Here is a 115005-nt window from a genome sequence, read left to right as displayed (position 1 = left end):
GGCCGCCGATCTCGGCGCGCTGCCCGTCGAGGACGGTCGTGCCGGGGCCGGCGTACTCCGGCCACAGGGACGGGATGTCGACGTTGCCGTAGGTCGCGTACGTAGGAGTGGGGAACGCGGCGAACATCTCGGCGTACTGCTTGCGCACCGCCTGCTCGATCACCGCGGCGCGGTCCTCGCCGACGCCGGCCCACAGCCGGGCGCCGAACGCGCGGGCCTCCTCGAAGCGCCGGGCGGTGCGCAGGGCGACGATGCGGTCGGCGTTCTCCACCCCGAACAGGTCGGGGAAGATGCCGCGCGAGTGGTCGGCGTAGTCGAGGAAGAGGACGAGGTCGCCGAGGCAGATCAGGGCGTCGGCGCCCTCGCCGGCCCGGGCCAGGTCGCGGGCGTTGCCGTGCACGTCGCTGACCACGTGCACGCGGGTGCGGGGACGTCCGGCTGGTGTGGGTGCCATGACGATCAAGAGTAGGTCGGGGGCTGCGCTTGTGAACAGTGGCGGTCCTACCTGCGGTTACTGGCCAGTCGATTTCGCCGTGGACTACTGTGCGCGAAGGAATACCCAACCGTGTGACGCAGCGAACATCTCGACGGGACCCCCTGTCGGAGTAGCCATACCGGCGGGTAACGTCCGGGCAGTCCAGTCGTGCTCTGCATTTCACATGTGAATGCCTGAGTACCTGCCCGAGCCTTGGACCGCACCGTCGCAGCACACACCGTCGTGGCGCCGGCGCCCTATGAGGAGCAGCAGTCTTGCGCGAGTTCAGCCTTCCGGCTTTGTACGAGGTCCCTGCGGACGGAAATCTGACCGATATCGTCCGCAGAAACGCCGCGCAGCACCCGGATGTCGCCGTGATCGCCCGCAAGGCCGGCGGCGGCTGGCAGGACGTCACGGCCACCGCGTTCCTCGCCGAGGTGCACCGGGCGGCCAAGGGGCTCATCGCCGCAGGGGTCCAGCCGGGCGACCGGGTGGGCCTGATGTCGCGCACCCGCTACGAGTGGACGCTTCTGGACTTCGCCATCTGGAGCGCGGGCGCGGTGACCGTGCCGGTGTACGAGACCAGCTCGCCGGAGCAGGTGGAGTGGATCCTGGGCGACTCGGGCGCGACCGCCTGTGTCGTGGAGAGCGACGCCCACACCGCCGCCGTCGAGTCGGTGCGCGACCGGCTGCCGGCGCTCAAGCACGTGTGGCAGATCGAGGGCGGCGGCCTCGACGAACTGGGCCGGCTGGGCCAGGACGTCACGGACGAGACGGTGGAGGGGCGCAGCTCGATCGCCCGGGCCGACGACCCGGCGACCATCGTGTACACCTCCGGCACCACCGGCCGCCCCAAGGGCTGTGTGCTCACCCACCGCAGCTTCTTCGCCGAGTGCGGCAACATCGTGGAGCGGCTGCGTCCGCTGTTCCGCACGGGCGAGTGCTCGGTGCTGCTCTTCCTGCCGCTCGCGCACGTCTTCGGCCGGCTGGTGCAGATCGCGCCCATGATGGCGCCGATCAAGCTCGGCTGCGTCCCGGACATCAAGAACCTCACCGACGAGCTGGCCTCCTTCCGCCCGACGCTGATCCTCGGCGTCCCGCGCGTCTTCGAGAAGGTCTACAACTCGGCGCGCGCCAAGGCGCAGGCCGACGGCAAGGGCAGGATCTTCGACAAGGCCGCCGACACGGCGATCGCCTACAGCAAGGCGCTGGACACCCCCTCGGGCCCGTCGTTCGGCCTGAAGATCAAGCACAGGGCGTTCGACAAGCTCGTCTACGGCAAGCTGCGTGCGGTCCTCGGCGGCCGGGGCGAGTTCGCCATCTCCGGCGGCGCCCCGCTCGGCGAGCGGCTCGGGCACTTCTTCCGCGGCATCGGCTTCACGGTCCTGGAGGGCTACGGCCTGACCGAGTCCTGTGCGGCCACGGCGTTCAACCCGTGGGACCGGCAGAAGATCGGCACGGTCGGGCAGCCGCTGCCCGGCTCGGTGGTCCGCATCGCCGACGACGGCGAGGTGCTGCTGCACGGCGAGCACCTGTTCAAGGAGTACTGGAACAACCCCGGCGCGACCGCCGAGGCGCTGGCCGACGGCTGGTTCCACACCGGTGACATCGGCACGCTCGACGAGGACGGCTACCTCCGGATCACCGGCCGCAAGAAGGAGATCATCGTCACCGCGGGCGGCAAGAACGTCGCCCCGGCCGTGATCGAGGACCGCATCCGGGCGCACGCGCTGGTCGCGGAGTGCATGGTGGTGGGCGACGGACGGCCGTTCGTGGGCGCGCTGGTCACCATCGACGAGGAGTTCCTGGGCCGTTGGTGCAGCGACCACGGCAAGCCGGCCGGTTCCACCGCGGCGTCGCTGTGCGAGGACCCGGACCTGCTGGCCGCGATCCAGGCGGCGATCGACGACGGCAACGCCGCGGTGTCCAAGGCGGAGTCGGTGCGCAAGTTCCGCATCCTGTCCGCCCAGTTCTCGGAGGAGTCGGGCCACCTGACGCCCTCGCTGAAGCTGAAGCGGAACGTGGTGGCGAAGGACTACGCGCACGAGATCGAGGCGATCTACGCCCAGTGAGCCCCGGCACCCGTGCGGCCGGCGCCTCTACAGCAGCTCTTCGAGGTGCTCCGCCAGCAGGTCCCAGCGCCATTTCTCCTCGACCCACTCCCGGCCCCGCTCGCCCATCCGCCGGCGCAGCTCCGCGTCGCCGAGGAGGGTGGTGATCCGGTCGGCGGCGTCCTGCGGGGAGCCGCCCCGGACCACCCAGCCGGTCTCGCCGTCGAGGACCGCGTCGGGGGCGCCGCCGGAGTCCCCGGCCACGACCGGCAGGCCCGTCGCCGACGCCTCCAGGTAGACGATGCCGAGCCCCTCGACGTCGAGGCCGCCGCGGCGGGTCCGGCAGGGCATGGCGAAGACGTCGCCGGCGCCGTAGTGGGCGGGCAGCTCGGACCAGGGGACGGAACCGGTGAAGCGGACCGAGGCGGCCACGCCCCTCTCGTGGGCCAGCCGCCGCAGGTCCTTCTCGTAGGGCCCGCCGCCGACGATCAGCAGGACGGTGTCCGGCTCGGTCGCGAGGATGCGCGGCATCGCCCGGATCAGGGTGTCCTGCCCCTTGCGCCGCACCAGCCGCGAGACGCAGACCACCACGGGCCGGTCCGTCAGGCCCAGCCGGGCGCGCACCTCGTCGCCGCCCGAGCCGGGGTGGAAGGTCTTCTCGTCGACGCCCGGCGGCAGTTGCACCATGCGGGAGGCGGCCTGCGGCGTGAGCGCGGTCGCGATCCGCGAGCGGGTGTACTCGCCGAGGTAGGTGATCGTGTCCGTGGCGTCGCCGATGCGCCGCAGCAGCTGCCGGGCGGCGGGAAGCTGGGCCCAGCCGGCCTCGTGCCCGTGTGTGGTGGCCACCAGCCGTTCGGCGCCCGCCCGGCGCAGGGCCGGGGCCATCAGCCCGAGCGGGGCGGCCGCGCCGAACCACACGGACGTGCACCCGTGCTCCCGCAGCAGCTCCACGGCCCGCCGGGTCGCCCCCGGCGTCGGCAGCAGCATGGTCGTACGGTCGCGCACGACGGTGAAGGGCTGTTCGGCGTCGAAGGCGCGGGTCGCCTCGATCCCCTCGCGGCTGCGCTTCCACGTCGAGGCGTAGACGACCAGCTGCTGCGGATCCAGCCGCAGCGCCATGTTGTGCAGGAACGCCTGGATGCCACCGGGCCGGGGCGGAAAGTCGTTGGTCACGATCAGGGTCTTGCGCACGCCGCCGACCCTACCGAACGGCCCCGCACGGCGACGCGCGGCGGCGGGTGTGGCACGCTCACAGGCGGCGGGCCCATCATGCCCCCATCAAACCGGCGGCCGAACGGACAGGATTCACGTGGAGACGACGGGCACGAGGCGGTCCCTGGCATGGCTGCCGGTGATCTGGTGTCTCACGCGGACGCTGCTGCTGCTGTGGGTGCTGAAGGTGTACGTCTTCCCCGGCCCGGACGTCACGAGCGACGTGCACGTGATCTACCAGGGCTGGTACGACGTCCTGCGCAGCGGAACGTTCCCGCTGGACGACGTCACCTGGCAGTACCCGCCCGCCGCGGCCCTGGCGATCCTCTCCCCCGGTCTGCTGCCCTTCCTCGACTACGCGACGGCGTTCTTCGTCCTGGTCTGCGTCACCGACCTGGTGGTGCTGGCCCTGCTGACCTGCGCCGGGCGCCGCCCGGGCCGGTCCCCGCGCGGCGCCTGGGTGTGGGCCGTCGGCGTCCCCCTGCTCGGCCCGACCGTGTACGCGCGCTACGACGTCATGGTCACGGCGGTGGCGGTCGCCGCCCTGCTCGCGGGCGCCCGGCACCCCAGGGCGCTGGGGGCGCTGGCGGCCGTCGGCGCGCTGCTGAAGGTGTGGCCGGCGATGCTGCTGCTGGCCGCCCGCCGCCGCAGCGCCTGGGTGACGGCCCTGGGCACGGGCCTGCTGGTGTCGGCCCTGTTCCTGCTGACCATGCCGGGGCCGTTCGCGTTCCTGACCTTCCAGCGGGACCGGGGCACGGAGGTGGAGTCGCTGGGCGCGCTGGTGTTCCACGTGGCCCGGCACTTCGGCTGGCAGGGCGAGATCAAGCTGAACTACGGCTCCATCGAGTTCCTCGGTCCGTACGTGAGCGAGGTGAGCACCGGGGCGCTGTTCTTCACCGGGGCGGCCTTCGGCTGGCTGGTGCTGTGGCGGCTGCTGGCCCGGCGCTTCGAGGAGCACACCCTCGCCGACGCGGCCCTCGTGGCGGTGCTGATGTTCACCACCACCAGCCGGGTGATCAGCCCGCAGTACATGGTGTGGCTGGTCGGCCTGGCGGCGGTGTGCATGTGCTTCCCCGGCAGCCGGATGCGGCTGCCCGTGGCGCTGGTGCTGGTGGCGTGCTCGGTGACGGTGCTGGAGTTCCCGCTGTACTTCGCCGACGTGGTGGCGAGCAACGGTCTCGGCCTGACCCTGCTGTTCCTGCGCAACGGCCTGCTGGTGGCCGCCACACTGATCGCGGCCCGGGAGCTGTGGCGCGCGACGGTCCCCGGCGCGGCTGCCGCCCGGGTGCCCGCCGGTTCCGCCCGCGGCGACCGGTCCGGGGTCCCGGCCGGGCCGGAGCCCGCCGGTGCGCGCCGCGAGGCGGGCGACCTGCTCCCGCCCGGTCAGCCCAGCTGATCCCGCAGGTACGAGCGCCACTCCCGGGTGAACGCCTGCGGCGTGGTGCCCAGGACGTCCCGCATCGCCTCTTCCACCGCGCCCTCCCGTGTCCGGTGCTCGCCGACGGCCCGGTAGAAGGCGCCCAGCCGGGCCTCGCCCCAGCGGCCGGCGATCATCAGGCACGCCGTCCAGCCGCTCTCGTAGGACCGTGCCAGCCGGCTCGCGTCGCCCGTGAAGCCGAAGTCCTCGTCGGACGGGAGCCCGGCCGGGATCTCGCCCCGGCGCACGGCCCGGGACAGCTCCGGGGCGGCCTCGGCGGGGGCCCGGCCCGCGGCGCGGTAGCCGACCCAGTCGGCGTACCCCTCGGACAGCCACAGGGGGGTGGCGGCACCGGTGTGGGCGCGGGTGGCGACGTGGGTGGTCTCGTGGGTGACGACGACCTGCTCGCCGGGGCCGCCGAGGAGGGCGAACGCCTCCGGGTTGACGATGATCCGGTCGGCCGGGGACCGGCCGGCGGCGCCGGTCTCCCCCGTGGTGACCGCCGCGATGCCCCGGTAGGAGGAGGCGGGCGAGCCCAGCAGGCCCGCCATTCCCGTCAGCGAGTCCGGCACGAGGAGGACGACCTGGCCGCTCCAGTCCGTGCCCCAGGCGTCCGTCACGGCCGGCACCGCGCGGTCGGCCAGTGCGGCGAAGTCGCGCAGCGCGCCGCCGGACTGCCCGACGCCCAGGACGAGACTGCGCTCGCCCCGGGCCAGCCGCACGGTCCCCTGGTCCCAGAGCTGCTGCGCGGCCTTCTTCGCCGGACGCTCGGCGTCGACGGTCCAGTCCCCGTCCGCGTCCCGGCTCAGGCGCAGGGTGCGGCGGGCGGTCACCGGCGCCCGGTCGTACCCGGCGAGGCGGTAGTGCAGTTCGGCGTCGGCGGTGGCCGTGCCGCCCGTGCGGCGCAGGTCGGTCACGCGGTAGGACCACGCGGTCACGGGCACCGCGCGCAGCCGGCCGAAGTCGCCTCCGGTGCCGGTGCGCGCGTAGGCCCGTGCGTCGCGGTCCAGGACGGCCGCGGCCCGGCGGTCCAGCAGCCGCTGGACGTCGATGGTGGTGCCGTCGGCCGCGGACGGCCCGCCGCAGCCGGCTAGGGCGACGAGCAGCAGCACGAGCACGAGCACCGCGGACCCCGACCTTCGACCAGCCACCTGCCGATCGTACGGGCGCCGGGCCGCTCCGGTCAGACCCTGGTGACCGAGGAGACCGGCATCATCCCGACCGGGTCGTAGCGCACGGGCGCTCCCGGGTAGGGGGCGTGGATCACCTGGCCGTTGCCCATGTACATCCCGACGTGGCTGGCGTCGGACCGGTAGACGACCAGGTCGCCGGGGCGCGCCTCGGACAGCGGGACCTGCCGTCCCGCGAACCGCTGGGCCTGGGAGGTGCGCGGCAGGGCCACCCCGGCCTGCGCGTACGACCACTGCATCAGGCCGGAGCAGTCGAAGCCGGTGGGCCCGTTCGCGCCCCAGACGTAGGGCTTGCCGAGGGCGCTGCGGGCGGCGGCGACCGCGGCGGCCCCGCGTCCGGAGGCGGGGGCGCCACCGGGGGCGGGCAGGTCGGCACGGCCGGCGCGGGAGACGCGGTCGTAGGCCTCGCGTTCGCCCTCGGACAGGGAGTTGAGCAGCCGCCGGGCCGTGACGAGCTTGTGCTCGACGGTCTTCTTGTGGGCGGCGACGGTCTTGCGGCTGCGCTCCAGCTCGCGGAGCTTGTCCGCCGTCTCCTCGCGGTCCTGGGCGAGTTCGCGCAAAGCCCCCTGCAACTGCTTGAGTTCACCGGCCTGGTGGGCGTTGAGGCGGTCGAGCCGGGCGGCCCTGTCGAGGTAGTCGTCCGGGTCGTCGGAGAACAGCAGCTCGACGGCCGGGTCGACACCGCCCGCGCGGTACTGGGCTCCGGCCAGTGAACCGAGCGATTCACGCAGGGAGTTGACGCGCTGCTGCTGGCGGGCGATCCGGTCCCGGGCGGTGCCGACCTCCTCGCGCAGCGCGTCGGCGCGTTCGCCGGCCTCGTTGTAGGCCTCGGTCGCCCGCTCCGCCTGCTCGAAGAGGCGGTCCACCGTGGCCCGGGTGTCGTCGAGCGGTGCGGCGGCGGCCGGGACCGCGCTCAGGGCGGCGGCCGCCACGGACAGCAGACCGAACGCGGCACCGGCGCCCCGGTCGGGCCGGGACGGTGCAAGGCGGCGATGGGACCCCACGGGAAGCCGCTCTCCTTCCGCTGGCGGAATGGAACGCGGCAGACAGTAGCCCCGCGGCGGGTGAGCGCCAACGACCGTCCGGGGGTACGCGGCGCGACGCCCCGCCGCTGACGCAGGTCACCGGCGGGGCGTGGGCTCACTCGGGGCTGTCGGGATTCCCCCGAACGGCGGACGTGATCTCCCGGCCCGGAAGGGAAGCCGGACCGGTTCGCGCGGCTCGGGGGTCAGACCCGGACGCCGAACATGAAGGGGCCGCCGATGGTGTTCATCGACTCGTAGCGCACGACCGTGCCGGTGCGCGGGGCGTGGATGATCTGCCCGTTGCCGGCGTAGAGGCCGACGTGGTGCAGGTCGTTGAAGAAGAACACCAGGTCGCCGACCTTGAGCTGGCTGACCGAGTAGATCTTGGTGCCGGCCCCGGTCTGCGCCTCGGAGGTGCGCGGGATCTGCACGCCGGCGGCCGCGTAGGCCCGGGAGGTGAGGCCGGAGCAGTCGAAGGAGCTCATGCCGGTGGCGCCGTAGACGTAGGGCTTGCCGAGCTGGCTCTGGGCGAAGGCGAACGCGGCGGCGGCGCGGCCCGAGCCGGCCGGCACGTCGACGTCGAGGGCGTCGCGCTCGCTGGCGCGGCTGGCGCGGTTCTCCTCGGCGGCCAGGGCTGCCTTCTCGGCGGCGCTGAGGCTGTTGAGCAGCTTCTGCGCGGCGGCGAGCTTGCCCTGGACCTCCTGCTTCTTCTTGCCGAGTTCGGTCCGGGTGGAGGCGAGGTCCTTGAGCTTCTCGGCGGCCTCGGCGCGCTCCTGGGCGAGTTCGCGCTGCTTGTCCTGGACCTTCTTCAGTGCCTCGACCTGCTGGCTGCTCAACTGGTCGAGCGTGGAGGCCTTGTCGAGGTAGTCGTCCGGGTCCGCGGAGAGGAACAGCTGGACGGACGGGTCGATGGTGCCGGTGCGGTACTGGGAGGCCGCGGCGAGGCCGAGGCTGTCGCGCAGCTCGTTGAGCTCCTCCTGGCCGCGGGCGACGCTGTCCTGGAGAGTGGAGATCTCCTTCTGGAGTTTCTCCTGCTTCTCCTTGGCGCCGTTGTACTTCTCGGTGGCCTTCTCGGCCTCCTCGTACAGCTTGTCGACCTTGGTCTTGACCTCGTCCTTGCTCGGCTTCTCACTGGGGGCCGCGTTGGCGGCCTGCGAGCTGAAGGCGACGGCAGCGGCGGCGGCGGTGGTCAGCACGGTCACACGTGCGCGGCTGGGCTGCTTCGGACGACGGTGGGACGCCACGGGTGAAAAGCTCCTTCTGGCCCCTCCGCCGTCTCTCCCGATGAGTGATCACCCGAGCGGAGGTTGGGGCCGACCCTAGTGACCTTCCTGTGATCAGTTCAAATCCTCAGATGAAAATTCGCGTCACGGTAAGCCATCTTTTCCCCCGGACTCACAGGCGGTGAGAGGCACTTGACGCACGGTGGCCCGCAGGCCGGCGCCAATCCGGTCATCACGCCCGGACGTTACGCATGGGGCGTACGTCCCCCGGGGTCACGAAAGGCGCTTGAGGAGCATCGCGGAGGCCACCGGCCGGGCACCGGCACGGGCGACGCCGTCGGCCACCTCGCGGTCGGTGGAGGCCACGATGACCGGGCGGCCCGGGGGTTCGGCGCGCACCAGCTGCCGGATCAGCTCGTCGGCGGTGACGCCGGGCTTGGAGAACAGCACCCGCACCCCGCGCGGCGGCGCGAGCAGCACCGGAGCGGCCAGTTCGGCCCCGTCGAAGACGCAGGTGACCTCGGCGCCGCTCTGCGCGGCCAGCTGGGACAGCTGCCCGAGCAGCCGGAGGCGCTGCTTCTCCAGCGGCATCTGCGGATAACCCGTTTTGGTGACGTTGTAACCGTCGACGACGAGATGCGCCTGGGGCAGCGCGAGCAACTGGTCGAGGACCTGCGGGTCGTTCTCGGACAGGGCGCGGGCGGCGATGTCCTTGGGGGTCATGCGGCCCGGCTCGACCGCGTCGACGGTCTCGGCGGGGCGCACCGACACCGGCGGCAGGGCCAGCTCGCGGCGCAGCCCCTGGGTGGCGTCCAGCAGGGTGTCCAGCAGCAGCCGCACCCGCATGTCCTCCACGCTGCGGCCCTCGCGCGCCGCCCGCCGGGCGGCCTCCAGCGCGGCCTCGGCCTCGCCGAGCCGCGACTTCAGCCGTCGCGCCTCGCTCTCGGCGGCGGACACCTGGGCGTGCCCCTCGGCGCGGACGGCCTCGATCTCGCCGTGCGCCTTGCGCAGGGCGGCCTCGCCGCGCTTGACGTCGCTGAGCGCGGCGCGCAGCTTGCGGTGCAGCGCCTCGCTCTCCTTCCTGGCCGACTCCAGCTCCGCGCGCAGCCGCTCGGTCTCGGTCCGGGTCTGCTCCCGGGCCCGGTCGAGTTCGGCGCGCAGCCGCTCCAGCTCGGCGCGGGCCTCCTCGCCGGCCCGCTCGGCGTCGGCCCGCTGGGCCTCCTCGCCGGCGGCGGCCACCAGCTTCACCCAGCCGGGCGGGCGCAGTACGTAGGCCGCGGCCGCCACGTCGAGCGGGTCCGCGGCCGGGGGCGGGGAGCCGGAGTCCAGGGCGCCGGTGAGCTCCGGCTGGGCCTCTCTGAGCTTCTCCCCGATGCGCTGGCGGAACAGCGGGTCGGTCTCCAGTGCCGAGGCCATGGCGTTGCCGGCGAACTTGGTCCGCCGGTTGGGGGCGAAGCGGGCGTACTGCCGCAGCTGGGCGGGCAGCTCGCCGACCGTCAGCGAACCGAAGCCGTCGGAGACGATCTGCACGACCCTGCGGCGCACGCCGTCGGGCAGCGGACGGTCGAGCACCTCGGCGGCGCCGTCACCCGGCCCCCCGCCCGTGGTCTCCACCATCCGTCACACCCCAATGCTGTGCGACGCCCGCTCCTGTCAGGAGCCGGCGCCCGGCCTGTCCACGAGTTCCACCTGGTCCACCGCGTTGCACCAGCGGCAGCGCACCGACTCGATGGTCTCACTGAGCACCTCGCGCTCCTCGACCTTCGGCTCTCCGGCCAGGTCGAGGTGGACGTACTCGACGACCTTCGACGAGCGGGTCACGTCGAAGCGCGTGAGGTTGCCGCAGAGGGTGCAGCGCCACCGCGTCCCGGCGGTCGGCAGGGGAACCGTCATCGTGACCTGTTCTCTTTCCTCTAGTGTCCGTGACGCCACCGGCATCCCCGGTGCGTGTGGCTCGTAACCCTACGGCCTGGCGGGTGCCCGCCGCCCGCGTGTCCACGGCGGCGAGGCGGTCTGCCCGGTTGCGTCCCCTTACGTCATGCTCTGTAGTCATGATCCGCAAGTGGAGTGCGTCGTTCGTCCGGGCCGGCAGGGCGGCCGGGGGGTCGTCGGCACCGGTGACGTACTCGCTGATCGCCCTGTGCTGCCTGGTCTTCCTGGCCGGACCCGGCTCGGGCCTGAATCCGGCGTACGGCACGGGCGAGGAGCTGCTCGCCGCGCAGCGTGCCTACTTCCGCCGCTGGGGCGTGATCCCCGCGGAGCTGTTCGACGGCTCGGCGCACACCGGCGGCTCGGTCCTCACCCCCGTGACCGCGCTGTTCGTGCACGGCAGCTGGGTGCACCTGCTCGGCAACATGCTCTTCCTCTACGTCTTCGGGGCGATGACCGAGGAACGGATGGGCCGGGTGCAGTTCCTCCTGTTCTACGCCGGCTGCGGCTGTCTGGCCCTGCTGGGCTACGCCGTCGCCAACGCGGACTCGGGGCAGTCCCTGGTCGGTGCCTCGGGGGCGATCTCCGCGGTCCTCGGCGCGTTCCTGTACCTGTTTCCCAGGGCCCGGGTGACCAGTCTCCTGCCCTTCCTGTTCTTCCTGCCGGTGCGCTTCCCGGCGTGGGTGGTGCTGCCGTTCTGGGCGGCCCTGCAGTGGCTGGCCGCGGGGCGGGCCTCGGACGGGCCGGGGGTGGCCTACCTGGCCCACCTGATCGGGTTCGGGCTCGGTTTCGGCTACGCGTCCGTCCGCTACGGCCGCCCGACCGGCCCCACTAGAGTGAGGACCGCCCCTGCTCCGGCTCCCGAGGGAGAGAACCAGCCGTGATCACCGCGATCGTCCTCATCAAGACCAGCGTGGACCGGATCCCCGAGATCGCCGAGTCGATCGCGGCGCTGGACAACGTCAGCGAGGTCTTCTCCGTCACCGGCACCTACGACCTGATCGCCATGGTCCGGGTGGGCCGGCACGAGGACCTGGCCGAGGTCATCCCCGGCCGGATCAGCAAGATCCCCGGGGTGGAGGGCACGGACACGCACGTGGCGTTCCGCACGTACTCGCAGCACGACCTGGAGGCCGCGTTCTCCATCGGCCTGGACGCCTAGGCCCCCGGGCCGTTTCCCGCGGGGGGCCGGTCCGCCGGCCGTGGCGGATGAAGAGTTCTTCATCCGGGGTTCATGGAACGCGCCGGGTCGGGTCCGCAGGATCGGGCGCATGCCTTTCTCCCGTCGTATGGCCGCCCTGTCCGCGGTCGTGCTGATCCCGCTCGGCATCGCCGCGACCAGCTACGCCCTCGCGGACAGCCCCCGGCCGCCCGCGGTGCCCTCCCAGCAGGTGGAGCTGGACAGGAGCCCGTCCCCGTCCGCTCCGACGCCCCCCGCCACGCACGATCCCGCGCCGAAGGCCACGCCGTCCCGCCAGCCGGGCGACGAGGTCGTCTCGCGGCCCCCGGTGACCGACAGCCCAGCGAGTGACGATGACGACGACGACGGCCGGGGCACCGGGGACGACGGACCGGGCGACGACGACGGCCCCGGCTCCGACGGCTGACGGCGGGCGCCGGCGGGTCTCCGCCCGGGTCCGGATCCTGCTGTGGCTGCTGCTCGTGATGGCGGTCGCGCTCGCCTCGGTGGCGATGACCACCCGCTCGTTCCTCATGCGGGACGTGGACGACCGGATCAACGGGCTGCTGACCCAGGAGACCGGCGAGTTCGCCAACTTCGTGCAGCGGGGCGGCGATCCGCGCACGGGCCGCCCGTTCACCGACGCCGGGCGGCTGCTGACGGTGTTCCTGGAACGCCAGTACCCGGACGCAGACGAGGAGTTGATCGGCCTGGTCGCCGGGCCGGGCGGGGCTCCCCGGCAGATCCGCCAGCCGCACGAGCTGCCCGTCGCCCTGCCCCTGCACCAGGACGCCGAGGCCCGGCGCCGCATCTTCGCCGCGTCCGCGTCCTCCGGGGTGCTCCGGCGGCCGGACGGCGAGATCCGCTGGGCCAAGGTGACCGTGGCGCAGCGGGGCCGGGAGCCGGACGCCGCGTTCGTCGTCGCCTTCCACCCGGAGCGCGAACGGGCCCGGGTGAACAGCATGGCCCGCACCCTGCTGGTCATCTCCGGGGTGGCGCTGGTGCTGACCGTCGGCATCGCCTGGGCCGTCGCCGGGCGGATCCTGCGGCCGGTGCGCGTGGTGCGCACCGCGGCCGCGCAGCTCACCGAGCAGGACCTCACCCGGCGGATCCCGGTGCACGGCCACGACGACATAGCGGCCCTCGCGGAGACGTTCAACGGCATGCTCGACCGGCTGGAGCGGGCCTTCGCGGCCCAGCGCGAGTTCGTCGACGACGCCGGCCACGAGCTGCGCACCCCCATCACCATCGTGCGCGGCCACCTGGAGCTGATGGGCGACGACCCGGCCGAACGCGAGGAGACCGTGCGGCTGGTCACCGACGAGCTCGACCGGATGAGCCGCATCGTCGAGGACCTGCTGCTGCTCGCCAAGGCCGAACGGCCCGACTTCGTCACCCCGGAGCCGGTCCAGGTCGCCGAACTCACCGCCGACGTCTACGTCAAGGCCCGCACGCTGGGCGAGCGCGACTGGCGGCTCGACCCGGTCGCCGACCTGGAGGCCGCGCTGGACCCGCAGCGGATCACGCAGGCCATGGTGCAGCTCGCCCAGAACGCCGTGCAGCACACCGCACCCGGCCAGACCGTCCGCATCGGCTCGCGCACCGACGGCCCCCGCCTGGAGCTGTACGTCGCCGACTCGGGGCCCGGGGTGCAGCCGCAGGACACCGAGGTGATCTTCGAGCGGTTCCGGCGCGGCACGGCGCGCCGCGGCGCGCGGGGCTCCGGTGCCGGACTCGGGCTGTCCATCGTCAGGGCGATCGCCGAAGGCCACCGGGGGCACGTCCGGCTGGACGGCACACCCGGGGGCGGCGCCACCTTCACCCTCGTTCTTCCCACGCACCGGGCACCGGAAGGGGATCCCCCGTGAACCGCATCCTCATCGTCGAGGACGAGGAGCGCATCGCCTCCTTCGTCGAGAAGGGCCTGCGCTCCAACGGCTTCACCACCACCGTGGTCACCGACGGCGACGCCGGCTTCGAGTACGCCCTGACCGGCGGTTTCGACCTGGTCGTCCTGGACATCGGGCTGCCCGGCCGGGACGGCTTCACGGTCCTGCGCGAGCTGCGCGAGGCGCGGGTGTCGGTCCCGGTGCTCGTGCTGACCGCGCGGGACTCCGTCCGGGACACGGTGGCCGGCCTGGAGGGCGGTGCCGACGACTGGATGACCAAGCCGTTCCGGTTCGAGGAGCTGCTGGCCCGGGTCCGGCTCAGGCTGCGCACCGCGGCGCGCGCGCCGGAGGTGACGGTGCTCAGGTCGGGCTCCCTGAGCCTGGACCTGCGCACCCGCCGGGCCCGGTCCGGGGAGCGGACGGTGGATCTGACCGCTCGTGAGTTCGTGTTGCTGGAGCTGTTCCTGCGGCACCCGGGGCAGGTGCTGTCCCGGGAGCAGATCCTGTCGCACGTGTGGGGGTACGACTTCGACCCGGGCTCCAACATCGTGGACGTGTACGTGCGGACCCTGCGCAGGAAGCTGGGCGCGGAACGGGTCGAGACGGTAAGGGGGATGGGGTACCGGCTGCCGTAGCACGCCCTTCCCGAGGGCACGTGAGAACTCCTTCATGCAGGGCTCATGGGTGGCTCACCGCCCCCGCCGAACCTCGATGCCGTGGCCCTGAATCTGCGCTCCACCACCGCCCTGTGCGTGGCTCTGTCCCTGTGCGCGCTGCTCGCGGTCCCCTCGAACGCCCCGGCGCTCGGCGGTGACGCCCGCTTCACACTCGCCGTGTTCGCTCTGGCGACCTGCGCATGGATCGGGACCCCGATCGACGACACCTACATCGCGCTCGGCGCCGGACTCGCGCTCACCGTGACGGGGGTGATCAGCAGCGACACCCTCTTCGGCACCCTCGGTGACGCCACGGTCTGGCTGCTGATCTGCGCGTTCGTGCTCGCGGCCGCGGTCGGCCGGACCGGCCTCGCCGGGCGGGCCGCGGTGTTCCTGGTCAGCGGGGCGCGGACGGTGCGGCAGCTGGTGCACCTGACGACGGCCGCCCTGGTCGTGACGGCGTTCGCCGTGCCCGCCACCTCCGGCCGGGCCGCGCTCGCGCTGCCGGTGTTCCTCGCCCTCGCCCGGGTCCTGGCCGACCGGAAGCGACTGGTCGTGATGCTGGCACTGCTGTTCCCGACCGTGATCCTGCTGTCGGCGGTGGCGACCCTGATCGGGGCGGGAGCGCATCTGATCACCGTGTCGGTGCTGTGGGAGACGACCGGGCAGCACATCGGCTTCACCCAGTGGCTGCTGCTCGGGTTGCCCCTGGCCGTGGCCTCCTCCCACCTGGCGGCGGAACTGGTCCTGCTGACCACGACCCGGCGCACGGACCGCCGCGGGCCGGTGCGGATCACGCCCGAGCGGATCCAGGAGCACAGCGAGCAGCCGGTCACCGGGCCCTGGAGCCAGGCCGAGAAGCGCTGCGCCCTGCTGCTGGCCACCGTGGTCCTGCTGTGGTGCAGCGAGCCGCTGCACCGGGTGCCGCCCGCCCTGGTCGCGCTGACCGGCGCGGTCGTCGCCGCCTCGCCCGCCCTGGGCACCGTCCGGCTGAAGGACGCGCTGAAGACCGTGCCCTGGTCGTTGCTGCTGTTCATGGCGGCGACGATGGCGATGGGCGTCGCGCTCGCCGACTCCGGAGCGGCCCGGTGGCTGGTGTCCGGGCTGCCGGCGGGTACGTCCCCGATGCTGTTCCTCGCCGTCGTCATCGCCGTCAGCACGGGCGCCCACCTGGTCCTGCAGTCCCGGTCGGCCCGTTCCTCGGTGCTGGTGCCGCTGGTCGTGGCCGCCTCCGCCGGGGCCGGCGTCAACCCGGTCGCCGCCGCGCTCGCCTCCACCGCCGCCGCGGGCTTCTGCCACACCCTGCCCGCCTCGGCCAAGCCGGTCGCGCTGTTCGCGCAGCTCCCCGGCACTCCGGTCTACACCCCGCGTGACCTGCTGCGGCTGTCCGCGGTCCTCGCACCGCTGACCGCCGCGCTGGTCCTGCTCTTCGCCGTCGCGGTGTGGCCGCTGCTCGGCGTGTCCGTCACCCGATGAGCCCGCTGCTCCGCCCCGTGAAGGAGACCCGCATGCCCACCCGAGTCGTCGTGGCCCCCAGTGGTTTCAAGGAGTCGCTGTCCGCCGAGGCCGCGGCCGACGCCATCGCCGCCGGTGTGCGCCGGGTCCTGCCCGGTGCGGAACTCGACCTCGTGCCGCTGGTCGACGGCGGTGAGGGAACCGCCCGCGCCCTGGCCGCCGCCACCGGCGGCAGGATCGTCGCCCTGCCCGCGACCGGCCCGGCCGGGCAGGAGGTCCCCGCCCACTTCGCCCTCCTGGGCGACGGCCGCACCGCGGTGGTGGAGATGGCCGCGGTGGCCGGCCTCTGCCTGGTCCCCCGGGACCGGCGCGACCCGGGCGCCACCACGACCTACGGCGTCGGCGAACTGATCCGCGCCGCGCTCGGCACGGGCGTCCGGCGCATCCTCGTCGGCTGCGGGGACTCCGGCACCAGCGACGGGGGCGCGGGCGCGCTGCAGGCGCTCGGGGCCCGGCTGCTGGACCGGCAGGGCCGGGAACTGCCGCGGGGCGGCCGGGCGCTGACACGGCTGCACCGCGTCGACCTGTCCGGTACGGACCCGCGCCTGGGCCGGGTCGAACTGCTCGTCGCCTGCAACCCGTTCAACGTACTGTGCGGCGAGCGGGGCGTCGCCCGGGTCTTCGGACCGCAGAAGGGCGCGACGCCCGCGCAGGTGGAGCAGTTGTCCGGGGCCCTGGAGAACTGGGCGTCCGTCCTCACCCGGGACGCCGCCCGGCCCGGCACCGACCTGCGCCACGGGCCGGGCACGGGCGCCTCCGGCGGACTGGGCGCCGGTCTCGCCGCTCTGGGCGCCCGGCTCCTGCCCCGCTTCGAGGTGCTGCTGGGCCATCTCGACCTGGACGCCCGGCTCGCCCGCGCCGACCTGGTGGTCACCGCCGAGGGCGCGCTGGACCACCAGACGCCCCGCGGCAAGGTCCCGGCCGAGGTGGCCCGCCGGGCCAAGCGGTACGGCCGCCCGGTCCTCGCCCTGGCGGGCACCCTCGGCGAGGGCGCGCACGAGGTCCCGGGCGTGGACGCCTGCCACGGCATCCTGCCCGGCCCGATGGACCTGGCGGAGGCGCTGCTGCGCGGGAGCGAACTGCTCACGGACGCCACGGAACGGGCCCTGCGCATGATCGTGCTGGGCTCCCGGCTACCGCCGCTCGCGGCCGGCGGCCCTCACGCCGAGGTGTCCGGCACGCAACGGCCGTCCTCCGTGCGGTAGTTCCACTTCGCCCCGTCGGTCACCAGCTCCCGCACGGCCCGCACGAACCGCTCCACGTGCTCGTCCGGCGTGCCCGCGCCGAAGCTGACCCGGACGGCGTTGAGCGACTTCTCCCCCGGCGCGGCCTCCGGCGCCCCGCACTCGCCCTGCTGCCGCGCGTCGCCGCCGAGCAGCGTGCGCACCAGCGGGTGCGCGCAGAACAGGCCGTCCCGTACGCCGATGCCGTACTCGGCGGAGAGCGCGGCGGCGAAGTGGGAGCTGTTCCAGCCGTCCACCACGAAGGAGATGACGCCGACGCGCGGGGCGTCGTCGCCGAAGAGGGTCAGGATCCGGACCTCCGGCACGCCGGCGAGGCCCGCCGTCACCTTCTCGACGAGGTGGCGCTCCCGGGCGACCAGCGTGTCGAAGCCCGCCTCGGTGAGGGCCCTGCAGGCGGAGGCGATGGAGTAGGCACCGATAACGTTCGGGGAGCCGGCCTCGTGGCGGGCGGCGCCGTCGTGCCACTCCACGTCGACGCCCCCGTCCTCCCGGCGCGTGACCTTGCGCGAGGCGCCGCCGCCCGCGAGGTACGGCTCGGCCGCGCGCAGCCAGTCGGACCGCCCGGCCAGCACGCCGGAGCCGAAGGGCGCGTACAGCTTGTGCCCGGAGAAGGCGACCCAGTCGACGTCGAGGTCCGCGACGGACACGGGGTGGTGCGGGGCCAGCTGGGCGGCGTCCAGCACGATCCGCGCCCCGTGGGCGTGCGCGGCCGCCGCGAGTTCCCGTACGGGCCACAGCTCACCGGTGACGTTGGAGGCGCCGGTGACGCACACCAGGGCGGGGCCGTGGGGGTCGCGGTCGGCCAGGGCCCGTTCCAGCGTCTCGACGGCCTCGCGGTGGCTCCTCGGCGCGTCGAGGAAGGTGACCCGGGCGTCGCGCCAGGGAAGCAGGGAGGCGTGGTGCTCGGTCTCGAACACGAAGACGCGGCAGTCGTCCGGCAGGGCGGCGGCGAGCAGGTTCAGGGAGTCGGTGGTGGACCGGGTGAACACCACCTGGTCGCCGTCCCGGCAGCCGAGGAACTCCGCGACGGTGTGCCGGGCGTTCTCGAACAGGTCGGTGGACAGCTGGGACAGGTATCCGGCGCCGCGGTGGACGCTGCCGTAGTAGGGCGCGTAGGCGGCGACGTCGTCCCAGACCCGCTGGAGCGCCGGGGCGCTGGCCGCGTAGTCGAGCGCGGCGTAGGTGACCTCTCCGCCGGTCACCAGCGGCACGGTGACATCCCGGCCCAGAACGGGCAGCGGGGTGCGAACGGACTGGTCAGCGGCAACGGTGGAGACGGACATGGTGAACTCCCGTGAGATCAGGCGGAACCACCCGCGGGCCCCGAGGGGCTCCCGGCGGGGGTGAAGGAGGAAGGGGATGCGGAGGCGGGGCTCTGCGGCCCTATCGCATTCGCTGACTCACGGAAAACTCCTCGACGACCAGGACCCCTGGTATCGCGAGGGGTCCGCGCTTGCCGCAGACCTCGCTGCCTGCGGCCCGGTCTTCACCCGGGGCACCCCGCCACGGACGGAGGGTTGCCGGACAGTCGGCCGGGGCCTCATGACTGTCACTCATGACCTGTCCAGGAACGTACGCGAAAAGATCGGCGCCCCGCAACCCGGGTCCGGATCGCGGGACGCCGCTCGTCGGACAGACCCTAGGCGTTGGTCGCGGCCACCCAGCGCTCCAGGGTGCGCTTGGCGGCCCCCGAGTCGATCGACTCGGCCGCCTTCGCCATGCCGGCGCCGATCTGCTCGGTCAGCGTCCCCGTGCCCGGGTCCAGCGCCACCAGGGCCGCCGCCGAATTCAGCAGGACGGCGTCCCGCACCGGGCCCGTCTCGCCGTCCAGGAGGCGGCGGGCGACCTCGGCGTTGTAGGAGGCGTCCGCGCCGCGCAGGGCCTCGACCGGGACCAGGTCGATCCCGACGTCCCGCGGGTCGAAGGACTCCTCCGTCACCGTGCCGTCCCGGACGATCCACACCCGGGAGGTGGAGGTGGTGGTCAGCTCGTCGAGGCCGTCGTCACCCCGGAAGACCAGGGACGAGTGGCCGCGCCCCGCGAAGACGCCCGCGACGATCGGCGCCATCCGCGGGTCGGCCACGCCGACGGCCTGGGCGCGGACCTTGGCGGGGTTGGTCAGCGGGCCCAGGACGTTGAAGATCGTGCGGATGCCCAACTGGGCACGCGCCGCGCCCGCGTAGCGCATCGACGGGTGGAACTTCGCGGCGAAGCAGAAGGTGATCCCGGCCTCCTCGGCCACGCCCGCCACCCGGTGCGTCGGCAGCTCCAGGTTGACGCCGAGCTTCTCCAGGACGTCCGAGGCCCCGGAGGCCGACGAGGCGGCGCGGTTGCCGTGCTTGACGACCTTGGCGCCCGTGCCGGCGATGACGATGGCCGACATGGTGGAGATGTTGACGGTCTTCGCCCCGTCGCCGCCGGTTCCGACGATGTCGACGGCCGGCCCGGGCACCTCGATCACGTTGGCGTGCTCGTACATCGCCCGGACGAAACCGGAGATCTCCTCGACGGTCTCGCCCTTGGCGCGCAGCGCCACCACGAACCCGGCGATCTGCGCGTCCGTGGCCTCGCCGCGCATGATCAGATCCATCGCCCACGCGGTGTCGTCGGCGGTCAGGTCCCGGCCCTGCAGCAGGCCGTTCAACAGCGCGGGCCAGGAGCGGCCCGCCGCGGTGTCGCCTCCAGCGGGGGTCACAGCGCTCATAAGCCGCTCCAGGGTCAGGTGTCCCGCACTGCGGGACGGAATGTCTCGACGCGTCCACCCTATCCAGCCCCGGACAGGGCGAAGGGCCCCGTCCGAACACCGGACGGGGCCCTTCGAGTGGCGTGGCGAAGCAGTGATCAGTGGTGGCCGTGGCCGCTCGTGATCTCCCGGTACTCCTCGACGGTGGGCTTCGGGATCTGGGAGCCGTCGCCGTAGTAGGCGTCGCTGAGCTTGGCGCGCAGCTTCTCGGAACCCTTCACCTTGCGCTCGACGCCGTTCTCGTCGACCGTCGGGCCGAGCTCGACCGGCTTGTACTGCTCGTGCGCCGTGAGCGTGTACATCTGCTCCTGGCTGAGCGGCTCGTGCACCTCGATGAACTCACCGTGCGGCAGGCGCTTGATGATGCCCGACTCGCGGCCGTGCAGCACCTTGTCCTTGTCCCGGCGCTGCAGGCCGAGGCAGATGCGCTTGGTGATGACGAAGGCGATGACCGGGCCGAGGAAGAACCCGATCCGGACGAACCAGGTGACCGCGTTGATCGACAGGTGGAAGTGGGTGGCGACGATGTCGTTGCCACCACCGATCAGCATGATCACGTAGCCGGTGATCCACGCGACACCGACGGCCGTGCGCGTCGGGGCGTTGCGCGGGCGGTCCAGGATGTGGTGCTCGCGCTTGTCCCCGGTGACCCAGGACTCGATGAACGGGTACAGGGCGATGATCGCGAGGAACAGGCCGAAGAGGACCAGCGGGATGAACACGCCCAGGACGAGCGTGTGACCCCAGAAGTTGATCTCCCAGCCCGGCATGGCGCGGACCAGGCCCTCGGCGAAGCCCATGTACCAGTCGGGCTGGGCACCGGTCGACACCTGGTCGGCACGGTAGGGGCCCAGGACCCAGATCGGGTTGACGGTCGCGATGCCGGCGATGGCCGCGATGACACCGAAGACCAGGAAGAAGAAGCCTCCGGCCTTGGCCATGTAGACCGGCAGCAGCGGCATGCCGACGACGTTCTTGTTGGTCCGGCCGGGACCCGCGAACTGCGTGTGCTTGTGGTAGAAGACCAGGATCAGGTGGGCGACCACGAGCCCGAGCATGATGCCCGGCAGCAGCAGGATGTGGATCGAGTAGAACCGGGCGACGAAGTCGGTGCCCGGGAACTCCCCGCCGAACAGGAACATCGAGATGTACGTGCCGACGATCGGCACGGACAGGATCGCGCCCTGCGTGAAGCGGACACCGGTGCCGGAGAGCAGGTCGTCCGGGAGCGAGTAGCCGGTGAACCCGGTGAACATGCCGAGGACGAGCAGCAGGAAGCCGAACAGCCAGTTGACCTCGCGCGGCTTGCGGAACGCGCCGGTGAAGAAGACGCGCATCATGTGCACGAACATGCCGGCGAGGAAGATGATCGCCGCCCAGTGGTGGATCTGCCGGATGAGCAGACCGCCCCGGACGTCGAAGCTGATCTCCAGCGTGGAGGCGAACGCCTCCGACATCAGCTGCCCCTGCAGCGGGACGTAACTGCCGTGGTACTCCACCTCGTTCATCGACGGGTGGAAGAACAGCGTCAGGTACACACCCGTCAGGATGATGATGATGAAGCTGTAGAGGCAGATCTCACCCAGCATGAAGGACCAGTGGTCCGGGAAGATCTTGCGCATGTTGGCCTTGGCCAGGGAGTAGATCCCCAGGCGGCCGTCGGCCCAGTCGGCGACCCGCTCTCCGGCGGGTGCCTTGCGGCGTGTCTGTGCAGTGCTCATCCGCGCTCCCAGAAAGCAGGGCCGACGGGCTCTTCGAAGTCGCCGAGCGCCTCGAGGTAGCCCTCGTCGTTCACGCCGATGCGGAGCTGCGGCAGGGCGTGACCGGCGGGGCCGAAGATCACTCGGGCACCGTCGGAGAGGTCGAAGGTGGACTGGTGGCAGGGGCAGAGCACGTGGTGCGTCTGCTGCTCGTACAGGGAGATCGGGCAGCCGACGTGGGTGCAGATCTTCGAGTACGCGACGATGCCCTCGTGCGACCACTCGAGCTCGCGCTTGTCCTTGATGTTCTCCGGCTGGATCCGGACGATCATCAGGGCGGCCTTGGCGATCTCGTTCTGGAAGGAGTGGTCGTGCTCCTCCAGGCCCTCGGGCTTGGCGAAGGTCAGCGAACCGACCGTGACGTCGGAGGGACGCAGCGGCTCGTTGGTGTTCATGTTGACGAGCAGCTTGCCCTTGGACCACAGCGTGTGGCGGAGCTTCTCGCCGGGCAGCGGGCCGAGGTCGCGCAGCAGCACGACACCGGAGAGCGGCACCAGCGTCAGCGCGCCGAGCATGGTGTTGCGGATCAGCTTGCGGCGGCCGAGCGCGGACTCCTTGGCGCCCTGCTTGAAGTCGGCGAAGACCTTCTCGCGGACCTCGGGCGCCGCCTCGATCGGGTGCCGCTCGTCGGCGATCTCCACGTCCGACATCAGCGTGCGGGCCCAGTGGACCGCGCCCGCGCCGATGCAGAACAGCGCGATGCCGAGCGTGAGGCCCAGCGCGAAGTTCAGCGCGCTGATGTGGCCCAGCGGGAAGATGTACACCGTCTTGTCGACCGGGATCGCCACGAACGAGGCGATGAAGGCGATGGTCGCCAGCATCGACACCGTGAACATCAGGGCGACCGACCGCTCGGACCGCTTGGCGGCCCGCTCGTCGACGTCCTGGATCCGGTGCTCGTGGGGCGGCAGGCCCGGGTCGGCGAACGGGTGCTTCTCGTCCGCGACGCTCACCACGCCGTGCTCGTCGTGTCCTGCGGACTGCGCGGCAGGCAGGTTCTCTTCTGGAATGTCTTGGCTACTCATGACTTCTTGGCCTTTGCGGTCCGAGCGGCGACCCATACGGCGACGGCGATCAGGCCGCCGAGACCGAAGACCCAGCCGAACAAGCCCTCGGCCACCGGGCCGATGCCGCCCAGTTCCAGGCCGCCGAAGCTCTCGCTCTCTTCGCCGTTGACCGCGTCGAGGTACGCGATGATGTCCTTCTTGTTCTTCTCCGACAGCGTCGTGTCGGGGAAGGACGGCATGTTCTGCGGGCCGGTCTGCATGGCCTCGTAGATGTGCTTCGGGGTGACGCCCTCAAGGTTCGGCGCGTACTTGCCGTGCGTGAGCGCGCCGCCCTTGCCGGTGAAGTTGTGGCACTGCGCGCAGTTGGTGCGGAACAGCTCACCGCCCTTGGCGATGTCGGCACCCTCGGGGCCGTACTGCTCCTCCGTCGGAACGGACGGACCGGCGCCCAGCGAGGCGATGTACGCCGCGAGCTGGTCGATCTCGGCCTGCGAGTAGATGTTCTTCTTCTCCGGGACCTGGGGGCCCTGGGAGGTGGCGGCCGGCATACGGCCCGTACCCACCTGGAAGTCGACGGCCGCGGCGCCCACACCCACCAGGCTCGGCCCGTCGGAGGTGCCCTGACCGCCGGTGCCGTGGCAACTGGCGCAGCCGACGGCGTAGAGCTTCTTGCCCTCCTCGATGGTGAGGGACTGGGCGGTTTCGTCGGCCTGCGCCTTGTCCGCGGGTGCGAACACGGCGTACAGCCCCCCGGTGCATGCCAGCGCGAGGAGTAGGACCACGAGCGCCGCCAACGGGTGGCGTCGTCGTGCGGAGAGCTTTTTCACGGATTACCCCGGTGTCAGGATCTTCTGCGTCGATGCTTCTGGGATGCGCGCTTCGTCGAGCACGCGCGGTTGGGGGCCCTGCTACTTGATCATGTAGATCGTGGCGAAGAGGCCGATCCAGACGACATCGACGAAGTGCCAGTAGTAGGACACGACGATCGCAGCGGTCGCCTGCTCGTGGGTGAACCTCCGGGCCGCGTAGGTCCGGCCCAGGACCAGCAGGAAGGCGATGAGACCGCCTGTCACGTGCAGGCCGTGGAAACCGGTGGTCAGGTAGAACACCGAGCCGTACGGGTCGGACGAGAGGGACAGGCCCTCGTGCTTGACCAGCTCGGTGTACTCGAAGACCTGACCGCCGATGAAGATCGCACCCATCACGAAGGTGACGATGAACCACATCCGGAGCTTCTTCACGTCACCGCGCTCGGCGGCGAAGACGCCGAGCTGGCAGGTGAGCGAGGAGAGCACCAGGATCGTGGTGTTCGTCGCCGAGAACGGGAAGTTCAGGGCATCGGCCTTCTCCTGCCAGAAGTCAGGACCGGTCACCGATCGCAGGGTGAAGTACATCGCGAAGAGGGCCGCGAAGAACATCAGCTCGGAACTCAGCCAGATGATGGTTCCGACGCTGGTGAGGTTCGGCCGGTTGACCGACGGGTGCGCGTGCCCGGTTTCTACTGTCGTTGCTGTCGCCACGACCGACATTATGTCGGTCGCTTATCCCGCCCTCACTCCGGGGGGTGCCGTTCGGAGTGTCTTCACCGTTCGTACCGGTGTTGACGTGGTGTTCAAGGGAGTAGCATCCGGCCCAACGGGCCTGTCCTTACGACGCTGACGTCACGGAGGAACAATGCAGCCGACCGCCACGGTGCTGGTCTACAGCGACGACTCCCACACCCGCGAGCAGGTACGGCTCGCCACCGGACGGCGGCCGGCGCCCGACGTGCCCGTGGTGGAGTTCGTGGAGTGCGCGACCCCCGCGGCGGTGGTGAAGGCGCTGGACAAGGGCGGGATCGACGTCTGCGTCCTGGACGGCGAGGCCGTGCCCATGGGGGGCATGGGCGTCTGCCGGCAGATCAAGGACGAGATCTTCGACTGCCCGCCGGTGCTGCTGCTGATCGCCCGGCCGCAGGACGCGTGGCTGGCGACGTGGAGCCGCGCGGAGGCGGCGGTGGCGCTGCCGGTGGATCCGGTGGAGTTCGCCTCCGCGCTGGCGTCCCTGCTGCGGGAGAAGGCGGCTCTGCACGCCTAGGAGCTGCGGCACCCGCCGGTCACACGCTCTGCGGCGTCAGGCGGGCCGTGTCGGCCTGCGTGGGCCCGTCGGACGCGCCTGCGGCCAGGGCGCTGCCGGTGCGCCACTTCGCCCAGTCGAGGTTCCAGTCGCCGTAGCCGTTGCCGAACGGGGCCATCGTGTCGCCGCCGGAGTTGACCACCTCGACGATGTCGCCCTCGCGGACGGTGTCGTAGAACCAGGCGGCGTTCTCGGTGCTCATGCCGGTGCAGCCGTGGCTGACGTTGGCGAAGCCCTGGGAGCCGACCGACCAGGGGGCGGCGTGGACGTACTCGCCGCTGTTGGTGACCCGGACCGAGTGGTGCACGATCAGGTCGTAGAAGTCCGCGGCGCCGATGCTGGCGCTGGTCATGCGGACGGTGCCCTCCTTGGCGAGGACGACCTTGACGCCGTTGCGGGTGTCGTAGCCGGGCATGCCCGTGGTGACGGGTATCTCGCGGATGACCTCGTCGTTCCTGTAGACGGTCATCCGGTGGGCCGCGGCGTCCGTGACGGCCACCAGCTTGTCGCCGGTGGTGAGGGTCAGCGGCTCGGACTTGCCGCCCCACATGCGGTCGCCGACCTTGATGCCCTCCAGGTTGCTGCGGACCTGGACGGTGGCGTGGGCGGGCCAGTACTCCCTGGGGCGGTAGTGGAGCTTCTTGTCGTCCACCCAGTGCCAGGCGCCCTCGGTGGCGGGTATGGACGTGACCTTGAGGGCGCGCTCCACGACGGCCCGCTGGGCGGGGTCCTTCACGGGCTGGCTCAGCTCGGCCGTGACGGGCTGGCCGACGCCGTAGGTGCCCTTCTCCGGGCCGAAGGCGACGTCCAGGCGCTTCTTGGCGGTGGGCCTGCCGGTGGTGAACGTGATCACCTTGCGGCCGGGTGCCCCGTCCTCGTTCTCGGTGCTCACCCGGACCGTGTAGCCGGCGTCGGCGGCCAGCGGGGAGGTGCTGTGCCAGCGGCGTCCGTCGGCGGCGAGTTCGCCCGCCACGTAGCGCCCTGAGGCGTCGTAGGCCGTCACGTCGGTGATGCGCCCGCCGGAGTCCTCGGCGGCCACTTCGAGGGGCTTGTCCGGGTCGGCCTTCCTGCTGCCCCCGGTGGGGGCGTTGAAGGAGATCTGGTCCGCCGCGTCGTAGGGGCGGGCGGAGAGCGGGTCGCCGTCCGAGCCGCAGGCGGTGACGCCCGCACAGAGGGCTATCACCAGCATCGCGCAGCTGACGACGGGGCGGGAGTTCGCTGTGTGGCTCATGGCCTCACGCTAGGAAGCGACGTCAACCGCGGCACGCCGGACGACTCGTACGAGTGACATGCATTGCGGCGGACGGCGGACACGAGAGCAGGGGCCCGGACGCTCCTCACGGAGTGTCCGGGCCCCTGCGGCGCTCGGTGCGTCCTGCTTACTGGGTGCGGTTCTCACCGCGGTAGTACTCGAAGACCCAGCCCCAGACGGCGATCAGGATGATCGGCAGCGAGAAGTACATCAGCCACCAGCCGACGGCGACCGCCAGGAAGGCGAAGGCGCCGCCGATGCCCAGGAAGAGCGGCTGCCAGCTGTGCGGGCTGAAGAACCCGACCTCGCCGGCGTCGTCCGCGACGTCCGCCTCCTTGTTGTCCTGCGCGCCGACGTCCACCCGCTTGGCCGTGAAGCCGAGGTAGAAGCCGATCATGATGCACAGGCCGAACGCCAGGAAGAGGGCCGTGGTGCCGGCGGGCTCCTTCGACCAGAAGCCGTAGACGACCGCCATGACGAGCACGAAGGCGCTCAGCCACATGAACATCTTGCCCTGGATCTTCACTTGCCGGCCTCCTTGCCGCCAGCGAGGGCCTTGTCGCCGTGGCCCACGTTCTCGAGCTGGTCGAGAGCTGCGATCTCCGGGTGGTGCAGGTCGAACGCCGGGGATTCGCTGCGGATCCGCGGCATGGTGAGGAAGTTGTGCCGCGGCGGCGGGCAGGAGGTGGCCCACTCCAGGGAGCGGCCGTAGCCCCACGGGTCGTCGACGCCGACCGGCTTGCCGTACTTGGCCGTCTTCCAGACGTTGTAGAAGAACGGCAGGATCGACATGCCGAGCAGGAACGAGCTGATCGTCGAGATCGTGTTCAGCGCGGTGAAGCCGTCGGCCGCCAGGTAGTCGGCGTACCGGCGCGGCATGCCCTCGGCGCCCAGCCAGTGCTGCACCAGGAACGTGCCGTGGAAGCCGATGAACAGCGTCCAGAAGGTGATCTTGCCCAGGCGCTCGTCCAGCATCTTGCCGGTCCACTTCGGCCACCAGAAGTGGAAGCCGGAGAACATCGCGAACACCACGGTGCCGAAGACGACGTAGTGGAAGTGGGCCACCACGAAGTAGGAGTCGGAGACGTGGAAGTCCATCGGCGGCGAGGCCAGGATGACACCGGTCAGACCACCGAAGGTGAAGGTGATCAGGAAGCCGGTGGCCCAGAGCATCGGCGTCTCGAAGGACAGCGAGCCCTTCCACATGGTGCCGATCCAGTTGAAGAACTTCACACCGGTCGGGACCGCGATCAGGAAGGTCATGAAGGAGAAGAACGGCAGCAGCACACCGCCGGTGACGTACATGTGGTGAGCCCACACCGTCACGGACAGACCCGCGATCGCGATGGTCGCGCCGATCAGACCCGTGTAACCGAACATCGGCTTGCGGGAGAAGACCGGGATGACCTCACTGATGATGCCGAAGAACGGCAACGCGATGATGTACACCTCTGGATGGCCGAAGAACCAGAAGAGGTGCTGCCACAGCAGGGCGCCGCCGTTGGCGGAGTCGAAGATGTGGGCGCCGAACTTGCGGTCCGCCTCCAGGGCGAACAGGGCCGCGGCCAGCACCGGGAAGGCCAGCAGGACCAGCACACCGGTCAGCAGCACGTTCCAGGTGAAGATCGGCATGCGGAACATCGTCATGCCGGGCGCGCGCATGCAGATGATCGTGGTGATGAAGTTGACCGAGCCGAGGATGGTGCCGAAGCCGGAGAAGGCCAGACCCATGATCCACATGTCGGCGCCGATGCCGGGCGAGCGCACCGCGTCCGACAGCGGGCTGTAGGCGAACCAGCCGAAGTCGGCCGCACCCTGGGGGGTGAGGAAACCGCCCACCGCGATGAGCGAGCCGAACAGGTACAGCCAGTAGGCGAACATGTTCAGCCGCGGGAACGCCACGTCCGGCGCGCCGATCTGCAGCGGCATGATCCAGTTCGCGAAGCCCGCGAACAGCGGCGTCGCGAACATCAGCAGCATGATCGTGCCGTGCATCGTGAACGCCTGGTTGAACTGCTCGTTCGACATGATCTGCAGACCGGGCCGGGCGAGCTCGGCGCGCATGAACAGCGCCATCACGCCACCGATGACGAAGAACACGAAGGACGTCGCCAGGTACAGCGTGCCGATCGTCTTGTGGTCCGTCGTCGTCAGCCACTTGACCACGACACTGCCGCGGTTCTGGCGCCGGACCGGCTGCTCGTCCTCGTAGTGGGACCCAGCTGCCGCGGCACCCTTGGGGTCATTCAGGATGCTCACAGTACGTTCGACTCCCGGTTCTTCTCGTGGCCCGCCTGCTCGATGCCGGACGGGACGTAACCGGTCTGCCCCTTCTTCACGAGGTCCTTGAGGTGCTGCTCGTAGCGCTCGGGGGAGACGACCTTCACGTTGAACAGCATCCGCGAGTGGTCGACGCCGCAGAGCTCGGCGCACTTGCCGAGGAAGGTGCCCTCCCTGTTGGGGGTCACCTCGAAGGCGTTGGTGTGGCCCGGGATGACGTCCTGCTTCATCAGGAACGGCACCACCCAGAAGGAGTGGATGACGTCACGGGAGGTCAGGATGAAGCGGACCCTCTTGCCCTCGGGGAGCCAGAGCGTCGGACCCGGGTTGTTCGTCTGCGGGTTCCGGGTGCCCGGGGTACCGCAGTCGTAGGTGCCGCCGGCGTTGGCCGGGAAGTCCTTCTTGAACCGGTCCGGGATCGCGTCCAGGTCCTTGGAGGTCTTCGCGTCACCGGAGGTGCCGGAGACGGGCTCGATGTAGTTGAAGCACCAGCTCCACTGGAAGCCGACCACGTTGACCGTGACGTCGGGCTTCTTCTTGAGGCTGAGGAGCTCGGACTCGTCGCGGGCGGTGAAGTAGAACAGCACCGAGACGATGATGAGCGGGACCACGGTGTACAGCGCCTCGATGGGCATGTTGTACCGGGTCTGCGGAGGTACCTCGACCTTGGTGCGGCTGCGCCGGTGGAAGAAAGCACTCCACAGGATCAGACCCCACACCAGCACGCCGACGGCGAGCGCAGCCGCCCAGGACCCCTGCCACAGGGAGAGGATCCGCGGAGCCTCTTCCGTGGTCGGGGTGGGCATACCAAGGCGGGGGAAGTCTTCCCAGTTGTACGAGCAACCGGTGGCCGTCGCCAAGACCAGGCCCGCGGTCAGTGCCTGCAGCAGCTTCCGCCGCATCGGGCGCCGCGGCGAGCGGTCGGAGCCGTTGGGACTCACGTAGCGCCTTCCCGAGAGTCTCGCCCGCGCGGATCGGCTGCGGCCTGGCCTTCTCGCTGGTCGGTCGCCGCCCTGCGTCGGGCAGGGGTTTGGATGTTTATGCGGACCAAACCCTAGCCGACGCCCTTCGGGGGTTCTCCGGGAGGGGGGCCTAGTGGGGTGGGGTGTTCGCTTGATTGGCGGGTGCGGCCGTCGTCGTGGCTTCTCGTGCAGTTCCCCGCGCCCCCGAGGGACGTCCGGGTGCCGGGCGTTCTAGCGTTGCGGTGTGGGTTACTTCGATGCTGCTTCCGGTGCTCCCCTTCATCCTGTTGCCCGGCAGGCCCTGCTGGCCTCCCTGGACGAGGGGTGGGCCGATCCCGCGCGGTTGTACCGGGAGGGGCGGCGGGCACGGCTGCTGCTCGACGCGGCGCGCGAGGCCGCCGCCGAGGCGGTGGGGTGCCGGCCGGACGAGCTGGTGTTCACCTCGTCCGGGACGCGTGCCGTGCACGCGGGGATCGCGGGCGCGCTGGCCGGACGGCGCCGGGCCGGACGCCACCTGATCGTGTCAGCGGTCGAACACTCCTCGGTCCTCCATTCGGCCGAACTGCACCAGGCGCAGGGCGGTTCGGTCAGCCAGGTACCGGTGGACCGGCACGGGGCGGTGGACCCCGCCGCCTACGCCGAAGCCCTGCGCCCCGACACGGCCCTGGCGTGTCTTCAGTCGGCCAACCACGAGGTGGGCACCGAGCAGCCGGTCGGGGAGGTGGCCCGGCTGTGCCGGGAGGCCGGGGTGCCGTTGCTGGTGGACGCGGCGCAGTCGCTCGGCTGGGGGCCGGTGGACGGGGACTGGTCGCTGCTGACGGGCAGTGCGCACAAGTGGGGCGGGCCGTCCGGGGTCGGGCTGCTCGTGGTGCGCAAGGGGGTGCGCTTCGCGGCGCAAGGTCCGTCGGACGAGCGGGAGTCGGGGCGGGCGCCCGGCTTCGAGAACATCCCGGCCGTCGTGGCGGCGGCCGCGTCGCTGCGCGCCGTACGGGCCGAGGCCGCCCATGAGGCGCGGCGGCTGCGGGAGCTGACGGACCGGATCCGGACCCGGGTGCCGCGGCTGGTGCCCGACGCCGAGGTGGTCGGCGACCCGGTGCGGCGCCTGCCCGGGGTCGTCACCTTCTCCTGCCTCTACGTCGACGGCGAGGCCCTGCTGCACGAGCTGGACCGGGCCGATTTCTCCGTCTCGTCCGGATCGTCCTGCACGAGCAGCACCCTGACCCCCAGCCACGTCCTGCGGGCCATGGGCGTGCTGAGTGAGGGAAATGTGCGGGTTTCGCTGCCGATGGGGGCGGCCGAGGAGGATGTGGAGAGGTTCCTGGAGGTGCTGCCCGGGGCGGTGACGGCGGTCCGGGAGCAGCTGGGGGCGCCGGTTTCGGAGACGGTGGTGCGGGAGGACGTGCTCGTCGTGGACTCCCTGGGCAAGAGGTGCCCGATCCCGGTCATCGAACTCGCCGGGGTCATCGGTGACGTGCCCGTGGGGGGACTGGTCCGGGTCCTGTCGGACGACGAGGCGGCCCGCCTGGACATCCCGGCGTGGTGCGAGATGAGGAACCAGGAGTACGTGGGCGAGGAACCGGCGGAGCGGGGAACGGCGTACCTGATCCGCCGGGCGACCTGAGTCGCCCGGGGGCGCGGGGGCGTGTCGCCGTGCGGCTGCCGCGGGTGCGCGGGGGCGTGCCGCTGTGGCCGCCGCCGCGGGTGCGCGGCCGGCCCCGCAGCCGCCACGCACCCGCGGCCGACGGCGGTCAGCCCAGGTGCCCCCGGACCTCTTCCGCGGCCTCGTCCCCGTACGCCTTGGTGAACCGCTCCATGAAGTGGCCGCGCCGCAACTGGTACTCCTGCGTCCCGACCGTCTCGATGACGAGGGTCGCCAGCATGCACCCGACCTGCGCGGCCCGCTCCAGGGAGACGCCCCAGGCCAGGCCGGAGAGGAACCCGGCGCGGAAGGCGTCGCCGACGCCCGTCGGGTCGGCCTTGCGCTCCTCGTCCGGCGTGCCGACCTCGACGGGGTCTTCGCCGGCCCGCTCGATGCGCACGCCCCGCGCGCCGAGGGTGGTCACCCGGTGGCCGACCCGGGCCAGGATCTCGGCGTCCGTCCAGCCGGTCTTGGTCTCGATGAGGCCCTTCTCGTACTCGTTGGAGAAGAGGTAGGTCGCCCCGTCCAGCAGGATGCGGATCTCCTCGCCGTCCATGCGGGCGATCTGCTGGGAGAAGTCCGCGGCGAACGGGATGTTCCGCGTGCGGCACTCCTCGGTGTGGCGGAGCATCGCCTCCGGGTCGTCGGCGCCGATGGAGACCAGGTCGAGGCCGCCGACCCGGTCGGCGACCGTCTTGAGCTCGATGAGCCGGGCCTCGCTCATGGCGCCGGTGTAGAAGGAGCCGATCTGGTTGTGGTCGGCGTCGGTGGTGCACACGAAGCGGGCGGTGTGCAGCGTGTCGGAGATGCGGACGGAGTCGGTGTCGACGCCGTGCCGCTCCAGCCAGGCCCGGTACTCGTCGAAGTCCGCGCCCGCGGCGCCGACCAGGATCGGCCGGGTGCCCAGCTGTCCCATGCCGAAGGCGATGTTCGCGGCGACGCCGCCGCGGCGGACGTCCAGCTTGTCGACCAGGAACGACAGCGAGACCGTGTGCAGCTGGTCCGCTACGAGCTGGTCGGCGAAGCGGCCGGGGAAGGTCATGAGGTGGTCGGTGGCGATGGAGCCGGTGACTGCGATGCGCACGGCGTGGAATCTCCTGGGGGAGGCGGACCTTGACGTCTCACGCTATCGGGTGGGCGTGGCCGCTCTGAAGGCAACGAAACTACCCGATAGTAGATCTTTCTTCGTGGACCGGGCCGTGCATACGGTGCCGTCATGACGAACCTCGAGCTCCAGACCACCGCTCCGGTCGACATCGAAGGCGATCTGGCGTCGCTGCCGGGTGAGGGGGCGCGGATGGCTCCGCACTGGGCGGCCCCCGAGCGGGACGCCTCCCGGCCGGTCTCCCCGGCCCGGATCCACGGGGTGCGGGTGCCCGTCGCGTCGGCGCGTCTGCTCGACGCGATGTCGGACTACGGCGACTGAACGGCGCACGCACGGGAACCGCGAGCTCCCCCGCTGCGTCCCATCGCCGTCCCCCGTAAAGGGGAGACGGGATACGACCCACCGGCGGCCCCGATCCGGCCGGGCAGGGGTCCCTGGGACAGCTGTGCAGCCGAAGGAGCGATGCGGTGAACACCGAGCGACCCGAGAACGACGACACCGCGAGGGAACCGGGCGCCACCGCCGACGCCCGGACGTCCGGGAAGCCGGATCCTTCGAGCTCGGCCGGGGCTCCGGAAGGTGCCGGGGGTTCCGAGGTCTCCGGGCGGACCGGGCACTCCGTGACGGCCGGGACGGACCAGGCCGACGGGACGGGCGGGACCCCCGAGCCCGCGACGTCGTCGGGGACCGGCGAGACGACCGAGGCGGGGGCAGCACGGGCCACGGGGAGCGCCGGGGCGCAGGAGCCGGACACGAGCGGCCCTGCCACGGCCACCGGCACGACACCGGCCGGCGTCCCCGATGCGGCCGGGGCGAGCGCGGAGCGCATCGATGTGGCCCGGGCGAGCGCGGACGCCCGTGACGCCGGGGCCGACGCGAAGTCCGCGGCCGACACCGGGACGAGCCCGGAGCCTGTCGATGCGGCCGGGGCGAGCGCGGAGCGCATCGATGTGGCCGGGGCGAGCGCGGACGCCCGTGACGCCGGGGCCGACGCGGAGTCCGCCGCCGACACCGGGACGAGCCCGGAGCCTGTCGATGCGGCCGGAGCGAGCGCGGAGCCTGTCGATGCGGCCGGGGCGAGCGCGGAGCCTGTCGATGCGGCCGGAGCGAGCGCGGAGCGCACCCGTGATGCCGGGGCCTACGCGAAGTCCGCGGCCGACGCCGGGGCGAGCGCGGAGCGCATCGATGCTGCCGGGGCCGGGCGAGCACGCTCGGGGGCCGCCTCCGGCGAGGGTCAGGACGTCTCCCCCCTGGGCGGTCACGGGGACCGGGCCCCGCACGGCGGCAGCCGGTCCCGTACGCCCGTGCTCGTCGCCTCCGTCGCGGCCGCCGTGCTGCTGATCGGCGGGGGTGGGGCGTGGCTCGCCTCGAACGCGTCGGGCGGCACGGACGGCAAGGCCGCCCCGGGTGCGCCCGGCGGGGACGGCACTCCCCCGCCGCTCGCCCTCGACGGGTACTCCGAGTCCGCACCGGGCGACGGCAACGGCATCGCGCCCGGTGAGCCCAACCCCTACGGCGTCACCTACCGCGTCGACGGCGAGCTGCCCGACGGCCCCCGCGAGGCCCCGGTGTACCGGGCCGGCGGCGAGGTCGCGAAGGAGGACGTGGCCCGGCTGGCGAAGGCGCTCGGAGTCGAGGGCACGCCGGTCGCGCAGGGCGAGGCGTGGAAGATCGGGGGCCAGGACGGTTCCGGACCGGCGCTGCAGGTGAACCGGCAGGCGCCCGGTGCCTGGACGTTCAGCCGGTACGCACCGGGCACCGACGACTGCAAGGGCGTCGACACCTGCAAGGGCCCGCGGGCCGCCGGCGGCGACCCGGTCGGCGAGGCGGAGGCGGAGAAGGCCGCCGCGCCCGTACTGAAGGCGGTCGGCCAGGACGGCGCGAAGCTCGACGCGAGCCAGGTCATGGGCGCCCAGCGGGTGGTTAACGCCGAGCCCCGGGTCGGCGGCCTGCCCACGCACGGCTGGACGACCGGGATCACCGTCGGCCCGGACGGCGAGGTCGTCGGCGGCAGCGGCCGACTGCGCACGCCGGTGAAGGGCGACACCTACCCCGTGGTGGGCGCCGAGAAGGCGCTGGAGCTGATGGAGGGGCAGCCGAAGGGCGACCACCGGACGGGCACCGGCGGCTGCGCCACCCCCGTTCCGCTGGAGGACCGCCCTCAGGAGCCCTGCGGCACGCCGTCGGGCGGCGGGCCCGCGAAGGACACGGTGACGGTCGAGGACGCGGCGTTCGGGCTGGCCGCGCACCACGTGGACGGGCGTCAGGCGCTGGTGCCGTCCTGGCTGTTCGAGGTGCGGGCGCCCGGCGCGCGGGATCCCTTCACGGTGACGTACCCGGCGGTGGAGCCGAGGTACCTGGCCTCGCCCGCGCCGAGCGAGCCGGAGGAGCGGCCGACCTCGGCGCCCAGGCCGCGTGCGGTGAAGGTGGACGGCTACCGGGCCGAGGGCGCGGAGCTGACGGTGACGTTCACGGGCGGCGTGTGCGCCGACTACGACGTGGAGACGGCCGAGAAGGGCGACGAGGTGACGGTCACGGTGACGTCGACCCCGTGGCGGGACAAGGTGTGCATCATGATCGCCAAGCAGTTCCAGAAGACCGTGCAGCTGGACGAGCCGCTGGGTGCGCGCGGGGTCGTGGACGCGGACGGCAAGGCGGTGCCGCTGGCCAAGGAGGGCGCGCGGCTGCCCGCTCCGCCCACGCGCTAGCCCGGGAACCACGAAGGCGGCGGCCCCGTCGGAGGGGGCCGCCGCCTTCGTCGCGTCCGCTTGCCGCCGGGGCGGCCGGCCGGCTCAGCTGAAGGAGTCGCCGCAGGCGCAGGAACCCGTCGCGTTCGGGTTGTCGATCGTGAAGCCCTGCTTCTCGATGGTGTCGACGAAGTCGATCGTGGCACCACCCAGGTACGGGGCGCTCATGCGGTCGGTGACGACCTTCACACCGCCGAAGTCCTTCTCCACGTCGCCGTCGAGCGAACGCTCGTCGAAGAAGAGCTGGTAACGCAGGCCGGAGCAGCCGCCGGGCTGGACGGCGACGCGCAGCGCGAGGTCGTCGCGGCCTTCCTGGTCGAGCAGCGCCTTGACCTTGGACGCGGCGGCGTCGGTCAGGATGATGCCGTCGGTGACGGTGCTGGTCTCGTCCGATACGGACATCTACATCTCTCCCGGGTTGTACGGAGACTGCTTGCCGACGGTTGCAACCGGCGGGGCCTCGGATTCATTCCGGGACCGGGCGCTCGATCTCGGCTCCTTGCCATGCTCGCACACCCGCCCGGGAGCGGAAAACGGCTCTTTCCGGGGCTTCCCGGGAATGAACGGCGACCGGCCGGGATTCACGTCACACAGACGCTATGGCCATCGTCAAAGTGACGTGAAGCGTTTATGATAGATAGCGTCAAACCGACGAAAAGTCGCAGAAACAGAAAGGGTGCGTGTGGTGACCACCGCCCAGACCCAGGACCTCGACGTACAGCCGACGCCCCTCGCCCTGCTGCTCCTCGGCCGTGAGGCCGACCCGCGGAGCGAGCGCGGCGTGGAGTGTCCCGGTGACCTGCCCTCGCCGTCCGACCCGGACCTGGTGGAGCGCGCCCGCAAGGCGAAGGAGAAGCTCGGGGACAAGGTCTTCGTGCTCGGCCACCACTACCAGCGCGACGAGGTCATCCAGTTCGCCGACGTGACGGGTGACTCCTTCAAGCTGGCCCGGGACGCGGCGGCGCGTCCGGAGGCCGAGTACATCGTCTTCTGCGGTGTGCACTTCATGGCGGAGTCCGCGGACATCCTCACCTCCGACGACCAGAAGGTCGTGCTGCCCGACCTGGCCGCCGGCTGCTCGATGGCCGACATGGCGACGGCCGAGCAGGTCGCCGAGTGCTGGGACGTGCTGACCGAGGCGGGGATCGCCGAGCAGGTCGTGCCCGTCTCCTACATGAACTCCTCCGCCGACATCAAAGCCTTCACCGGCAAGCACGGCGGCACCATCTGCACCTCCTCCAACGCCAAGCGCGCCCTGGACTGGGCCTTCGAGCAGGGCGAGAAGGTGCTGTTCCTGCCCGACCAGCACCTGGGCCGCAACACCGCCGTGCGGGACATGGGCATGTCCCTGGACGACTGCGTCGTCTACAACCCGCACCGGCCGAACGGCGGCCTGACCGCCGACGAACTGCGCGGCGCGAAGATGATCCTCTGGCGCGGCCACTGCTCGGTGCACGGCCGCTTCAGCCTGGACTCGGTGAACGACGTGCGCGAGCGCATCCCGGGCGTGAACGTCCTGGTGCACCCCGAGTGCCGGCACGAGGTCGTGGCCGCCGCGGACTACGTCGGCTCGACGGAGTACATCATCAAGGCCCTGGAGGCCGCCCCGGCCGGTTCCAAGTGGGCCATCGGCACCGAGCTGAACCTGGTCCGCCGCCTGGCGAACCGTTTCGCTCCGGAGGGCAAGGAGATCGTCTTCCTCGACAAGACGGTCTGCTTCTGCTCGACCATGAACCGCATCGACCTCCCCCACCTGGTCTGGGCCCTGGAGTCCCTGGCCGAGGGAAACCTCGTCAACCGCATCGAGGTGGACAAGGAGACCGAGGCGTTCGCGAAGCTGGCCCTGGAGCGGATGCTGGCGCTGCCGTAGCCGTCACCCGGAGTGGGGCTGCCGCCCGAGGCGGGCGGGGCCGACGCTGAAGACCGTGCCGCCGGGGGTGGCGGCGACCAGGGCGCCGTCGGGGTCCGCACCTCGGTGGCGCCCCGGTCGGCGTCGTCGCGCGCGGCCCGCGGGGGCGTCTCCCAGAGGAGGAGGCCGGCGCGCGCCGGCACGGAAAGCCGCCGGTCCGGACGGAACACCGCGTCCGCGGCGTGGTGGGCGTGCACCACCTTCAGGGCCACCTTCAGGGCCACCTCGCGGCCCGGCCCGCGCCCTGGCCCCTTAGACGACCCCCGTGCCCCCGGCCCGAGCCGGTGGAGCAGCGTGCGGGCGCCCGGGAGGGCACAGGGCGGCGGCCGGGCACCGGACCGCAGGGGTCGGGTGCCCGGCCGCGCCGCGGGAGCGGACCGTCAGGCGTTGGCGGGCTCGGCCTTCTCGGCGCCCTCGGTGCCGGCGTCCGTGAGGCCCTTCTTCGCCGCGCGCTTCTTCGCCCGGCGTTCCTTGCGCAGTTCGACCATCGCGTACAGCGTCGGAACCAGCAGCAGGGTGAGCAGGGTGGACGTCACCAGGCCGCCGATCACCACCACGGCCAGCGGCTGGGCGATGAAGCCGCCCTCGCCGGTGATGCCGAGGGCCATGGGCAGCAGGGCGAAGATCGTCGCCAGGGCCGTCATGAGGATCGGGCGCAGCCGGTGCCGGCCGCCCTCGATCACGGCCTCGACGACGCCGTGGCCCTGCTTGCGGTACTGGTTGATCAGGTCGATCAGCACGATCGCGTTGGTGACCACGATGCCGATCAGCATCAGCATGCCGATCATCGCCGGGACGCCCATCGGGGTTCCGGTGGCGACCAGCAGGCCGATCGCGCCGGTGGCCGCGAACGGGATGGAGACCAGCAGGATCAGCGGCTGGATCAGCGACCGGAAGGTGCCGACCAGCAGCATGAAGACGATCGCGATGGCCGCGAGCATCGCCAGGCCCAGGTTGGCGAACGCCTCGTCCTGGTCCTCGGAGACACCGCCGATGGACGCGGTGGCGCCCTCCGGGAGCTTGAGAGCGTCGATCTTCGACTGCAGCTCGGCGCTGACCGCGCCGGTGTTGTCGCCGGTGGGCTTGGCGGTGATGGTGGCGGCGCGCTGGCCGTCGATCCGGGTCATGGAGACCGGCCCGTCGACCACCTTCACCGTCGCGACGTCACCGAGCTTCACCGAGGCGCCCAGGCGCAGGTCCTTGAGCTGCTGCAGGGTCCGCGCGGGCTTGGCCGAGCGGATGACGACGTCGCGCTCGGTGTCGTCCAGGACGGCCTTGGCCGCCGGGGTGCCGCGCACGGCCTGGGCGACGACGGCCCCGAGGGCCTGGTCGTCGAAACCGGCCGCGGCCGCCCTGCCGTTGGCCTGCACGGAGATGCGCGGGACGCTCTGCGACAGGTCGCTGCTGACGTCCCTGACGTCGTCGAGCGAGGCGACGGCCTTGCGGACCTCCTCGGACGCCGTGCGCAGGACGCCGGCGTCGGCGGCCTTCACGACCACGCTGAGGTCCTGGGCGCCGAAGCCGTCACCGGCGGAGACGGTGGTGGTGCCGATGCCCTTCAGCCCGGCCAGGCCCTTCTCGATGTCGTCCTGGACGTCCTCGGCGGACGCGGAGTCCTCCAGGCTCACCTGGTACGACGCCTGGTTGGTGTCCGTGCCGCCGCCGAAGGCGGCCATGAAGCCGGACGAGCCGATCGTGACCTGGTAGTCCTTCACGCCGTCGGTGTCCGCGAGCAGCCGCTCGACCTTCCTGGCCTGGGCGTCGGTGGCGGTCAGGCTGGTGCCGGGCTTCAGCTCCTGCTTGACGGTGAGGACCTCGACCTCCCCCTGGTCGAAGAAGTTGGTCTTCAGCAGCGGCGCCATGCCGAAGGTGCCGACCAGCACCACGACCGCGATGGCCACGCTGGTGAGGCGGCGGCGGGTGGCGAAGCGCAGGACAGGCACGTAGACACGCTGCAGGCGGCTCCTGGCCTCCTTCTCCTCGGCCAGCCGGCGTGCCTCGGCCGCGTCCTCGGGCGTGCCCTTGGGCGGGCGCAGGAACCAGTACGACAGGACCGGCACGACCGTCAGGGAGACGAGCAGGGACGCCAGCAGGGCGGCCGTCACGGTCAGGCTGAACGAGCCGAACAGCTCGCCCACCATGCCGCCGACCAGGCCGATCGGCAGGAAGACCGCGACCGTGGTCAGCGTCGAGGACGTCACCGCGCCCGCGACCTCGCGGACGGCGTTGAGGATGGCCGAATGACGCTCCTCGCCGTAGCCGAGGTGCCGCTTGATGTTCTCCAGGACCACGATCGAGTCGTCGACGACCCGGCCGATGGCGATGGTCAGGGCGCCCAGGGTGAGGACGTTGAGCGACAGGTCGCGCGTCCACAGCACGATCAGCGCCAGCACCACGGACAGCGGGATGGACACCGCGGTGACGAGGGTGGAGCGGACCGAGGCGAGGAAGACGAGGATCACCAGGACGGCGAAGAGCAGACCGAGCGCGCCCTCGGTGGTCAGGCCCTCGATGGACTTCGACACGGCCGGGCCCTGGTCGCTGACGACCGTGAGGGTCGCGCCGGAGCCGAGGTCCTCGCGCAGACCGGGCAGCTTGTCGTGGACGGCCTCGGAGATGGCGACCGCGCTGCCGTCGCGGTCCATGGTCACGGCGACGGCGAGGCTGGGCTTGCCGTCGGTGCGCGTGATGGAGTCGGCCGGGGCCTCCTGCTGCTTCACCGTGGCCACGTCGCCGAGGCGCACCGGCTCGCCCTTGCCCGGCTCGCCCTTGACCATCAGGTCGCTGATCTGCCCGACGGAGGTGAAACCGCCGCCGACCTGGACGGTGCGGTTGGCGCCGTCCTCGTCGAAGGAGCCGGCCGGAACGGTCGCGCCGCCCGCCCTCAGGGCCTCGCCGAGCGCCTGGGCGGTCAGTTCGGCCCGCGCCAGCTTCGCGTCGTCGGGCGTGACGGTGACCTGGACGTCGCGCACGCCGTCGACGGTGACCTGACCGACGCCGTCGATGCTCTTCAGGTCCGGCACGACCGTCTTGTCGAGCTGGTCGGCCAGCGCCTGCTGGTCGCGGCCGGAGGTGACGGCCAGCACGACGGTCGGGATGTCGTCCGTGGAGCCGGCGACGACCTGCGGGTCGACGTCGTCCGGGAGCTGGACGCGGGCCCGGTTGACGGCCTGCTGGACGTCGGCGACCAACTGCTCGGTGTCGTTGCCGTAGTCGAAGGACGCCATGATCACGGCGTTGCCCTCGCTGGCGGTGGAGGTGACGCCGCTGATGCCGTCGACGGCTTCGAGGTTGTCCTCGATGGGCTCGACGACCTGCTTCTCGACCACGTCCGGGGACGCGCCCTGGTAGGGCGCCAGCACGGACACCATGGGCAGTTCGATGGTGGGCAGCAACTGCTGCTTGAGCTGGGGTATCGCGATCGCCCCGAAGACGAGCGCGATGATCGACATCAGCCCGATCAAGGCCCGTTGCGCGAGGCTGAACCTGGACAGCCAGGACATGGGTGAGGATCTCTCTTCTGTTAACGGCAGAAGCGGCGGCGGGCGCGCGGACGAGCGCCCGTCCCTACACCCTGAGCCATGGGACGACGCTGTCCCGTAGGCCCCAGGTCCATTTCCTTATCCGGCGCATACTCCGGCCGCAGTACGCCCGGGAGTGCTCACTCCACCCTCGGACGGACCAGACCGGATTCGTAGGCGATGACCACGAGCTGGGCACGGTCACGGGCCCCGAGCTTGGCCATGGCCCGGTTGACGTGCGTCTTCACCGTCAGCGGGCTCACCTCCAGCCGCTCGGCGATCTCGTCGTTGGAGTGGCCGCCGGCCACCTGCACCAGCACCTCGCGCTCGCGGACGGTGAGGGAGTCCAGGCGTTCGCCGCGAGCGGGGTCGCGGTCGCCGTCGGCCGGGTCCTCCTGGGCGAGGAAGCGGGAGATCAGGCCGGTGGTGGCCGCCGGGGAGAGCAGGGCCTGGCCGCCGGCGGCGATCCGGATGGCGTTCAGCAGCTCCTCGGGCTCGGAGCCCTTGCCGAGGAAGCCCGAGGCCCCGGCGCGCAGCGACTGCACGACGTAGTCGTCCACCTCGAACGTCGTCAGGATGACCACCCGGACGCCGGCCAGCTCGGGGTCGGCGCTGATCAGGCGGGTCGCGGCGAGACCGTCGGTGCCGGGCATCCGGATGTCCATGAGGACGACGTCGGGGTGGTGCTCCCCGGTCAGCCGCACCGCCTCCGCGCCGTCGGAGGCCTCCCCGACGACCTCCATGTCGGGCTCGGAGTCGACCAGCACGCGGAAGGCGCTGCGCAGCAGCGCCTGGTCGTCGGCGAGCAGGACGCGGATGGTCATGCGGGGCCCTCCCCGTCGGGCGTGCGGTTCTTGACGGGCAGGATCGCATGGACACGGAATCCGCCGCCGTAGCGGGGACCGGTGGTGAGGGTGCCGCGCAGGGCGGTGACGCGCTCGCGCATGCCGAGCAGCCCGTGGCCGCCACCGCTGCCGGGGGCCTCGTTGTCGCCGGTGCCGTCGTCGAGGACGGTGATCTCGATGTTCGGCCCGACGCGGACCACGCTGACCTCGGCCTTGGCCTGTGCTCCGGCGTGCTTCTGCACGTTGGTGAGGGCCTCCTGGATGATCCGGTAGGCCGCCAGGTCGACGGCCGCGGGCAGGGCGCTGCCCTGGTCGGCGCGGGCGACCTCGATGTGCAGGCCCGCGTTGCGGAAGGTGCCGGCGAGTTCGTCGAGGCGGTCCAGGCCCGGGGCGGGCTCGGTGGGGGCCTCCGGGTCGCCGGACTGGCGGAGCAGGCCGACGGTGGCGCGCAGTTCGTTGAGCGCGGAGCGGCTGGCCTCACGGACGTGGGAGAGGGCCTCCTTGGCCTGGTCGGGGCGTTTGTCCATGACGTGGGCTGCGACCCCGGCCTGGACGTTGACCAGGGCGATGTGGTGGGCGACGACGTCATGAAGGTCGCGGGCGATGCGCAGGCGTTCCTCGGCGACCCGGCGGCGGGCCTCCTCCTCCCGGGTGCGCTCGGCGCGTTCGGCGCGCTCCCGGATGGCCTGGACGAAGGCGCGGCGGCTGCGGACGGCGTCGCCGGCGGTGGCGCCGATGCCGGTCCAGGCGAAGATCGCGAAGTTCTCCTGCGCGTACCAGGGCAGGCTGCCGGCCGCCATGGCGGTGCCGGTGAGCACGGTCATGGTGAGCAGGCCGACGCGCCAGGTGGTGGGCCGGTCGGTGGTGGAGGCGACGGTGTACAGGGCGATGACGGCGGACATCGCGACGGGCGCGCGGGGGTCGGCGGTCACGGACTCGACGACGGACGCCGCGCCGGTGACGGCGAGGACCCGCATCGGGGCGCGGCGGCGGAGGACGAGGGCCGCGGCGGCCAGGGCCATCAGCACGAGGCTGAGGGTGTCCGGGGTGCGCAGGACCCCCCAGCTGACGTCGTCACGATGCCGGGGCTCCACGAAGGACCCGGCGACCATGCAGACCAGGACGGCGGCGGCCAGGGCCGCGTCCACGGCCAGAGGGTGTGCCTTGGCCCGGCACCTGGCCCGTGCGAGTGTGCTCACGAGCGTTCACGGTATCCGGGCCGGAGGCCGCGCCCCCAGCCCTCGGCCGGCCGGACGGGGCCGGGTCCCCGCCGTCGTGCGGCCGGGCGGACGGCCGGTGCCGGGTGCAGCGCTCAGCCCGGGATCAGGCCGTCGTCGCCGAGGAGCTCCCGGACGTCCTCCAGCGTGGCGTCCGGGGACGGCAGGATCAGCTCGGACGGCTCCAGGGAGTCGTCCGGCAGCGGTTCGCCGAGGTCGCGGACCCTGGCCAGCAGGGCGTGGAGGGTGCGCCGGAAGCCGGGGCCGTCGCCGTTCTCCATTTCCGCGAGCAGTTCGTCGTCCAGCTTGTTCAGCTCGGCGAGGTGGCCGTCGGCCAGGATGACCTGGCCCTCCCCCATGATCCGTACGATCATGTCGCCCTCCTAGGCGTGGACCCCTACTGCTTGTCGAAGCGCGGGGTGTCCTGCGGCTGCTGCTGCGACTGCTGCGCGCTCGTGCCGCCCTCGATGGCCTGCTGCCCGGCGCTCGGGCCTCCGGCCAGCTCGGCCTTCATCCGCTGCAGTTCCAGCTCCACATCCGTACCACCGGAGAGCCGGTCCAGCTCGGCCTGGATGTCGTCCTTGTGCATGCCGGAGGGGTCGTCGAGGGCACCGGAGGCGAGCAGTTCGTCGATCGCGCCGGCGCGGGCCTGGAGCTGGGCCGTCTTGTCCTCGGCACGCTGGATGGCCAGGCCCACGTCGCCCATCTCCTCGGAGATGCCGGAGAAGGCCTCGCCGATGCGGGTCTGCGCCTGGGCCGCCGTGTACGTGGCCTTGATCGTCTCCTTCTTCGTGCGGAAGGCGTCGACCTTGGCCTGCAGGCGCTGGGCCGCGAGGGTGAGCTTCTCCTCCTCGCCCTGGAGCGTGGCGTGCTGGGTCTCCAGGTCGGTCACCTGCTGCTGGAGCGCGGCCCGGCGGGAGAGCGCCTCGCGGGCGAGGTCCTCGCGGCCCAGCGCGAGGGCCTTGCGTCCCTGGTCCTCCAGCTTCCCCGACTGCGACTGCAACTGGTTCAGCTGGAGCTCCAGGCGCTTGCGGCTGGTCGCCACGTCGGCGACACCGCGCCGCACCTTCTGGAGCAGCTCCAGCTGCTTCTGGTACGAGTAATCGAGGGTCTCGCGCGGGTCCTCGGCCCGGTCAAGGGCCTTGTTCGCCTTCGCGCGGAAGATCATCCCCATACGCTTCATGACACCGCTCATGGGCTTCGCGCGCCCCCTTCTGACCGACTCCGGCTCGAGCTCCTGCGACAGAACCCACAGTACGGGCCCTGCATCCATTACCGCACTGTTCGGGGACGGATGCGCTCATCCCCAAGGACGACTGCGCGCGCTCCTGATCCGGCGTAGGGAGTAGGTGGTACCCGGGGTCACCGGAGGCGTACCTCCGGGGGAACGACCGGGTGCGTGCACAACGTCCCGTCTGTCCCCTTACAGACGACTGGTGTTGCCGGATCGTTCCCCGGTGGACTGGGGTCCATGCCCGTCAAGCCCGTACCCTTGGGTTTTGTGTTCCGTAGCCGTGCCAAGGAAGAGAAGGCCCAGGCCGCCGACAAGGCGCCGGTGAACTTCTCCAAGCAGCCCCGCGACCCGCAGGCCCCCAAGGGCCGCCCCACGCCCAAGCGCAGCCAGGCCCAGAGCCAGCGGCGCAGCGTGGCCAACACGTCGATGACGCGCAAGGAGGCCGCCAAGCGCCAGCGCGAGGAGCGCCGTGCCGCCCTCGAGCGCCAGCGCCAGGCACTGGCCAGCGGCGACGAGCGGTACCTGCCCGCGCGTGACAAGGGACCGGTCCGCCGGTTCGCCCGCGACTTCGTCGACTCGCGGTTCAACATCGCGGAGTTCTTCCTGCCGATGGCCGTGATCATCCTCGTGCTGAGCATGGTGCGGGTGGCGTCGCTGCAGAACGTCGCGCTGCTGCTGTGGCTCGTGGTGATCGTGCTGATCGTGCTCGACTCGTTCGTCACGGCCTTCCGCCTGAAGAAGCAGCTGAACGAGCGCTTCGCCGGTGAGAACAAGCGCGGCGCGGTCGCCTACGCCCTGATGCGCTCCCTCCAGATGCGTCGGCTCCGGCTGCCCAAGCCGCAGGTCAAGCGCGGAGAGCGGCCCTGACCACGACGCCGTTCTCCGGGGGCGCGGCGGACGCCTGGCTGGACAAGCTGGGCGGGCTGCGCGATGTCGTCCGGCAGGAGCTGGTGGCCCGCCAGCTGGACGAGCAGATAGTGGCCAGGTTCCCGGTCGGGCGGCGGCTGCGGGTGCTCGACGTGGGGATGGGCCAGGGCACGCAGGCGCTGCGGCTGGCCCGGGCCGGGCACCAGGTGACCGGCCTGGAGCAGGACGCGAAGATGATCTCCGTGGCGCGGGAGGCCCTCGCCGGGGAACCGGAGGGCATCCGGGAGCGGATGCGGATCATCGAGGGCGACGGCCGGGACACCGGCGTGCACTTCATGCCGGGCAGCTTCGACGTGGTTCTCTGCCACGGCGTGCTGATGTACGTGGAGGAGCCCGACCCGCTGCTGGCGGGGCTGGCCCGGATGCTCGCGCCCGGCGGTCTGCTGTCCCTGCTGGTGCGCAACGGTGACGCCCTCGCGCTGCGTCCGGGGCTCTCCGGCGACTGGGCGGGCGCGCTGGCCGCGTTCGACACGGTCGCCTACCGCAACCGCCTCGGGCTGGACGTGCGGGCCGACCGGCTGAAGGACCTGACGGCGACGCTCGCCGGGATCGGGGCGCCGCTGCACGCCTGGTACGGCGTGCGGGTGTTCACGGACACGGCCGCGGACGGCGCCGGGATCCCCGCCGACGTGGAGACGCTGCTCGCGGTGGAGGAGAAGGCCGGGCGGACGGATCCGTACCGCGGGGTGGCGGCGCTGCTGCACCTGTGCGGCGTGCGGGGCTGACACCGCCGGCCGGAACACGAGCGACAGGGGCGAGGGCCCGGGCCCTCGCCCCCCGGGCTCACGCCTCGGCCGCGTGCAGGCTCATCGGCCCGTAGATCTCCGTGTCGTCCTCGAACAGCCGCACCTGGTCGGCGCCGCCCTCCTGCAGGTCCTTCCAGTGCTCCCCGATCCAGGACTCGGCGTCCCCCTGGGTCGTGAAGTCCTCCGGCGTCACCGCGGGCTGGACCTCCGTCCCGTCGGCCTTCTCGAACCGCCACGTCCATGCCGCCATGTACGCCTCCCATGTGTGTGAGCACATTGCACAGCGAGAAGCCGGAACAGGGTCCGGCTCCTGACCAGAGCCTATGCGCTCCGCCGGGTGGGACGGGACAGCCGGCCGGATGCGCGGTGGGGGGCGCGTGCGGGTCGCCGCGGGAATGCCGCGCGGGTGCGGGCGGACGGCCGTGGAGGGCCGCGCCCCGCGGCACAGCCGCAGCTGTCCCGGCTCCGCGCCCCTTGAGGGCGTCTCCGTCACGCGCGTCCCGGACGCGCGGGTGAGAATCGGGGCGTGGAACTCACTCTCCTCGGCACCGGCGCCCCCGCGGGACTCCCCCGCCCCGACTGTCCCTGCGCGGCCTGTGCGGTCGCCCTCGGTCCCGACGCGCGGGCGGCGACCGCGCTGCTGCTGGACGGGGTGCTGCTGCTCGACCTGACGCCCGGGGCGGCGTTCGCGGCGGCCAGGGCGGGCCGTTCCCTGGCCGGGGTGCGGCAGGTGCTGCTGTCCCACCCGCACGACGGGCCCGCGGTGGAGGTGCCGGCCGGCCTGCCGCAGCCCGGACGGGTGCCGGACGGGCGGGAGTTGACACTGCTGACGGGGCATCGGGTGCGGGCGGTGGCGCTCGACGCGCCGGGCACGGGCTACGCGGTGACGGGCCCGGAGGGGCAGCGGCTGCTGTACCTGCCGCCGGGCGGGGCGCCGGCCGGGATCGAGGGGCCGGCCGAGCCGTACGACATGGTCCTCGCGGACGTGGTGGGGCGGCCGGACGCGCTGGCGAAGCTGCGGGCGGTGGGGGCCGTGGGGCCGACGACCGACGTGGTCGCCGTCCATCTGGACCACGACGTGCCGCCCGGGCCGGAGCTGGGGCGGCGGCTGGCCGCGGCCGGGGCCCGGGCCGTGCCGGACGGGGTGGCGCTGACGGTGGGGGTGTACGAGCACGTACCGGACGTGCCGCGGCGGACGCTGGTGCTGGGCGGGGCGCGTTCGGGCAAGTCGGTGGAGGCCGAGCGGCGGCTGGAGGCCTTCCCCGACGTGCTGTACGTGGCCACGGGCGGGTCGCGCAACGGGGACACCGAGTGGTCCTCGCGGGTGGCCGCGCACCGGGACCGGCGGCCGGGGTCGTGGCAGACGGTGGAGACCTGCGACCTGGTGCCGCTGCTGGCCGCGGAGGGGCCGCCGCTGCTGATCGACTGCCTGTCGCTGTGGCTGACCGACGCCATGGACGGCGTCGGGGCGTGGGACGACGCGGTCTGGGCGGAGAGCGGGGAGAAGGCGCTGCGGGAGCGGGTGCGGGAGCTGACGGAGGCGGTCCGGGCCACGCGGCGGACCGTGGTGGCCGTGACGAACGAGGTGGGCTCGGGCATCGTGCCGGCGACCGCGTCGGGGCGCCGGTACCGGGACGAACTCGGACGCCTGAACGCGGGGTTCGCGGACGAGTGCGAGCACGTACTGCTGGTGGTGGCGGGCCAGGCGATGCCCTTGCGGGGCTGACGGACACCGGCCCCCCGGCCGCGCCCTCCCCCGGCGGCACGGGCCGGGGAGGCGCGGGGCCGGGGAGCGTGCCGGGGGTGCGCGCTACGGGGCCGTGCGGGCGATCAGCCGGTAGGTGTTGGCGAAGCGGGTGCGCCGGGCCACCGGGGCCACGAGGTGGTCCGCCGCCGCCGCCAGTGCCACCAGGGGCATGCCCGCCCGCAGCAGGGCCGAGCGGGTGTGCCGGTGGAGCGGGGGCGGGGGGACGGCCCGCCAGGGGGTGTCCGGGGCCGGGATGCCGTGCGAGAGGGCCAGGGCCATGGCGCCGGACAGGTCGTGCGGGATGTGGACCGGACGGTGGTCGAGCGTCAGGACCTCGCAGCCGGCCGTCTCCAGTTCGGCGCGCAGGTTGCGCGGGGGCAGCAGGTGCAGGTGGCGGGGCTGGTCGTAGGGGAGCCACCAGCGGCCCAGGAGGGCGGCGAAGACGCTGCGGGGGCTGAGGGTCTCGACGATCAGGTGACCGCCCGGGCGCAGCACGGTCAGGGCCGCCCGGAGTTCGGCGCGGGGGTCGGGCGTGCCCTCCAGGTGGTGGAGCATGCTGACCACGTCGTAGCGGCCGCGCAGCTCGGCGGTGATGCGGGGGTCCGTCAGCCGGCCGACGTGGGCCTCCTCGACGCGGTCGGCCGAGCGGGCGCGGACCACCCGGGGCGTGGGGTCCAGGCCGTCGAAGGCGGTGTAGGGGAAGTACCGCCGGGCCGTCGCGGGGAAGCGCGCGTGGCCGGTGCCGACGTCCAGCCAGCTCTCGGGCTCCCCGGTGCGCAGCATCGCCCGGGCGGCCGAGCGGTGGCGGCGGGGGCTGGCGCGCAGGGCGAGCAGGCCGTCGCTCGCCGGGTCCCGGGGCGCCCCGCGCACGGTGCGGTGGTACAGGGCGAGACCCTCGGCCGTGAGGCGGGGGTTCTGGAAGGTGTGGCCGCAGTCGCGGCATTCGTCGACGGTGAAGACGCCCGGTTCGTACTCGCGCAGGTCGCCGGTGCGCAGCCGGTTGCGCAGCCGCGCGGAGCCGCACCAGGGGCAGTCCTCCCGGCGCGGTTCGTGGACGGGGGTGCTGGTGCGGGGGGCGGGGGGTGCGGAGGGGGCGGGACGGGCGGGCATGGGCGGCTCCCGGGCACGACGGCGTACGGCAGGACGGCGGGGACGTCCGGGGGACGAACATGTAGGACAATCCACGCGGAACGGAACGTATGGGATGCCGATGCCGGGTGCAACGATGCCGTCCCGGCGGAGTCGCGACGTGGCGCCCTGCCGTTCGACGGCGGCCGGTACTGTTCGGCGAATGAGCTCGCTTAATCTCGACGACTTCACCGATCTGATCGAGCGTCCGGACGGCGGGATCCGCCGCGACGCCGAGGCGCGCCGGGAGCGACAGGTCGTGCCGCCCGGGTCGCTGGGCCGGCTGGACGACCTGGGTGAGTGGCTGGCCGCGGCGCAGTCGGCGGTGCCGGTGCGGCCGGTGGAGCGGCCGCGCGTGGTGCTCTTCGCCGGTGATCACGGCGTCGCCGCCCTGGGCGTCTCGGCCCGTCCGGCGGGCAGCGCCGCGGAGTCGGTGCGCGAGGTGCTGGAGGGCGGCCGGCCGGTGTCGGTCCTCGCCCGGCGGATGAACGTGCCCGTGCGGATCGTCGACATGGCCCTGGACTGCGATCCGCAGACCCTGCCCGAGGACGTCGTGCGCCACCGGGTGCGGCGCGGCAGCGGGCGGATCGACGTCGAGGACGCGCTGAACCCGGAGGAGGCCGAGGCGGCGTTCCGGGCCGGGGTGGCGGTGGCCGACGAGGAGGCCGACTCGGGCACGGACCTGGTGGTGCTCGGCGACGTGAGCGTCGGTGGGACCACGGCGGCGGGCGTCCTGGTCGCCGCGCTGTGCGGGGTCGACGCCTCGGTGGTCACCGGGCGCGGCGGGCTGGCCATCGACGACCTGGCGTGGATGCGCAAGTGCGCCGCCGTGCGCGACGCGCTGCGCCGGGCCCGGCCGGTGCTCGGGGACCAGATGCGGTTGCTGGCGACGCTGGGCGGCGCCGACCTCGCGGCGATGACGGGCTTCCTGCTGCAGAGCGCGGTGCGCAAGCTGCCGGTGGTGCTCGACGGGGTGGTGACGGCCGCGTGCGCGCTGGTCGGGCAGCGGATCGCGTTCCGGGCGCCGGACTGGTGGCTGGCCGCGCACGACAGCGGCGAGCCCGGACAGGCGAAGGCGCTGGACCGGATGGCGCTGGAGCCGCTCCTCGGCCACGGCGTGACCGTCGGCGAGGGCACCGGAGGGCTGCTGGCCCTGCCGCTGGTGCAGGCGGCGGCCGCGCTGGCCGCGGAACTGCCCGAGCGGCCCGAGGAGTCGGAGGCGGCCGACGCGTCGCGGGCCCCGGAGGTTCCCGCCGAGTCGTAGACGCTTCGGAGATCCGGGGCACGCACGCCCGGCTCAACCTCGTCCCGTTCCGGTCGGTCCCGGACCACGGTGTCGGTTTGACTGAGTCGCGGACACCCGCACCCGACCGACGCACCGACGAGGACGACCCGATGAGCACGCTCGCCCGCTGGGCCCGCGCCGAATGGGGGCCGCTGTTCGCCGCGGTGCGCGGGCCGCTGGCACGGCGGCGGTGGCGGGCGGTGCCGCTGGCGGTGACGGCCGTGTGCCTGACGGCCGCGCTGCACTTCGCCGACGGCCGGGCCTGGGGCCACCGGTTCGTGCAGAACGCGGGGGGTGTGCGGGCCGAGGACCCGATGTGGTCGGCGCTGCTGCGCACGCCGCTGTCGCTGTTCGTGCCCGCCCTGGACCTGCCGGTGTGGGGCGCGCTCGCGCAGCTGCTGATCGTCTTCGGGATCGCGGAGCTGTGTCTGGGCCGGTGGCGGACCCTGGCGATCGCCTACGCCGCCACGCTCGCGGGCACCCTCTACGCCCGCCTGGGCATCTGGCTGGGGCCGAACTCACCGCTCGGCCTGCCCGCCTCGGACGCGCGGGTCGTGGACACCGGGCCGTCGGCGGCCGTGGTGGGCCTGGCCGTGTTCGTCTCCTGGCGCTACCGCGCGTATGCCACCGGCGGGCTGGTGATCGCGGCGATGGTGGCCGAGGTCGTGCTGAAGGGGAACCTGGCGGGCAAGGAGCACCTCGCCGCGATCGCGGCCGTGCTGGTGCTGTGCGCGGCCGGCGAGCTGCGTCAGCGGCGCTCCAGGGCGCGGGCGGGCTCGGGATCCGGGGCGCCGCCGATCCAGTCCTGAAAGGCGCGCCGGGGGCCCGCCCAGCGGCGGTCGTGGTGGTAGGCGCGCAGCCCGGACTTGGCCCGGGCGCGAGGGCGGTTGCGGTAGAACCGCTTGGCCCACGGGGAGGCCGGACGGGCCAGCCGCACGGCGGCGACCAGGGCCACGAGCGGGATGATCACACCCAGGACGGCCATGCGGACCTTGCCCTTGAACAGGGCGATGAGGGCGAAGCCGAAGTTCACCAGGACGTTGGCGACGACGACGGCGCGGTTCTGCTGCTGGTCCTCGGTGAGGTCGTTCACCCCGAGCGGTGAGAAGCCGGTCAGCTGCAGGCCCACGAGGGAGGCGGTGAGCACCACCATCTCCACGCTCTTGCGCCCCTCCGGGGTCCAGTAGACGTCGGCGAGGTGCAGCACCAGGGCGAACTCGTCCAGCACCAGGCCCGCGCCGATGCCGAACAGCACCGCCGCCAGGCACGAGCCGAAGCCGTGCTGCCCGCCCGCCACCGCGCCGAAGCCGCCGACGAGGGTCAGGACGATCCCGGGAACCACGTGGTGGACGTGGACGCCGCCGCTGCTGATGTTGCCGAAGGGGCCCTTGCCCGCGCGGATGAGGCGGGTGATGACCCGGGTGATCACGAAGGTCAGCACGAAGGCGACGAGGGCGAGGAGCAGCGGCAGTTTGCCGGGTTCGATGATGTTCCGCTCCATCCATCCCATAGGGGAACTTTATCCTCGCCTGCCGTCACGGCTCTCGTGACCGGCGGGTAGCCTGCGCCGGTGCCCAGAACCTCGCCTCTCGACGGCCTCCGTTTCGCCTTCGGCACCCTCACGGTGTTCCCGGTCCGGGTGACCCGGTGGGACCGCGAGGCGGCCCGCGGCGGCATGCTGTGCGCGCCGCTCGCCGGGCTGGCCGTGGGGGCCGCCGCGGCCGGTGCCGGGCTGGCGCTGCTGGCCCTGGGCGCGGGCGCGCCGCTCGCCGCGGTGGCGACCGTCGCCGTGCCGGCGGCGCTCACCCGGGGTCTGCACCTCGACGGACTCGCGGACACCGCCGACGGGCTGGGCAGCGGCAAGCCGGCCGCGGACGCCCTGCGGATCATGAAGCAGTCGGACATCGGGCCGTTCGGGGTCGTCACCCTCGTCCTGGTCCTGCTCGCCCAGACCGCCGCGCTCGCCCAGGCCTACGACGCCTCCTGGACCCGGGGTGCCTGCGCCGCGCTCCTGTCGGCGACGGTCGCCCGGCTGGCCCTGACCCTGGCGGCCCGCACCGGTGTCCCCGCGGCCCGGCCGGAGGGGCTCGGGGCGGCGGTGGCGGGCGTGGTGCCGGTGCGGCGGGCCGCGGCCGCCGCGCTCCTGGTCGCACTGGCGGCGGCAGCGGCGGGCGGCGCCTGCGGGCCGTACGGCGCGGTCCGGGCCGTCCTCGCCGTCGCCCTCGCCCTGGCCGCCGCCGAGGCGCTGCTGCGGCACTGCACCCGGCGCTTCGGCGGGATCACCGGGGACGTCTTCGGCGGGCTGGCGGAGACGTCCGCGGCCACGGCGCTCATCGTTTCGTCACTGGGCTGAAACGATCCCTGCGCGGCCCTCCTGCACCGGCCGCGCAGCCGCTAGCTTCCTGACCCGAACACACAAGTGATCGGGGGACGTCCATGCCGAAGCTGCGCCGTGCCGTGGCCTGGTCCGTCGACTTCGCGCTGGTGGTGGTGCTGGCGTCGGCGCTCGCGACGCTCACCTTCCACCGGGTCTCGGCCCTGGTCACCGACGTGCCGGAGCTGGCCGCGCGGGGCGGCTGGGACCTGCTGACCTCGCGCGGCGACGTGGTCGACGCCTCCGCCGGCCTGGGGCTGTCGCTGTGGGACACGTCGGTGCTCTACGTCGAGCAGGCCTTCGGGCTGCTGGTGCTGGCGGTGTTCCTCTACCAGTGGGCGTGCCTGTCGCTGGCCGGGCGCACGGTCGGCAAGGCCCTGACCGGGCTGAAGGTCACCGGCGGCCGGCCGGGCCGGGTCCGGGCCGCGCGGCGGGCCGCCGTCACCACGGTCGTGGACGTCGCCGTGTACGCCGTGGCCTGCGTGCTGCTGGTCGAGGGGCACCTCGTGCTGTCGGTGCTGGTGTGGGCGGTCGCCGTGGTGCTGTTCCTGCTGAACGCGCTGCCGGTGCTCTCCCCCGGCCGCAGGTCGCTCGCGGACCGGCTGGCGGGCACCTCGGTCACCGGCATCGGCCTCAGCACGCCCGTCGCCACGCCCCCAGTTCGTACTTCTTGAGCAGCGAACTCAACTTCAGGCGGCGGGAGTCGGGGCAGAAGCGGCCGGTGGGCAGCTCGTACTCGACGTGGAAGACGGCCTTGTCCGCGTCGACGAACGGCTTCAGGGCCGCGCACTCGCCGTACTGGGCGCACTGCTCGTTGACGGCGAAGTCGAAGTCCCCGACGAGCTGCGGGATCTGGTCCAGGTCGTTCTTCAGCCCGACGGCCAGGCCGCGCTCGTGGGCCAGGCGGGCGATCAGCCGGTTGTAGCGGAGCTGGTCGGCGGCGGTGAGCGGGAAGCCGGTGTCGTTCCTGTAGCCGTCCATGTTGTCGGGCTCCACGGCGTCGAAGCCCTTGTCGCGGCACATGTCGACGCGGGCCGCCATCAGCGGCTCCAGGACGTCGGTGCGGCGGATGTCGAGCCAGCGCTCGCCCTTCCAGCCGTTGCCGCGGCCCAGCACGGACGCGGGGAACTCCTTGGCGTCCGGCCGGAACTCCTCCCAGGCGCCGGTGGACAGGTAGCAGATGACCTTGCGGCCGTCGTCGTGCAGCCGGGACACCGTGTCCGCGGAGTGGTCGTAGCCGTCGATGTCGTAGACCGGTACGTCGACCGAGGTGTCCAGGCGTCCGCTGAGCTGCCACTGCCAGCCGGTGCCCGGGCGGGGCTGCCAGCGCGGGCCGGGCTCGTCGTCCGGGGGCTGCGAACAGCCCGCGAGCAGCAGGGCGAGCAGGACCAGGAGCAGGGACGGACGTCTCACGGGGCGTTCTCCGCAGGGGATCGGGGGCGGGACGGGGGTGTCCCCGACGATCATCCCCCGCCCGGCCGGGCCGGGTTCACCGGTGCGGGGAGCGGGACGTGGCCGATGTGCCACCGGCGGGTGAACGCCCGTGGGCATGAGCCGGGCGGGCCACGCGCGTAGTCTCGTCGTCGAGTGTTCGCCGTACCGGGGAAGGCCCCGTCGAAAGCCGGCTCCGAGGTCGGCATAGGGTCGGCTGTCGGGCCCGGTCGACCCACACCGTTCGACCACCGCAACTTCACATCGGAAGCGAGATTTCACCACCGTGACTGCTCTCACTCTCAGCACCGCCGCGGCGCCCGGTCTGCGGGCCGACGCCATCGTGATCGGTGTGGCCAAGGGTGCCAAGGGACCGGTCGTCGCGCCGGGCGCCGAGGCCGTGGACAAGGCGTACGACGGCGGGCTCGCCGGCGTCCTGGAGACTCTCGGCGCCTCCGGTGCCGAGGGCGAGCTGACGAAGCTGCCGGCGCCGTCCGGCTTCAAGGCCCCGCTCGTGCTGGCGGTGGGCCTGGGCGCGGTGCCCGAGAAGGACGCCGGCTACGCCGCCGAGGCCCTGCGCAAGGCCGCCGGTGTCGCCGCCCGCGCCCTGGCCGGTGCCAAGAAGGCCGCCTTCGCCCTGCCGCTGAGCGACGCCGCCGACATCGAGGCGATCGGCGAGGGCGCGCTGCTCGGTGCGTACTCCTTCGACGCGTACAAGGAGAACGGCAAGGACGCCCGGGCCAAGAACGGCAAGGCACCCCTCGGCGAGGCCACGCTGCTCGGCGGCAAGTCCCGCGACAGGGCGCACAAGGCGGCCGTCGAACGGGCCGTCGCCGTGTCCGAGGAGCTGAACCGCGCCCGCGACCTGATCAACACCCCGCCGAACGACCTCAACCCCGAGGCGTTCGCCGCCATCGCCCAGGCCGCGGCCAAGGAGCACGGCATCAAGGTGCAGGTGCTCGACGAGAAGGCCCTCGTCAAGGGCGGCTACGGCGGCATCCTCGGCGTCGGGGCGGGCTCGGCGTCCGGTCCGCGCCTGGTCAAGCTGTCCTACACCTCCTCCAAGGCCAAGAAGCACCTCGCCTTCGTCGGCAAGGGCATCACGTACGACTCGGGCGGCATCTCGCTGAAGCCGGCCGGCCACAACGAGACGATGAAGTGCGACATGAGCGGCGCGGCCGCGGTGTTCGCCGCGGTCGTCGCCGCCGCGCGGCTCGGCCTGGAGGTCAACGTCACCGGCTGGCTGGCGCTCGCCGAGAACATGCCCTCCGGCTCGGCGACCCGTCCGGGTGACGTGCTGCGCATGTACAGCGGCAAGACCGTCGAGGTCCTCAACACGGACGCGGAGGGCCGCCTGGTGCTGGCCGACGCGCTGTGGGCCGCGTCGCAGGAGAAGCCGGACGCGATCGTCGACGTGGCGACGCTGACCGGGGCGATGGTGCTGGCGCTGGGCAGCCGGACCTTCGGGATCATGGCCAACGACGACGCGTTCCGCTCGGCGCTGCACGAGGCCGCGGAGGAGGTCGGCGAGCCGGCGTGGCCCATGCCGCTGCCGGAGCACCTGCGCAAGGGCATGGACTCGGCCACGGCCGACATCGCGAACATGGGCGAGCGGATGGGCGGCGGCCTGGTCGCCGGCCTGTTCCTGCGCGAGTTCGTGGGCGAGGGCATCACCTGGGCGCACCTCGACATCGCGGGCCCGGCCTTCAACGAGGGCGGACCGTTCGGGTACACCCCGAAGGGCGGCACGGGCAGCGGTGTGCGGACGCTGGTGCGGCTGGCGGAGCTGACGGCCGCGGGGGATCTGGGCTGACCCCCGCCTGAGAGCCCGGTCTCGCCGGTCGTGCGGCGAGTGCGGGGGCGTGGGGGCTGTTCGCGCGGTTCCCCGCCCCCCCGGGTCCGCGGCCCTTGCGGGCGCGGCCGCCGAGGCGCAGATCAGGCACGGCCACGTGGCCCTCCGGCGTGCTTCGCCGCGTGGCTCATCCGAACGTGGGGTGTCTCACACCGCAGCCCGGCGTCTCCTTGTGTGCCGACAAGTGCGAAGATGGGGCTCGGCAGGACAGGGCCCCACCGAAGGGCCGAAGAACGAGCGGCCGGACACCAGCCGCCTGCCGGTCATCGACGACCGGCTCACGGCGCACATGCATGGAGGACGTGACGTGGCGAACGACGCCAGCACCGTTTTCGACCTAGTGATCCTCGGCGGTGGCAGCGGTGGTTACGCCGCGGCCCTGCGCGGGGCGCAGCTGGGCCTGGACGTCGCCCTGATCGAGAAGGACAAGGTCGGCGGCACCTGCCTGCACCGGGGATGCATCCCCACCAAGGCCCTGCTGCACGCGGGCGAGATCGCCGACCAGGCCCGCGAGAGCGAGCAGTTCGGCGTGAAGGCCTCCTTCGAGGGCATCGACATCGCGGGCGTCCACAAGTACAAGGACGGCGTGATCGCCGGCCTGTACAAGGGCCTGCAGGGCCTGGTCGCCTCCCGCAAGGTGACCTACATCGAAGGTGAGGGCCGGCTGTCCTCCCCCACCTCCGTCGACGTGAACGGCCGCCGCGTGGAGGGCCGCCACGTGCTGCTCGCGACCGGCTCCGTGCCGAAGTCGCTGCCGGGCCTGGAGATCGACGGCAACCGGATCATCTCCTCCGACCACGCCCTGGTCCTGGACCGCGTGCCGAAGTCCGCGATCATCCTGGGCGGCGGCGTCATCGGCGTCGAGTTCGCCTCCGCCTGGAAGTCCTTCGGCACCGACGTCACGATCGTCGAGGGCCTGAAGCACCTCGTCCCGGTCGAGGACGAGAACTCCTCCAAGCTGCTGGAGCGCGCCTTCCGCAAGCGCGGCATCAAGTTCAACCTGGGCACCTTCTTCGAGAAGGCCGAGTACACCCAGGACGGCGTCAAGGTCACCCTCGCCGACGGCAAGACGTTCGAGGCCGAGATCCTCCTGGTCGCCATCGGCCGCGGCCCGGTCTCGCAGGGCCTGGGCTACGAGGAGCAGGGCGTCGCGATGGACCGCGGCTACGTCCTGGTCGACGAGTACATGCGCACGAACGTGCCGACCATCTCCGCCGTCGGTGACCTGGTCCCGACCCTCCAGCTCGCGCACGTCGGCTTCGCCGAGGGCATCCTGGTGGCGGAGCGCCTGGCCGGTCTGAAGACCGTCCCGATCGACTACGACGGCGTCCCGCGGGTGACGTACTGCCACCCCGAGGTCGCCTCCGTCGGCATCACCGAGGCCAAGGCCAAGGAGATCTACGGTGCGGACAAGGTCGTCGCTCTGAAGTACAACCTCGCGGGCAACGGCAGGAGCAAGATCCTGAACACCGCGGGCGAGATCAAGCTCGTCCAGGTCAAGGACGGTGCCGTCGTCGGCGTCCACATGGTCGGCGACCGCATGGGCGAGCAGGTCGGCGAAGCCCAGCTGATCTACAACTGGGAGGCGCTGCCCGCCGAGGTCGCGCAGCTCATCCACGCCCACCCGACGCAGAACGAGGCGCTCGGCGAGGCCCACCTGGCCCTGGCCGGCAAGCCCCTCCACGCGCACGACTGACCCCTCGGTCGACGAACGCGACGACACAGACTTCCGCACTTTCCGTAAGGAGCAACCGAAACCATGGCGGTTTCCGTAACCCTTCCGGCGCTCGGCGAGAGCGTCACCGAGGGCACCGTCACCCGCTGGCTGAAGGCCGAGGGTGAGCGCGTCGAGGCCGATGAGCCGCTGCTCGAGGTCTCCACCGACAAGGTCGACACCGAGATCCCCTCCCCCGCCTCCGGCGTGCTGTCCTCCATCAAGGTCGCCGAGGACGAGACCGTGGAGGTCGGCGCCGAACTGGCGCTGATCGACGACGGTTCCGGCGCCCCCGCGGCCGAGGAGGCCCCGGCCGCCGAGCAGGCCCCGCAGGCCGAGCAGGTCGCCGAGCCCGCCCCGGAGCCGGCCGCGGCCGCCCCCTCCACCGAGCAGGCCGCCCCGGCGCCCGCCCCGACCGCCGACGCCGCCGCCGGCGGCGGCTCCGCCGAGGGCACGGACGTCGTCCTGCCCGCCCTCGGCGAGTCCGTCACCGAGGGCACCGTCACCCGCTGGCTGAAGTCGGTCGGCGACACGGTCGAGGCCGACGAGCCGCTGCTGGAGGTGTCGACGGACAAGGTCGACACCGAGATCCCCGCCCCGGCCTCCGGCACGCTGCTGGAGATCGTCGTCAACGAGGACGAGACCGCCGAGGTGGGCGCCAAGCTCGCCGTCATCGGCGAGGCGGGTGCCGCTCCGGCCGCCGCCCCCGCGCAGGAGGCCCCGGCCGCCCCGGCCCAGCCCGAGCCCGCCCAGGCCCCGGCGCCGCAGCAGCCCGCCCCGGCCCAGCAGGCCCCCGCCCCGCAGGCTCCGGCCCAGCCGGCTCCGGCTCCGCAGGCCCCCTCGGCCCCGGCCCCGCAGCAGCAGACCACCCCGGCTCCCGAGCCGGTCCCGTCCGCTCCCGCGCCCGCCCCGGCCCAGACCCCGGCTCCGGCCCAGGCCCCGGCCGCCGCGAAGCCGGCCGACGACGGCGCCTACGTCACCCCGCTGGTGCGCAAGCTCGCCGCCGAGCAGGGCGTCGACCTGGCCACCGTCAAGGGCACCGGCGTCGGCGGCCGCATCCGCAAGCAGGACGTCGTCGCCGCCGCCGAGACCGCCAAGGCCGCCGCCGCTGCCCCGGCTCCGGCCGCCGCAGCCGCTCCGGCAGCGAAGAAGGCCCCCTCCCTGGAAGCCTCCCCGCTGCGCGGCCAGACCGTCAAGATGCCGCGGATCCGCAAGGTCATCGGCGACAACATGGTCAAGGCCCTGCACGAGCAGGCCCAGCTGTCCTCGGTCGTCGAGGTCGACGTCACCCGCCTGATGAAGCTGCGCGCCCGCGCCAAGGACGCGTTCGCGGCCCGTGAGGGCGTCAAGCTCTCCCCGATGCCGTTCTTCGTCAAGGCCGCCGCCCAGGCGCTGAAGGCCCACGCGCCGATCAACGCCCGGATCAACGAGGCCGAGGGGACCATCACCTACTTCGACACCGAGCACATCGGTATCGCGGTGGACTCCGAGAAGGGCCTGATGACCCCGGTCATCAAGAACGCCGGTGACCTCAACCTCGCCGGCATCGCCAAGGCCACGGCGGAGCTGGCGGGCAAGGTCCGCGCCAGCAAGATCACCCCGGACGAGCTGTCCGGCGCGACCTTCACCATCTCCAACACCGGGTCGCGCGGCGCGCTCTTCGACACGATCATCGTGCCGCCGGGCCAGGTCGCCATCCTCGGCATCGGCGCCACGGTCAAGCGCCCGGCCGTCATCGACACCGAGGACGGTCCCGTCATCGGCGTCCGGGACATGACGTACCTGACCCTGTCCTACGACCACCGCCTGGTGGACGGCGCCGACGCCGCCCGCTACCTGACGGCGGTCAAGGCCATCCTGGAGGCCGGCGAGTTCGAGGTCGAGCTCGGTCTCTGACCTTCGGTTCCACGGCTGATCGATGCCCCGTCCGGATCTCCCGGGCGGGGCATCGTCGTACCCGAGGGCGCGGGGCCGTGACATGTGCGGCTCCGCCGCGTGGGTGCGACGAGCCACGGACGACCGGCAGCAGCCCGCACGCGGAGCAGCCCGAGCTCCCAGGCGGCCGACACACCGTGTGCAACATGTCTCACCTGCGTGCAAGCACGCTCGTCGGCCCCACCCGCGCAGCGAACCGGCCGTATTGTCTAAGCGTCGATCCCGACCGAGGAGCCCTCATGACCGCGCCCGTCGTCCACTCGCTGCGCGAACAGATCCGCGAGCACATCCTCGAAGGGATCATCAGCGGACGCTGGCAGCCGGGCGAGCGGATCGTGGAGCGCCGGATCGCCACGGAACTGGAGGTCAGCCAGACCCCGGTCCGCGAGGCCCTGCGCGAGCTGGAGTCCCTGCGCCTGATCGAGTCCGCCCCGAACAAGGGCGTGCGCGTGCGCAACCTGACGGCCGCCGACCTGGAGGAGAGCTACCCGGTGCGCGCCGGCCTGGAGGCCATCGCCGCCGAGCTCGCCGCCCAGGGCCTCGCCGAGGACTGCTCGGCGCTGGAACCGCACGTCAGCGCCCTGTACGAGGCCGACCGCCTGTCCGACGGCACGGCCCAGGTGCGCCACACCGTCGCCTTCCACCGTGAACTGGTCCGCGCCGCCGGGAACTCGGTCCTGCTGCACACCTGGGAGGGCCTGGGCATCGAGGTGTTCACGGCCCTGTCGATCCGCTGGCTGGGCACGCGCCAGCAGTCGTACGCCGAGGAGCACGAGGAGCTGGTCGCCGCCTTCAAGCGGCGTGATCCCCGGATCGCGGAGCTGGTGAAGGCGCACGTACTGGGTTGCGCGCCGCGGGCGTGACACCCGAGCGCACCCTCGCTCAAACGGCTCCGACCTGCGAAAACCAGGCGGAAACCCGTCACCGCGTGCCACAGTCGAAGGCACCGCGTGCCTACTTTCTCGCGATCAAGAGGTTTTGCCCCTCAACCCTTTGATCGATCATCGATCAGGGAGTTACAGTCGCCGACGGGCTTGCCACCCAAGCCTCAGCCCTGTCCTGCCAAAGACCAAGGGCACCCCCGATCCCCGTATGTGAGGGAACCCCCTTCGACTGAGGAAGGCGGCGACATGACCGACCCCCACGCCATCCAGCCGAGCGAGCTCGACCAGCTCCCCGACCGGGACCCGGAGGAGACCGCCGAATGGCAGGCCTCCCTGGACGCGGTCACCAAGGCTGCCGGGCCGCACCGTGCCGCGTACCTGATGCGCCGCACGCTGGAGCGCGCCGAGGGCGCCGGCATCGCGCTGCCGAAGCTCCTCGAGACCGACTACGTCAATTCCATCCCCACCTCCGCCGAGCCGGCCGTGCCCGGTGACGAGGCGATGGAGCAGCGGATCACCGCGTGGAACCGCTGGAACGCGGCCGCGATGGTGACCCGCGGCAGCAAGTACGGCGTCGGCGGCCACATCGCCACCTTCGCCTCCGCCGCCTGGCTCTACGAGACCGGCTTCAACCACTTCTTCAAGGGCAAAGAGGCCGACGGCTCCGGCGACCAGCTCTACATCCAGGGCCACGCCTCGCCCGGCATCTACGCCCGCGCGTTCCTCGACGGCCGGCTGAGCGAGCAGCAGCTCGACAACTTCCGCCGCGAGTCGGGCGGCGACGGCCTGCCCTCCTACCCGCACCCGCGCCGCCTGCCCTGGCTGTGGGAGTTCCCGACGGTGTCCATGGGCCTCGGCCCGCTGTCGGCCATCTACCAGGCGCGCTTCAACCGCTACCTGACCAACCGCGGCATCAAGGACACCTCCGCCTCGCACGTGTGGGCGTTCCTCGGCGACGGCGAGATGGACGAGCCCGAGTCGACGGCGGCCCTGGCGCTGGCGGCCCGTGAGGAGCTCGACAACCTCACGTTCGTCATCAACTGCAACCTGCAGCGCCTGGACGGCCCGGTCCGCGCCAACTTCAAGATCGTTCAGGAGCTGGAGGCCCAGTTCCGCGGCGCCGGCTGGAACGTGATCAAGACGCTGTGGGGCACGGCCTGGGACGAGCTGTTCCAGCTCGACACCACGGGCGCGCTGGTACGCCGGCTGCGCCAGGTACCGGACGCGCAGATCCAGACGTACCAGACGCGCGACGCGGCCTACATCCGCCAGGACTTCTTCGGCGCCGACCCGGCGCTGGCGGAGATGGCGAAGCTGCTGAGCGACGACAAGATCCTGGAGTGCTTCCACCTCTCGCGCGGCGGTCACGAGGCGCGCAAGGTGTACGCCGCGTACAAGGCGGCCGTCGAGCACAAGGGCGCGCCGACCGTGATCCTGGCCCAGACGGTCAAGGGCCACACCCTCGGCGAGGGCTTCGCGTCGAAGAACGCCAACCACCAGATGAAGAAGCTCTCGGTGGACGAGTTCAAGAACATGCGCGACCTGCTCGGCCTGCCGATCAAGGACAGCGACTTCGTCGACGGCGTGGTCCCCTACGGCCACCCCGGCGCCGGCTCCCCCGAGGTGCGCTACCTCCAGGAGCGGCGCGCCGCCCTCGGCGGTCCGGCCCCGGCCCGTCGTGTGCACCCGGTCGCGCCGCTGCCCGCCCCGGCGGAGAAGGCGTTCGCCTCCTTCGACAAGGGCTCCGGCTCGCAGAACGTGGCCACCACCATGGCGTTCGTCCGCCTAGTCAAAGACCTGGTCCGCGACAAGGAGACCGGCAGGCGCTGGGTGCCGATCGTCCCGGACGAGGCGCGCACCTTCGGCATGGAGTCGCTGTTCCCCTCGCTCGGCATCTACTCGCCCAAGGGGCAGACGTACGAGCCGGTCGACCGCGACCAGCTGATGTACTACAAGGAGGCCAAGAACGGCCAGATCCTCAACGAGGGGATCACCGAGGCCGGTTCGATGGCCGACTTCATCGCCGCTTCGACGTCGTACGCGACGCACGGCGAGGCGATGATCCCGTTCTACATCTTCTACTCGATGTTCGGCTGGCAGCGCACGGCCGACCAGATGTGGCAGCTCGGCGACCAGCTCGGCCGCGGGTTCCTGGTCGGGGCCACGGCCGGCCGCACCACCCTGACCGGTGAGGGCCTGCAGCACGCCGACGGCCACTCCCCCGTCATCGCCGCGACCAACCCGGCGGCCCTGACCTACGACCCGGCGTTCGCCTACGAGGTCGCGGCCATCGTCAAGGAGGGTCTGCGCCGGATGTACGGCGAGGCCGCCCCGGGCGAGGACCAGGACGTCTTCTACTACCTGACCGTCTACAACGAGCCGCTGCCGCAGCCGGCGAAGCCGGCCGTCGCCGGCATCGACGAAGGCATCGTCAAGGGCCTGTACCGCTTCAACACGGCGGAGTCGGCGGGCGTGGCCGTGCCGGCGAACGCCCCGCGGATCCAGCTGCTCGGCTCCGGTACGGCGATCCACTGGGCGCTGAAGGCACAGCGGCTGCTGGCCGACGAGTGGGGCGTGGCGGCCGACGTGTGGTCGGCGACGTCCTGGAGCGAGCTGCGCCGGGACGCCCTGGAGGCGGACGAGGCACTGCTGCGCGGCGAGGAGCGGGTGCCCTTCGTGCGGCGCGCGCTGCAGGGCGCCGAGGGCCCGGTCCTGGCGGTCTCGGACTACATGCGCCAGGTCCCGGACCAGATCGCGCAGTGGGTCGAGCAGGACTGGTCCTCGCTGGGCGCCGACGGCTTCGGCCTGTCGGACACCCGCGAGGCGGCCCGCCGCCACTTCGGGGTCGACGCCGAGTCCATCGTCGTCGCGGCCCTGGCCCAGCTCGCCAAGCGCGGCGAGGTCAAGGCCGCGTCCGTGAAGGAAGCGCGCGAGAAGTACGGCCTGTGAGGCCGTGACCGGCAGGCCCCCGCCGCGGCGGGGGCCTGCTGCATGATGTGGGCATGCGTGCTGCCCGGCTGATCAAGATGGTGCTGCTGCTCCAGTCCCGGCCCTCCATGACGGCCGCCGAGCTCGCCCGGGAGCTGGAGGTGTCGGAGCGGACGGTGACCCGCGACGCGCAGGCGCTGTCGGAGGCGGGCGTGCCGGTGTACGCGGACCGCGGCCGGGCCGGCGGGTACCGGCTGGTCGGCGGGTACCGGACGCGGCTGACCGGGCTGCACCGCGGCGAGGCGGAGGCGCTGTTCCTGTCCGGGGTACCGGGGGCGCTGCGCGAGATGGGCCTGGAGGACGCGGCCTCGGCGGCTCGCCTGAAGGTGTCGGCGGCCCTCCTGCCGTCCCTCAGGGACGCCTCCCGGACGGCGGCGCAGCGCTTCCACCTGGACGCCCCGAACTGGTTCAAGGAGCCGAGGACGCCCGCGCTGCTGCCGGCGGTCGCGGACGCGGTGTGGGACGACCGGCGGATCAGCGCCCGCTACCGGCGCGGCGAGGAGGAGGTCTCGCGGGAGCTGGAGCCGTACGGGCTCGTGCTGAAGGCCGGTGTCTGGTACCTGTGCGCGCGGGTGGCCGGGGGCGCGTCCTTCCGGGTGTACCGGATCGACCGGTTCACGGCGGTGGAAGCGGGTGCGGAGCGCTTCGAGCGGGAGCCGGAGTTCGACCTGCCCGCCTTCTGGGAGGAGCGGGCCGAGCAGTTCGCGCGGTCCATCCTGCGGGCGCGGGTGGTGGTGCGGCTGTCCCCGGAGGGTGTCCGCGCCCTGCCGTACGCCCTCGATGCGGTCATCGCCCGGGAGGCCCTGGCCGGGGCGGGTCAACCGGACGGCGAGGGGTGGGTGCGGGTGGACCTGCCGGTGGAGTCCGAGGAGGTGGCGCACGCCCAGCTCGCGTCGCTGGGCCCCGAGGTGGAGGTGCTGGAACCTGCCGGTCTGCGCGAGCGGTTCGCCGCGGACGCGGCACGGCTGGCGCGCCTCTACGGGCGGACGGACGGCGCGTGACGATCCCGCCCCCACTCCGGGTGCGCCCGTGTGCCCCAGGGCCGATGCTTGACCCGTGATGGACGAGACGGAGTTCTGGGAGCTGGTGGACGACGCCCGGGAGGCCGCCGAGGGCGACCCGGAGGAGCAGGCCGACCTGCTCGTGGAGCGGCTCGCCCGGCTGGACCCGGACTCCGTCCTGGACTTCGCCCGGCACTTCGAGTCCCGCTACAACCGCGCCTACCGCTGGGACCTGTGGGGCGCGGCCTGGGTGCTGCTGGACGGGGCCAGCGACGACGCCTTCGACTTCTTCCGCTGCTGGCTGATCGGCCAGGGGCGGGAGGTCTTCGAGGGCGCGCTGCACGACCCGGACGCGCTCGCCGACCTGCTGGACGACTTCGACGAGGAGATCGACGGCGACGGCGAGGAGCTCGGCTACGCGGCGGACGAGGCGTACGAGCAGCTCACCGGCGTGGTCGCCCCCGATCTGGAGATCGCCCCGCCGCCCCCGGAGCCGGAGGGCACGCCGCTGGACTTCGAGGACGAGCGGCTGCTGGCCGAGCGTTATCCCCGGCTGTGGGAGCGGTTCAGGGACTGACCGCGGTTCAGGGACGGACCGGGGCCTGGTTGCGGGTGCCGCGGGGCCGGGGGCTCAGGACGCCGCGCGGCGGCTGTGGCCCTGCTGCGTGTGGGCCGGCCTGCCCTGCATCCGGGCCGCCATGTCGCGGATCTGCGGCAGGCGGGCGTGCAGTGCGGCGCCGGGGCAGCTGGTCATGTAGCCGTCGTTGTGGCCGGCCAGGGCGGGCAGGGTGGCGGTGGTGCCGGCCGCGTACCGGCTCAGGCCGTTGCTGGAGACCAGGCGGACCCGGGACCGCGGGTCGGTGCCGGTGAGGCCGAGCTTCCAGGCGGCCAGCGCGGCGATGGACCTGATCATCGGCTGCGGCACGGGCACGCCCTCGGTGAAGGTGCCGAGCGCGGCGACGCCGGAGGTGCGGTGGTTGAAGCCCTGGGTGTGCGCGCCGGTGACGGCGCGTTCGACGCCCCCGGCCCGGCCCTCGTAGATGGTGCCGCAGCGGTCGACGACGAAGTTGTAGCCGATGTCGTCCCAGTCGCGGGTGCCGCGCTGGCCGGTGTACACGTCGCGGATGATGCGGGGCGCGTCGGCGCAGTCGTAGCCGTTGGGCGAGTCGGTGTGGTGGACGAAGACGGCCGCGACCCGGTCGTCGTAGCGGGGGCGGGGCTGGGTGCGGGCGGCCCCGCCGAGCCACTGCGAGCGCGGCACGATGGGCGGGCGCGGGGCGGCGTAGGGGGCGGCGGGCCGGTGCGCGGCGCGGGCGCCGGCCTCGGCGGCGTGTTCGACGCCGTGCGCGCACAGCACCAGGGCCACGACGGCGGCGGCGCCCGGCAGGCAGCCGAGCAGCAGCCGGGCGGCGCGCGGCATGCCCGCCGGGCCGGGCGTGCCGGCGGCGCGGTGCCTGCGCGTCCCTGGCCGACCTCCGAAGGCACGCATGGTCCCACTGTCGGGCTGTTCCGCTCCGTCCGCGATGTGTGATGTGCCACCCGGTGGAACCATCGTCACGGTCCGCGGCGTTTCTCCTGGTGCACCGTGCGGGGCGGTCCCGTCCGCTCCGCCGTGCGACTGATCAACGGGGCGTTCCCGCACGTACCAGTGGTTCCCGGAGAGAGGCGGCGTTGCGTGGACCTGCTCGACATCCTGCTGTCGCTGGCCGTCCTGACCTACGCGGCGTCCGGGTACCGGCGTGGTCTGGTGGCCGGCTGCGTGTCCCTGGCCGGGTTCGTCGGCGGCGCGGTCGTCGGCGTGTGGATCCTGCCGTGGGTGATGGACCTGGTCGAGCCGGGGACGACCCGGGCGACGCTGACGGCGGTGCTCACGGTGCTGCTGCCGGCGGTGCTCGTGCACGAGCTGGCGGGCCGGCTGGCCCTGCGGCTGCGGCGGGAGCTGGACCGCGGGCCGCTCAGGGTGGCGGACGGGGTGGGCGGGGCCGTGGCCAACGCGGTGGCCGTGCTGATCGTGGCGTGGGTGGCCGCGAGCGTCCTGGGCGCCTCCTCGTCACCGACGGTCACCTCCGCGATCCGCGACTCGCGGCTGCTGGGCGCGGTGCAGCGGACGATGCCGGACACGACCCCGGCCTGGTTCTCGGAGGCCACGTCCGCCCTGACCCAGGCGGGCTTCCCGCAGGTCTTCAACCCCTTCGAGAGCGAGTCGGCGGCGGAGGTCGCCGAGCCCACCGGCGACAGCGTGACGGGGGCCGCCACGCGGGCCGCCCAGCGCAGCACGGTGAAGGTGGAGGGTGTCGCGGGCACGCAGGGGCGCGAGGGCAGCGGGTTCGTGTACGCGCCCCGGCACGTGATGACCAACGCCCATGTGGTGGCCGGCATCGACGAGCCGACCGTGCAGATCGGCGGCGTCGGGCGGACGTACGGGGCCCGGGTGGTGCTCTTCGACCCGGAGAAGGACGTGGCCGTGCTGTACGTGCCGGACCTGCGGGCGCCGGTGCTGCGCTTCGACGACGACGCCCGGCGCGGTGACGCGGCGGTCGTGGCGGGCTATCCGCAGGACGGCGACCTGGACCTGCAGGCGGCCACGGTCGCCAACCGGGTGCGGGCGACGGGCCAGGACATCTACAACGACGGGACGGCCGTCCGGGAGATCTACTCGATCCGCTCCACGGTGCGCCCGGGCAACTCCGGCGGCCCGCTGCTCACCACGGACGGCCGGGTGTTCGGCGTGGTGTTCGCCCGCTCGACCTCGGACGCCGAGACGGGGTACGTGCTGACGGCCGACGAGGTCGCCCCGGACGCCGAACGCGCGGCGCTGGCGACGGCGCCGGTGGACACCGGGGAGCCCACCGAGGCGTGAGCGCACCGGGTGCGGCTCAGAGGAAGCGCCCCATGAAGACGTCGTCGACGTACCGGCCGTCGAGGAGGAACTCCTCGGGCAGGACGCCCTCCACCGTGAACCCCTCGGACTCGTAGAGCTTTCGCGCCGGCGTGTTGTGGCCGAGGACGCGCAGGGTCAGGCGCCGGGCGCCGCGCCGCCGCGCCTCCGCGACGGCGGCCCGGACCAGGGCCCGGCCGGCCCCGCGGCCGCGTGCCTCCTCCGCCACGGCGAGGCCCTGGATCTGGAGCACGTGCCGGTTCGAGGCGAGGGGTGTGGGGAAGCCGAGGTGCGTGTAACCGGCCAGGCGGCCGTCGTCCTCGGCGACGAGGCAGTCCCGCGGGGGGTGCCGCTCGCCGAAGAACGGCGGGTAGGGCGGCCGGGGCTCGGGCGTCACGGCGTGCAGGGGCGACCAGGCGCGCCGGTCCAGCAGGGCCAGTTCCGCCTCGTCCTCGGGCACGGCGACGCGGACACGCACTTCGGGATGGTCGGGCATGGGCGACACCCTAGGTCGCGGGGCCCGTGGTCCGACAGCGGATTTGCGGGGGCCGCGGGCAGGATGGGGGGCATGGAACGCTCACGTATCGCAGTGGCCGGTGCGTCCGGTCTCATCGGCGGCGCCCTGGTGCGGTCACTGGCCTCCGACGGACACGAGGTGGTGCGCCTGGTGCGCCGGGAGCCCCGGGGCGCGGACGAGGTCCGCTGGGACCCGGAGGGCGGGCACGTGGACGCGGCCGGGCTCGCCGGATGCCACGCGGTGGTCAACCTGGCGGGCGCCGGGGTCGGCGACCGGCGCTGGACGGACGCCTACAAGCAGCGGATCCGCGACAGCAGGGTCAACGGCACGGCCGCGCTCGCACGGGCGGTCGCCTCACTGGTCGACGCGGACCGGCCGCGGGTCTTCGTGAACGGCAGCGCCATCGGCTACTACGGCGAGACCGGGGACCGTGCCGTCGACGAGAGCGCCCCGGCGGGCGCGGGTTTCCTGCCCGAGGTGTGCGTGGAGTGGGAGGGGGCCGCCGCGCCCGCCCAGGAGGCCGGTGTCCGCACCGCGTTCGCCCGGACCGGGCTCGTCGTGTCCCGCGAGGGCGGGGCGTGGGGTCGGTTGTTCCCGCTGTTCCGGGCCGGGCTGGGCGGGCGCATGGGTGACGGGCGGCAGTACTGGTCGTTCGTCGCGCTGCACGACGAGGTCGCGGCGATCCGGCACATCCTCGACACCGACGGCCTGTCCGGGCCGTTCAACCTCACCGCCCCGCATCCCCTGACGAACAGTGAGATCACCACGGCCATGGGGCGGGTGCTGCGCCGGCCGACGGTGTTCGCCGTGCCCGCGCCCGTCCTGCGGTCCGTGCTGGGCGAGATGGCCGGGGACGTGCTCGGCAGCGCCCGGGTCCTGCCGGCCCGGCTGCTGGAGTCGGGCTTCCGCTTCGCGTTCCCGGACATCGAGGGAGCGATCCGCGCGGCCCTGTGAGGTCTGCCGGCTTCCCCTCCCACGCGGCACGCCGGCGGCGCGGGCCTCCGCTCCGCGTTTCTTCCCCCAGCCGCGCACCAGTCCCCCGCGACCACTTCATGCCCACGCGGCGTCCGTATGCGACCGCCGTGCGACCGTGCCCTGTCGATGCGCGACTCCCCCTGACCGATCACGGCCCTACGCTCGACCGGAACTCGCGTATCCCTGGCGCCTGTTGAGGGCATGACGTCTCCAGCGCCCGCGCAACCTCGAGGAGGGGCACGTGCTTGAGCCCGCGTACCAGGCGGACGTGGTCGTCGTGGGGGCCGGGGTCGCCGGCCTCTCGGCCGCGCATCGGCTGTCCAGCGCAGGAGTGACGACCATGGTCCTGGAGGCCGCCCATCAGGTCGGCGGCCGGATGGCGACGGAGAAGGTCGACGGTTTCCGGCTCGACCGGGTCGGCCAGTTGCTGTCCACGGCGTATCCCGAACTACACCGGACCCCGGGGCTGGACGGGCTCGTGCTGCGCCCCTTCGCCCCGGGCGTCCTGCTGCACGGCGACGGACGCCATCACCACGCGGGCGTCCAGCCCGGCGCGGGGGGTGCACGGGGCGCACTGCACGCCGTCCGTGCGCTGGCGAGTGCGCCCCGGTCGCCGTCCGCCCCACGGGTGCCCCGCAGGCCGGCGGCAGTGCCCGGCCGGCAGGTCTCGGTGCCCCGCAGCCGGTCGGGCGCCCCGCTCGGCACGGCGGTCGACCAGGCCCGGCTGGGCGCGGCCCTGACCCGGCTGGCCGGCACCCCGGCCGAACGGCTGCTGGCGCGCCCCGAATTGCCCGCCGGGCAGGCCCTCACGGCCCGGGGGCTTCCCTCGCGGACCATCGACGGCTTCCTGCGCCCACTGCTCGCGGCCCTGCTGTGCGACCCGGACCTGACGACGTCGAGCCGGTGCGCCGACCTCGCGCTGCGCGCCTTCGCCGGCGGCCGGCTGTGCGTGCCGGAGGGCGGGTCGGAGGTCCTGCCGGAGCTGCTGGCGCGGACCCTGCCCGCGGGGTCGGTGCACACCGGCGTGCGCGTCACCTCCGTCTCGACGACCGCGGTGACCACCGCGGAGCACGGGGTGATCCGCTGCCGGGCGGTGCTGGTGGCGACGGGCGCCCGGGCCGCAGCCGTGCTGCTGCCCGGGCTGCGGGTGCCGGAGTTCCACCCGGTGACGGTGGTGCACCACACCACCGACGAGCCGCCGGGAACGGGGGCGTCCATGCTGCTCGACGCGGACCTCGGCGGCCCGGTGGCCCACACGGCGGTGCTCAGCCAGGTCGACCCGTCCCGGGCCCCCGCGGGCCGGGCCCTGGTGTCGTCGACGGTGCTCGGCCGGCCGCCCGGCGACGTCGACACGGCCGTGCGGATGCACCTGGCGCGGCTGTACGGGACGTCGACGGCCCGGTGGGAGACGCTGGCGGTGCACCACACGGCCGAGGCGGTGCCCGCGATGCGGCCGCCGCACGACCTGCGGCGGCCGGTGCGGCTGCTCGCGGGGCTGTACGTCTGCGGGGACCACCGGGACACCAGCACCGTCCAGGGCGCTCTGCGCTCCGGGCACCGGGCGTCCGCGGCGATTCTGGCCGACTTGGGGGCGGGCCGGTCGATGCACGCCGCCGATCCGCTGCCGACTGTGCCGCGGGCGGCCTAGGGCCCGGTGCGGGTGCGCGGGGGCTGGTCGCGCCGTCCCCCGCGCCCCGGTCGTTTCACCCCAGGGCCGCCACCTTGTCCCGGTAGGTCCGCACCGGAGCCGCGTCCTTGTACGGTTCCAGCCGCCGCTCGAAGTCCCGCACGTACTCCACCGCCCGCACGGAACGCATCTCGGCGGCCTGGCCCGCGGCCTCCGCGGCCAGCTGGCACGCCTGGTCGAGCTCGCCCAGGCCCAGACGGGCGGTGGCGAGGACGACCCGGCAGAACAGCCGGCTGCGGGCGTAGGACGGGGCCCGCAGCTGCAGCGAGCGTTCCGCGTGCTGTGCGGCGGCGCGGAACTGCTGCAGGTCGCGGTGGCAGTGCCCGAACTCGTCGGCGAGCTGGGCCTCGTCGAAGAACCTCGCCCAGTGCGGCACGTCGTCCCCGGGACGGGCCGTCTCCAGGGCCCGCTCGGCGCGGACCAGGGCCGCGGTGCAGGCCCGGACCTCGCCGAGCACCCCGTGCCCGCGCGCCTCCGAGGCGTGCAGCAGGGCCTGCACGACGGGCGGCCCGGAGGTGCCCACGCCCTGCTGGGCCACGCGCGCGAGCTGCACCGCCTCGCGCCCGTGCCCCAGGTAGACGGCCTGGCGGCTCATGGTGACCAGCACGTACGCCCCGAACGCCCGGTCCCCGGCGGCCTGGGCGAGCCGCAGCGCCTGCACGAAGTAGCGCTGGGCGAGCCCGTGCGCGGCGATGTCGTAGGAGGTCCAGCCGGCGAGCCGGGTCAGGTCGGCGGCGGCGGCGAACAGGCGGCGGCCGGTCTGCTCGCCGTAGGTGCCGCGCAGCATGGGCTCGCACTCGTGCTCCAGGTAGCGCACGAGGGCCTGGCGGGCGTGGCCGCCGCCGTAGGCGTCGTCGAGGGTGCGGAACAGCTCGCCGACCGAGCGCAGGGCGGCGATGTCCCCGGCGGTGACCTTCTGGCCGGGTCCGCGCTCGGCCCCGCCGCGCTGGCGGGGCAGGGACGGCACGCCCTGTTCGGCGGGGAGCCGCAGGGCGGGACGGCCCTGCGCGGGGATGCGGGCGGGGTGGGGCTCGCCCCGGGCGACCTTCTCGTCCGCACGGCCGATCAGCCAGTCGCGGCTGGGCACGACGAGCCCGGCCGGGGTGAAGGCGATCTTGCGCAGCTCGGCGTGGCTGCCGGAGTCCTTGCGCCACAGCCCGCTGACGATGTCGACGGCCTCCTCCGGGGTGGCGGCGAACTCCAGCCCCGCGTACACCGGGGCGCAGGCGTCCAGGCCCAGGTCCTGGGCGGTGAGGCGGCGGCCCAGGCGGCGGGTGAACACCTCGGCGATCAGGGCGGGTGTGGTCCCCCGGGGCTGCTGGCCGCGCAGCCACCGGGTGACGGAGGTCTTGTCGTATCTCAGGTCGAGCCCGTGTTCCAGACCGAGCTGGTCCACGCGACGGGCGAGTCCCGCGTTGGAGAACCCCGCTTCTGCGATGAGCGCGGCGAGCTGTCGGTTGGGGGTGCGCTGCGCGGGTCGTTCCGTCATCTGCGGTGCGGTCTCCTGCCTTCCGGCCTTCGTGATGTGCGCGGATTGCCTGTGAGCTGGCCTTATGCCTTGCTGAACGGCGCGAATGTAGCGGAGAGTAAGCACCCCATCACACATTTTCCCGGACATTCATCCGATCGTGTGAGGATTGACCCCGGGACTGACGTGTCCGGGCCGGACGTACAGTGGCTTGGGCGCGTTACGTGCCTGACACACCCGTCCGAGGGAGGCGCTTGCCGTGAGTGAGTTGCGGTTCGTCCGCATGGGGTTCGGTGACGAGGCCGTCGAGTACCAGGAGGCCTGGGACGAGCAGCGCCGGGTGCACGCGGCGCGCTTCGCCGACGAGGTCCCCGACACCGTACTGCTCCTGGAGCACCCGCCGGTCTACACGGCCGGGCGGCGGACGGCGGACAGCGAGCGACCCCTCGACGGCACCCCGGTCGTCGACGTGGACCGCGGCGGCAAGATCACCTGGCACGGCCCCGGGCAGCTGGTCGGCTACCCCATCCAGAAGCTTCCCCGCCCCGTGGACGTGGTCGCCCACGTCCGGCGCCTGGAGGAGGCCCTGATCCGCACCTGCGCCGACTTCGGCCTGGAGACCACCCGGGTCGAGGGCCGCAGCGGCGTGTGGGTCCTGGGCGACCCGGTCGAGCAGCGGCCCGCGCTCGGCGGACTGTCGCTGGACTTCGACCCGCGCCTGCACGACGAGGAGTTCGACCCGCGCCTGAACGGTCCGGAGTACGCCCCGTCCAACGCCGGCCAGCGCCGAGAGGACCGCAAGATCGCCGCGATCGGCATCCGGGTGGCCAAGGGCGTCACCATGCACGGCTTCGCGCTGAACGTGAACCCGGACAACAAGTGGTTCGACCGGATCATCCCCTGCGGCATCCGGGACGCGGGCGTGGCCTCCCTCGCCGCCGAGCTGGGCCGCGACGTGACGATCGAGGAGGTTCTGCCCGTGGTGGAGCGCCACCTGCGGGACGTCCTGGAGAACGCCGACCTCAAGCCGCGGGAGATCGAGAGGACACCGGCGGCATAAATGCCCGTGGGGAGGGGCTGACACCACACACAGGCATTCAAATCCACGGGCGTACCCTTGAGGACGCCGAAGAATCAACGCTAGGGAGCCGGTCGTGTCCGCAGTCGCACCCGACGGACGCAAGATGCTGCGCCTGGAGGTCCGCAACAGCCAGACCCCCATCGAGCGCAAGCCCGAGTGGATCAAGACCCGGGCGAAAATGGGCCCCGAGTACACCAAGATGCAGAACCTCGTGAAGAGCGAGGGCCTGCACACGGTCTGCCAGGAAGCCGGCTGCCCGAACATCTACGAGTGCTGGGAGGACCGCGAGGCGACCTTCCTCATCGGCGGCGACCAGTGCACCCGGCGCTGCGACTTCTGCCAGATCGACACCGGCAAGCCCGAGGCGCTCGACCGCGACGAGCCGCGCCGCGTGGGCGAGTCCGTGGTCGCGATGGACCTGAACTACGCCACGATCACCGGCGTCGCCCGCGACGACCTGGAGGACGGCGGCGCCTGGCTGTACGCCGAGACCGTGCGCCAGATCCACCGGCAGACCGCCGGCCGCGAGGGCGGCCACACCAAGGTCGAGCTGCTGGCCCCCGACTTCAACGCGATCCCCGAGCAGCTCGAGGAGGTCTTCTCCTCGCGCCCCGAGGTCTTCGCGCACAACGTCGAGACCGTCCCGCGGATCTTCAAGCGCATCCGCCCCGGCTTCCGCTACGAGCGCTCCCTGAAGGTCATCACGGAGGCCCGTGACTACGGCCTGGTCACCAAGTCGAACCTGATCCTCGGCATGGGCGAGACCCGCGAGGAGGTCAGCGACGCGCTGAAGCAGCTGCACGACGCGGGCTGCGAGCTCGTCACCATCACGCAGTACCTGCGCCCCTCCGTGCGCCACCACCCGGTGGAGCGCTGGGTCAAGCCGCACGAGTTCGTGGAGCTGCAGCAGGAGGCCGAGCAGATCGGTTTCTCCGGTGTGATGTCCGGCCCGCTGGTGCGCTCCTCGTACCGCGCCGGGCGGCTGTACCGCATGGCCATGGAGCAGCGGGACGCGCGCGTCGCGGCCCAGGCCGTCTGACGGAGCGTCACCGCCCCTTCCCCGCACGGGGCGAGACAATCGTGTGAATTCGCGCACCTGAGACTACCTGCGGGTAGTGACCGATTCGACGCGGTCCTGACCGTCCTCGCAGATGAGGGCGTACGTCAGGACCGCGTCGGCGTTCCGCCGCCTCCCGTCCCGGATTCACGGGTGTTTGACCGGTCGGTCACGCCCTGGTAACACCGATCAGTGACGCTGAACTCACAGCACGTACACCCTGACCGAGGGGGGACCTCACCCATGCAGGCCGCGCCCGTCCGCGCCACCGCGATCCCGTCGTTCACGACCGCCCTGCGCGCGGTCGAGGCGCTGCTGATGAGCAGCGGCCAGCGCACCGCCCGGCGCAACGCCTGGACCTCCGTGCTGGAGGACCGCCGGCGCGCCAAGGACCGGGTCGAGGCGCAGCGCGTGCTGGAGCAGTCCGTCTCCCGCTCCCTGTCCGCCCGCCCCTGAGCCACGGCCCCCGCCCCGCGGGCCCGGACGGCACTGCCGTCGTCGGCGCTTGTGCGGACACGTAGACTTCGTGGCATGGCGAGGAAGGAACCTGCAGCGGACGCTGCGAACCCCGGGCGACTGAAGCAGATCGCCCTGACCTACAAGATGACCCGCAGGGCCGACAAGAAGATCGGTCTTGTACTCGCGGCTGTCGGAATCGTCACCTTCGGTGTCTTCCTCGCGATCGGTTTCTTGATCGGTCACCCCATCTATCTCGGCATCCTGGGCTTCCTGCTCGCCTTCCTCGCGACGGCGATCGTGTTCGGGCGCCGGGCCGAGCGGGCCGCCTTCGGGCAGATGGAGGGCCAGCCCGGTGCCGCCGCGGCGGTGCTCGACAACATCGGCCGGGGGTGGACGACGACCCCCGCGGTGGCGATGAACCGCAACCAGGACGTGGTGCACCGCGCGGTCGGCAAGGCCGGCATCGTGCTGGTGGCCGAGGGCAACCCGAACCGGGTGAAGACCCTGCTCGCCGCCGAGAAGCGCAAGATGAACCGGATCGTCGCGGACGTGCCCGTGCACGACCTGGTGGTGGGCACCGGCGAGGGCCAGGTCGAGCTGAAGAAGCTGCGCACGACCATGCTGAAGCTGCCGCGCGTGCTGACCGGCCCGCAGGTCACGGCGACCAACGACCGGCTGCGCGCGCTCGGCGACCTGATGAGCAACATGCCGCTGCCGAAGGGCCCGATGCCCAAGGGCATGCGCCTGCCCAAGGGCGGACCGAAGGCCCGCTGACCCGTACCCGTACGTGGAAGGGGCGCCCGGAGTGATCCGGGCGCCCCTTCGTCGTCCGCGCCGTACGGCTCGTCGCGCGGGCGCGCCAGGGCCTGTCTGACAGTTCCCGCCGTCGCCCGGAGGGCGGCCTCGCGGCGTCAGGTGCGTGCTCTCGGCGTGCCGGGCGTAGAGCGTCGTCCTGGATGTACTCGGCCCTGCGCCCGGTGCGGCGAGGCGTGCATGGTGTCGTGAGGCAGGAGGGAAGGTGAGACAGGCCCTAGATGCGCACCTCGACCGTGCCGGCCAGCCGGTCGTGCAGGCCGCGGCCGTCCCGGTCCCAGACCAGGGCGGGGATCGCGAGGAACAGCAGGACCGTGCGCAGGACGGCCCGCCAGGGGCTGACGCGGCCGGTGGCCAGGGCGAGCACCCGGATGCCGAACAGGCGCTTGCCCGGGGTGAAGCCGACCGTGCCCACCGTGAGCACCATCAGCGCGAACATGATCAGCGGCGCCCAGAGCTGCGCCGCCTCGTTATAGCTGTCGGCGACCAGGCCGTACGCGATCAGCAGGCTCAGGCCCCAGTCGACGGCCAGGGCGCCGAGCCGCCGGCCCGGGCGGGCGATCGAGCCGGAGCCTTCCTCGGGCAGACCGAGCTGCTCGCCCCGGTACCCGAAGTCGACACCGGCCTCCTCCGCGGCCGCGCGGGGCCCAGAGAGCCACGATCCGAGTGCTTGCCTGTTGTCCACCCGTCCACGGTACTGCGCCCCCTTGTGACCGGGGCACGGCGGGGTGCGTCGGGGCTACGGTGGGAGGTGGGCCGGTTAACTTGTGCGAAACAAACGGGTCACGCCCGAGAAATCACCCGTCCCTAGGGTCGAGGACAGCGTGTGCCACCCGCACTGGCCGCACGAACGAACTACCACCCCGGCGGGACGGTCGGGAGTAGGAGGAGCTGGATGTTCCAGAACGCCGACGAGGCCAAGAAGTTCATCGCGGACGAGGACGTCAAGTTCATCGACGTCCGCTTCTGCGACCTCCCGGGTGTGATGCAGCACTTCACGGTGCCTGCGGAGGCGTTCGACGCCGACGAGGAGCTGGCCTTCGACGGCTCCTCGATCCGGGGTTTCCAGGCCATTCACGAGTCCGACATGGCCCTGCGCGCGGACCTGTCGACCGCCCGGGTCGACCCGTTCCGCCGTGACAAGACGCTGAACATCAACTTCTTCATCCACGACCCGATCACGGGTGAGCAGTACTCCCGCGACCCGCGCAACGTGGCCAAGAAGGCGGAGGCCTACCTCGCCTCCACGGGCATCGCCGACACGGCGTACTTCGGTCCGGAGGCCGAGTTCTACGTCTTCGACTCCGTCCGCTTCGCGACCAGCGCGAACGAGTCCTTCTACCACATCGACTCCGAGGCCGGCGCCTGGAACACCGGTGCGCTGGAGGACAACCGCGGTTACAAGGTCCGCTACAAGGGCGGTTACTTCCCGGTCCCGCCGGTCGACCACTTCGCCGACCTGCGCGCCGAGATCTCCCTGGAGCTGGAGCGGGCCGGCCTGAAGGTCGAGCGCCAGCACCACGAGGTGGGCACCGCCGGCCAGGCCGAGATCAACTACAAGTTCAACACCCTGCTCGCCGCCGCCGACGACCTCCAGCTCTTCAAGTACATCGTGAAGAACGTGGCGTGGAAGAACGGCAAGACGGCCACCTTCATGCCGAAGCCGATCTTCGGTGACAACGGCTCGGGCATGCACGTCCACCAGTCGCTGTGGACCGGCGGCCAGCCGCTGTTCTACGACGAGGCCGGTTACGCGGGCCTGTCGGACACCGCCCGCTACTACATCGGCGGCATCCTCAAGCACGCCCCGTCGCTGCTGGCCTTCACCAACCCGACGGTCAACTCCTACCACCGCCTGGTGCCGGGCTTCGAGGCGCCGGTGAACCTGGTGTACTCGCAGCGCAACCGCTCCGCGGCCATGCGCATCCCGATCACGGGCTCCAACCCGAAGGCCAAGCGCGTCGAGTTCCGCGCCCCGGACGCCTCCGGCAACCCGTACCTGGCCTTCTCGGCACTGCTGCTCGCCGGCCTGGACGGCATCAAGAACAAGATCGAGCCGGCCGAGCCGATCGACAAGGACCTGTACGAGCTGGCCCCCGAGGAGCACGCGAACGTCGCCCAGGTCCCGACCTCCCTCGGCGCGGTCCTGGACCGCCTGGAGGCCGACCACGAGTTCCTGCTCCAGGGCGACGTGTTCACCCCGGACCTGATCGAGACGTGGATCGACTTCAAGCGCACCAACGAGATCGCGCCGCTGCAGCTGCGTCCGCACCCGCACGAGTTCGAGCTGTACTTCGACGTGTGATCGACGCCCCCGCCGCCCGTACGGTGCCCCCGTCTCCCGCCGTGGAGGCGGGGGCACCGTCGTGTGCCGGGCCGCGCTTCACAGGCGGGCGCGGAAGGGGGATCATCGGGTACGGGACGGTTGTTCGAGAAGGGTCGCGGGGATGCCGGAACGGGACGACGAGGAGCGCGAGTTCGACTTCCGCTGGGCTGACGGGGCCGAGCACAGGGAGCCGTCCGCCCGGGCCCGTATGCTCGCCGCCCGCTGGAAGCACGACCCGCCCGGGCCGGTGCCGTTCCGCCCCGAACCCGGGCACGCGGGCGGGCGGCGCCGCCGGTCCCCCTGGGTGTCGGCGGCCGTGGTGCTCGGCTGCGTCGCGGCGGTGATCGTCCTGCTCGGGTACACCGGCTTCCGTCCCCCGTTCTAGCGGGCGGTCCTGTTAGCGTCCGGCCCGTGGACGACAGCGTGTACACGGGCAACGCCGGCGAGGACGCCGCGCTGGACCGAGGGTGGATCCTCGGACACTTCAAGCCCGCCGGGGATCCTCGGCACAGCGACGACGTCGAGATCAAGTGGGGCGTTCACCGCCGCGGCGACGAGCGTGCCGAGTGGGTGCGCGGGGAGCAGCGGACCGCGCTGCTGGTGCTGATCAGTGGACGCTTCCGCGTCGAGCTGCCCGGGCGGAGCGTGCTGCTGCGACGGCAGGGCGACTACGTGGTGTGGGGACGGGGCGTCGACCACTCCTGGCGCGCGGAGGAGGAGTCGGTGGTGCTGACCGTGCGGTGGCCGTCCGTGCCCGGGTACGCGGTGGGGTCCGGCGCCTGACGGCTTCGCCCGGGACCGGGACGTGACGGCTGCGCCCCGGGTGGAACGTGCCCCCGCTTGTGGTGATTTTCTCCGCGCGGGCCGGGGGCCGCGTGCATGAATGACCGTATGAGTGAGCTGATGCCTTTCACGCACACGGCCGACGGCGAGCGGCTCGCCGGGCTGCACCGCGGCGCGGACGGGCCCGGCGGGGCGACCGTCGTGCTGCTGCACGGCGCGGGCAACGGCAGCGCGGACCGGCTGGTGCCGTTGCTGGAGGAGTTCGCCGCGCACGGCTGCCCCGCCCTCGCCTTCGACTTCTCCGGCCACGGCCGCAGCAGCGGCCGGCTGCGGGAGCTGAGTCTGCGCCGCCGTTTCGAGCAGGCGGTGTCCGTGATCGACGCGCGCGTGGGCGGTGACGGGCCGCTGGTGCTGGTCGGGTTCAGCATGAGCGGGCAGACGGTGGCGGATCTCGCCCGGCACTACGGTGACCGGGTGGCGGCCCTCGGGCTGTGCGCGCCGGCGGTGTACGCGGCCCAGGCGTGGGACGTGCCGTTCGGCGCGGGCGACGGGCGGTTCAGCGAGGTCATCCGCACCGAGGGGAGCTGGCGCGGCTCACCCGCGCTCGATGTGCTGCGGGCGTACGAGGGGCGGGCCGTGCTCGCGGTGCCGGGCCGGGACGAGGTCGTCCCGGCGGCCGTGACGGAGGCCGTCTCCGAGGCGCTGGCCCGGCGCTCGCAGTTCACCCACCGGGAGTTCCCCGGGGCGCGGCACCGGCTGGGCCTGTGGTTCCGCGACCACGCCGAGGAGCGGCGCGAGTTCGTCACCGACGTACTGGCCGGGCTCGGCGAGGGCGGCTGGACGGCCACGCGCGCGTGGGTGGCCGAGCAATTGCCCGAGGGCCGCACGGTCACCGGCTCGGCCTTCCTGAGCGGCGGCTGGAGCGCGCAGATGCGGCGGCTCGCTCTCGACGACGGCTCCGCACTGGTCCTGCGCTCCTTCGTCAAGCCGTTCTTCCGCCGGCACGCCGGCGGACTGCTGGCCCGGGAGGCGGAGATCCTCACGCTGCTCGCGGACGAGGAGGGTGTGCCGGCCCCCGGGCTGGTGGGTGTGGACGCGACGGCCGGGCACTGCGATCACCCGTCCCTGCTGATGACGGTCCTGCCGGGCCGGGTCCGGGTCGACGAGGAGGAACTCGGCCCTCGGGTGGACCTGTTGGCGGCCCAACTGGCCCGGATCCACCGGGTCCTTCCGGCCGGACGGCCGCGGACGTACCAGGCGTGGACGTCCCCGGAGCGGGTGAACGTGCCGGCGGGTGCGGTGTGGGAGCGGGCCGTGGACGTGATCCGCCGGGATCCGCCGCCGTACGAGGGCTGTTTCCTGCACCGGGACTTCCACCCCGGGAACGTGCTGTTCGCGGGCTCCGGGGCCGGGTTGCGGATCAGCGGCGTGGTCGACTGGGTGGAGACCTCGTGGGGTCCCGCCGACCTGGACGTCGCCCACTGCTCGACGGCGCTCGCGCTGCTGTACGGGCCGGAGCACGGCCTCGCGTTCCGCGCCGCGTACGAGGAGCGGGGCGGCCGGCGCCTGGCGGACGGGCCCGCCCACCTGTACTGGCGGCTGCTCGACGCGCTGGCCTACGTCCCGGACGCGGCGAAGCTGGCGGGACCGTGGCGCGAGCTGGGCCGGACCGATCTGACGCCACGGGCGCTGGCCGGGCGGCTGGAGGCGTACGTGACGGGGCTGCTGGAGCGGTACGGCTGAGGGCGGCGGGCAGGTCGCCGGGGGCGTCGTCGGCGGGGAGCGCGATGGTGCTGTGAGGCAGCCGGGTGCGTGCCGGGCTGCGTCGGGAGGGCCCGGGCGGGTCAGGAGCGTACGAACACCCCGGCCCGGGCCGCCGTGGCCGCCGCCTCGGCGGCTCTGACGGCCGCCTCCTCGTCCAGCCGGCCCCCGCTGATCAGCAGGCGGTAGTAGAGCGGGGCGGACACCGCGCGAATGACCTCATGGGGGTCGGTGCCCTCGGGCACCTCGCCCCGGTCGGCGGCCTGCCGGACACAGGGAGCCCACTCCCGGACGCGGACGTCGTAGAAGCGGTGCAGCGCGGCGGCCGTTCTCGTGTCACCGCCGGCCGCGGCGATCAGGGCCTTGAACAGGGGTCCCTGCCGGGGGTCGGTCAGGGTGCGCTGCACGAGCCGGGCGTTCGCCGTGAGGTCGCCGATCAGGGTCTCGGTCTCGGTGCGCGGTGCCGACTGCTCGGCCATGTCCGCGAGCAGATCCGCCACCAGCCCGGTCACCGTGCCCCAGCGGCGGTACACGGTCGTCTTGCCCACGCCGGCGCGGCGCGCGACGTCGGCGAGGTCCAGCCCCGGGAAGCCGCGTTCGGTGAGGGCGTCCTCCGCCGCCCGCAGCACCGATTCCCGGACCCGCGCGGTGCGCCCCCCGGGCCGCACGGTACCCGGCTCTCCCCCGTCAGCCATAACGGTACTCCTGTTCCATTAGTTGCCACTCCCTGCTACCTTAGCGATCCACTAACGGGACCAGAGAACCATTAACCTGGTTCCACACCGAGAGGGGCCGACATGGAACACAGGCGACTGGGCGCGTCAGGACTCATGGTCCCGGCGCTGAGCTTCGGGGCGGGCACCTTCGGCGGGAGCGGCCCGCTGTTCGGGGCGTGGGGGTCGACCGGCGTGCAGGAGGCCCGCCGGATGGTGGACGTCTGCCTGGAGGCGGGTATCACGATGTTCGACACCGCCGACGTCTACTCCGCCGGCGCCTCAGAGAAGGTGCTCGGAGCGGCACTCGAAGGCCGCCGGGACGAGGTGATCATCTCCACCAAGACGAGCCTGCCGATGGGTGACGGGCCGGGCGACGCGGGTTCCTCGCGCTCCCGGCTGATCCGCGCCTGCGAGGACGCGCTGCGCAGGCTCGGCACCGACCGCATCGACCTGTTCCAGTTGCACGCCTTCGACGCCGGAACGCCGGTCGAGGAGGTGATGGACGCACTCGCCTCGCTGGTACGGGCGGGCAAGGTGCGCTACACCGGCATGTCCAACTTCTCGGGCTGGCAGGCGATGAAGTCCCTCGCCGTCGCGGAGCGGCACGGGCATCCGCGCCACGTGGCCCACCAGGTGTACTACTCGCTGATCGGCCGCGACTACGAGTGGGAGCTGATGCCGCTCGCGCTCGACCAGGGCCTCGGCGCGATCGTCTGGAGTCCGCTGGGCTGGGGCCGCCTCACCGGCCGCATCCGCCGCGGCAGCCCGCTGCCGCCCGGCAGCCGGCTGCACCGCACCGCCGACTTCGGGCCGCCGGTCCGCGCGGAGCACCTCTACGACGTGGTCGACGTACTGGACGAGATCGCCGAGGAGACGGGCAGGGCCGTGCCGCAGATCGCCCTCAACTGGCTGCTGCACAGGCCGACGGTGTCCTCCGTCATCATCGGCGCCCGGGACGAGCGGCAGCTGCGGCAGAATCTCGGCGCCGTCGGCTGGAGCCTCACACCCGAGCAGGTGGCGCGGCTCGACGCGGTGAGCCACCGGCCGGCGCCCTACCCCTACTTCCCCTACGAGCGCCAGGAGGGGTTCGCCCGGCTGAACCCGCCGGTGATCGCGGCACCGGGCCGGGCGGCATGAGCGCGCGCCGGGGCCCCGCGGTCGCGGCGCCCGGGCGCGTGAACGGGCGGCGGGCTCCCTCCGGCCCGGGGTGCACGAACAGGCGCCGGGTGCCCCCGGGTCGGGGTGCCCGGCGCCCGGGGCGCTCGGCGGCTCAGCGGGCGTAGCGCATGAGCGCGCGCACCATGTGGCAGGTCGTGTCCGACGGCGGGTGGACACCGATCATTTCCGCCGTGTCGCGGATCGTCTCGTTGCGCGCCTGGGTGGGCAGGTAGACGCCGGAGTCGAGCAGCGCGATGGCCAGCCGCATGGCCTTGAGGCGGCGGTTGTGCGTGACGTACCACTCCCGCGGCCGGCCGGGCGGCAGCGGCCGCTTCTCCACGGGCGCGTACGGCAGGTCGAGCAGGACGGGACGCTTCGCGGTGGACTGGGTGGGCAGCGGCTTCGGCTTCAGAGCGGCAGCGGGCACAGGCATCCTCCTGTCGCGGTCGGGTGACGCCGGGGCCTTCGCCCACCCCCGCCTCACCCTCGAACACTACTGACAGTCTACCGCCGGGCACTGACAACGAGGAACCCGCACGGGCGTCCAAATCCGCAGGTGAAGAAGGACTTTGGCAGTGCGTCACGGCGGATTCGGGAGTGGTTCCTGAGTCGCCGGAAAATCGAACAGGACTCGGTGCGCGTACGGTGATGCCCATGGAGATCTGGATCAACCCGGCCTGCTCGAAATGCCGCAGCGCCGTGCAGCTGCTCGACGCCGAGGGCGCCGACTACACCGTCCGCCGCTACCTGGAGGACGTGCCGAGCGAGGACGAGATCCGCGAGGTGCTGACGCGCCTCGGGCTCGAACCCTGGGATATCACCCGCACCCAGGAGGCGGCGGCCAAGGAGCTCGGGCTCAGGGACTGGCCCCGGGAGGCCGGTTCGCGCGAGCGGTGGATCGCGGCGCTCGCCGAGCACCCCAAGCTGATCCAGCGTCCGATCATCACCGCGGACGACGGCACGGCGGTGGTGGCCCGGACCGACGAGGCCGTGCGGGACGCGCTGTCGCGCTGACCCCGCCCAGCGGGTGTGGCGCAGGTCACTGTCCCGGCTCCTGCGACCGCTGAGTAACCCCGTTCGGTATCTCGTACATAGCGGCGTACGCTCCCCTACCTCTTCAGGAGGCGCGCATGTCGCGCAGGAGAACTCTCGGCACGAAGAAGAAGATCGCGCTGCTGGTCGGTGCGGCGACCGTGGCGGGAGGCGGGGCCTTCGTCATGGCGAGCACGTCGAACGCCGCGCAGACCCCCAAGTCCGCGTCGGAATCGACGGTCTGTCTGGGCCTCGCCACCGCCCTGGGCAACAACCAGAAGTTCATCGCGGACCAGCGGGCCGACCCGGACGCCCAGTCCGAGGCGCGGATCGCCAACCGCGAGGCGGTCGTCGCGGAGATCAAGCGGAAGCAGGAGGCGTCGGGTTGCACGGTCGGGGAGTCGGCTCAGGACTCCCAAGCCGCGCAGCCCTCGCAGCCCGCTCAGGGCGGCCAGCAGGGCGGCGGCGGTCAGCAGGCCGGCGGCGGTCAGCAGGCCGGGGGTGCGCAGCCCTCGCAGCCGGCCGCCTCCGCGCCCGCGGCGAACCCCGGCGGCGGAGCCGCGGCCGGACAGCAGGTGTGCAACGGCTCCACGGTCACGCTCTCCGGCGAGGGCGGTGCGCCCGCCGCGTCCAGCAACCAGTTCCCGGCCGGCACGAAGCTGAAGGTCACCAACCTGGACAACAACAAGTCCACGACGGTGGAGGTCACGTCGGTCTCCGGCAGCTGCGTCCTGCTGAACAACGCGGCCTTCGAACAGGTCCGTGAGCCCGGCAAGTTCCTGATCCGCCGGGCCGTGATCGAGAAGGTGGGGTGAGGCCGGAGGACCGGATGAGTCCATGAGGCGGCGGTCCACCCCTCGGCCGCCCCCTCGTACGTGTCACCGGTCCTGCCACCCCCGGCCAGGGGTGGCAGGACCGGCGTGCGTGCGGCTCCGGGCGGCGCCGTGCACCGGTTCGACGGAGGGGAGCCGGTGCACGGCGCCACCGGGTAACACGGGGTTCACATACGGGCAACGGCCGGGAAATCGCCTGTTGCCAGGCTGCCGGGCAGCACCTCGCGGCGCCTCAATGCGGCAGCGCCGCAGCACCCGCGATACGCGCCCGAGCACACCCCGAAGGATGTGGCCCGTGACCTTCAAGGCTGAGTACATCTGGATCGACGGCACCGAGCCGACGGCCAAACTGCGTTCCAAGACCAGGATCATCCCGGGTTCGCCCGCCGGTCTGGACGCGCTGCCGGTCTGGGGCTTCGACGGGTCCTCCACCAACCAGGCCGAGGGCCACTCCTCGGACTGCGTCCTGAAGCCGGTCTTCACGTGTCCCGACCCGATCCGCGGCGGCGACGACGTGCTGGTCCTGTGCGAGGTGCTGAACACCGACCTCACCCCGCACGTCACCAACACGCGGGCCGCGCTGGCCGAGGTGGCCGAGAGGTTCGCGGCGCAGGAGCCGATCTTCGGCATCGAGCAGGAGTACACGTTCTTCAAGGACGGCTACCCGCTCGGCTTCCCCAAGGGCGGCTTCCCGGCCCCGCAGGGCGGCTACTACTGCGGTGTCGGCGCCGACGAGATCTTCGGCCGTGACGTCGTCGAGGCCCACCTCGACAACTGCCTGAAGGCCGGTCTCGGCCTGTCCGGCATCAACGCCGAGGTCATGCCGGGCCAGTGGGAGTTCCAGGTCGGCCCGCTGGCGCCGCTGGAGGTCTCCGACCAGCTGTGGGTGGCCCGCTGGCTGCTCTACCGCACGGCCGAGGACTTCGACATCGCCGCCACCCTCGACCCCAAGCCGGTCAAGGGCGACTGGAACGGCGCCGGTGCGCACACCAACTTCTCCACCAGGGCGATGCGCGAGTCCTACGACGCGATCATCACCGCCTGCGAGTCACTCGGCGAGGGCTCCAAGCCGCTCGACCACGTCAAGAACTACGGCGCCGGCATCGACGACCGCCTGACGGGCCTGCACGAGACCGCCCCGTGGGACAAGTTCTCCTACGGCGTCTCGGACCGCGGCGCCTCGGTGCGCATCCCGTGGCAGGTCGAGCAGGACGGCAAGGGCTACATCGAGGACCGCCGTCCCAACGCCAACGTCGACCCGTACGTGGTGACGCGGCTGCTCGTCGACACGTGCTGCTCGGCGCTGGAGAAGGCCGGCCAGGTCTGACCGGTCCGTCACCCGGCTTCCAGGGGGCGTCCACCGCGCGGTGGACGCCCCCTCGCCGCGTGCCGGCCCGGGGAACCGGACTGTCCACCCGGTGGGACGGGTGCCCCGGCAAGACTGTCGCGATGACGTCCCCGCCGGGGCGGAAACGCTGATGAGGAGGCACGTCGACGGACGCCGGCCCGTCGGAAGGTGTCCGGGTGCTGAGAGAAGGGTGCCTGCATCGCGGGGACGTCTGCTTCAATGGGGCCATGGCCAGCTACCGGAAGAACGCCGCGACGGGTCGCCATGACCTCGAGCCCTTCTGGCCGTCCCGCCAGGACCACGACTTCGACCGGCTGTGTTGCCGCGCGACGCACGCGCAGGCCCTCTGAAGCCGTCCACCCGGCCTTCGGCCAGCGCGAACCGCGTACGTCCCTCGGCGAGCCCGACCACGAACCCGCGGCCGTCGACCTCCCCGACGAACTCCTCGCGCGAAAGAGCTGACCTCTCATGGCGACCACTCGTTCCCTGTCCCCCGCCGCCCCCTTCACCGCCCCCTCGGCCCACGGCCCCCGGCACCGGCTGCGCGCCGTCGACCGGGACGAGGTGGTGACCGTGGCGGACCTGCTGCCGCCGGGGGCCACCTGGCTGCCGGCGCCGCAGCACACCCTGCCCATCCTGCCGGGGCAGCCGCCGATGGTCGGCTACCTGGTGCTCGTCCCGGCCGACCAGCAGCCGCCGTTCCCGGTGGCCGTGCCGGACCGGGCCGTGACGACGGCGTCCGGGGCGGCGCCCGAGCCGGGCGGCGACGCGCTGATCCGCGTCGACACCGTGCAGCGCACCGCCCAGGTGGCCGGGCGGCCGCTGGACCTCACGTACCTGGAGTTCGAGCTGCTGGCCCATCTCGTCGCCCACCCGGGCCGGGTCCACACCCGCGACCAACTGGTCGGCACGGTGTGGGGGTACGGGCACGTGGGCGACGGCCGCACGGTCGACGTCCATGTCGCCCGGCTGCGCCGCAAGCTGGGCGCGGAGCACCGCGACACGATCCGCACCGTGCGCCGCGTGGGCTACAAGTACGTTCCCCCGGCGGTCCGCTGACGGTCCGTCCGGCGACCCGCGCGGCCCGTCCCGCGACCCGATCGGCCCGGTGCGGCGACCGCCCGCCCCCGCCTGCCTCTGCCTCTGCCCGCCTCTGCCGAGAGCAGACGACCGTTCCCTCCCGCCGCTGCTGAGGGCAGAGTGCACGGCATGAGGCTGCTGATGCTGGGTGGTACGGAGTTCGTGGGGCGGGCCGTCGTCGAGGCGGCGCTGGAGCGGGACTGGGACGTGACCGTCTTCCACCGGGGGCGGCACCAGGCCCCGCCGGGCGCGCGGACGCTGCTGGGCGACCGGACCGCGCCCGGGGGCCTCGCCGCCCTGGCCGGTGACACCGGCGAGTGGGACGTCGTCGTGGACACCTGGTCGGCGGCGCCCCGCGCGGTGGCGGACGCGGCGCGGCTGCTGCGGGACCGCGCAGCCCACTACGTGTACGTGTCGAGCTGTTCGGTGTACGCCTGGGCCCCGCCCGCCGGGTACGGCGAGGACGCCCCCCTGGTGCAGGGCGCCTCGGCCGAGGCGGAGCAGACGGACTACGCGCGGGACAAGCGCGGCGGTGAGCTGGCCGTGCTGGACGCCTTCGGCGAGGACCGGTCGGTGCTCGTGCGGTCGGGCCTGATCCTCGGCCCGTACGAGAACATCGGCCGGCTCCCCTGGTGGCTGGAGCGGACCGCGCGCGGGGGACCCGTGCTGGCCCCGGGCCCGCGCGAGCTGCCCCTGCAGTACGTGGACGTCCGTGACCTGGCCGCGTGGATCCTGCACGCGGCGCAGCGGCGGCTGAGCGGGCCGTACAACCTGATCGGTCCGCAGGGGCACGCCACCATGGGCCGTCTGCTGGAGGCCTGCGTCCGGGTCACCGGCGGGCGGGCCGAGCTGCGCTGGACCGAGCCCGGGGTGATCCTCGACGCCGGCATCGAGCCGTGGACACAGCTGCCGGTGTGGGTGCCGCCGGGCAGCGACCTGCACGACGCCCTGCACGGCGCGGACGTCTCCCGGGCGGTCGGGGCGGGACTGGCCTGCCGGCCCGTCGAGGAGACCGTGTCGGACACCTGGAGGTGGCTCCGGGAGCGCGGAGGCGAGGCCCCGCAGCGCCCCGACCGGCCCCGGCCGGGCCTCGATCCCAAGGTGGAGGCGAAGGTGCTCGGGAGGGCGTGAGCCACCGCGTCCGGCCGCCCCGGGGGTGTAGGTAGCACCACCACCGGTCCGGTGGCCCGGCCCCGTGACCGGTCCGGCGCGCTCGGCGAGACTGGCGCCATGACCACCGACACGAAGAACGGCGACGGGCGGATCGACGGACGGCGGATCGGGCTCGCCGCGGTGCGCGGGCTGGCCCTGGCCCTCGTCGGCCTGCCGGGGGCGGTGCTGTGCCTCTGCCTGTCCCTGCTCTCCATCGGGCTCATTCCGATCGGCGTCGGGATCGTCACGACGCCGTACGTGCTGACGGGTGTCCGCGCCTTCACGAACTGGCGGCGGTTGCTCGCGGCCGAGTGGGGCGGGGTGCGGATCCCGCCCGCGTACCGGCCGCTGCCGAAGGACGCCAACCCGTGGGCGCGCACCTTCGGGATGCTGCGCGATCCGGCGACCTGGCGGGACCTGGCGTGGCTGCCGGTCGACATGACCGCGGGGTTCGTCACCGCGCTGCTCCCGGCCGTGCTGCTGCTCTACCCGCTGGAGGGTTTCGCGCTCGCCATCGGCCTGTGGCGGGTCTTCCCCGACGGGTACTGGTACGGCTTCGTGCCGGTGACGGGGCAGGCGTCCGCCTTCGGTGCGGCGGCCCTCGGACTGGTCCTGCTGTTCTTCGCGCACTTCTTCACCCCGCGCCTGCTGGACGTCCACTTCCGGCTGACCCGGGCCGTGCTCGGCGGCAACCAGGAGGAACTGGCCGAGCGGGTGCGGGTGCTCACCGAGACCCGGCGCGACGCGGTCGACGCCTCCGCCGCCGAACTGCGGCGCATCGAGCGGGACCTGCACGACGGGGCCCAGGCCCGGCTGGTCGCCGTCGGCATGGACCTGGGCACCATCGAAGCCCTGCTGGACAAGGACCCGGCCCGGGCCAGGGTGCTCATCGCTCAGGCCCGCGCCTCCTCCGTCGAGGCCCTGGCCGAGCTGCGCGAGCTGGTGCGCGGCATCCACCCGCCGGTCCTCGCCGAACGGGGGCTGGGCGACGCGGTGCGGGCACTGGCGCTGCGGCTGCCGGTGGCCACCGAGGTGACCGTCGACCTGCCCGGGCGGGCGGAGGCGCCCGTGGAGTCGGCCGCATACTTCGCGGTGAGCGAGGTGCTCGCCAACGCCGTGAAGCACTCCGGTGCCGACCGGATCTGGGTCGACCTGCACCGGGCGGACGGCATGCTGCGGGCGACCGTCACGGACAACGGCAGGGGCGGCGCGGTGGTCGGGGCCGGTTCGGGGCTGGCCGGGGTGGAGCGGCGACTGGGTACATTCGACGGCGTCCTGGCCGTCAGCAGCCCCGCGGGCGGCCCCACCATGGTCACCATGGAGATCCCTTGCGCGTAGTCCTGGCCGAAGACCTGTTCCTGCTGCGCGACGGCCTGGTCCGGCTGCTGCAGGCGCACGGCTTCGAGATCGCGGCGGCCGTCGAGTCCGGGCCCGAACTGGCCGCCGCGCTGGCGGAACTCGACCCGGACGTCGCCGTGGTCGACGTGCGGCTGCCGCCCACGCACACCGACGAGGGACTGCAGTGCGCCCTCCAGGCCCGTCGCGGGCGGCCCGGGCTGCCGGTGCTGGTGCTCTCCCAGCACGTGGAACAGCTGTACGCGCGCGAGCTGCTCGCCGACGGCAGCGGCGGGGTCGGCTATCTGCTCAAGGACCGGGTCTTCGACGCGGAGCAGTTCGTGGACGCGGTGCGGCGTGTGGCCGCCGGGGGGACGGCGATGGATCCGCAGGTCATCCAGCAGCTGCTGGCGCGGCAGTCGGGTGAGGACCGGCCGCTGGCGCGGCTGACGCCCCGGGAGCGGGAGGTGCTGGAACTGATGGCGCAGGGCCGGTCCAACGCGGCGATCGCCGGGAAGCTGGTCGTGACGGAACGGGCCGTCGCCAAGCACACCGCGAACATCTTCGCCAAACTGGGCCTGGAGGTCTCGGACGACGACAACCGGCGCGTGTTGGCGGTTCTCGCCCATCTCGACCACGGCCGGTGAATCCGGCCCACCTCCCTCACCCTGGGTACGGGATCGGCAACTGCCGGTTTTCCAGGGGCTGTTGAGGGAACAGATTCCTCACGGATCTCCCACCAATTCCCGGTACCTCTGAACACCTGTGGGGCGGCCTCCGTATGGAAGGGGGCCGCTTCACTCCTGTCGGGCGCCTCGATGCCCCCGAAAAAGGAAGTCAGAGGAGTTCCATGGGACGCAACACAAGAAAACGCCGTACGCCGCTGGCCACCAAGGCCATTGCCGCATCGGCGGCCCTAGCGCTCGGTGGGGGCGGGCTGATCTGGGCGAACTTCTACGCATCGGCGCACGAGTCGAACCCGGCGAACCGGACGAAGTCCGCGGGCTGGCAGATCGCCACGATCCAGTGCCCGGACGTCGGCCAGAAACTGACGTCGGTGCCCCAACGCGCCCGCCGGGGGGTGGACAAGGAGCTGGCGAACCTCGACAAGCAGATCAGCGAGGCGTACTCCCGGCTCGCCTCCACGCGCCGGGCGCAGGCCGGTGACCCGGGCTTCGTCGACAACGCCATCCTGGGCCCGCTCAAGTCGAAGCGCACCGCGGCCCTGGACCGCATCGGCATCAACATCCGGCGGGTGGGCGGCAAGGCCCCGCGCAACCTCGGCCAGCTCGCCAAGTGCCGCGGCATGGCGGCCGACGCCAACACCAACGACGGCAACGGCGGCGGGCAGAACGGCGGCGGCCAGAACAACAACGGCGGCCAGGACCAGGGCCAGAACGGCGGCCAGAACGGCGGCGGTCAGAACGGCGGCGGTCAGGGCGGCAACGGCGGCCAGGGCGGCAACGGTCCCGTGGCGGACGACTTCATCAGGATCGAGGACGTCCAGCCGGGCAGCCGGAACCTGCCCAACGGCCTGCCCGCGAACGGCGACAGCGGCTCCACCGGCACGTTCACCACGTCCTGCGGCACCAACCAGAACGAGAACCGCAACTCGGACAACGTGATCGTGGCGCCCGGCGTGTCCAACGGCGCCCAGCACCAGCACGACTACGTCGGCAACCAGAGCAACAACGCCTTCGCGAGCGACGAGGACCTGGCCGGCGCCGAGACCACCTGCCAGAACCAGGGCGACAAGTCCTCGTACTTCTGGCCGGTGCTGCGCATCCAGGACGGTACGCAGGACATCGACCAGGGCCAGCCCGGCGGCGGTCAGGACGGCAACGTCGGCAAGATCGTCGAGCCGGCCGAGGCCCAGCTGAAGTTCGTCGGCAACCGCACGAGCGACGTCGTCGCCATGCCGAGGGCGCTGCGCATCATCACCGGTGACGCCAAGTCCCTCACCAACGGCCTGAACAACGCCAACACCTCCTGGAGCTGCACCGGCTTCGAGGACCGGCAGGTGACGGACAAGTACCCGATCTGCCCCGACGGCAGCTCCGTGGTGCGCACGTCCAACTTCCAGAGCTGCTGGGACGGCCAGAACATCGACAGCGCCAACCACCGCACCCACGTGGACTTCGTGGAGGCGGACGGCAGCTGCTCCAACGGCTTCAAGGCCATCCCCCAGCTCCAGGTCCGCCTGGTCTACGACGTCCAGGCGCCGCAGATCGACAACGGCCAGGTGCGGAACGCCTTCGCGGTGGACTCCTTCCCGGAGCAGCTGCACAAGCCGATCACCGACCACAACGACTTCATCAACTTCTTCGACGAGGACCTGATGAACGAGATGGTCCAGTGCATCAACAGCGGTGAGGACTGCCAGTAGTCCCCGGTCACGGGAAAGCCGGCGGTGGGGATTCCCACCGCCGGCTTTCGCTCGTTCCGGCCGCTTCCCGCGTCCTCAGCCGTGGTGGCCACCGCGGTTGTGGCTGCCGCCGGGGTTCATGTGCGCCGAACCCTCCTCCATCGTCCCGCCGAGGGTGCCCTGCAACGCCATGACCGTCTTCTCCTGGCCCACGGCGACCCACTTGCGGCCCACGAGGTAGTACCCGCCGTAGTCCTTGGCGCTGTTGAGCCACTCGCGCTGACCCCGGTCGGTGGCGAAGGTGGCGAGGACGTACTTCTCCCCGCCCTTCCTGCACAGGGCCTGGCGGATGGTGTCCGCGTCGGTCTGCATGTTCGGCTTGCACTCGGCCTCGGCCGCGATGTGCTCCAGGCTGCCAGTCACCGCCTCCGGGACGGCCGCCTCGTCCTCACCGCCGGATCCGCAGCCGGCCAGCGCAAGTATCGCCACCGCGCCGCTCAGCGCGAGCATCGGTCGGGTCACCCTCATCTGTTCCTCCGGTCCTGATCACGGCACGGTCCTGGTCACGGCACGGGCCGGGCACATGCCGCACGGAGCCCCGGCACGAGGCTCTCGCCTTCGATACGGCCGCGAAGCCCGAAGCACTCAAATCCGTCTGTCCGCAGGGGTACTTCTGTGCGAGGGTGGCCCGGTGGACCAGGACTGGGAAGATCGCGTGAGCGCCCTGTGGGACCGTTTCGACGACTACGCCGAGACGGAGGAGGACGAGGCCCGCTTCCGCGCCGACGTGGAGGCCCTCGTCGCCGAACTGCCCGCGGACAGCCCGCTCGGGCCGTTCGAGCAGGCCTGCGCGTGGGACTCCACCGGCCGCTCCGACCTGGCGGTGCCGCTGTACCGGGAGGCTCTGCGGCGCGGCCTGTCCGGCGTCAGCCGCTACAAGACCCGCCGGACGAAGATCCAGCTGGCCAGCTCCCTGCGCAACATCGGGCACGCCGAGGAGGGCGTGGCGCTGCTGACGCCCGAACTGGACGCCCCCTCCGACGAGCTGGACGATCCGGTGCGGGCCACCCTCGCCCTGTGCCTGTCGAGTCTGGGCCGTGACCGCGAGGCGCTGTCGCTGGTGCTGGGCGCGCTCGCCCCGCATCTGCCGCGCTACCAGCGGTCGATGGCGAACTACGCCCGGCTGCTCGTGGAGCCCGCCGAGTCCCCCGGGGTGTGACGCTCCGCAGTCAGGTGACCAACCGCCGATTCGCTCGTTCTGCTGAACGTGCAGTCACAGGATGTCGCCCAGCGCCCCGCACCCTCCGCCCCCGCCGGCCCGGTCATCGACGTCGAGCAGGCCGAGGCCGCCCTCGTCGAGCACTACCCACGACTGGTCCGCCTGGCCTATCTGGTGCTGCCTCCGCGCCTGGGCCGCAGCAGGCGGGTCCTGACCGCACACGCCCTCACCCAGCGCGCGCTGCCCCGCAACCGCACGGCCTCGCCGGTCATTCCGGCCCAGACCGCGGGTGCCCGCCCGGCGGACGGAGCCGAGCGCCCGGGGAGCGGCCGGGACGGTGACCCCGGTTACGCCCTCGTCCGGCTCCAGGTGCTGCGCACGGCGCTGGAGGCGGGACGGCCGCTGCGGTTCGGGGCGTGGCCCAAGCGCTCCCAGCTGCCCGCGCTGCTGCCGCAGGTGTGGGGCCTGAGACTGTTCCCGCGCTCCGGCGGAGCCGACGAACTCGCCCTGGACCAGCGACTGTCCGCTCTGTCCGGGCCGGCCCGGGCTGCGTACGCGCTGCGCGGTCTGGAGCGGCTGACCGACGAGGGCGTGTGCGAGGTCCTCGCGGCGGCCGGCGCCGCCGACCCCGAGGACGCCCTGCGGGAGGCCGGCACGGTCCCCGCGCAGTACGCCTTGCTCGACTCGCCCGAGTTCGATCCGTGTTCACTGCAGGCCCGCCCCACGGACCTGATGCGCCGCCGCCAGCACCTGAAGGCCGCTCTGGCCGCCGGGGCGGCCCTGCTGGTGTGCGGGGCGCTGCTCGGGCTGCCCGGTGAGGGCTGGGGCCCCGACGGCGCCGCGGCACCGCCGTACGCGCGCAATCCGGCCGCCCAGGCCGCCCTGGACCCGGCGAAGCTGACCAGGGTTCCCCCCGACGCGTGGCGCAGCTCGGCGCGCACGGACTTCTCCGTGTGGCCCGCCCGCGGCGACCTCACCGGGGACGAGGCCCTGCTGCGCCGCGCCCTCGCGGTGTGGGCCCGCCCGGGCGGGACGGTGCAGGTCTCGGCGACGCCGGGCACCCCGTCCGGCGGCCCGGCCGGGCCGCCGCAGCTGCTGTTCGCGGGGACGGTCGACGCGGCGCGCGTGGTGATCCTCCACGACGGGCTGCGCATCGCCCGGTACGCCGAGCCGAAGGACGGCACCCAGGGCGCGGCCCTCGACTTCGCCCGGGTCGACGGCGCGGGCCGCGCCGAGTCGGGCGCGGTGGTCCTGGGCCGGGCCGACGGCAACGTGCGCTACCTGACGGCCCCCTGGGTGAGGAAGGCGGGCGAGCGGGACCTCGCGAAGCCCGCCTCCGGGGCGATGGACCTGACCCTCACCGACGGGGTGACCGCGCCGCTGGCCAGCCCGGCGCTGCGGTCGGGCCCGTGCACGTCGTGGAACGTGCTGCAGCTGGACGAAGGAACCGGCACCCGGCTGCTGACCGACCTCGGCGAACTGGTCCCGGCGCGGCTCACCGCGGGGCGGCCCGGCTCCCCGGGCGAGGCGTCGCGGCCCGGGGCGCTGCACGGCTGGGCGCCGTTCGCCTGTTCCCTGGGCACGCTGCGTTCCGCCGGTGTGCGCAGCGTCAACGCCTGGGCGTTCAACGAGCAGCGGCTGCCCGACGCGAGCGGCTCGGCGGTGTGGGTGTGCACCCGGGCCGAGACCTGGCGCGGGGGCGGTGCCCGGGTGCTGGCGCAGTTCCACACGCCCGGCGGGGCGTTCGGGGCGGTCACGGCGAAGGCGGAGAACGTCCCGGCGTGCGGGGCGCGTGATCCGCACGTGCTGGCCGGGGTGCTGTGGAAGTCGGAGGTGGGCGACTGGTACCTGCTGGCCGCCGGCAGCCGGAACACGGCGTCGATCCGGGCCGCGGGCGGAGTCGAGGGGTCGGCGCGCGGCAGCCTGCTGACCGTGCCGGCCGAGCCGGGCGCGCAGGCCGACCTCAAGGGGACGCTGAAGGACGGGCGTTCCGTCGGCGGACTGCGCTGACGAGCGGCTTCCCGCAGTCGTCAGGGACACTTCGGCGGGCGTCCCCGCTCGGTCCGGCCCGTTCGAGGCCGGATTCGATCGGTAAGGTGTTCGTATGACTACCGGGGTTCGCCGCAGAATGGGAGTCGAGGAGCGGCGGCAGCAGTTGATCGGCGTCGCCCTCGAACTGTTCAGCCGCCGCTCGCCCGACGACGTCTCCATCGACGAGATAGCGTCGGCCGCGGGTATCTCGCGGCCGCTTGTCTATCACTACTTCCCCGGCAAACTCAGCCTGTACGAGGCGGCGTTGAAGCGTGCCTCGGACGATCTCGCGGGCCGGTTCGTGGAGCCGCACGAGGGTCCGCTCGGGGCCCGGCTGCTGCGGGTGATGCGCCGCTACTTCGACTTCGTGGACGAGCACGGGCCCGGTTTCTCCGCCCTGATGCGCGGCGGCCCGGCCGTCGGCTCGTCGACGACCAACGCGCTCGTCGACTCGGTACGGCAGGCCGCGTATGTCCAGATCCTTTCGCACCTGGGCGTGACGGATCCGCCCCCGCGCCTGGAGCTGGTGGTGCGGTCCTGGATCTCGCTGGCCGAATCGACGGCGCTCATCTGGCTGGACGGGCGGCGCATCCCGCGCGAGGAACTGGAGCCCCAGCTCGTCAACGACTTCGCCGCGCTCGCCGCCGTCAGCGCCGCCTACGACGAGGAGATGGCGCAGCTGCTGCGCGCGGCCCTCCGGGACGAGCCGGCCGACGGCCCGTTCGCGCACCTGGTCGGCCGGCTCATCGCCCTGGCGGGCTGAGCGGGCTCAGCTCTCGTACTTGGCGTAGGAGGGGTCGAGGTCGCGGACCTCGGCGGAGGCGTGCAGGGCGAGACCCCCGGGCTGCTTCAGATGGGTCCGCAGCGCTTCCAGCGCGGCCTCGGTGAGCCGCGCCTTGGTCTCCTCGGTGCGGCCGGCGAGCAGCGCGATGTGGATGTGGACGTGGGCGTGGCCGCCGGCCTCGGGGCCGACCACGATGTCCTCGGTGCGGCGGAAGCGGGTCTTGCACGCGGGCGGCCTGGCGGCCGCGATCTCGACGGTCGCCTCGTGCAGCGCCCTGGCGAACCCGGGCCGGTCGAAGGCGTCCGCGAGGTCGGCGGAATAGTCGACGGTGATCTGCGGCATCGGCACTCCTGTTCCGGGTCGGTGTGCTCACCCTAACGGCGGGCGGGGCGGGCCGCCGGTCGCGGTCCGCCCCGCCCGCACGGGATCCGCGTTACCCCGCGGTCCGGGTGAAGACCGCGACCGTGCGCGCCGGCACGGTGAAGGTGCCGGAGGTCCGCGCGTAGGCGGCGGACTTCACGGTGGCGTCGGCGCCCGCCGCCTGCACCGGGTGCAGCCGGTAGCCGGTCCCGGCGAGTGCGGACACGCGCTGCTCCTGCTGCCGGGGCGTGGCGTTGAAGACGACGACGAGGTCACCGAGCCGCATGGTGATCACGCCGGGCGTCTCGTCCTTGCCGGACAGCGGGAAGGACAGCCGGGACTGCACCCGCGCGGCCGTGCCGAGGGAGAAGTCCTTCTCGGTGCTGCGGATGCGCAGCAGGTCGCGGTAGGCGGCGGAGGTGCCCCGGATCTGCTCGCAGCCCACCTCGACCTTGGTCAGCAGCGGCTCGGCGTAGGGCCACTTGTCGGCGTTGTCGGCCGCCAGGGGCAGTCCGCGGCCGAAGCCGTTGCCGTCGGCGCAGTCCCAGTGGATGGCGTTGAACCAGTCGCCGCTGTCGTAGGAGTTGCGGTCCAGGGACTTGGAGCGCAGCAGGTCGGTGCCCGCCTGGGAGAGGGCCGGGCCCTGCGAGAGGGTGGCCGTCGCCATGGCGAGGACCTGCATCCGGGCCCGGTCGGAGGCCGTGGTGTCCACCGGCAGCTTGAAGGCGAGCGCGTCGAACAGGGACTCGTTGTCGTGCGCGTCGGCGTAGGCGAGGGCGTCACCGGGGGCGTCGGCGTAACCGGCGGGTGCGCCGTTGTAGTCGACCTCGGAGCCCTTGACCTCCTTGCCGCTGGTGTCGGTGAACGTGAAGGCGCTCAGGTTGCCGGTCAGGCCGACCTTCACGAGGTCCTGGTAGTGCAGCAGGCGGGCCTTCTGCTCGGCCTCGGTGCCGTTGCTCTTCGAGGAGTTGGGTTCGGTGTAGAGGCCGGAGGCGAAGCCCTGGACGCCGGGGTCCTCGTCGAAGGGGCCGCCGCCGCGCACGGCGTCACGGGCCCGGTCGGAGAAGGTGGCGATGCCGGTGCCGGCCATGTTCTTCTGCGTGGCCTGCACGAACCGGGCGTCGTCGGCGACCTCGCCGAAGTTCCAGCCCTCGCCGTACAGGATGATCTTCTTGCCGTCCACGCCGTCCTTCGCGAGGGTCAGCTCGTCCAGGGCCTTGCGCACGGCCAGGATGTTGGCCTTCGGGTGGTGGCCCATGAGGTCGAAGCGGAAGCCGTCGACCTTGTACTCCCTGGCCCAGGTGACGATCGAGTCGACGACCAGCTTGCCCATCATGGCGTTCTCGGTGGCGGTGTTGGCGCAGCAGGTGCTGTTGGCGACCGAGCCGTCGGCGAGGAGCCGCTGGTAGTAGCCGGGCACGATCCGGTCCAGGACGGAGGTCTCCGCCTGGCCGCTTGCGGCGGTGTGGTTGTAGACGACGTCCATGACGACCCGCAGTCCGTCGTCGTTCAGGGCCTTGACCATCTTGCGGAACTCGACCGTACGGGCGGTGCCGTCCGGGTCGGTGGCGTAGGAGCCCTCGGGGACCGTGTAGTGGAACGGGTCGTAGCCCCAGTTGTAGGCGTCCTTGGCGGCGATCTTGCCGATGCACTCCTGCTGCTTCTCGGAGTCGGCCGGGTGGGAGGCCAGGTCGCAGTCGGTCCTCGCCTGGTCGGCCCGGCGTTCGGGGATGGTGGCGATGTCGAACGCGGGCAGCAGGTGGACGTAGGAGGTGCCCGCCTTCGCCAGCTCGCGCAGGTGCTTGCTGCCGTCGCTGGCCTTGTCGGTGAAGGCGAGGTAGGTGCCGGGGTGCTTCGCCGTGCGGTCCTCGACGGAGAAGTCCCGGATGTGCAGCTCCTGGATCTGGGCGTCCCGCAGCGGCACGGCCTTGGGCTTGGTGTACGAGGACCAGCCGGACGGCTTCAGCGCCTTGTCGTCCAGGTCGACGACGAGGCTGCGCTTCGAGTCGGCCGTCAGGGCCAGGGCGTAGGGGTCGGTGACCTTGTTGGTGACGACCTTGCGGACGCCGGGCGCCCAGACCTTCACGGTGTAGCGGTAGGGCTCGCCCTTCCAGGACGCCGGGCCGGTGACGGACCAGACGCCGGTCGCGGAGTCGCGTTTCATCGGCACGGTCCTGGCGCCGATCTCCAGGGCCACGGACTGCGCGGTCGGCGCCCACACGGACAGGGTGGGGCGGCCCTTGGCGAAGGTGGGTCCCAGGTCGGCCTCGGTGGCGCCGGGGTACAGGTCGTCGAGGACACCGGCGATCTGGACGCCGGTGGCCGCGAGCACCGCTCCGCCGGCAGCTCGCTGGGTGGCCACGACCTGGCCGCGCAGGGCCTCGCGGACCCGGTCGCGGTCACGGGCGTCGACGGTCCAGGCGTCGTACTCCCTCAGGTGCGGGAACTTCACCTTCTGGGCGTCGGTCAGCTCGCTCTTCGCCAGGCGCAGCCACTTCGCGTCGCCGGTCAGGACGCCGTCCTCGGCCTTGATCGAGCCGTCGCGGGAGGACAGCAGCTGGGTGGAGGCGGCGGCCTCGGAGCCGTTGAAGGCGAGGGTGTTCCGGTCGATCCAGACCGCCTTGGAGGTGGTCAGGTCGAGGGTGGCGGCACTGCCCGCGGGCTGCGGGAGCAGGTACTTCTCCTGGCCGCTCACCAGCCACACCTCGTGGCCGTTCGCCTTGAGGTCGAGCGACTGGTCGGTGGGCAGGTCCTTCTCGTCGCCCTTGTGGAGGATGTAGCTGAGGCTGGTGGCACCCTCGGTGAGCGGCACCTCGAAGACTGCGCCATAGGAGTCAGTCTTCACCGGCTTCAGGGGATCGGACCAGTCGGTGGGGTGCGCGGCGCCGGTCCAGACGTGCAGTCCCCAGCCGTCGTAGGCGCCGTCGGCGCGGTGGTAGTGCAGGACGGCCTTGCCCTTGTCGGGCGCCGGGAGGTCGGGCCGTTCGGTGGTGACGGTGTCCTTGCCCTGCTCGATCCAGATCTCACCGGTCCTGGTGACGTCGATCGTGCGGTCGGTGGAGACGTCCTTGTTGCCGTCCTTGTCGATGACGAGGAAGCCGACGTTCGAGGCACCGGGCTTGAGCTTGACCCAGGCGAAGGCGCCGTAGGCGTCCCGGCCGGTGAAGGGGTGACTCTTCGGCCATTCGGTGGCCTCGCCCTCGGCGAGGTCGCCCCACGCGTACAGGCCCCAGTCGGCGTAGTCGCCGTCCGCGCGCTTGTAGTGGACGATCGCGTAGTCGCGGGAGGAGGCCGTGGGCGGCTCGGGGGCGGGCGGGGTGCCGGTGGTGGAGGCGGCCAGGGCGCTCGCGGTGCGGCCGGCCGAGTCGACCACGACGGCCTTGTAGCGCAGGGCCGTGCCCGGTGCCACGTCCTTGCCGACGGTGTGGGTGACCTTGTAGGGGGCGTGGTCGGCGGAGCCGAGGACCCGCCACTTGCCGTTGCCGGTCTGCGCGGCGAACACGACCCGGTTCAGCTGCCCGCCGTCGACGTCGGCGGTGACCTCGACGGTGCCGGTCGCGCCGGCCGCCGGGGCCTTGAGGGTGAGCGCGGGTGCGGTGGCGGGCTCGGCGAGCTTGCCGGCCGCCTTGAGGACGATCGCGGAGCCGGCCGGGACGGTGACGGTGAGCTTCCTGTCGCCGTCGCTCTTCACGGAGGCGCGGGTGCCGTGGATGCCCTGGAAGGTCATGCCGGCCGAGCCGGTCGGGAAGGTCGCGCTCTTCTTCTCGCCGGCGTTGTTGAAGGCGACGACGTACTCGGTGCGGGTCTTCGGGTCGGTGCGGGAGAAGGCGTAGACGCCCGGGCCGTCGGCCGCGTACCGCTCCTGCTGGACGCCGTCGGTCAGCGCCGGGTGGGCCTTGCGGAGCTTGGCGAGGGCGCTGATCTGGCGGTAGAGGGGCGCCTCGGTGTCGTAGGCGTCCTCGGCGTGCGTGGCGTCGGTGCCGATGCGGTCGTCGTCGAGGTAGTCGGCGGTGCGCGAGGCGAACATGGTCTGCCGGGCGTCCTTGTCGCCGCCCGGCCCGGCGAAGCCCTGCTCGTCGCCGTAGTAGACGACCGGGTTGCCGCGGCTGAGGAACATCAGCTCGTTGGCGAGCTTGTCCTTGGCGAGGATCTGCGCGTCGGTGGCCTTGGGGTTGTCCTGCTTCAGGAACGACCCGATGCGGCCCATGTCGTGGTTGCCGAGGAAGGTGACCTGCTCGTAGGCGTTGGCCCTGCCGGTCGTGTACTTGTAGTCGTCGCCGAAGACACCGGCGAGCTTGCGGGCGCTGCCGCCCTGGGAGGCGTACTGGCGGGCCGCCTCCTGGAAGGGGAAGTCGAGGGTGGCGTCGAGCCGGCCCTGGGTGACGTACGGGGCCGTGACGTCGGTGTCCGCCGAGTAGACCTCGCCGAACATGAAGAAGTCGTCCCGGCCGCGCTCGGCGGCGTAGGCGTCGAGGGCGGTGGCCCACTGCGTCCAGAACTCCATGTTGACGTGCTTCACGGTGTCGATCCGGAAGCCGTCGATGTCGAAGTCCCGCACCCAGCGCTGGTAGATCCGCTCCATGCCGTCGACGACCTCGGGCCGCTCGGTCCACAGGTCGTCGAGGCCGGAGAAGTCGCCGTGGGTGGAGCTCTCACCGGCGAAGGTGGAGTCGCCGCGGTTGTGGTACATCGTCGGGTCGTTGAGCCACGACGGCACCTTGTTCTTCTTCGGGACCACCGGGGTGCGCGGGAAGGAGTCCCGGTCGACCTCGGGGAAGCCGCGCCGCCCGTCGGCGTAGTCGGCGTCGTCGAAGGGCACGCCGTCCTTCGTCAGGTACGGGAAGGCGCCCTTGGAGAGGTAGTCGTAGGACTTCTCCTCGTAGTCGACGACGTCGGCGGTGTGGTTGGTGATGACGTCGAAGAAGACCTTCATGCCCTTGTCGTGGGCCTTGTCGATGAGGTTCTCGAGGTCCTCGTTGGTGCCGAAGTGCGGGTCGACCTGGGTGAAGTCGGTGATCCAGTAACCGTGGTAGCCGGCCGACGCGTTGGCGCCGGTGCCCTGCACGGGCTGGTTCTTGAAGATCGGGGCCATCCACAGGGCGGTGGTGCCCAGGCCCTTGATGTAGTCGAGCTTCCTGGTCAGGCCCTTCAGGTCGCCGCCCTGGTAGAAGCCCTTGTCGGTCGGGTCGTAGCCGGTCGACAGGCGTGAACCGGTCAGGCCACCCCTGTCGTTGCGCGGGTCGCCGTTGGCGAAGCGGTCGGGCAGGACGAAGTAGAACTGCTCCCGGGTGGCGTCGTGCCGGGCCGGCTGGGCGGCCAGCGCGGCGTCGGACGGCGGCGCCGGCGGGGTGGCCGCCCCGGCGGCGAGCGGCTGGACGAGTGTGGCGGCCAGCGCGGCGGCGGTGACCGCGCCGACCCGTCCGGCACGGGCGTTTCGGCGCCTGGACGGCACCGGCCATCTCGGTATCACAGATGGGCTCCTAGCGATTGCGGCTCTCTCGGGTCCGACCCCGCGCGACCGTATCGCCGCCGAAACCCTTACAGCAAGAGTCGTGAAACCATGAGAAAGAGTTTTCAACCACCGGAGTCGGTCCGGCACGGCGGCCCCGGCCGCCACGCGAGGTGGCGTGCGGGGCCGCGCGCACGGGAGTCGGCGGCTAGCAGCCGGACTTGCCCGCGTGGATCGCCAGGGCGGTGTTCGAGCCGAGCGTGGCGGTGAACTGGCCACTGGAGTTCACCGTCACCGGCGTGTTGCTCTGCACGTTGCAGTACGTGCCCGCGGGCAGCGAGGTCTGGTAGGTCCGGGTCAGGGAGCCCGGCTCGTGGTTGATGGCCACGAAGCCCTTGCTGCCCCGGCCGAAGGCGATGGCGTCGCCGCCGTTGTCCCACCAGTTGGTGACGGCCTGGCCGCGCGTGGCGTTGCGGAAGGCGACCATGGACTTGATCTCGGGCCAGTTGTGCTGGCACTTCCAGCCGTCCTGCCAGCAGGCGTTGACCTGGCCCCCGTTGGGCGGCCCGGCGTCGTGGTCGGTGAACTCGTAGCCGGAGTTGATGTCGGGGGCGCCGTAGGGCCAGGCCAGCATGAAGACGTTGGCCAGGGTGTAGTTGGCCCCGTCCTTGTAACTGAGGGTCGAGCCGTTGCGCTCGGTGTCGTGGTTGTCGACGAACACGCCGGAGACGCCGCTGTTCATGTAGCCCCAGCCCTCGCCGTAGTTCTTCAGGTAGGCGAGGTTCTCGTTGGTGAAGACCCGCTTGAGGTCGTAGGCGTAGCGGAACTCCTGGACGTCGCCGTTGCCGGTGTACTCGGTGGGCTGGACGGCCTCGCCGGCGCCGAAGATGACCTCCTGCTTCCAGTACACCGACGGGTTGCTCAGCCGGGACTTGATGTTCGCGAGGTCGGCGGCCGGCATGTGCTTGGCCGCGTCCACGCGGAAGCCGTCCACGCCGAGGGACAGCAGGCCGTTCATGTACCCGGCGATGGTCCTGCGGACGTAGTCCTCGCCGGTGTCGAGGTCGGCGAGGCCGACCAGCTCGCAGTTCTGGACGTTGCCGCGGTCCTGGTAGTTGCTGATCTGCGAGGTGCAGTTGTCGAAGTCGTACGAGGAGTACAGGCCGGGGTAGTTGTACTTGGTGTACGACGAGCCGCCGGTGCCGGTGCCGTTGCCCGCCGCCATGTGGTTGATGACGGTGTCGACGACGACCTTCACACCGGCCGCGTGGCAGGTGTTCACCATGTTCTGGAAGGCGGCGCGGTCCCCCAGCCGTCCGGCGATCCTGTAGCTGACCGGCTGGTACGAGGTCCACCACTGCGGGCCCTGTATGTGCTCGGCGGGCGGGGAGACCTGCACGTATCCGTAGCCCGCGGGGCCGAGGGTGGTGGTGCACTCGCGGGCGACGGAGGCGAACTTCCACTCGAACAGGACGGCGGTGACGTCCTTGGTGCCCGGTGGGGAGGCCTGGGCGCCAGTCGGGTGCATGACAACCGCAGCCGCGGCGAGCGCGACGGCGGCGGAGAGGTATCTGCGTGCCATGTGGGGTTTCCTTCTCCGTTGAAGGCTCTTGCTGCAAAGTTCAGAAACCTTGCGGTGACGCAGATGGTAAAGGCCCGCCGCCCGAAAGGGCAGCGGGCCGTACGAAATCGAGCGGGAAAACTAGTCGGCCTGCGCGGTGGTCCACCACACCGTGGTGTCGGCGGGCACCTTGGCCTCGTCGTCCGTGAGCACGATCTCCCCGCTCGCGACCAGCACCCGGCCGTAGGCCGGCAGCGCCACGGACTCGCCCGTGGTGTTGGCGACGCAGACGAACTCCCCGCGTCGGAAGGCGAGTACGCCCTCGGGCGCCCGCAGCCACTCCACGGACGTCCCGGCGCCGAGGTCGGGGTGCTCGCGCCGGGCGGCGAGGGCGGCGCGGTACAGCTCCAGGGTCGAACCGGGCACCCCGGTCTGCGCCTCGACGCTCAACTCGCCCCAGCTCTCCGGCTGCGGCAGCCAGCTGCCCCCGTCGCCGAAGCCGAACGACGTGCCGGTGCGGGTCCACGGGATGGGCACCCGGCACCCGTCGCGGAAGCCGTCCTGGCCGGCCCCCCGGAAGTACGCCGGGTCCTGGCGCACCTCGTCGGGCAGGTCCACCACGTCCGGCAGGCCGAGCTCCTCGCCCTGGTAGACGTAGGCCGAACCGGGCAGGGCCAGCATCAGCAGGCTCGCGGCGCGTGCGCGGCGCAGGCCCAGCTCCCGGTCGCCGGCCAGGCGGATCTGGGTGCCGAGACCGGGCGGGTTGGCGAAGCGGGTGGCGTGCCGGGTCACGTCGTGGTTGGACAGCACCCAGGTGGCGGGGGCGCCGACCGGGCGCATGGCCTCCAGCGTGCGGTCGATGACCTCGCGCATCTCGGCGGCGTCCCAGTGGGTGCTCAGGTACTGGAAGTTGAAGGCCTGGTGCAGCTCGTCGGGACGCACGTAGTGCGCGGTCCGCTCGATGGTGGGCGTCCACGCCTCGGCGACGAAGATCCGCTCCCCCGCGTACTCGTCGAGCACGAGCCGCCACTGCCGGTAGATCTCGTGCACACCCTCCTGGTCGAAGAACGGCATGACATCGTTGCCCAGCAGCTTCACCTGGTCGTGGGATCCCAGGTCCGGCAGGCCCTCGGCCTTCACCAGGCCGTGGGCGACGTCGATGCGGAAGCCGTCGACGCCCATGTCCAGCCAGAACCGCAGGATGGAGCGGAACTCGTCGCCGACCGCCGGGTGCTCCCAGTTGAAGTCGGGCTGCTCCGGGGCGAACAGGTGCAGGTACCACTCGCCGGGGGTGCCGTCGGGCTCGGTGACCCGGGTCCAGGCCGGGCCGCCGAAGATGGACTCCCAGTCGTTGGGCGGCAGTTCGCCGTCGGCGCCCTTGCCGGGGCGGAAGTGGTAACGCTCCCGCAGCGGGGAGCCGGGGCCCTCGGCGACGGCCCGCTTGAACCACTCGTGCTGGTCGGAGGAGTGGTTGGGCACGAGGTCGACGATGACGCGCAGGCCGAGGTGGTGGGCGTCGCGGATCAGCGCGTCGGCGTCCAGGAGGTTGCCGAACATGGGGTCCACGGCGCGGTAGTCGGCGACGTCGTAACCGGCGTCGGCCTGCGGCGAGGCGTAGAAGGGGCTGAGCCACACGGCGTCCACGCCGAGGTCGCGCAGGTACGGAAGACGGGTGCGGACACCCTCCAGGTCGCCCATGCCGTCGCCGTTGCTGTCGGCGAAGCTGCGCGGGTACACCTGGTAGATCACCGCGTCCCGCCACCAGTCGCGGCGCTTGGCGACGGCCAGGGCGGACGTGGGGCTGGGGGCAGGTGCAGCTGAGTGCTGGCTCATGTCGTCCTTGAGGCGTAACGAGGGTGTGGTCATGGGACGTGAGGTGGTACGAGGCGGCCGCGGCACAGCGGGGTCGGATGGGCACCGCGGCCGCCTCGGGCTGGTGAGGCCGTTCGGCGACGCCCGTGGGGGCGCCGGGTCAGCCCTTGGTGCCGCCGGCGGTGAGCCCGGTCACCAGGTTCTTCTGCACGAGGTAGAAGAACGCGGAGACGGGTATCGCGATGAGCACCGCGGTCGCGGCCATCAGGTTGCGCTGGGCGTCGTGCTCGCTGATGAAGCTCTGCAGGCCGACGGCGAAGGTGTACTTCTCGTCGTCCAGCATGAACACGGTGGCGAAGGCGACCTCACCGAAGGCGGTGATGAAGCTGTAGAAGGCGGCCACCGCCAGACCAGGCCGGGCGAGCGGCAGGATCAGCCGGAAGAACGTGCCGAAGGGCGTCAGCCCGTCGACGCGGCCGGCCTCGTCGATCTCGAACGGGATGGTGTCGAAGTAGCCCTTCAGCAGCCAGGCGCAATAGGGCACCGCGGTCGAGCAGTAGACCAGGACCAGGCCGAAGTAGGTGTCGACGAGTTGCAGGCTCGACAGGATCTGGTACATCGGCACGATCAGCACGGCGATGGGGAACATCTGCGTGCACAGCAGGACCCACATGAACTTCTTGTAACCCGGGAAGCGCATGCGCGACACGGCGTACCCGGTCGTGGCGGCGATGACCACTCCGATGACCGTGGTTCCCAGCGACACGATCAGCGTGCTCTGCAGCCAGTGGAAGAAGGCGGTCTCCTGGAGCACGAAGCTGTAGTTGTCCAGGGTCATCTTCGACCAGATGCGCCCGGGGTGCAGGTAGTCGTCCTTGTCCGGGCCGAGGGACAGGAAGATCAGCCAGGCGATCGGGAAGAGCGCGATCAGGCTCGCGAGGATCAGCAGGCCGTGGGAGAGCAGGCTCCCGGCCGCGCCGCGGCGGCCGGGCCGGCGCGCGGGGGCGGGTGCGGGGACGACGGCGGGGGCCGGGGCCCCGCCCGCGGACTGCTGGACGGTCGTGGTGCTCATGGGGACTCCTGCCTCAGATCGCGAGCTGCTGCTCATCGCGGTTCAGCCAGCGGCGGTAGAAGGAGGTGAAGACGATCAGGATGCCGAGCAGCAGGATGCCGTAGGCGGCCGACTGCGCGAAGTCGCGCGGCTGCTGTCCGAAGCCGAGCTGGTAGGCCCAGGTGACGAGGATCTGCGCGTCCGGGGCGGTGTTGCCGAACAGCAGGAAGATGATGGCGAACTGGTTGAACGTCCAGATCACGCCGAGCAGCACCACGGTGGAGCTGACCGACCTCAGGCCCGGCAGGGTGACGTAGCGGAACTGCTGCCAGCGGCTGGCCCCGTCCATCTCGGCGGCCTCGTAGAGGGAGGAGTCGATGGACTGCAGGCCCCCGAGCAGGGAGACCATCATGAACGGCACGCCGCACCAGGTGTTGACCATGATCGCGGCGAAACGCTGCCAGAAGGTGTCCTCCAGCCACGCCGGGCTCGGCAGGTGCAGCATCTCCAGGCCGGAGTTGATGATGCCGGAGTCGGCGAGCATGAAGCGCCAGCCGAAGACGGTGACGAAGGTCGGCACGGCCCACGGCAGGATGAGGATCAGCCGGTAGAAGGTGCGCCCGCGCAGCTTCTGGTTGAGCAGCAGCGCCAGGCCCAGGCCGATGGAGTAGTGCAGGGCCACGCACAGGGCCGTCCACACGATCGTCCAGATGAAGTGCGACCAGAAGCGGTCGTAGGCGGTCTCCCCCCACAGGATGTCGGCGTAGTTGTCGAAGCCGATGAACTTGTAGGTGGCCTCGATCTCGTTGACGCCGATCGTCCGGGCCGTGTTGAGGCTGGTCGCGTCGGTCAGCGTCAGGTAGAAGCCGTAGGCCAGGGGGTACAGCACGAGGACGCCGAGCACGACGGCCACGGGCGCGATCATCGCGTAGGCGTACCAGTGCTTCTGGTAGCTGTGCCTGAGGCGCCGGCCCAGCCCGGACCGGGGACCGCGGTCACCGCTCCGCTTGCCGGTCGCTCGGTCGATGGCGACTGTCATGTTCGACAACCTTCTTCGCGAACTGGAGATCAGCTGGAGATCAGGGGATACGGCACACAGGCCGACGGCCGCCGGATCCTTCCCCCTCTGCGCTGGAGGATCCGGCGGCCACGGGGCCTACTTGCTGTAGTCCGGGAGCAGCTTGGCGATGGAGGTCTCGGCGCTCTTCAGCCCCTCGTCCAGCGACTTCTTGCCACCCGCGATCGCGAGCAGTTCGTCGTCCAGCGGCGTCCACAGCGAGCTGTACTCGGGCAGCTCCGGCCGCGGCTGGGCGGCGGCGAGCACGCCCTGGTAGCCGGCGATGCCCGGGTCGGCCTTGACCTCGGCGGTGTAGGCGTCGTCGCGCGTCGGGAGCGTGTTGTTCTTCAGCGCGATGGTCTCCTGGGCCTTCGCGCCGGTCATGAACTTCACGAACTTCAGCGAGGCCTCCTGGTGGGCCTTGTCCGAGCCCGCGTACACCGACAGGTTGTGGCCGCCGGTCGGGGCGCCGGCCTTGCCGCTGGAGCCGGCCGGGACGGTGGCGATGCCCAGGTTGGCCCTGTCCTTGAACGCCGAGCCCTTGTAGAAGTTCGTGATCTCCCACGGGCCCTGGATGATCGAGGCGACCTTGCCGCTGACGAACGCCTCCTGGATGTGGGCGTAGGCGTCGGCGGTGGTGTCGGCCTTGTGCAGGCCCTTGCCCTTGAACAGGCTCAGCCAGGTGCCGTAGGCCTTCTCGGCCGCGGGCGAGGTGACGGTGATCTTCTTGGCGCCGACGTCGACGGTGTCGGCGCCCTCGCCGTAGAGGAAGGAGTGGGCGTAGTAGGACTGGGTCGAGCCCCAGTAGCCGTCGACGCCGGTCTTGTCCTTGATCGTGGCCGCGGCCTTCTTCAGGTCGTCCCAGGTCTTGGGGGCCTCGACGCCGGCCTTCTCGAACAGGGCCTTGTTGTAGACCAGGGCGAGGGTGTCCGTGGTGAAGGGGACGCCGTAGGTCTTGCCCTCGTACTGGGCCTGCTTGATCAGGTTGGGCTTGAACTTGTCCTGCTCGGCGAGGGCGTCGGTGCCGTCCAGCGGCAGGAAGAAGCCCTTCTTGGCGAAGGCGGGGGTCCAGCCGACCTCGGAGCGGAGCACGTCGGGGGCGCCCTTGGAGCCGGCGGCGGTGTCGAACTTGTTCTGCGCCTGGTCGAAGGGGACGTTGACGTACTTGACCTTGACGTCCTTGTTGGCGGCCTCGAACTCCTTGACGAGGGCCTTGTAGGTCGGCGCCTCGTTGGTGGCGTTGGAGGTGTCCCACCAGGTGATGGTGACGGGACCGTCGGCCTTGTCGCCGCTGTCGCTTCCGCCGCACGCCGTCGCTGCCAGGGCGAGGGACGCCACCAGCGCGGTGGCCGCTATGCCACGCCGCATGAGTTCTCCTTGAGGGTGAAGCCCGTTTCGTGCTGCCGACTGCGCCGTTGGCCGCCGGGCGTCGGTGACATTAGCTCCGCTGCAAGGCGTTGCGAAAGACCTTGCAGCAAAAAGTTGCAAGAGGTGCGGATGGTTATCCCGCCGTGACCTCTCCTCGACCGCCTCGAGGCTCGGATTTCCGGCTGTTCGGCGGGGACTCGGACAGTTGTGCAAGACTCTGCAAGCACTTGCCATCCGTCTCCGTCGGGGGAATCATCCGTTGCGGAGCGGACGCCGACCACGAGTTGAGGGACCGCGATGACCAAGCCACCCGCAGTGGGCCGCGCGACCGCGCGCACCAGGCGTCCCGTCGGTGTGCAAGCGGAGTTCCGGCCGCTACAGTCCGGTGCTGTGACCACACGGCTTGCGGACATCGCGTTGCAGGCGGGGGTGAGCGAGGCGACCGTCAGCCGGGTCCTCAACGGGAAGCCGGGCGTCGCCGCCACCACCCGCCAGTCCGTGCTGGCCGCCCTCGACGTCCTGGGCTACGAACGCCCGGTGCGGCTGCGCCAGCGCAGCGAGGGCCTGGTCGGCCTGATCACCCCGGAGCTGGAGAACCCGATCTTCCCGGCCCTGGCCCAGGTCATCGGCCAGGCGCTGACGCGGCAGGGCTACACGCCGGTGCTGGCCACCCAGACCCCGGGCGGCTCGACCGAGGACGAGCTGACCGAGATGCTCGTGGACCGCGGCGTCGCCGGCATCATCTACGTCTCCGGGCTGCACGCCGACACCACCGCCGACATGCAGCGCTACGACCGGCTGCGGGCCCAGGGCGTGCCCTACGTGCTCGTGGACGGTTTCTCGCCCAAGGTGCAGGCGCCGTTCATCTCCCCCGACGACCGGGCGGCGATGAGCCTGGCGGTGACGCACCTGGCCTCCCTGGGGCACACCCGGATCGGCCTGGCGCTCGGGCCGAAGCGGTTCGTGCCGGTGCAGCGCAAGATCGAGGGGTTCGTGCGGGCGATGCAGGACCAGTTGGGACTGGCCGCCGAGGTCGTCGAGAAGGAGCTGGTCCAGCACTCGCTGTACACGCTGGAGGGCGGACAGGCCGCCGCCGTCGCGCTGATGGAGCGGGACTGCACGGCCGTGGTGTGCGCCAGCGACATGATGGCCCTGGGTGCCATCCGGGCGGCCCGGCAGCGCGGCCTGGACGTGCCGAAGGACATCTCCGTGGTGGGTTTCGACGACTCCCCGCTGATCGCCTTCACCGACCCGCCGCTGACCACGATCCGCAAGCCGGTCCCGGCGATGGGCCAGGCCGCCGTGCGCACGCTGCTGGAGGAGATCGGCGGAACGCCCGCCCCGCACAGCGAGTTCGTGTTCATGCCGGAACTGGTGGTGCGCGGCTCGACGGCGTCGGCTCCCGGGGACCGCACGCGCTCCTGAGGCGTACGGCCTGATTTCGCCGTAGAACATGCGGCTCGGACCGGGCCGCGGGATCATCGGTGGGGAAGTCCTTTTCTGGCAGACTTTGTGCCTATGGGTGACACGACCGTGACGCAGCCGGAGGGCAGGGAAGCGGCCCTCCCGCCCCCCGTTGCGGCCGGAACCGGGCCGGGCCCGCTGCGGCGGCTGCGCGCCCCGCACAGACCCCGGTTCTGGTTCGAAATCCTGCTGATCGCGGTGAGTTACTGGGTGTACTCCCTCGTCCGCAACGCGGTTCCCGAGCAGAAGGCGGAGGCGCTGCGCAACGCCGACTGGATCTGGCGGGCCGAGCACCGGCTGGGCATCGCCGTCGAGGAGTCGGTCAACCACGCGGTCAACTCGGTGACTTGGCTCATCATCGGGATGAACTACTACTACGCCACGCTGCACTTCGTGGTCACGCTGGGTGTGCTGGTGTGGCTCTACCGCAGCCATCCCGGCCGTTACGCGGCGACCCGCCTGGTGCTGTTCGCGACCACCGCCGTCGCCCTGGTCGGCTACTACCTGTATCCGCTCGCGCCCCCGCGGCTGATGAACGGCGGGGAGTTCATCGACACGGTCATGGTCCACCAGACGTGGGGCTCGATGGCGTCCGGCGACCTGAAGCACATGTCCAACCAGTACGCGGCGATGCCGTCGATGCACATCGGCTGGTCCCTGTGGTGCGGGCTGACGATCTTCGCCCTGGCGAGCGTGCCGTGGGTGCGGGCGCTGGGCCTGCTCTACCCGGCGCTGACGCTGGTGGTCATCGTCGCCACGGCCAACCACTTCTGGCTGGACGCGGTGGGCGGGCTGCTGTGCCTGGCGTTCGGCTTCGCGGTGGCCCGCCTGTGGTACGGCGGGCAGCCGTACGCGCTGCCGCGGACGGTCGAGCGCCCACGGGCGGACGTCCCGCCGACGGGTGCGTCGCGGGCGGGGGTGTCGCGGATCGGTGCGGCACGGTCGGACGTGTCACGGACGGGTGCGGGTGCGTCACCGGCGGACAGCCCGCGCGGGAGAGGCTGAGCGCTCCCGGGCACGGCGGGTGACGTCCGGTCGCCCGGTGTCCCGCCCCTCGGCCCCGTCGCCACCGCGTTGCGTGCCCGTCCTCGCGTCCTACCGCTCCGCCGCCCCGTAGAACAGCTCCTCCACGACGCCGCGCGCCCTGCGGGCCGTGCGCCGGTAGGCGTCGAGCATGTCGCCCACGTGACCGGGCCCGTACCCCAAGTAGCGCCCCACCGCGGCCAGTTCCCGCGGGTCCGAGGGGAAGGTGTCGCCGGCCCGGCCGCGGACCAGCATCACCGCGTTGCGCACGCGGGTGGCGAGCACCCAGGCCTCGTCGAGAATCTCCGCGTCCTCCTCGCCGATCAGGCCGGCCGTGCGGGCGGCGGCCAGGGCCTGCCGCGTCCGGGTCGTGCGCAGTCCCGGTTCCTCCGCGCCGTGCCGCAGTTGCATCAGCTGCACGGTCCACTCGACGTCGGACAGGCCGCCCGGGCCGAGCTTCGCGTGCAGCTTGGGGTCGGCGCCGCGCGGCAGCCGCTCGGACTCCATCCGGGCCTTCAGCCGCCGGATCTCCCGGACGGCCTCCTCGCCCAGTCCGCCCGCCGGGTAGCGCAGCGGGTCGACCAGCTCGATGAAGCGGCGGCCCAGCTCCTCGTCGCCGGCGACCGGTTCGGCCCGCAGCAGCGCGTGCGACTCCCAGGTCAGCGACCACCGGCGGTAGTACGCCGCGTAGGACTTCAGGGTGCGCACCAGGGGGCCGGACTTGCCCTCGGGACGCAGGTCGGCGTCGATGAGCAGGGGCGGGTCGGCGCTGGGGATCTGCAGCAGGCGACGCATCTCGGAGACGACCTTGTTGGCCGCCTGGGAGGCCTCCCGTTCGTCGGCGCCCTCGGGGGGCTCGTGCACGAACAGCACGTCCGCGTCGGAGCCGTAGCCCAGTTCGTGACCGCCGAAGCGGCCCATGCCGATGACCGCGAACCGGGTGGGCAGGCTGTCGCCCCAGTGCTCGCGGACCACGGCCCGCAGGGTGCCCGCGAGGGTGGCGGCGGTCAGGTCGGACACCGCTGCCCCGACGAGGTCCACCAGGGCGCCCTGGTCGGCCTCGGCGGGCTGCTCCTCGGTGCCGTAGGAGCCGACGATGTCGGCGGCGGCCGTGCGGAACAGCTCGCGGCGGCGCACCCCGCGGGCGGCCGTGACCGCCTGGACGGCGCCGTCGGCCCGCCGCACCGCGGCGAGTATCTCCTGCTCCAGGTGGTTGCGGGAACGCGGCTGGAGTCCGCCGCCGTCCCCGTCGCCGAGCAGCGCCACCGCCTCGGGGGCGCGCATCAGCAGGTCGGGCGCGAGCCGCCCGGCGGACAGCACGCGGGCGAGGTTCTGCGCGGCTGCGCCCTCGTCCCGCAGCAGCCGCAGGTACCAGGGGGTCTTGCCGAGGGCGTCGGAGACCTTGCGGAAGTTCAGCAGGCCCGCGTCCGGGTCGGCGGAGTCGGCGAACCAGCCGAGCAGCACGGGCAGCAGGGTGCGCTGGATGGCGGCCTTGCGGCTGACGCCGGAGGCGAGGGCCTCCAGGTGGCGCAGCGCGGCGGCCGGGTCGGCGTAGCCGAGGGCGACCATGCGCTCGCGGGCCGCCTCGGTGCTCAGCCGGGCCTCGCCGGTGGCGAGCTGGGCCACGGCGTCCAGCAGCGGCCGGTAGAACAGCTTCTCGTGCAGCCGCCGTACGACCGTGGCGTGCCGGCGCCACTCGCGGAGCAGGTCGGCGACCGGGTCGGTGCGCAGGCCGAGGGAGCGGCCGATGCGGCGCAGCTCGGCCTCGTCCTCGGGCACCAGGTGGGTGCGCCGCAGCCGGAACAGCTGGATGCGGTGCTCCATGAGGCGCAGGAAGCGGTAGGCCTCGTCGAGCTGGGCGGCGTCGGCCCGGCCCACGTAGCCGCCGGCGGCGAGGGCCTGGAGGGCGTCGAGGGTGGTGCCGCTGCGCAGGGAGGTGTCGGCCCTGCCGTGCACCAGCTGGAGCAGTTGCACGGCGAACTCGACGTCCCTGAGGCCGCCCGGGCCGAGCTTGAGCTGGCGGTCGACCTCGGCGGCGGGGATGTTCTCCACGACCCGGCGGCGCATCTTCTGCACGTCGGCGACGAAGTTCTCCCGCTCGGCGGCCTTCCACACCAGCGGCTGCACGGCGGCCACGTACTGCGCGCCGAGGTCGAGGTCGCCGGCCACCGGACGGGCCTTGAGCAGGGCCTGGAACTCCCAGGTCTTGGCCCAGCGCTGGTAGTAGGCGAGGTGGCTGGCCAGGGTCCGCACCAGCGGGCCGTTGCGGCCCTCGGGGCGCAGGTTGGCGTCGACGGGCCAGATGGAGCCCTCGACCGTGGTCTCCGAGCAGATCCGCATCATGTGCGAGGCGAGCCGGGTCGCGGCCCGCACGGCCTCGGTCTCGTCGGCTCCCTCGGCGGCCTCCCCCACGAAGATGACGTCCACGTCGGAGACGTAGTTCAGCTCGTGGCCGCCGCACTTGCCCATGGCGATCACGGCGAGCCGGCACCGGGCGTCGTCCTCGGGCGCGGCGGCCCGCGCGAGGCCGAGCGCGGCGCGCAGGGTGGCGGTGGCGAGGTCGGCCAGCTCCGCGGCGGCCTCGGCGACGCCGGTCGTGCCGCACACGTCCCGGGCGGCGATGGACAGCAGGCAGCGCCGGTAGGCCACGCGCAGGGAGACGGGGTCGGTCGCCTCGGCGAGGCCCGCTTCGAACTCCTCGACTCCGGGGTGGAGGTCCCGTGACTCGTACGTCACGAGGGCCTGCCAGTCGCCCGGGTGGCGGACGAGGTGGTCGGCGAGGGCGGTGGAGGCGCCGAGGACGCCGAGGAGCCGGTCCCGCAGCGGCTTGGCCGCGATCAGCGTGTCGAGCAGTTCCCGCCGGGCGCCGGGGTCCGGCTGGGCCTCCAGCAGCCGGACCAGCCCGAGCAGGGCGAGGTCGGGGTCGGCCGTGCCGCCCAGCGCGGCCAGCAGCACGGGGTCGTCGCGCAGGGGGGCGAGCTCGGGGCTGTCCAGCAGGCGCTCGGCGGCGGAGGCGTCGGTGAAACCGTGCCGCAGCAGCCGTGTGAAGGTACTGCTCCTGCGCCCCGGCACCGCCGTCATCCGGGCCTCCCTCGCACTGTTCCTCGGACGTCCATCGGATCAAGGTCGTACGGCTTTGAGCGTAACCGCACGGACCGGGTCGGGCGCCGGTGAGTTCGGCAGGCGGACGGCGACGCACCGGCGGACGCCCCGGCGAGCGAACGCTGCCCGCCCCGGCGGGTCACCCGGGTGGGCGGGGACGCGCCGACGGGTCCGGGAAGCGGACGCTCCCGCCCGGCGGATACCCGGCAGACAAGCGGGCACGGCAGGTCCCGCGAGCGGACGGCGACGCACCGGCGGGGCCCGTGAGCGGAAGGCGCCCACCGGGGCCTTCTGAGCAGGGTCACGGCCGGCCGCGAGCAGAGTCGGTCGAGCCCCCGTCGTCCCCGCTCCCCCGGGCCGGCGGGGGCGTTCCGGTGCGTCCCCGGCCGCCCGGGGGGGCGTTCTCCCGCTTGTCGGCCGGTGGGACGGGCCGCTTCGATTCGGTGGCGCCGCGCGTGGTTTTCGGCTTCGGTGAGGAGAAGCCGTTCCGCCGGACGGGGCGGCCGGACGCCGGACGAAGGAGTCTCGCCGTGGACCTCACCCTCGAAGTCATCCCCCTGCCCGTGACCGACATCGACCGCGCCCGGGACTTCTACCGGGACAAGGTCGGCTTCCACGTGGACATCGACCAGGAGGTCATGCCCGGGATGCGCATCGTCCAGCTGACCCCGCCGGGATCCGGCTGCTCGATCGCCCTGGGCGAGTCGATCTGGCGGATGACCCCGGGCCCCACCCCGGCCCCGGGCAGCTACCAGGGCCTGCAGCTGTGCGTGGCCGACATCGAGGCGGCGCACGCGGAGCTGGTCGCGCGCGGCCTGGAGGTCTCCGAGCCGGTGCGGTACGCCCCGGACGACGGCGCCACGTTCATGCGCTTCCAGGACCCGGACGGCAACGGGTGGGCGGTGCAGGAGTACCGCAGGAGGGCCACGGAACCGCTGCACGAGCTGCTGGCGAAGGCCAAGCGGCAGCAGACGGGCTGAGACCGGAGCGGAGGCCGCCTCGTGGTGGGCGGTGCGGCGGGCGCACACCGGCACCGCGGAGGACGCTCCCGCGGGAAACGGCCCTGCGGGAGACGGCCCCGGGGCGTGCGGCGCGGAGGCGTGCGGCGCGGAGGCGTGCGGCGCGAAGGCGTGCGGCGCGGGGGTGCGGGCCCCCGCGCCGGAGCCGTCAGAGCGACTCGCGCCACCCGTTGGTGATGGGCAGCCGCCGGTCCTTGCCGAAGCCCTTGGGGGAGATCTTCGTGCCCGGCGGGTACTGCCGGCGCTTGTACTCGGCCGTGTCGACCATGCGCAGCGTCTTCGCGACCAGCTCCGCGTCGAAGCCGGCCGCGACGATCTCGTCGGCGCCCCGGTCGCGGTCGACGTACAGCTCCAGGATCGCGTCCAGCACCGGGTAGTCGGGCAGCGAGTCGGTGTCGACCTGACCCGGGCGCAGCTCCGCGCTCGGCGGCTTGCTGATCGAGTTCTCCGGGATGGGCGGGGTCTGGCCGCGCTCCCGGGCGGCCCGGTTGCGCCACTCGGCCAGCCGGAACACCGACGTCTTGTAGACGTCCTTGATGGGGCCGTAGGCGCCGACGGAGTCGCCGTAGAGCGTGGAGTAGCCGACCGCCAGCTCCGACTTGTTGCCGGGGGCCAGGACGATGTGGCCCTCCTGGTTGGACAGGGCCATGAGCAGCGTGCCGCGCAGCCGGGACTGGAGGTTCTCCTCCGCCAGCCCGGTGAGGTGCACGGAGCCCATGTACGCGTCGAACATCGGCTCGATGGCGACCGTGCGGTAGTTCAGGCCCGTGCGGCGGGCGAGTTCAGCCGCGTCGTCCTTGGAGTGGTCCGAGGAGTACTTCGACGGCATGGACACGCCGTACACGTTCTGCGCGCCCAGCGCGTCGCAGGCGATCGCCGCGACCAGTGCGGAGTCGATGCCGCCGGACAGGCCGACGAGGACCGACTCGAAGCCGTTCTTCGTCACGTACGCGCGCAGGCCCACGACGAGGGCCGAGTAGACCTCCTCGTCGTCGTCGAGGCGGTCCGCGTAGCCGCCGGTGCGCTCCGGCTCGTACGGGGGCAGCGGGTCCTCGGAGAGGACGACCCGGTCGATGCGCAGGCCGTCGTCCACCACGCCCGTCGGGGCGTCGGGGGACGCGGCGGGCAGGTCGAGGTCGACGACCACGCAGCACTCGGAGAACTGCGGCGCCCGCGCGACGACGGAGCCGTCCTTGTCGACGACGATCGAGTCGCCGTCGAAGACCAGGTCGTCCTGGCCGCCCATCATGGCGAGGTACGCGGTCGTGCAGCCGGCCTCCTGGGCGCGCTTGCGCACCAGCTCCAGGCGCGTGTCGTCCTTGTTGCGCTCGTAGGGGGAGGCGTTGACGGACAGCAGCAGCCCCGCGTGCGCGGACCGGGCGGCGGGGACGCGCCCGCCGTCCTGCCAGAGGTCCTCGCAGATGGCCAGGGCCACGTCCACGCCGTGGACGCGCAGGACGGGCATGCTGTCGCCGGGCACGAAGTAGCGGAACTCGTCGAAGACGCCGTAGTTCGGCAGGTGGTGCT

99 protein-coding genes and 1 riboswitch (2 of these 100 cut by a window edge) are annotated in these 115005 nt (G+C 72.4%); of the genes, 55 read left to right on the top strand and 44 right to left on the bottom strand.

Translation table 11 applies throughout. From position 1 onward, the window contains the following. Nucleotides 1-412 carry the 5' portion of a metallophosphoesterase family protein gene (locus Q5694_RS06615; RefSeq protein WP_333931306.1) on the bottom strand. 344 nt of this gene lie to the left of the window's left edge, so only the first 412 of its 756 coding nucleotides appear in the window; the start codon lies at nt 410-412; its stop codon lies off the left edge, out of view. A gap of 338 nt (nt 413-750) precedes the next feature. On the opposite strand from Q5694_RS06615, the gene Q5694_RS06610 reads away from it, so the two are divergent. Then, complete coding sequence (locus Q5694_RS06610) at nt 751-2547, top strand: AMP-dependent synthetase/ligase (RefSeq protein ID WP_333931109.1); 1797 nt, start codon at nt 751-753, stop codon at nt 2545-2547. 27 nt (nt 2548-2574) lie between these two features. Here the strand turns inward: Q5694_RS06610 and Q5694_RS06605 are convergent, their stop codons facing one another. Continuing rightward, on the bottom strand, nt 2575-3717 hold the full coding sequence (locus tag Q5694_RS06605; RefSeq protein WP_333931108.1) for a glycosyltransferase family 4 protein: 1143 nt from the start codon (nt 3715-3717) through the stop codon (nt 2575-2577). Nucleotides 3718-3835: 118 nt separating this feature from the next. Here Q5694_RS06605 and Q5694_RS06600 point away from each other — a divergent pair, with 118 nt between their 5' ends. Next, complete coding sequence (locus Q5694_RS06600) at nt 3836-5134, top strand: glycosyltransferase family 87 protein (protein ID WP_333931107.1); 1299 nt, start codon at nt 3836-3838, stop codon at nt 5132-5134. Here the strand turns inward: Q5694_RS06600 and Q5694_RS06595 are convergent. From Q5694_RS06595 to Q5694_RS06575, 5 genes are all read right to left on the bottom strand, one after another. Then, on the bottom strand, nt 5122-6306 hold the full coding sequence (locus Q5694_RS06595) for a hypothetical protein (RefSeq protein WP_333931106.1): 1185 nt from the start codon (nt 6304-6306) through the stop codon (nt 5122-5124). The two genes, Q5694_RS06600 and Q5694_RS06595, sit on opposite strands and share 13 nt — an antisense overlap. A 32-nt stretch (nt 6307-6338) precedes the next feature. Continuing rightward, a complete protein-coding gene (locus Q5694_RS06590) occupies nt 6339-7349 on the bottom strand; it encodes a C40 family peptidase (protein WP_333931105.1) in 1011 nt (336 codons plus the stop codon). 224 nt (nt 7350-7573) lie between these two features. After that, nucleotides 7574-8614 carry a C40 family peptidase gene (locus tag Q5694_RS06585; RefSeq protein ID WP_333931103.1) on the bottom strand — a complete coding sequence of 347 codons (1041 nt, stop codon included), beginning with the start codon at nt 8612-8614 and terminating at the stop codon, nt 7574-7576. 252 nt (nt 8615-8866) lie between these two features. Beyond that, a complete protein-coding gene (locus tag Q5694_RS06580; RefSeq protein WP_333931102.1) occupies nt 8867-10210 on the bottom strand; it encodes an NYN domain-containing protein in 1344 nt (447 codons plus the stop codon). A 36-nt stretch (nt 10211-10246) separates the two neighbouring features. Then, nucleotides 10247-10486, bottom strand: coding sequence for a hypothetical protein (locus tag Q5694_RS06575; RefSeq protein ID WP_114251597.1), 240 nt, complete (start codon nt 10484-10486; stop codon nt 10247-10249). A 158-nt stretch (nt 10487-10644) separates the two neighbouring features. Here Q5694_RS06575 and Q5694_RS06570 point away from each other — a divergent pair, with 158 nt between their 5' ends. From Q5694_RS06570 to Q5694_RS06540, 7 genes are all read left to right on the top strand, one after another. Next, nucleotides 10645-11406 carry a rhomboid family intramembrane serine protease gene (locus tag Q5694_RS06570; RefSeq protein ID WP_333931101.1) on the top strand — a complete coding sequence of 254 codons (762 nt, stop codon included), beginning with the start codon at nt 10645-10647 and terminating at the stop codon, nt 11404-11406. Continuing rightward, the gene (locus tag Q5694_RS06565; protein WP_333931100.1) at nt 11403-11684 is read left to right on the top strand and encodes an Lrp/AsnC family transcriptional regulator; all 282 of its coding nucleotides are present in this window, start codon (nt 11403-11405) and stop codon (nt 11682-11684) included. The genes Q5694_RS06570 and Q5694_RS06565 overlap by 4 nt, the downstream gene beginning before the upstream one ends. A 109-nt stretch (nt 11685-11793) precedes the next feature. Next, nucleotides 11794-12129 carry a small secreted hydrophilic protein gene (locus Q5694_RS06560; protein ID WP_333931099.1) on the top strand — a complete coding sequence of 112 codons (336 nt, stop codon included), beginning with the start codon at nt 11794-11796 and terminating at the stop codon, nt 12127-12129. Further along, the gene (locus tag Q5694_RS06555) at nt 12056-13570 is read left to right on the top strand and encodes an ATP-binding protein (protein ID WP_443040822.1); all 1515 of its coding nucleotides are present in this window, start codon (nt 12056-12058) and stop codon (nt 13568-13570) included. Before Q5694_RS06560 ends, Q5694_RS06555 begins: the two co-directional genes overlap by 74 nt. Continuing rightward, nucleotides 13567-14226, top strand: a complete 660-nt coding sequence (locus Q5694_RS06550; protein WP_333931098.1) for a response regulator transcription factor — start codon at nt 13567-13569, stop codon at nt 14224-14226. Before Q5694_RS06555 ends, Q5694_RS06550 begins: the two co-directional genes overlap by 4 nt. An 81-nt stretch (nt 14227-14307) precedes the next feature. Continuing rightward, a complete protein-coding gene (locus Q5694_RS06545; RefSeq protein ID WP_333931097.1) occupies nt 14308-15723 on the top strand; it encodes an SLC13 family permease in 1416 nt (471 codons plus the stop codon). 32 nt (nt 15724-15755) lie between these two features. Further along, nucleotides 15756-16967, top strand: coding sequence for a glycerate kinase family protein (locus Q5694_RS06540; RefSeq protein ID WP_333931096.1), 1212 nt, complete (start codon nt 15756-15758; stop codon nt 16965-16967). Here the strand turns inward: Q5694_RS06540 and Q5694_RS06535 are convergent. The 6 genes from Q5694_RS06535 to ctaE all read right to left on the bottom strand — a co-directional run bounded on the left by Q5694_RS06535 (nt 16922) and on the right by ctaE (nt 24045). Further along, nucleotides 16922-18289: an aminotransferase class V-fold PLP-dependent enzyme gene (locus Q5694_RS06535; protein WP_333931095.1), complete on the bottom strand. Its 1368-nt coding sequence runs from the start codon at nt 18287-18289 to the stop codon at nt 16922-16924. The genes Q5694_RS06540 and Q5694_RS06535 overlap by 46 nt on opposite strands. A gap of 161 nt (nt 18290-18450) precedes the next feature. Beyond that, a riboswitch (SAM riboswitch) is annotated at nt 18451-18567 on the bottom strand. A gap of 78 nt (nt 18568-18645) precedes the next feature. After that, entirely contained in the window at nt 18646-19710 is a 1065-nt protein-coding gene (gene trpD, locus Q5694_RS06530; protein WP_333931094.1) for an anthranilate phosphoribosyltransferase, read from the bottom strand. Nucleotides 19711-19847: 137 nt separating this feature from the next. Beyond that, complete coding sequence (gene qcrB / locus Q5694_RS06525) at nt 19848-21470, bottom strand: cytochrome bc1 complex cytochrome b subunit (protein WP_333931093.1); 1623 nt, start codon at nt 21468-21470, stop codon at nt 19848-19850. Next, nucleotides 21467-22534 (bottom strand): cytochrome bc1 complex Rieske iron-sulfur subunit, encoded by a 1068-nt coding sequence (gene qcrA / locus Q5694_RS06520; protein ID WP_333931092.1) that lies wholly within the window; start codon nt 22532-22534, stop codon nt 21467-21469. Before qcrA ends, qcrB begins: the two co-directional genes overlap by 4 nt. Further along, nucleotides 22531-23343, bottom strand: coding sequence for a cytochrome bc1 complex diheme cytochrome c subunit (qcrC, locus tag Q5694_RS06515; protein ID WP_333931091.1), 813 nt, complete (start codon nt 23341-23343; stop codon nt 22531-22533). The genes qcrA and qcrC overlap by 4 nt, the downstream gene beginning before the upstream one ends. Before the next feature lie 81 nt (nt 23344-23424). Further along, on the bottom strand, nt 23425-24045 hold the full coding sequence (ctaE, locus tag Q5694_RS06510; RefSeq protein ID WP_333931090.1) for an aa3-type cytochrome oxidase subunit III: 621 nt from the start codon (nt 24043-24045) through the stop codon (nt 23425-23427). A 145-nt stretch (nt 24046-24190) separates the two neighbouring features. Here ctaE and Q5694_RS06505 point away from each other — a divergent pair, with 145 nt between their 5' ends. Further along, complete coding sequence (locus tag Q5694_RS06505; RefSeq protein WP_333931088.1) at nt 24191-24592, top strand: hypothetical protein; 402 nt, start codon at nt 24191-24193, stop codon at nt 24590-24592. Between the two features lie 19 nt (nt 24593-24611). Here the strand turns inward: Q5694_RS06505 and Q5694_RS06500 are convergent, their stop codons facing one another. The 4 genes from Q5694_RS06500 to ctaC form a co-directional block, all read right to left on the bottom strand. Further along, on the bottom strand, nt 24612-25862 hold the full coding sequence (locus Q5694_RS06500; protein ID WP_333931087.1) for a L,D-transpeptidase: 1251 nt from the start codon (nt 25860-25862) through the stop codon (nt 24612-24614). Nucleotides 25863-26010: 148 nt separating this feature from the next. After that, nucleotides 26011-26409, bottom strand: coding sequence for a cytochrome c oxidase subunit 4 (locus Q5694_RS06495; protein ID WP_333931086.1), 399 nt, complete (start codon nt 26407-26409; stop codon nt 26011-26013). After that, on the bottom strand, nt 26406-28142 hold the full coding sequence (ctaD, locus tag Q5694_RS06490) for an aa3-type cytochrome oxidase subunit I (RefSeq protein WP_333931085.1): 1737 nt from the start codon (nt 28140-28142) through the stop codon (nt 26406-26408). Before ctaD ends, Q5694_RS06495 begins: the two co-directional genes overlap by 4 nt. After that, entirely contained in the window at nt 28139-29104 is a 966-nt protein-coding gene (ctaC, locus tag Q5694_RS06485) for an aa3-type cytochrome oxidase subunit II (RefSeq protein WP_333931084.1), read from the bottom strand. The genes ctaD and ctaC overlap by 4 nt, the downstream gene beginning before the upstream one ends. Before the next feature lie 265 nt (nt 29105-29369). Here ctaC and Q5694_RS06480 point away from each other — a divergent pair, with 265 nt between their 5' ends. Next, nucleotides 29370-30746 carry a cysteine desulfurase/sulfurtransferase TusA family protein gene (locus tag Q5694_RS06480; RefSeq protein ID WP_333931083.1) on the top strand — a complete coding sequence of 459 codons (1377 nt, stop codon included), beginning with the start codon at nt 29370-29372 and terminating at the stop codon, nt 30744-30746. A 127-nt stretch (nt 30747-30873) separates the two neighbouring features. On the opposite strand, the gene Q5694_RS06475 is transcribed toward Q5694_RS06480, so the two are convergent. Next, the gene (locus Q5694_RS06475; RefSeq protein ID WP_333931082.1) at nt 30874-31848 is read right to left on the bottom strand and encodes a carbohydrate kinase family protein; all 975 of its coding nucleotides are present in this window, start codon (nt 31846-31848) and stop codon (nt 30874-30876) included. A gap of 132 nt (nt 31849-31980) precedes the next feature. Here Q5694_RS06475 and Q5694_RS06470 point away from each other — a divergent pair, with 132 nt between their 5' ends. Further along, nucleotides 31981-32190, top strand: coding sequence for a hypothetical protein (locus tag Q5694_RS06470; protein ID WP_333931081.1), 210 nt, complete (start codon nt 31981-31983; stop codon nt 32188-32190). A gap of 146 nt (nt 32191-32336) precedes the next feature. Beyond that, complete coding sequence (locus Q5694_RS06465) at nt 32337-34577, top strand: hypothetical protein (protein WP_443040821.1); 2241 nt, start codon at nt 32337-32339, stop codon at nt 34575-34577. 84 nt (nt 34578-34661) lie between these two features. Here the strand turns inward: Q5694_RS06465 and Q5694_RS06460 are convergent, their stop codons facing one another. Next, nucleotides 34662-35018, bottom strand: coding sequence for a HesB/IscA family protein (locus Q5694_RS06460; RefSeq protein ID WP_010037217.1), 357 nt, complete (start codon nt 35016-35018; stop codon nt 34662-34664). A gap of 283 nt (nt 35019-35301) precedes the next feature. Between Q5694_RS06460 and nadA the strand changes: the two genes are divergently transcribed. Next, nucleotides 35302-36486 (top strand): quinolinate synthase NadA, encoded by a 1185-nt coding sequence (nadA, locus tag Q5694_RS06455; RefSeq protein ID WP_333931080.1) that lies wholly within the window; start codon nt 35302-35304, stop codon nt 36484-36486. A gap of 419 nt (nt 36487-36905) precedes the next feature. Here the strand turns inward: nadA and Q5694_RS06450 are convergent, their stop codons facing one another. The 5 genes from Q5694_RS06450 to Q5694_RS06430 all read right to left on the bottom strand — a co-directional run bounded on the left by Q5694_RS06450 (nt 36906) and on the right by Q5694_RS06430 (nt 43291). Next, nucleotides 36906-40028 (bottom strand): efflux RND transporter permease subunit, encoded by a 3123-nt coding sequence (locus tag Q5694_RS06450; protein ID WP_333931079.1) that lies wholly within the window; start codon nt 40026-40028, stop codon nt 36906-36908. 158 nt (nt 40029-40186) lie between these two features. Further along, nucleotides 40187-40870 carry a response regulator transcription factor gene (locus Q5694_RS06445; RefSeq protein WP_333931078.1) on the bottom strand — a complete coding sequence of 228 codons (684 nt, stop codon included), beginning with the start codon at nt 40868-40870 and terminating at the stop codon, nt 40187-40189. Next, the gene (locus tag Q5694_RS06440) at nt 40867-42090 is read right to left on the bottom strand and encodes a sensor histidine kinase (protein WP_333931077.1); all 1224 of its coding nucleotides are present in this window, start codon (nt 42088-42090) and stop codon (nt 40867-40869) included. Before Q5694_RS06440 ends, Q5694_RS06445 begins: the two co-directional genes overlap by 4 nt. Before the next feature lie 113 nt (nt 42091-42203). Continuing rightward, nucleotides 42204-42482 carry a PspA-associated protein PspAA gene (gene pspAA / locus Q5694_RS06435; RefSeq protein ID WP_333931076.1) on the bottom strand — a complete coding sequence of 93 codons (279 nt, stop codon included), beginning with the start codon at nt 42480-42482 and terminating at the stop codon, nt 42204-42206. Between the two features lie 23 nt (nt 42483-42505). Further along, entirely contained in the window at nt 42506-43291 is a 786-nt protein-coding gene (locus Q5694_RS06430) for a PspA/IM30 family protein (RefSeq protein ID WP_333931075.1), read from the bottom strand. Between the two features lie 318 nt (nt 43292-43609). Here Q5694_RS06430 and Q5694_RS06425 point away from each other — a divergent pair, with 318 nt between their 5' ends. Further along, complete coding sequence (locus tag Q5694_RS06425) at nt 43610-44209, top strand: DUF3043 domain-containing protein (protein ID WP_333931074.1); 600 nt, start codon at nt 43610-43612, stop codon at nt 44207-44209. Nucleotides 44210-44292: 83 nt separating this feature from the next. Beyond that, nucleotides 44293-44994 carry a class I SAM-dependent methyltransferase gene (locus Q5694_RS06420; RefSeq protein WP_333931073.1) on the top strand — a complete coding sequence of 234 codons (702 nt, stop codon included), beginning with the start codon at nt 44293-44295 and terminating at the stop codon, nt 44992-44994. Between the two features lie 58 nt (nt 44995-45052). Here the strand turns inward: Q5694_RS06420 and Q5694_RS06415 are convergent, their stop codons facing one another. Beyond that, nucleotides 45053-45265 (bottom strand): hypothetical protein, encoded by a 213-nt coding sequence (locus Q5694_RS06415; protein ID WP_333931072.1) that lies wholly within the window; start codon nt 45263-45265, stop codon nt 45053-45055. A 276-nt stretch (nt 45266-45541) separates the two neighbouring features. On the opposite strand from Q5694_RS06415, the gene Q5694_RS06410 reads away from it, so the two are divergent. Continuing rightward, nucleotides 45542-46741 carry a bifunctional adenosylcobinamide kinase/adenosylcobinamide-phosphate guanylyltransferase gene (locus Q5694_RS06410; protein ID WP_333931071.1) on the top strand — a complete coding sequence of 400 codons (1200 nt, stop codon included), beginning with the start codon at nt 45542-45544 and terminating at the stop codon, nt 46739-46741. A gap of 84 nt (nt 46742-46825) precedes the next feature. Here the strand turns inward: Q5694_RS06410 and Q5694_RS06405 are convergent, their stop codons facing one another. Continuing rightward, complete coding sequence (locus Q5694_RS06405; RefSeq protein ID WP_333931070.1) at nt 46826-47872, bottom strand: class I SAM-dependent methyltransferase; 1047 nt, start codon at nt 47870-47872, stop codon at nt 46826-46828. Between the two features lie 181 nt (nt 47873-48053). On the opposite strand from Q5694_RS06405, the gene cobT reads away from it, so the two are divergent. Both cobT and Q5694_RS06395 read left to right on the top strand, forming a co-directional pair. Beyond that, nucleotides 48054-49154: a nicotinate-nucleotide--dimethylbenzimidazole phosphoribosyltransferase gene (gene cobT / locus Q5694_RS06400; protein ID WP_333931069.1), complete on the top strand. Its 1101-nt coding sequence runs from the start codon at nt 48054-48056 to the stop codon at nt 49152-49154. 131 nt (nt 49155-49285) lie between these two features. Continuing rightward, the gene (locus tag Q5694_RS06395) at nt 49286-49984 is read left to right on the top strand and encodes a hypothetical protein (RefSeq protein ID WP_333931068.1); all 699 of its coding nucleotides are present in this window, start codon (nt 49286-49288) and stop codon (nt 49982-49984) included. On the opposite strand, the gene Q5694_RS06390 is transcribed toward Q5694_RS06395, so the two are convergent. Then, nucleotides 49924-50685: a hypothetical protein gene (locus tag Q5694_RS06390; protein ID WP_333931067.1), complete on the bottom strand. Its 762-nt coding sequence runs from the start codon at nt 50683-50685 to the stop codon at nt 49924-49926. The two genes, Q5694_RS06395 and Q5694_RS06390, sit on opposite strands and share 61 nt — an antisense overlap. A 60-nt stretch (nt 50686-50745) precedes the next feature. Here Q5694_RS06390 and Q5694_RS06385 point away from each other — a divergent pair, with 60 nt between their 5' ends. Together Q5694_RS06385 and Q5694_RS06380 are read left to right on the top strand one after the other, a co-directional pair. Further along, on the top strand, nt 50746-51528 hold the full coding sequence (locus Q5694_RS06385) for an adenosylcobinamide-GDP ribazoletransferase (protein ID WP_333931066.1): 783 nt from the start codon (nt 50746-50748) through the stop codon (nt 51526-51528). A gap of 83 nt (nt 51529-51611) precedes the next feature. Next, complete coding sequence (locus Q5694_RS06380) at nt 51612-52223, top strand: RDD family protein (RefSeq protein WP_333931065.1); 612 nt, start codon at nt 51612-51614, stop codon at nt 52221-52223. On the opposite strand, the gene Q5694_RS06375 is transcribed toward Q5694_RS06380, so the two are convergent. Next, complete coding sequence (locus Q5694_RS06375) at nt 52183-52962, bottom strand: endo alpha-1,4 polygalactosaminidase (RefSeq protein WP_333931063.1); 780 nt, start codon at nt 52960-52962, stop codon at nt 52183-52185. The genes Q5694_RS06380 and Q5694_RS06375 overlap by 41 nt on opposite strands. 304 nt (nt 52963-53266) lie before the next feature. On the opposite strand from Q5694_RS06375, the gene Q5694_RS06370 reads away from it, so the two are divergent. From Q5694_RS06370 to Q5694_RS06340, 7 genes are all read left to right on the top strand, one after another. Further along, nucleotides 53267-54793, top strand: a complete 1527-nt coding sequence (locus tag Q5694_RS06370) for a leucyl aminopeptidase (RefSeq protein WP_333931062.1) — start codon at nt 53267-53269, stop codon at nt 54791-54793. Nucleotides 54794-55139: 346 nt separating this feature from the next. Next, nucleotides 55140-56528 carry a dihydrolipoyl dehydrogenase gene (lpdA, locus tag Q5694_RS06365; protein WP_333931061.1) on the top strand — a complete coding sequence of 463 codons (1389 nt, stop codon included), beginning with the start codon at nt 55140-55142 and terminating at the stop codon, nt 56526-56528. A gap of 63 nt (nt 56529-56591) precedes the next feature. After that, nucleotides 56592-58442 carry a 2-oxoglutarate dehydrogenase, E2 component, dihydrolipoamide succinyltransferase gene (gene sucB / locus Q5694_RS06360; protein ID WP_333931060.1) on the top strand — a complete coding sequence of 617 codons (1851 nt, stop codon included), beginning with the start codon at nt 56592-56594 and terminating at the stop codon, nt 58440-58442. A gap of 278 nt (nt 58443-58720) precedes the next feature. After that, nucleotides 58721-59344, top strand: a complete 624-nt coding sequence (locus Q5694_RS06355; RefSeq protein WP_333931059.1) for a GntR family transcriptional regulator — start codon at nt 58721-58723, stop codon at nt 59342-59344. Nucleotides 59345-59611: 267 nt separating this feature from the next. After that, entirely contained in the window at nt 59612-62314 is a 2703-nt protein-coding gene (gene aceE / locus Q5694_RS06350) for a pyruvate dehydrogenase (acetyl-transferring), homodimeric type (RefSeq protein ID WP_333931058.1), read from the top strand. 53 nt (nt 62315-62367) lie between these two features. Then, entirely contained in the window at nt 62368-63354 is a 987-nt protein-coding gene (locus Q5694_RS06345) for a helix-turn-helix transcriptional regulator (protein WP_333931056.1), read from the top strand. A gap of 55 nt (nt 63355-63409) precedes the next feature. Further along, a complete protein-coding gene (locus tag Q5694_RS06340) occupies nt 63410-63931 on the top strand; it encodes a DUF4240 domain-containing protein (protein ID WP_333931055.1) in 522 nt (173 codons plus the stop codon). 54 nt (nt 63932-63985) lie between these two features. Here the strand turns inward: Q5694_RS06340 and Q5694_RS06335 are convergent, their stop codons facing one another. Then, nucleotides 63986-64774, bottom strand: a complete 789-nt coding sequence (locus Q5694_RS06335) for a peptidoglycan recognition protein family protein (RefSeq protein WP_333931303.1) — start codon at nt 64772-64774, stop codon at nt 63986-63988. A 255-nt stretch (nt 64775-65029) separates the two neighbouring features. Here Q5694_RS06335 and Q5694_RS06330 point away from each other — a divergent pair, with 255 nt between their 5' ends. Further along, entirely contained in the window at nt 65030-66214 is a 1185-nt protein-coding gene (locus tag Q5694_RS06330) for a MarP family serine protease (protein WP_333931053.1), read from the top strand. A 16-nt stretch (nt 66215-66230) separates the two neighbouring features. Here Q5694_RS06330 and Q5694_RS06325 read toward each other — a convergent pair whose 3' ends face one another. Further along, nucleotides 66231-66728 carry a GNAT family N-acetyltransferase gene (locus Q5694_RS06325; RefSeq protein WP_333931052.1) on the bottom strand — a complete coding sequence of 166 codons (498 nt, stop codon included), beginning with the start codon at nt 66726-66728 and terminating at the stop codon, nt 66231-66233. Nucleotides 66729-66800: 72 nt separating this feature from the next. Here Q5694_RS06325 and Q5694_RS06320 point away from each other — a divergent pair, with 72 nt between their 5' ends. Then, the gene (locus Q5694_RS06320; RefSeq protein ID WP_333931051.1) at nt 66801-67703 is read left to right on the top strand and encodes a TIGR01777 family oxidoreductase; all 903 of its coding nucleotides are present in this window, start codon (nt 66801-66803) and stop codon (nt 67701-67703) included. A gap of 262 nt (nt 67704-67965) precedes the next feature. Beyond that, the gene (locus Q5694_RS06315; RefSeq protein ID WP_333931050.1) at nt 67966-69372 is read left to right on the top strand and encodes an NAD(P)/FAD-dependent oxidoreductase; all 1407 of its coding nucleotides are present in this window, start codon (nt 67966-67968) and stop codon (nt 69370-69372) included. Between the two features lie 55 nt (nt 69373-69427). Here Q5694_RS06315 and Q5694_RS06310 read toward each other — a convergent pair whose 3' ends face one another. Next, a complete protein-coding gene (locus Q5694_RS06310) occupies nt 69428-70900 on the bottom strand; it encodes a regulator (protein ID WP_333931049.1) in 1473 nt (490 codons plus the stop codon). A 238-nt stretch (nt 70901-71138) separates the two neighbouring features. Here Q5694_RS06310 and lipB point away from each other — a divergent pair, with 238 nt between their 5' ends. From lipB to Q5694_RS06290, 4 genes are all read left to right on the top strand, one after another. Then, nucleotides 71139-71939: a lipoyl(octanoyl) transferase LipB gene (lipB, locus tag Q5694_RS06305; RefSeq protein WP_333931048.1), complete on the top strand. Its 801-nt coding sequence runs from the start codon at nt 71139-71141 to the stop codon at nt 71937-71939. A gap of 94 nt (nt 71940-72033) precedes the next feature. Then, nucleotides 72034-72999: a lipoyl synthase gene (gene lipA, locus Q5694_RS06300; protein WP_333931047.1), complete on the top strand. Its 966-nt coding sequence runs from the start codon at nt 72034-72036 to the stop codon at nt 72997-72999. Between the two features lie 261 nt (nt 73000-73260). Continuing rightward, complete coding sequence (locus Q5694_RS06295; RefSeq protein ID WP_333931046.1) at nt 73261-73473, top strand: SCO2195 family GlnR-regulated protein; 213 nt, start codon at nt 73261-73263, stop codon at nt 73471-73473. A 75-nt stretch (nt 73474-73548) separates the two neighbouring features. Beyond that, nucleotides 73549-74250, top strand: coding sequence for a DUF4191 domain-containing protein (locus Q5694_RS06290; protein WP_333931045.1), 702 nt, complete (start codon nt 73549-73551; stop codon nt 74248-74250). A gap of 256 nt (nt 74251-74506) precedes the next feature. Here Q5694_RS06290 and Q5694_RS06285 read toward each other — a convergent pair whose 3' ends face one another. After that, nucleotides 74507-74974: an RDD family protein gene (locus Q5694_RS06285; protein ID WP_333931044.1), complete on the bottom strand. Its 468-nt coding sequence runs from the start codon at nt 74972-74974 to the stop codon at nt 74507-74509. A 210-nt stretch (nt 74975-75184) separates the two neighbouring features. Between Q5694_RS06285 and glnA the strand changes: the two genes are divergently transcribed. From glnA to Q5694_RS06265, 4 genes are all read left to right on the top strand, one after another. Beyond that, nucleotides 75185-76594, top strand: coding sequence for a type I glutamate--ammonia ligase (gene glnA, locus Q5694_RS06280; RefSeq protein WP_333931043.1), 1410 nt, complete (start codon nt 75185-75187; stop codon nt 76592-76594). A gap of 142 nt (nt 76595-76736) precedes the next feature. Then, the gene (locus tag Q5694_RS06275; protein ID WP_333931042.1) at nt 76737-77000 is read left to right on the top strand and encodes an SCO2583/SCO2584 N-terminal domain-containing protein; all 264 of its coding nucleotides are present in this window, start codon (nt 76737-76739) and stop codon (nt 76998-77000) included. A 26-nt stretch (nt 77001-77026) separates the two neighbouring features. Then, nucleotides 77027-77398: a signal peptidase I gene (locus Q5694_RS06270; RefSeq protein ID WP_333931041.1), complete on the top strand. Its 372-nt coding sequence runs from the start codon at nt 77027-77029 to the stop codon at nt 77396-77398. A 108-nt stretch (nt 77399-77506) separates the two neighbouring features. After that, nucleotides 77507-79141, top strand: coding sequence for an alpha/beta fold hydrolase (locus Q5694_RS06265; protein WP_333931040.1), 1635 nt, complete (start codon nt 77507-77509; stop codon nt 79139-79141). Nucleotides 79142-79242: 101 nt separating this feature from the next. Here Q5694_RS06265 and Q5694_RS06260 read toward each other — a convergent pair whose 3' ends face one another. Further along, a complete protein-coding gene (locus Q5694_RS06260; RefSeq protein WP_333931039.1) occupies nt 79243-79854 on the bottom strand; it encodes a TetR/AcrR family transcriptional regulator in 612 nt (203 codons plus the stop codon). Between the two features lie 102 nt (nt 79855-79956). Between Q5694_RS06260 and Q5694_RS06255 the strand changes: the two genes are divergently transcribed. Then, nucleotides 79957-81012, top strand: a complete 1056-nt coding sequence (locus Q5694_RS06255) for an aldo/keto reductase (RefSeq protein ID WP_333931038.1) — start codon at nt 79957-79959, stop codon at nt 81010-81012. 133 nt (nt 81013-81145) lie between these two features. On the opposite strand, the gene Q5694_RS06250 is transcribed toward Q5694_RS06255, so the two are convergent. Continuing rightward, complete coding sequence (locus Q5694_RS06250; RefSeq protein ID WP_333931037.1) at nt 81146-81460, bottom strand: hypothetical protein; 315 nt, start codon at nt 81458-81460, stop codon at nt 81146-81148. A 227-nt stretch (nt 81461-81687) separates the two neighbouring features. On the opposite strand from Q5694_RS06250, the gene Q5694_RS06245 reads away from it, so the two are divergent. The 9 genes from Q5694_RS06245 (at nt 81688) to Q5694_RS06205 (ending at nt 90199) form a co-directional block, all read left to right on the top strand. After that, a complete protein-coding gene (locus tag Q5694_RS06245; RefSeq protein WP_333931036.1) occupies nt 81688-82047 on the top strand; it encodes an arsenate reductase family protein in 360 nt (119 codons plus the stop codon). A gap of 116 nt (nt 82048-82163) precedes the next feature. Continuing rightward, on the top strand, nt 82164-82880 hold the full coding sequence (locus Q5694_RS06240; protein WP_333931035.1) for a hypothetical protein: 717 nt from the start codon (nt 82164-82166) through the stop codon (nt 82878-82880). Nucleotides 82881-83193: 313 nt separating this feature from the next. Continuing rightward, entirely contained in the window at nt 83194-84225 is a 1032-nt protein-coding gene (glnII, locus tag Q5694_RS06235) for a glutamine synthetase (protein ID WP_333931034.1), read from the top strand. A 248-nt stretch (nt 84226-84473) separates the two neighbouring features. Then, on the top strand, nt 84474-84596 hold the full coding sequence (locus Q5694_RS06230; RefSeq protein WP_333931033.1) for a hypothetical protein: 123 nt from the start codon (nt 84474-84476) through the stop codon (nt 84594-84596). 118 nt (nt 84597-84714) lie between these two features. Continuing rightward, nucleotides 84715-85305: a winged helix-turn-helix domain-containing protein gene (locus Q5694_RS06225; RefSeq protein WP_333931032.1), complete on the top strand. Its 591-nt coding sequence runs from the start codon at nt 84715-84717 to the stop codon at nt 85303-85305. 150 nt (nt 85306-85455) lie between these two features. After that, nucleotides 85456-86457: an NAD-dependent epimerase/dehydratase family protein gene (locus Q5694_RS06220; RefSeq protein ID WP_333931031.1), complete on the top strand. Its 1002-nt coding sequence runs from the start codon at nt 85456-85458 to the stop codon at nt 86455-86457. A gap of 99 nt (nt 86458-86556) precedes the next feature. Continuing rightward, on the top strand, nt 86557-87816 hold the full coding sequence (locus Q5694_RS06215) for a sensor histidine kinase (protein ID WP_333931030.1): 1260 nt from the start codon (nt 86557-86559) through the stop codon (nt 87814-87816). Beyond that, nucleotides 87807-88460 carry a response regulator transcription factor gene (locus Q5694_RS06210; protein WP_333931029.1) on the top strand — a complete coding sequence of 218 codons (654 nt, stop codon included), beginning with the start codon at nt 87807-87809 and terminating at the stop codon, nt 88458-88460. The genes Q5694_RS06215 and Q5694_RS06210 overlap by 10 nt, the downstream gene beginning before the upstream one ends. 203 nt (nt 88461-88663) lie before the next feature. Continuing rightward, nucleotides 88664-90199, top strand: a complete 1536-nt coding sequence (locus tag Q5694_RS06205; RefSeq protein WP_333931028.1) for a DUF1996 domain-containing protein — start codon at nt 88664-88666, stop codon at nt 90197-90199. A 75-nt stretch (nt 90200-90274) separates the two neighbouring features. On the opposite strand, the gene Q5694_RS06200 is transcribed toward Q5694_RS06205, so the two are convergent. Further along, nucleotides 90275-90706: a hypothetical protein gene (locus Q5694_RS06200; RefSeq protein WP_333931027.1), complete on the bottom strand. Its 432-nt coding sequence runs from the start codon at nt 90704-90706 to the stop codon at nt 90275-90277. Between the two features lie 163 nt (nt 90707-90869). Between Q5694_RS06200 and Q5694_RS06195 the strand changes: the two genes are divergently transcribed. The 3 genes from Q5694_RS06195 (at nt 90870) to Q5694_RS06185 (ending at nt 94191) form a co-directional block, all read left to right on the top strand. Beyond that, nucleotides 90870-91397 carry a tetratricopeptide repeat protein gene (locus tag Q5694_RS06195; RefSeq protein ID WP_333931025.1) on the top strand — a complete coding sequence of 176 codons (528 nt, stop codon included), beginning with the start codon at nt 90870-90872 and terminating at the stop codon, nt 91395-91397. Between the two features lie 48 nt (nt 91398-91445). Beyond that, entirely contained in the window at nt 91446-93407 is a 1962-nt protein-coding gene (locus Q5694_RS06190) for a hypothetical protein (RefSeq protein ID WP_333931024.1), read from the top strand. Nucleotides 93408-93501: 94 nt separating this feature from the next. After that, nucleotides 93502-94191, top strand: a complete 690-nt coding sequence (locus Q5694_RS06185; protein ID WP_333931023.1) for a TetR/AcrR family transcriptional regulator — start codon at nt 93502-93504, stop codon at nt 94189-94191. 6 nt (nt 94192-94197) lie between these two features. Here the strand turns inward: Q5694_RS06185 and Q5694_RS06180 are convergent, their stop codons facing one another. The 7 genes from Q5694_RS06180 to Q5694_RS06150 all read right to left on the bottom strand — a co-directional run bounded on the left by Q5694_RS06180 (nt 94198) and on the right by Q5694_RS06150 (nt 106870). Beyond that, a complete protein-coding gene (locus tag Q5694_RS06180) occupies nt 94198-94554 on the bottom strand; it encodes a 5-carboxymethyl-2-hydroxymuconate Delta-isomerase (protein ID WP_333931022.1) in 357 nt (118 codons plus the stop codon). A gap of 91 nt (nt 94555-94645) precedes the next feature. Further along, nucleotides 94646-100042 (bottom strand): pullulanase-type alpha-1,6-glucosidase, encoded by a 5397-nt coding sequence (gene pulA, locus Q5694_RS06175; RefSeq protein WP_333931021.1) that lies wholly within the window; start codon nt 100040-100042, stop codon nt 94646-94648. Nucleotides 100043-100229: 187 nt separating this feature from the next. After that, nucleotides 100230-101603 (bottom strand): alpha-amylase, encoded by a 1374-nt coding sequence (locus Q5694_RS06170; RefSeq protein WP_333931020.1) that lies wholly within the window; start codon nt 101601-101603, stop codon nt 100230-100232. Between the two features lie 120 nt (nt 101604-101723). Beyond that, nucleotides 101724-103415, bottom strand: coding sequence for a glycoside hydrolase family 13 protein (locus Q5694_RS06165; protein WP_333931018.1), 1692 nt, complete (start codon nt 103413-103415; stop codon nt 101724-101726). Nucleotides 103416-103554: 139 nt separating this feature from the next. Then, nucleotides 103555-104466 (bottom strand): sugar ABC transporter permease, encoded by a 912-nt coding sequence (locus tag Q5694_RS06160; RefSeq protein ID WP_333931017.1) that lies wholly within the window; start codon nt 104464-104466, stop codon nt 103555-103557. Between the two features lie 13 nt (nt 104467-104479). Then, nucleotides 104480-105484 carry a carbohydrate ABC transporter permease gene (locus Q5694_RS06155; protein ID WP_333931016.1) on the bottom strand — a complete coding sequence of 335 codons (1005 nt, stop codon included), beginning with the start codon at nt 105482-105484 and terminating at the stop codon, nt 104480-104482. 117 nt (nt 105485-105601) lie between these two features. After that, nucleotides 105602-106870, bottom strand: coding sequence for an extracellular solute-binding protein (locus Q5694_RS06150; protein ID WP_333931015.1), 1269 nt, complete (start codon nt 106868-106870; stop codon nt 105602-105604). A 390-nt stretch (nt 106871-107260) separates the two neighbouring features. Between Q5694_RS06150 and Q5694_RS06145 the strand changes: the two genes are divergently transcribed. Together Q5694_RS06145 and Q5694_RS06140 are read left to right on the top strand one after the other, a co-directional pair. Beyond that, nucleotides 107261-108295, top strand: coding sequence for a LacI family DNA-binding transcriptional regulator (locus Q5694_RS06145; protein ID WP_333931014.1), 1035 nt, complete (start codon nt 107261-107263; stop codon nt 108293-108295). Between the two features lie 93 nt (nt 108296-108388). Further along, entirely contained in the window at nt 108389-109339 is a 951-nt protein-coding gene (locus Q5694_RS06140; protein ID WP_333931013.1) for a phosphatase PAP2 family protein, read from the top strand. 90 nt (nt 109340-109429) lie between these two features. On the opposite strand, the gene Q5694_RS06135 is transcribed toward Q5694_RS06140, so the two are convergent. Next, entirely contained in the window at nt 109430-112438 is a 3009-nt protein-coding gene (locus Q5694_RS06135) for a bifunctional [glutamine synthetase] adenylyltransferase/[glutamine synthetase]-adenylyl-L-tyrosine phosphorylase (protein WP_333931012.1), read from the bottom strand. Between the two features lie 551 nt (nt 112439-112989). On the opposite strand from Q5694_RS06135, the gene Q5694_RS06130 reads away from it, so the two are divergent. After that, nucleotides 112990-113439 carry a VOC family protein gene (locus tag Q5694_RS06130; protein ID WP_333931011.1) on the top strand — a complete coding sequence of 150 codons (450 nt, stop codon included), beginning with the start codon at nt 112990-112992 and terminating at the stop codon, nt 113437-113439. Between the two features lie 187 nt (nt 113440-113626). Here Q5694_RS06130 and Q5694_RS06125 read toward each other — a convergent pair whose 3' ends face one another. Beyond that, nucleotides 113627-115005: the 3' portion of an NAD+ synthase gene (locus Q5694_RS06125; RefSeq protein WP_333931010.1), read on the bottom strand. The gene runs 376 nt beyond the window's last position; the window shows 1379 of its 1755 coding nt (coding positions 377-1755); its start codon lies beyond the right edge, outside the window; the stop codon is at nt 113627-113629.

This window comes from Streptomyces sp. AHA2 (assembly GCF_036857595.1).
In the GTDB taxonomy this organism is placed as follows: domain Bacteria; phylum Actinomycetota; class Actinomycetes; order Streptomycetales; family Streptomycetaceae; genus Streptomyces.
This window is presented reverse-complemented; position numbering and strand designations above follow the sequence as displayed.

Bases quoted from the DNA above. Each gene is read 5' to 3' on its own strand.
- Q5694_RS06245 (WP_333931036.1), top strand. From the start codon at position 81,688: ATGGAGATCTGGATCAACCCGGCCTGCTCGAAATGCCGCAGCGCCGTG.
- Q5694_RS06200 (WP_333931027.1), bottom strand. From the start codon at position 90,706: ATGAGGGTGACCCGACCGATGCTCGCGCTGAGCGGCGCGGTGGCGATA.
- Q5694_RS06395 (WP_333931068.1), top strand. From the start codon at position 49,286: ATGAGCACGCTCGCCCGCTGGGCCCGCGCCGAATGGGGGCCGCTGTTC.
- Q5694_RS06445 (WP_333931078.1), bottom strand. From the start codon at position 40,870: ATGACCATCCGCGTCCTGCTCGCCGACGACCAGGCGCTGCTGCGCAGC.
- Q5694_RS06540 (WP_333931096.1), top strand. From the start codon at position 15,756: ATGCCCACCCGAGTCGTCGTGGCCCCCAGTGGTTTCAAGGAGTCGCTG.
- Q5694_RS06560 (WP_333931099.1), top strand. From the start codon at position 11,794: ATGCCTTTCTCCCGTCGTATGGCCGCCCTGTCCGCGGTCGTGCTGATC.
- Q5694_RS06185 (WP_333931023.1), top strand. From the start codon at position 93,502: ATGACTACCGGGGTTCGCCGCAGAATGGGAGTCGAGGAGCGGCGGCAG.
- Q5694_RS06180 (WP_333931022.1), bottom strand. From the start codon at position 94,554: ATGCCGCAGATCACCGTCGACTATTCCGCCGACCTCGCGGACGCCTTC.
- Q5694_RS06355 (WP_333931059.1), top strand. From the start codon at position 58,721: ATGACCGCGCCCGTCGTCCACTCGCTGCGCGAACAGATCCGCGAGCAC.
- Q5694_RS06160 (WP_333931017.1), bottom strand. From the start codon at position 104,466: ATGAGCACCACGACCGTCCAGCAGTCCGCGGGCGGGGCCCCGGCCCCC.
- Q5694_RS06205 (WP_333931028.1), top strand. From the start codon at position 88,664: ATGGGACGCAACACAAGAAAACGCCGTACGCCGCTGGCCACCAAGGCC.
- Q5694_RS06255 (WP_333931038.1), top strand. From the start codon at position 79,957: ATGGAACACAGGCGACTGGGCGCGTCAGGACTCATGGTCCCGGCGCTG.
- Q5694_RS06450 (WP_333931079.1), bottom strand. From the start codon at position 40,028: ATGTCCTGGCTGTCCAGGTTCAGCCTCGCGCAACGGGCCTTGATCGGG.
- Q5694_RS06325 (WP_333931052.1), bottom strand. From the start codon at position 66,728: ATGCCCGACCATCCCGAAGTGCGTGTCCGCGTCGCCGTGCCCGAGGAC.
- Q5694_RS06140 (WP_333931013.1), top strand. From the start codon at position 108,389: ATGGGTGACACGACCGTGACGCAGCCGGAGGGCAGGGAAGCGGCCCTC.
- Q5694_RS06430 (WP_333931075.1), bottom strand. From the start codon at position 43,291: ATGAAGCGTATGGGGATGATCTTCCGCGCGAAGGCGAACAAGGCCCTT.
- Q5694_RS06320 (WP_333931051.1), top strand. From the start codon at position 66,801: ATGGAACGCTCACGTATCGCAGTGGCCGGTGCGTCCGGTCTCATCGGC.
- Q5694_RS06170 (WP_333931020.1), bottom strand. From the start codon at position 101,603: ATGGCACGCAGATACCTCTCCGCCGCCGTCGCGCTCGCCGCGGCTGCG.
- Q5694_RS06335 (WP_333931303.1), bottom strand. From the start codon at position 64,774: ATGCCGCGCGCCGCCCGGCTGCTGCTCGGCTGCCTGCCGGGCGCCGCC.
- Q5694_RS06415 (WP_333931072.1), bottom strand. From the start codon at position 45,265: ATGGCGGCATGGACGTGGCGGTTCGAGAAGGCCGACGGGACGGAGGTC.
- Q5694_RS06470 (WP_333931081.1), top strand. From the start codon at position 31,981: ATGACGAACCTCGAGCTCCAGACCACCGCTCCGGTCGACATCGAAGGC.
- qcrB (WP_333931093.1), bottom strand. From the start codon at position 21,470: ATGAGCACTGCACAGACACGCCGCAAGGCACCCGCCGGAGAGCGGGTC.
- Q5694_RS06310 (WP_333931049.1), bottom strand. From the start codon at position 70,900: ATGACGGAACGACCCGCGCAGCGCACCCCCAACCGACAGCTCGCCGCG.
- Q5694_RS06165 (WP_333931018.1), bottom strand. From the start codon at position 103,415: ATGAGCCAGCACTCAGCTGCACCTGCCCCCAGCCCCACGTCCGCCCTG.
- Q5694_RS06555 (WP_443040822.1), top strand. From the start codon at position 12,056: ATGACGACGACGACGGCCGGGGCACCGGGGACGACGGACCGGGCGACG.
- ctaE (WP_333931090.1), bottom strand. From the start codon at position 24,045: ATGTCGGTCGTGGCGACAGCAACGACAGTAGAAACCGGGCACGCGCAC.
- Q5694_RS06220 (WP_333931031.1), top strand. From the start codon at position 85,456: ATGAGGCTGCTGATGCTGGGTGGTACGGAGTTCGTGGGGCGGGCCGTC.
- Q5694_RS06460 (WP_010037217.1), bottom strand. From the start codon at position 35,018: ATGTCCGTATCGGACGAGACCAGCACCGTCACCGACGGCATCATCCTG.
- Q5694_RS06505 (WP_333931088.1), top strand. From the start codon at position 24,191: ATGCAGCCGACCGCCACGGTGCTGGTCTACAGCGACGACTCCCACACC.
- Q5694_RS06500 (WP_333931087.1), bottom strand. From the start codon at position 25,862: ATGAGCCACACAGCGAACTCCCGCCCCGTCGTCAGCTGCGCGATGCTG.
- sucB (WP_333931060.1), top strand. From the start codon at position 56,592: ATGGCGGTTTCCGTAACCCTTCCGGCGCTCGGCGAGAGCGTCACCGAG.
- Q5694_RS06265 (WP_333931040.1), top strand. From the start codon at position 77,507: ATGAGTGAGCTGATGCCTTTCACGCACACGGCCGACGGCGAGCGGCTC.
- qcrA (WP_333931092.1), bottom strand. From the start codon at position 22,534: ATGAGTAGCCAAGACATTCCAGAAGAGAACCTGCCTGCCGCGCAGTCC.
- Q5694_RS06260 (WP_333931039.1), bottom strand. From the start codon at position 79,854: ATGGCTGACGGGGGAGAGCCGGGTACCGTGCGGCCCGGGGGGCGCACC.
- Q5694_RS06390 (WP_333931067.1), bottom strand. From the start codon at position 50,685: ATGGGATGGATGGAGCGGAACATCATCGAACCCGGCAAACTGCCGCTG.
- Q5694_RS06230 (WP_333931033.1), top strand. From the start codon at position 84,474: ATGGCCAGCTACCGGAAGAACGCCGCGACGGGTCGCCATGACCTCGAG.
- Q5694_RS06535 (WP_333931095.1), bottom strand. From the start codon at position 18,289: ATGTCCGTCTCCACCGTTGCCGCTGACCAGTCCGTTCGCACCCCGCTG.
- pspAA (WP_333931076.1), bottom strand. From the start codon at position 42,482: ATGATCGTACGGATCATGGGGGAGGGCCAGGTCATCCTGGCCGACGGC.
- Q5694_RS06380 (WP_333931065.1), top strand. From the start codon at position 51,612: ATGCCGAAGCTGCGCCGTGCCGTGGCCTGGTCCGTCGACTTCGCGCTG.
- trpD (WP_333931094.1), bottom strand. From the start codon at position 19,710: ATGAGCGCTGTGACCCCCGCTGGAGGCGACACCGCGGCGGGCCGCTCC.
- Q5694_RS06575 (WP_114251597.1), bottom strand. From the start codon at position 10,486: ATGACGGTTCCCCTGCCGACCGCCGGGACGCGGTGGCGCTGCACCCTC.
- Q5694_RS06215 (WP_333931030.1), top strand. From the start codon at position 86,557: ATGACCACCGACACGAAGAACGGCGACGGGCGGATCGACGGACGGCGG.
- aceE (WP_333931058.1), top strand. From the start codon at position 59,612: ATGACCGACCCCCACGCCATCCAGCCGAGCGAGCTCGACCAGCTCCCC.
- Q5694_RS06275 (WP_333931042.1), top strand. From the start codon at position 76,737: ATGCCGGAACGGGACGACGAGGAGCGCGAGTTCGACTTCCGCTGGGCT.
- Q5694_RS06135 (WP_333931012.1), bottom strand. From the start codon at position 112,438: ATGACGGCGGTGCCGGGGCGCAGGAGCAGTACCTTCACACGGCTGCTG.
- Q5694_RS06345 (WP_333931056.1), top strand. From the start codon at position 62,368: ATGCGTGCTGCCCGGCTGATCAAGATGGTGCTGCTGCTCCAGTCCCGG.
- Q5694_RS06290 (WP_333931045.1), top strand. From the start codon at position 73,549: ATGGCGAGGAAGGAACCTGCAGCGGACGCTGCGAACCCCGGGCGACTG.
- Q5694_RS06155 (WP_333931016.1), bottom strand. From the start codon at position 105,484: ATGACAGTCGCCATCGACCGAGCGACCGGCAAGCGGAGCGGTGACCGC.
- Q5694_RS06240 (WP_333931035.1), top strand. From the start codon at position 82,164: ATGTCGCGCAGGAGAACTCTCGGCACGAAGAAGAAGATCGCGCTGCTG.
- Q5694_RS06580 (WP_333931102.1), bottom strand. From the start codon at position 10,210: ATGGTGGAGACCACGGGCGGGGGGCCGGGTGACGGCGCCGCCGAGGTG.
- Q5694_RS06150 (WP_333931015.1), bottom strand. From the start codon at position 106,870: ATGCGGCGTGGCATAGCGGCCACCGCGCTGGTGGCGTCCCTCGCCCTG.
- glnA (WP_333931043.1), top strand. From the start codon at position 75,185: ATGTTCCAGAACGCCGACGAGGCCAAGAAGTTCATCGCGGACGAGGAC.
- Q5694_RS06405 (WP_333931070.1), bottom strand. From the start codon at position 47,872: ATGCCCGCCCGTCCCGCCCCCTCCGCACCCCCCGCCCCCCGCACCAGC.
- Q5694_RS06570 (WP_333931101.1), top strand. From the start codon at position 10,645: ATGATCCGCAAGTGGAGTGCGTCGTTCGTCCGGGCCGGCAGGGCGGCC.
- cobT (WP_333931069.1), top strand. From the start codon at position 48,054: ATGAGCTCGCTTAATCTCGACGACTTCACCGATCTGATCGAGCGTCCG.
- Q5694_RS06225 (WP_333931032.1), top strand. From the start codon at position 84,715: ATGGCGACCACTCGTTCCCTGTCCCCCGCCGCCCCCTTCACCGCCCCC.
- Q5694_RS06295 (WP_333931046.1), top strand. From the start codon at position 73,261: ATGCAGGCCGCGCCCGTCCGCGCCACCGCGATCCCGTCGTTCACGACC.